The sequence below is a fragment of the Alloalcanivorax xenomutans genome (assembly GCF_900217905.1).
In the GTDB taxonomy this organism is placed as follows: Bacteria; Pseudomonadota; Gammaproteobacteria; order Pseudomonadales; family Alcanivoracaceae; genus Alloalcanivorax; species Alloalcanivorax xenomutans.
In genome coordinates this window covers 1-103961 of record NZ_OBMO01000020.1, presented here as the reverse complement: position 1 = coordinate 103961, position 103961 = coordinate 1, and the positions used below count along the sequence as shown (strand labels likewise).

The following is a 103961-nucleotide window of genomic DNA, read 5'->3' as shown; positions in this document are numbered from 1 at the left end:
TTCACTGGAAGATCTGACACCATGGGAATACCTGGCGAAACACAAACGGGCGGAGAACTCTAATCAACGGTGCAACTGAAACAGGGATGTTTACAACGTGAGTTTCAGGTTAGTTTGGCAATAATTCGTGAGGGAACCATCGCCCTACTTCATTTACGGTTTCATGCATTGATATCCGTTGCAGTGCATACTAATCATGGATGACGAAAGCGCTTTTCCTTGACGCTTTCTTTATGTTCTGGATTATTTTTCGGGCTGGCGCCCCTATTCACCCCATTCCGTCGCCGGAGACAGTAGAAATAATGGTAACCATGGGGTAACGACGTCAATAAAGATGACTGTAGCAATATAGAAGGGGCGGCATTTAAGCAGGCCCATATAGCTAATGATGGCCGTCTTTTTTTAACGGATACAGCGCTGCCGGGGTGACAACGAATAGTCAAGGAGGAAAGGGGGGACAGGGTGCCTAAACGGCACCCTTTTTTATTGGCGCCAGTTCATCGCCGCCACCCGCAGTACCGTCACTTCGCCTATTTCGCACTTCAAGGGCTTACAATGAATCCAACTCCTCTGACAGCACGCAACGGCAGTCTTTCCGCGGCGGACTCTCGTACTTTCCTGCGCAAACGGCTGAACAGCATATCCAGGCGATGATCCAGAAAATAGTCACTATCGTGCCCCAGGGCCTCGATAAGCCGTTCGCGCGGAACCGGCTTGCCTGTGTTGGCGAACAACAACACCAAAACGGTACTTTCAGAACCCGTGAGCGGCACCTTCTTGCCTTTCGGGCTGCACAACGTCCAGCCATCATCTTCAAGCGTCCATCGCGGCTTCCGCGGAGCACTCCCGCTCTGGCTTGTCATGCGCCGATGAACACTGACCAACGTCGCCGCAAGTTCATCGACATTTACCGGCTTAACCAGATAAGCGTCAGCCCCGGCAATCATGCTATCGATGCGCTCCTCCACAGCGGTTCTGGCGGAACAGATGACGATGCCGACCGGCATCATATCGATAATACGCGCCATCACCGCCCGGCCATCTTCGTCAGGCAGACCCAGGTCCAGGACCAGCAGGCTGGTTGGCTCTTGAAGCAGACCAGCGTACAGCCCCCGAGCATCGGCAAAAGCTCTTACCGCAAACCCCTGCTGACTCAATGCACAGGCCATCTCTTCACGCAGATCATCGTTATCCTCGACGATGCAAACGTCAATTCCTTCCCCGATCATGGACCGCCCCCTCCTCGCAAAGCGGCTGGTTCTGAAGCGTATAATATAGCCGTGTGCCTCATCTTCACGAAAACCCCGATACAATGACACTCGGCCTATGCGTATTTTTCAGTTCTTTTCCTTTTTCGTCCTGCTGGTGATGGCGCAGATGGCCCAGTCAGCCTCCTGTACAGGCGTCTTACTGGAAAACAATGAAACCCTGAATACGGACACATTAGCACCCGGGTTACGGCAGGTGGCCGTTGAATACCAGCCGCTCACGCTCAATGATGTCACCGCGCTACCGCCGGAGGCCTTCAAGGCGATCCCTGGCGACCGCCTTCATGTCGATTATGGAAGGACGCTGTGGCTCAGGCTCTGCCTGCGGCGAGATCCCAATAGCCCTCCCCACTGGGGGCTTTTCGTACTCCCCGCCTACCTGAATAGTGTCACCTTGTATGAGCACACCCGTGATGGCATCCGAGAACAGACTCACGCTCCCTCTCGCAACACCCTTGGCAACGATATCTCCTATCGAGGGGCCGCCTTCCTCCTGTCTCCCGTTGCTGACTCCACAAGCGAGTACTATCTGGCCATCGAGGGGCGTCGTGGCGCCGTCAATCTGACAGTAATGGAGCAGAACGCCATTCCCGGCTTTATCGCCATGGAATACGGTGGTTTTGGCCTTTATCTTGGCATGCTGTTTCTGGTCGCGGTGCTCAACCTGTCCTTCTGGCACCGACTGCGAGACCCATTGTATCTTCGCTACGCCTTGGCGCTATTTTCCATCGCCGGTTTTGCTTCATTGGTCGACGGCTACATAATGCAGATTTTCCCCGGACTCTTCGGGTTCTATCGGCCAGCTTTGATTTTACTTTACGCCACCAGCGCCAGCTTGCTGATTTCTTTCGTTTTACAGGCCTTTCGTACCCGGCTTTACTATCCAAGGCTATATAGAATTGGCTACTTACTGATTATCAGCCTCGGTTTTATTGGTGCCGTGGGAGCCATTCTTGATCCACAATATATAGATCCAATGCGACTGATACGCTGGCACACTTTGGCAGCGATCATTATTTTCCCCTTGATGATATTACATGCGCTCTTCCATCACCGCGGTGTACGGCTTTACGCCATCGCCTTTTTACCACTGGCGCTCAGCTTCATCGTTATTACCGCCAATAATATGGAGATGCTTCCGGGTAATGCGCTCTTCAATCACCTCCCCAATATCGCCACGATCATACATCTGATTCTGCTTAATTGGGCATTGGCCCGGCGCGCCGAGCGCTCCGAACGGCATCGTCACCGAGCACTTCGAGCTGCGCTGGAAGCTTCCCGCGGCGCCGAACGAGTCCTTGAAAGCCGGGTACTCGAGCGCACCCGTGAATTGAAAGAGAGTAACAACAAGCTGCACCGCGAAGCCATCGAACGAAGCCAGGCCCAACATCGGCTTCAGGAAAGCCTGGAGCGGGAACAGCGCGCTCTTTATGACCAGCGCCAATACACTGCCATGCTCGCCCATGAAATACGCAACCCGCTGGCGGTTATCAGCACCGCCAGCGACTCATTGCGCCGGGAAACACCCGAAAGCAATGACACCGCGCAGCAGCGACTGGCTCGTATCCAGCGCAACACACGGCAAATCATCGATTTGCTCGACAACCTGCTGGCCCGGGACCGGCTACACTCGCCACTAAAACTGAATCTGCGTCACTGCGACCTTGTTGATTTACTGTTCGACCGCTACCCACCAGGCGACAACAAACGCATTCACCTGGATCTGCCATCCCTACCGGTGCCAGCCCTGGTGGATCCGGAAATGATCGCCGTCGCCATTCACAATCTGGTCACCAATGCGCTGAAATATTCCCCGCCCGATACCCCGGTCATCGTGAGACTGAGCGAAACGACCAATGGATTGGAACTCCGGGTTGAGGATCAGGGGCCAGGCATTTCCGAACAGGAGAAAACGAAGATCTTTGAACGGTACTACCGCGCTCCCAACGAAACCAAGGCCGCCGGCTCCGGACTCGGCCTTCATATCTGCCGGGAAATCATCGTTCGTCATGGCGGCCGGACCGGCTTTCGGGCGCAGGAGTACGGCAACGGCACCATTGCCTGGATCAGGTTGCCCAGGAACGTCGAAAAACAATAAGGACCAAACGTGCCCATGATAAAACTTACCACGCTGTTGGGACTGGCTTGTTCCATTCCCTCTGTTTATGCCACCACCATGCTGCCGCCCATCCAGGTACAAGAAGATGCCCCAACGGATATCCTCCCTTTATCCGCCAGCTCATTCGGCATCGACGACCTCCACAATGGCCCGGCAGCCCATGCTGGTGACCTTCCGTTGAGGGCCACCTCCCTACAGCTGACCGAACCGGAAAACCGCTATACCGGGATCTTCATCCGCGGCCTGGGCACCACCGGTTTCAACGACGGCATGAGCGGCAGTGTCGGCATCAGCATGGATGGTGTTCATCTGGGCCGCCAGTCTCTGTTCCCCGCGCAACTCTATGATCTGGAATCCGTTAGCGTGATCCGCACCCCGTTATTGAGCGGACCAGGACCGGCCACCAGCGCCGGGGCGATTCAATTGCGCTCTCGCGCGCCACAGTGGTATCGCGGCACAGCCTTTTCCACCACTATCGGCAGCGACCGTCTTCAACATCACCAGATTATCGCCAATGAAGAGCTGATCCAGGGACGGCTGGCCGGACGGCTGGCCGCGTATCAGCATCGGCGCGACGGCGCGGAAACCAACAAAACCCGGCATGAAAACGTCAACAATCAGGATCACCGTGGTGTCCGTGGCCAATTACTGTGGCGTATCAACAACCAAACCCAGGCTCGTTTCATCCTTGAGCACAGCCTGCGGGATGAACGGTGCTGCGCCTACTCCGCGCTCCACTACAGCCAGACCTCGAAAGCACGGGCGGCGGCACTGGGCCACCCCTTGCCAACCCCCGCCCCGTTTTCCCGCACGGTGTGGCAAGACAGCGGCCAGCACCGTCGCATCGAGCAAAACGCCGCCACCGTGCAGTGGCGCCAGGCGCTGTTCCCGCGCCTGACCTTGGCCAGTATCAGCGGCTGGCGGAACTGGAAGTATGCCAATTACTACGACCTGGACAGTATCGATCTCGCCATCGCACCGACAGGCGGTGCCGACATGGACCATCATCAGTGGAGTCAGGAACTGCTGCTTTCCGGAGCCCTGTCCGCCCCCTTCCGCTATCAACTCGGCGCCTACTATCTGCATCAGTCCCATCAGCGCAACCGTGATCTGAGTTACGGCAAGAATGCGGCGGCCTGGTTCAGTGGTGGCCAGCCGCTACCGCCAGAGGTACTCGATGGCGCCACCGTTCGCGCACCGGGCAAGGAAAGCGCCACCACCCTTGGACTGCTTGGTGAGTTGAGCTGGGTGATATCACCAGCGTTCACCGTCGCCGGTATCGCGCGCTACAGCCATGACCGCAAACGCGGCTCGCTGTCCCAGCGGATCGAGGGGCTGCGCACTCTCCCGCCGGTGCCCGAACTGGAAGCGCTGCGCCGGGCCCTTCTCGGCGTACCCGTCCAGGGACGCCACGACATCAAGGACGACAGCGTCGACGGCGGCCTGCAGTTGCGCTTCATGCCCAATGACGAGGTGATGTACTTCGTTACCGCCAGCAGCGGTTACAAGAGCGGTGGGATCAACGGTGAAAACACTCGTGGCGCCGTCCGCCCCACATTCAATGCGGAACACAGCCTGAGCCTGGAAAGCGGCCTGCACTATCAGCCGGCGCCCAGGCATCACCTGCGGGTTGTGCTTTATCACAATACTATCCGCGACTATCAAGCTCTCACTTATAACCCGGACTCGTCACCGTTGATTCCGCAGATGAACAACATCATCAACGTCAACAAAGTACGCTCACGGGGCGCCGAGTTGGAAGCAGGTACCATGCTGCCCGGCAATCTGCTCTGGACTTTCGGTGTCGCTTACAACGACGCTCGTTACGTCGACTTCCGCAACGCGCCTTGCCCGCCGGAAAGCGGTGTGCTGTTTTGTGATCTGAGCGGCAAACAGATGGCCAATGCCCCGCGTCACACCGCTTTTTCCGGGCTGCAACGAAGCTGGCCGCTGGATCGGGGTGGCGAATTCTACGCCGGACTCTCCTGGCAATATCGCAGTGGCTATTACGGCACCACCGAACGGGGCCAGGGCAGCAGCCTGGACAGTCGCCAGTTGCTCCATGGCGCCATCGGCATACGCGCCCCTCGCTGGCAACTGGAATTATGGGGCCGCAACCTCACCGACCAAGACTACCTGACCAGTGTGTTTGCCGTGAATGGCAGCGGAGATTATGGCGCTCTGGTCGGCGAGCCGCGCACGCTGGGGGTGAGCATCACCATTCGGGTGCCCTGAGGCTGCCGTAAGAGGGGTAAGGCGGGTTGGCGTGTTGTGGCCCCCTCTCCCTCAACCCACCCCAAAAGCTACTCAGATGACGGTAAAAGCTCCAGGCAGATGCTGACGCAGGGTGAGCAGGTTTTCCTCGCGCACGTCCATGTCGCCGAAGCAGTTGGCGACGGTGCCGGTATAGCGCAAGCCGTCCGCCTGAATCGCCTCGGCGGTGAGGATGGCGTGATTGATGCAGCCGAGTTTCATCCCCACCACCTGGATCACCGGCAGGGACAGTTCCACCGCCAGACCAGCGAGCATTTCGCGATCGTTCAAAGGCACACGCCAGCCGCCGGCGCCTTCCACCAGAATCAGATCCGCCGGATGGCTGCTGATCGCGCCACGTACATAGCCGGCCAGTTGGGCCAGGGTGATCCTGCGTCCTTCCTGTTGCGCGGCGATGTGGGGTGCGATAGCGGCTTTCAGTGCCACCGGATTGACCACGTCATAGGGCAGTTGCACCGATGAGGCCGCCATCAGGTTGACGGCGTCTTCGTTGCGCAACCCTTCCTCTGTGTCCTCGCAGCCCGCCGCCACCGGTTTCAGCCCGTAGCAGCTCAAGCCGGCCTCCCGGGCCCGTTCCAGCAACCGGCAACTGACCCAGGTCTTGCCCACTTCGGTATCGGTGCCGGTGATGAAGAACACCCCCTTCAGGGCCGGTAACGCGGGCATCAGAGCACCTCCTTGCTGGCATGTAAAAACAGCACCCGCCAGGTCAGCGGCAGACCGTCCCGGGTGCGCAGGGTTTCATAGGCGTCGAGCATGGTTCGAAAAGCGCGCTTGCCGGTGAGACCACCCCCTCCACCTTGCACGTGATCGGCCCCGGTGGCCTTGAGGGTGCGAGCTATGGCACGCACGTCGGGGTAGTGCTGGGTCACCGTCAGGGTTTGCTGGGTTACCGTGGATAACCCTTCCGTGGCCAGAGCGTCATGCCATTGCACCATGGTCGGCAGATCATTGACGTGGGGACGGCGGTCCGCGGCTTTCCAGCTCTCGGACAGCTCCCGCAGGGAGTCCCGCAATGGCACCGCCAGCAACAAATGACCACCGGGAGCGAGCACCCGCCCGGCCTCGGCGATCACCACCGCCGGATCACACCATTGCAGAGCAAAGCTGGAAAACACCAGTCCCAGGGACCGGTCCGGCAGCGGCAGGGCTTCGGCATCGGCGCATACCGGCGAGAACAATCGCCCGGTGCGGCCGCGCTGGAACGCTTCCTGAAGCATGGCCGGCGCCAGATCCAGGGCCAGCCAGCGCACTTCATGCCAGCGCTCCTGTTGCTGCCGGCTCAACGGCGCCGTGGCACAGCCCAGATCCGCTGCCCGGGGTATCGGCAGAGACTCCGGCGCCATGGCCAGAAGACTGCGGGCACAGGACAGTTGCAGCACCGCGTGAGCGTCATAACTGGCCGCGGCCCGGCCGAACTGGCGCCCTACCGCCCGTTTGGTGGCCGTGGACGTGGTTACGGCGGGCTCATGCCCAACGGATGAATTAAAAGCAGAAGACATTACGGTCATTACCCGTCGGCGGCGTCGGCGACGATGCCGTGACGCCGATAAAAATCGAGAACCACGGCGGAGAAGTGCTCCGGCGCGGATAGAAACGGTACATGGGACACCCGCTCGATCACCGCGGTTTCCCCGTGCTCATTCAGCAGCGGGCGGATGTCATCCACCAGCGTCACCGGCACGATATTGTCACGTTCACCGAACACCATCAGCAGGGGCTGGCTCAGCGCCGAAAGAGCCGTGCGCAAATCGGTGTCCGCCAGAATCACCAGCCCTTCGATCAGCGCCCGGCGAGCCGGCAGGCCGCAAAAATAGAGGATCTCCTTGAGCCGGGCAACGTCCTCGCGCATGTTCTCGCTGTCTTTGCAGTTGAGCGCCAGAAAGCGCACCAGAGTGCCCTCGAAATCCTCTTCGCAGACCTCGGCGAAGGTGCGCAGAATCTGCGGCCGCATGGCCCGCGGCCAGTCGTCGGCGCGGGTGAAACGCGGCGTGGTCGCCACCGTCACTACCGAGGCGACCCTCTGGGCATGACGTTGCGCCAGATTCAGCGCCACCAGCCCGCCCAGGGACCAACCCAGCACATGGGCCCGCTCCGGCATTACCGAGGCGATCTGATCAGCCAGAAAATCCAGCGTGTACTCGTCGTTGGGCAACGGACTCTGGCCCATGCCCGGCAGGTCCACCACGGTCACCCGGAAGTGCTCGAGCAGAGCCGGCACGATGTCATCGAAGACAATGGCGTGCAGCCCCCAGCCGTGGACCAGCACCAGGTCCCCGGCCTGTTCACCGGCCTTGCCGGTACAGCGGTAGGAGTTGTGAAACGGAATCAGTTTCGGCATGGAACCACCTTTGAGTGATACGGTGCGCGCCGCTTCAGCCGTCGGACGCCTGCCGCAACGCCATCAGCAGCCGGTCCACATCCGCCTCCTCATGGGCGGCGGAGAAGGTGATACGCAGGCGCGCCTGCCCCTCCGGCACGGTCGGCGGCCGGATCGCGCTGATCAGCAGCCCGCTGTCGCGCAAGCGCCGGCTCAGAGCCAGAGCATCGGCGTCTCCACCCACCAGCAGGGGCTGAATCGGCGTTTTCGAGTCCATCAGGGCATAACCCAGTTCGGCCGCGCCGCGCCGGAACCGCTGAACCAGTGCCGTCAGTTTTTCCCTGCGCCAGGCTTCCCGGCGCACGATGTCCAGGCTGACCAGGGTGGCGGCGGCCACCGCCGCCGGCATGGCGGTGGTGTAGACGTAAGTGCGGGCGAATTGTACCAGGGTTTCGATCAATTCGTCGGAGCCGGCCACGAAGGCGCCGGCGGTGCCCAGAGCCTTGCCCAGCGTGCCCATATAGACCGGCACCCGGTCCTGCACGCCCTGATGCCAGAGCGAGCCGCGCCCGGCGCCGTCGAGCACGCCGAGGCCATGGGCATCGTCCACCATCAACCAGGCATCATGGGCCTCACAGGCAGCCAGATAGGCGGGCAGGGGCGCCTCGTCACCGTCCATGCTGAAGACGCCGTCGGTGATCACCAGCTTGCGGGCCGCATCGCTGCGCGCCAGCAGGCTGGCCAGGGCATCCGGCTGATTATGGGCGAAACGGCGGGAGCGGGCGCCGCTGAGCTGGCCGGCATCCAGTAACGAAGCGTGGTTCAGGCGATCCTGAAAGACCGCGTCACCCCGGCCGACCAGAGCGGTCACGGCCCCCAGATTGGCCATGTAGCCATTGGAAAACAACAGCGCCCGCTTCCGCCCGCAATGCTCCGCCAGCGCTTCTTCCAGAGCCTGATGCGGGCTCTGATGGCCGCACACCAGATGGGAGGCGCCACTGCCCACTCCCCACTGATCGGCGGCATCGCGGAACGCGGTGACGATACGCGGATCACCGGCCAGGCCGAGATAGTCGTTGGAACAGAAGTTGAGGAATTCACGGCCGTCCACCACGGCGGTACGTCCGCAGGAGGAATGCATCAGCGGTGGCGTGCGATAGCGGTGTTGGGCGCGGCGTTCCGCCAGCCGCGCCCGCAGATCGAACCCCATGGGGTCAGGAGTCAAGCGTGGCGCCGGCGGTGGGCCGGCCGGTGTCGCGGTCCAATACGTGCTTGGCGGGGCGTTTGCTCATCGCGTCGTAAAACAACCCCTGTTCCTCTCCTTGTTCCTCTGCTTGCTGCTCCGCCACCTGGGCGCGCAGCGCCTCTTCGTGGGCTTCGTCGGAGGCTTCATGGCGCGGGTCCAGCGGGTGGATGCCGAGACGTTGGAACAACTGCCGGTCGTGAGTCGCTTCCGGATTATCGGTAGTGAGCAATCGCTCGCCGTAGAAGATGGAATTGGCGCCAGCCAGGAAACAGAGCGCCTGAGCCTCGTCATGCATCTCCTGACGCCCGGCGGACAGCCGCACATAGGATTCCGGCATCAGAATACGGGCCACCGCCACGGTCCGTACGAACTCGAGCGGATCCAGGTCATCCACGTCCGCCAGCGGCGTGCCCTCGATTTTCACCAGCATGTTGATCGGCACGGATTCCGGATGGTGGGGCAAATTGGCCAGTTGTTGCAGCAGACCGACCCGGTCATCGCGGTTCTCGCCCATGCCGATAATGCCGCCACAACACACTTTCATGCCGGCGTCCCGCACATTCGCCAGGGTGTTCAGACGGTCATTATAGGTGCGGGTGGTGATCACCTGGCCGTAATACTCCGGCGAGGTATCCAGGTTGTGGTTGTAGTAGTCGAGGCCGGCCTCGGCCAGATTACGGGCCTGATTTTCATCCAGCATGCCGAGAGTCATACAGGTTTCCATGCCCAGGGCCTTCACCTGGCGCACCATGTCCAGCACATAGGGCATGTCCTTTTCCCGCGGGCTGCGCCAGGCGGCACCCATGCAGAACCGGGAGGCGCCTTTGTCACGCGCCGCTTTGGCCTCTTCCACCACCCGCGCCACTTCCAGCAGTTTTTCCTTTTCCAGCTCGGTGTTGTAGTGACCGGACTGGGAGCAGTATTTGCAGTCTTCCGGGCAAGCGCCGGTCTTGATCGACAGCAGAGTGCTCACCTGCACCGCGTTGGGATCGAAGAACTGACGGTGCACGGTGGCGGCACGAAAGATCAGATCATTGAATGGCAGGGCAAACAGGGCTTCGATCTCACCCCGATGCCAGTCATGGCGTACAGCGGTTCGGGAAGAAGTCGTCTGGGCGTTGGCGGCGGCTACGGTCATGCTGGTTCTCCTTCTTGAGATCCCAAAGGCTAGGCAGCCCCGGACACCCTGTCAACCATGAAACATTTCCAAAGTTTACATCTGATCAAAAAACACTCTTTCTCGATATGCCTGTTGTGTGGCCAGCGCGCCCGGGCACCTCTGTGCCCGCCCTGCCAGGACTTCCTGAACCAGCGCTGTCGCCTGCCTGCCAGCCTGTGCCGCTGCGGCCTGCCGGATCCCGCCGGTGGCCGCGCGGCCCTGTGCGGGCGTTGCCTGAAACAACCGCCTCCGTTCACCACCACCCATTGCGACTGGCGTTATGACTTCCCGTTGGATCGCCTGATTACCGCCTATAAGCATCATGGTCAGTTGTACCAGGAGCGAGCTTTTGCGCACTTGCTGGCTCAACGGCCGTTGCCCTGGGCGCAAGCCGATGCCCTGTGCCCGATCAGCGCGCATTGGCGCCGGCGGCTATGGCGCGGCTTCGATCAGGCGGAGCGTCTGGCCCACCTGCTGGCCCCACTCTGGCGCAGGCCGGTTCTCCCCGCCCTGCGCCGACAGCGGGCCACCGCGCACCAGCAGGGCAGCAGTAGGCGCCAGCGGCTGCGTAATCTGCACGGCGCTTTCACTATCCAGACGCCAGTTCGGGGGCTCCGGCTGTTATTGGTGGACGATGTCATGACCAGCGGCGGCAGTGCCCGCGAAGCCGCCGCCACGCTGCTGGCCGCCGGCGCCGCCGAGGTGCGGGTCTGGGTGCTATCGCGGACCTGCTAGCGCTGAGCGCCAGCCAAGACCAGGCAGAGGATTCTGATTGAGGGTGCCGCCGGCGGCACCAGGCTCTACAATACGCGCTTGCTCCATTCAAGGGACCGCACGCGCCATGAAGATCAGCATCGCTCAAGGCCACAACCCGCCACACAATATCAACGGCATCACCGTGATCATCGACGTGATCCGCGCCTTTACCACCAGCCATCAGGCGTTCGTCGGCGGTCTCGACCATATTTTGCCGGTGGCCACGGCGGAGGAAGCCTTTGCTCTGCGCGAGCACTACCCTCAAGCGCTGCTGGCCGGCGAGGTACAGGCGTTGCCGATCAAGGGTTTTGACTACGGCAACTCCCCTTGGGAAATCGCCAACAGCGACGTGACGAACCGCACCATGATCCTGCGCACCACCAACGGCGTCACCGCCACCCTGCGGGCGCGGGATAGCCGGGAAGTGCTGGTGGCGGCGCTGATCAATGCCGAAGCCACCGCCCGTTATATTCAGGAGAAAGCCCCACCGTCGGTGGTGCTGGTGGCCTCCCACCCCACCGGAGACGAGGACGTGGCCTGCGCCGAGTACATTCGGGCCTTGCTGGGCGGCGACGGCATCACCCTGGAACAGGCCCAGGAGCGTACCCGTAATGCCTTCGCGGCACGGAAGTTCTTCGACGGCAGCCACCCCCGCCTGCGCCCCGAGGACATTCACATGGCCAGCAGCAGCGCCGGGGACGATGGGCTGGTGATGAAGGTGAGCTTCGAGCCGCTGCCGCGGATCGACAGGGTGGTCTGACCTTTTCCACCAATCCCGGCGCCACTCCAGATCAATGACCCGCCCCCGGGACACTGCTAATGTCAGTGGGATCGACATACAGCCTCAGGAACCCCATTGTCATGATCGAGTGGAACGAACAACAACAAATGATCCAGAAAATGGTGCGCGACTTCATCGCCAAGGAAGTGGTGCCCAATCTGGACGACATCGAATACAACGGCGTCCCGCCTTACGACATCCTGCGCAAGATGATCAAAACCTTCGGCATGGACGAAATGGCGCGGCAGAGCTTCGAGCGCCAGATCGCCAGGGAAAAAACCGGCACACCGAAGCAGGAGAAAGATAAGGAAGGCTCCTCCGCCGCCGCGGCCGAACAAGCGGCGCTACGTCTGATTCCCACCATCGAGCTGTGCCGCCACGCCCAGGGGTTGGTCACCGCCATGGGCGTGTCCATGGGCCTGGCTGGCGGCGCCATCATGAGCAAAGGCACCCTGGAACAAAAAGAACGCTGGGCCCTGCCCCTGCTGACCATGGAGAAAATCGGCGCCTGGGCGATTTCCGAACCCAATTCCGGCTCCGACGCCTTCGGCCAGATGAAGACCGTGGCCCGCCGTGACGGCAATGGCGGCTACATTATTAATGGCTCCAAGACCTGGATCACCAACGGCCCTTACGCCGACACCATCATCCTGATCTGCAAGCTGGATGAGGAGGGTGTGGAACCCCGTGACCGCAAGATCGTCTCCTTTATTCTCGACAGCGGCATGGAGGGGCTGACCCAATCCAAGCCGTTCAAGAAAATGGGCATCGGCTCATCTCCCACTGGTGAATTGTTTTTTGATGACGTCAAAGTCGGCACGGACCGGCTGCTCGGCGGCAGCGAAACCGGTTACGGCCGCTCCGGCGCCAAATCCACCTTCATGCAGGAACGGGCCGGTGTCGCCGCCATGGCGCTGGGCATGGTGGAGCGGGCACTGGAATTGTCGGTGAATTACGCGCGTGAACGGGTGCAGTTCGGCCGCGCCATCGGTGAAAACCAGCTGATCCAATTGAAGCTGGCAAAAATGGAAGTGGCCCGCAGCAATCTGCAGAACATGGTGTTCCGCTATATCGACCTGACCGCCGCCGGCAAGCAGATGACTCTGGCCGAAGCCTCGGCGATGAAACTCTACGCCGCCCAGTCCGCCATGGAAGTGGCCACCGAGGCGGTGCAGATCCACGGCGGCTACGGCTACATGCGCGAATCCCGTGTGGAGCAGTTGATGCGCGATGCCAAGATCCTGCAGATCTACGCCGGCACCGACGAGATGCAGGTGATCGCCATCGCCCGGGACCTGCTGGGCCGCGGCTGACCGCCATGCCTGGAAAGGCGGATGCGAGCGCCACGCCAATGCACTAATCTGGAAATGATCCGCAACCCCTACAAGGAGCCTCATCATGTCTCTGCATCAACAGCGTTGCGAGGCCTGCCGTGCCGATGCTCCCCTGATCAGCGACCAGGAGGCCGATACCCTGGCCGAGGAAATTCCGGACTGGAAGCGCATCGAGGAAGACGGCGAGGAACGCTTGCAACGCCAATACTCATTCCACGACTTCAATGACGCCCTGGCGTTCACCAACCAGGTGGGCGCCATGGCCGAGGAAGAGGGTCATCATCCTGCCCTGCTCACCGAGTACGGCAAGGTGACGGTGACCTGGTGGACCCACAAGATCCACGGTCTGCATCGCAATGACTTCATCTGCGCGGCGAAGACCGACCAACTTTATCTGAGAGCCGGTTAATGAGCCTGAGCGAAGAACAACGGGAACAGATCCAAACCCACGCCGGCCGTGCCTTTCCGTTCGTGGAAAGGTGCGGAGTGGAAACTCTGGAAGTGGACCGGGGCTATTGCCGGATGAGAATGCCGCTGGCCCCGAACCACAACCATGTGGGCACCATGTACGCCGGAGCGCTCTACACCCTGGCGGAACTGCCCGGCGGCGTGATCTACATGACCAGTTTCGATACCTCCCGTTTCTATCCCATCGTCAAGGACATGCAGATCCGTTTCCGGCGCCCGGCCACCACCGATATCGAAGTGGAGGTCCGGATCAGCGAGGAAGAAGTCCAGCGAGTTCAGGCCGAAGCCGAGGCCAACGGCAAATGCGACTTCGCCTGGGACACCGAACTCAAGGACAGCCACGGCGAGGTGGTGGCCACCACCCGGAATCTTTACCAGCTGCGGCGGATTGGTCAGTAAGTGGAACGGAGGCCAGAGTCAGGTCGCTACGAAGCCGCAGTGGGAAGAGGCCCGGGCGGCGCTCCGCTTGGCCGCGAATGCTCCCGGGCCATTGCGATTCGCTTGCAAGCAGGCTTCCCACGGCCGCTTCGTAGGTAGCTTGCGGTTGATTCAAAGCGGACGGTATCAGAGCTCGAGGAGAGTCGGCCCTCGGAAGCCCCGCGGGGGTTTTCCTTATGCACAAACAGGAGTAAGGTAACAATTGCATGACGCCGTTACCGCATCCAAACGGTCGACATGTGTTCCTTGTTTTTGCTGTTTTTTCCAGTTTTAACGGCCCTTTATGGGCCGTTTTTCTTGGCGCCCAACTCCACCACCGCTTCGATGAAGACCCGGGCGTGTTCCGGGTCCACGTGGGGAGTAATACCGTGCCCCAGGTTAAAGATGTGCCCCGGATGGTCGCCGAAATCGTCCAGGATACGCTTCACTTCGGCACGGATGGCAGCCGGCTCGGCGTACAGCACCGCCGGATCCATGTTGCCTTGCAGAGCCACCCGCTCGCCGACCCGGCGGCGGGCGTCGCCGATGTTCACGGTCCAGTCCAGCCCCAAGGCATCGCAACCGGTATCCGCCATGGCTTCCAGCCACAGGCCGCCGTTCTTGGTGAACAGGATCACCGGCACCTTGCGGCCTTCGTGGTCGCGGATCAGGCCGTCGACGATGCGCTGCATGTAGGCCAGGGAAAACTCCCGATAGGCCTCGGCGGACAGGGTCCCTCCCCAGGTATCGAAAATCTGCACCGCCTGGGCACCGTGACGAATCTGGGCATTAAGGTAATCGGTCACCGACAGGGCCAGTTTTTCCAGCAGGGCGTGGGCCACCACCGGCTGGCTGTAGATCATCGCCTTGAGGTGGCGGAAGTCCTTGCTGGAACCGCCTTCCACCATATAGGTGGCGAGCGTCCAGGGGCTGCCGGAGAACCCGATCAGCGGCACCCGCCCGTTGAGCGCGCCACGAATGGTGGAAACCGCGCGCATGACGTAATCCAGGTCGCTCTCCGCGTTCGGCACCGGCAGCGCCGCCACGTCCTGCTCGGTACGCACGGTCTTGTGGAATTTCGGGCCTTCACCGGTTTCGAAATAGAGGCCCAGCCCCATCGCGTCCGGCACGGTGAGAATGTCGGAAAACAGGATCGCCGCGTCCAGCGGATAGCGCTCCAGCGGTTGCAGCGTCACCTCACAGGCCAGCTCGGCGTTACGGCACAAATCCATGAACGACCCGGCGGTCTCCCGGCTGGCGCGGTATTCCGGCAGATAGCGCCCGGCCTGGCGCATCATCCAGATCGGGGTACGGTCCACGGGTTCACGGGCCAGCGCGCGGAGGAAGCGATCGTTTTGGAGCGGGGCGTGGGTCATCGGGATTCCTAATCATCCTGGCCGGACGCCCGACGCCTGACGCCGGACGCTCCAACCCGTCTCTGACAGCATTGCGGCTCCGCAAAGAACCTCTGCGGAGCCGCAACATTTTGGGTACTGCTTGTTGTAAAGCGTCTGGCTTCCGGCGTCCAGCGTCACGCGTTCTTACACATCCAGGTAATCAAGGATGCCCTTGGCCGCTTCCCGGCCTTCCCAGATGGCGGTCACCACCAGGTCGGAGCCGCGCACCATGTCGCCGCCGGCGAAGATCTTCTCGTTGCTGGTCTGGAACGGGAACGCTTGTTGTTCCGCCGCCAGCACGCGGCCGGAGTCATCCAGGTCAATACGCTGGGGCTCGAACCAGTCCGCCGGGCTGGGGCGGAAGCCGAAGGCAATGATCACCGCGTCGGCCGGCAGCACTTCCTCACTGCCCGGGATCGGCTCGGGGCGGCGGCGGCCGTTGTTGTCCGGCTCACCCAGCTTGGTCTCCACCACTTTCACGCCAACCACCTTGCCGTTTTCGCCGACCACTTCGATGGGCTGACGGTTGAACAGGAACTGCACGCCTTCTTCCTTGGCGTTGGCCACCTCACGGCGGGAGCCTGGCATATTCTCTTCATCGCGGCGGTAAGCACAAACCACGCTGTCCGCGCCCTGGCGGATGGAGGTGCGGTTACAGTCCATGGCGGTGTCACCGCCACCGAGCACTACCACGCGCTTGCCGCTGACATCGATGAAATCGGCGGGATCTTTCTCGAACCCGAGGTTACGGTTGGCGTTGGCGATCAGGAACGGCAGCGCCTCATGCACACCGTCCAGATCCTCACCGGGGAACCCGCCCTTCATGTAGGTGTAGGTCCCCATGCCCATGAACACGGCGTCGAACTCTTCCAGCAGTTCATCGATGGTGACGTCGGTGCCGACTTCGGTATTGAGACGGAATTCGATGCCCATGCCTTCGAACACTTCACGGCGCTTGGCCATCACTGGCTTCTCGAGTTTGAACTCGGGAATACCGAAGGTCAGCAGGCCGCCGATTTCCGGGTAGCGGTCGAACACCACCGCTTTGACGCCATTGCGTACCAGCACGTCGGCACAGCCGATACCCGCCGGGCCGGCGCCGATCACGGCGACTTTCTTGTCGGTCCACACCACCTTGGACATATCCGGGCGCCAACCCATGGCCAGAGCGGTATCGGTGATGTACTTCTCGGTGGCGCCGATGGTGACCGCGCCGAAGCCATCGTTCAGAGTACAGGCGCCCTCACAAAGACGGTCCTGCGGGCACACACGGCCACAGACTTCCGGCAGGGAGTTGGTCTGGTGACACAGCTCCACCGCTTCCATCAGATTCCCTTCGCTGATCAGTTTCAGCCAGTTGGGAATGTAGTTGTGTACCGGGCATTTCCATTCGCAGTACGGGTTACCGCAGTGCAGGCAACGATGGGCCTGGTGCTCCACTTCCCGGGTTTCGAACGGGTAGTAGATTTCCTCGTACTTGTGCTTGCGCAGCTCGATGTCTTTTTTCTTCGGATCGTGCCGCGGGACATCGAGAAACTGGAAGTTATTGCTTAAACGTTCAGCCATGTCGCTCTCTCGTTATGCCGGGTTCGCACGCGTGCTCTTGAGCAGGTCTTCCAGGCTTGCCGCCTTGGGTTTGACCAGCCAGAACTTGCGGCTCATGGCATCGAAATTGTCCAGGATCTCCCGGCCCCACTCGCTGCCGGTTTCGTCCACGTATTCCTCGATCACATGACGCAGATGAGCGCGATGGGATTCAGTGGACTCGGAACTGATCCGATGCAGTTCAATCAATTCCGGGTTGATGCGGTCGAAGAAGTCATTGTCCTGATCCAGCACGAAGGCGAAGCCCCCGGTCATGCCGGCACCGAAGTTGTGGCCGGTATGGCCCAGCACGGTGACACAGCCGCCGGTCATGTATTCGCAGCAGTGATCACCGGCACCTTCCACCACGGCGTGGGAGCCGGAGTTACGCACCCCGAAACGCTCGCCGGCGGTGCCGGCGGCGAACAGCTTGCCGCCGGTGGCGCCATACAGGCAGGTGTTACCGATGATGGCGGTGTCCTGGGTCTTGAACGGGCTGCCCTTGGGCGGGCGGATCACCAGTTTGCCACCGGCCATGCCTTTGCCAACGTAGTCGTTGGCATCACCTTCCAGGTACATGTGCAGACCACCGGCGTTGAACACACCGAAGCTCTGACCGGCGGTGCCGGTGAAGCGCACCCGGATCGGCGCGCTTTCCATGCCCAGGTTACCGTGGTGTTTGGCGATTTCACCGGAGACGGTGGCGCCCACGGAACGGTCACAGTTGGTGATGGTGTAGTGGAAGGAGCCGCCGCTTTTGCTTTCCACGGCGGTACGCATTTCTTCCACCATTTTGGCATTGAGTACGCCCTTGTCGAACGGCTCATTGCGCTGCACCTGGCAATGGGTGGGCTTGTCCGCCGGCACATGATCGTTGCGCAGAATCGGCGTCAGATCCAGGCGTTTCTGTTTCTCGGTCAGGCCGTCGATGCGCTCCAGCAGATCAGTGCGGCCGATCAGCTCCGGCAGGCTCTTGATGCCGAGCGCCGCCAGCAGTTCACGCACTTCACGGGCAACGAAAGTGAAGTAGTTCATCAGCATTTCCGGCGCGCCGATGAAATGCTCCTTGCGCAGGTCGTCGCGTTGGGTGGCCACGCCGGTGGCGCAGTTGTTCAGGTGACAGATGCGCAGGTACTTACAGCCGAGCACCACCATCGGCATGGTGCCGAAGCCGAACGACTCGGCGCCGAGGATGGCCGCCTTGATCACATCCAGGCCGGTCTTCAAACCGCCATCGGTTTGCAGGCGGATCTTCTGACGCAGGTCGTTGGCACGCAGCGCCTGGTGCGCTTCCGCCAGTCCCAGCTCCCAGGGCGAGCCGGCGTAACGGATGGAGGTCAGCGGGCTGGCCGCGGTACCGCCATCGTAACCGGAGATGGTGATCAGATCGGCATAGGCCTTGGCCACGCCGGAGGCCACCGTGCCGACGCCGGGCTCGGACACCAGTTTCACCGACACCTGAGCCTGCGGATTGACCTGCTTGAGGTCGAAGATCAGCTGGGCCAGATCCTCAATGGAATAGATATCGTGGTGCGGCGGCGGCGAGATCAGAGTCACGCCGGGCACGGAGTGACGCAGCCGGGCGATCAACGCATTGACCTTACCCCCTGGCAACTGGCCGCCTTCACCAGGCTTGGCGCCCTGGGCCACCTTGATTTGCAGCACTTCGGCGTTGACCAGGTAATGCGGGGTCACACCGAACCGCCCGGAAGCGATCTGCTTGATCTTGGACACCCGCTCGGTGCCGTAACGGGCCGGGTCCTCGCCGCCTTCACCGGAGTTGGAACGCCCGCCCAGACGGTTCATGGCGGTGGCGATGGCTTCGTGAGCTTCCGGACTGAGCGCGCCCAGCGACATACCGGCGGAGTCGAAACGCGGCAAAATGGTTTCGATCGGCTCCACTTCCTCCAGCGGCACCGGTGTCACATCGGTACGCACCTTCAACAGATCACGCAGAGTCGCCACCGGGCGATCATTGACCAGCTCGGCGAATTCCTTGTACGCCTGGTAATCGCCGTTCTGCACGGCACGGTGGATAGCGTGCACCACATCCGGATTGTAGGCGTGGTATTCCTTGCCGTGGATGTACTTGAGCACACCGCCGGCATCAATCGGCTTACGCTGTTTCCAGGCGTCGGCGGCGATGGTTTTCTGGTCGCTCTCGAAGTCCTCGAAGGTAGCCCCTTCGATGCGGCTCTGCACGCCCCGGAAGCACAAATCCACCACGTCGCTGGCAATACCCACGGCTTCGAACAGTTGAGCGCCACGGTAGGAGGTGATGGTGGAAATCCCCATCTTGGAGAGGATCTTCATCAACCCCTTGTTGATGCCTTTGCGGAAATTCTTCTGCAGTTCCACCACGTCGCCCAGCAGTTCGCCGCGCTTGACCATATCGGCCAGGATATCCTCGGCCAGGTAGGGGAACACCGCGGTGGCACCGAAACCGAAGAGAACGGCGAAGTGGTGGGCGTCACGGGCGGTGGCGGTCTCGACAATGATGTTGGCATCACTGCGCAAGCCGCATCCGGTCAGGTGGTGATGCACCGCGCCACAGGCCATCAACGCATGAATTGTCAGCGTATCCGGGCTGATGCCGTTGTCGGAAAGCACCAACAGGACGACACCGTCACGCACCGCTTGCTCGGCTTTTTCACACAGAGCATGGACCGCCGCCCGCAGCCCCAGGGCCGGGTCATAGTGCAGGCTCAACCGCTCGGAGCGGTAGCCCGGCCGGTCGATGTCCAGCAGGTTGTGATACTTGGCGTAGGACAGCACCGGCGTGGAAAGGATGGCCCGGTCCGCATGGTCAGCGGTTTCCTCGAACACATTGCGCTCGGCGCCAATACAGGTTTCCAGGCTCATCACAATCGCTTCACGCAGCGGATCGATGGGCGGGTTGGTCACCTGCGCGAACTGTTGCCGGAAGTAGTCATACAGCGGGCGCTGGCGCTGGCTCAGCACGGCCATGGGCGTGTCGTCGCCCATCGAGCCGGTGGCCTCCTGGCCCGCCTCGGCCAGCGGACGCAGCACCTGGTCACGCTCCTCGAAACTGACCTGGAAGAATTTCTGGTAGCTGAGCAGCTCTTCCGGTTTTATGTCATCGATGTGTTTGGTGCCAGGAAGGTAATCGGCCTCGATACGAAGCGCGTTCTCCCTGAGCCATTGGCGATAGGGGTGGCGCACTTTCAGACGATTGTCGATATCCTCGGTCTGCAGCAGCTCGCCCTTCTCGATATCCACGGCCAGAATCCGGCCGGGTCCGACGCGGCCTTTGGCCACCACGTCCTCGGGCTGATAGCTGTACACGCCGATCTCGGAGGACAACGTGATGAAACCGTTCTTGGTGATCACCCAGCGGGCCGGACGCAGGCCGTTGCGGTCCAGCATGCAGACGGCGTAGCGGCCGTCGGTCATGACCAGCCCGGCGGGGCCGTCCCAGGGCTCCATGTGCATGGAGTTGTATTCGTAGAAGGCACGCAGATCCGCATCCATGGTTTCCACGTTCTGCCAGGCCGGCGGCACCATCATGCGCGCGGCGCGGAACAGGTCCATGCCACCGGAGAGCAGCACTTCCAGCATGTTGTCCATGCTGGAGGAGTCGGAGCCTTCACGGTTAACCAGCGGGCTGAGCTCGGCCAGATCGGGCAGCAGTTCGTTCTCGAACTTGTTCTCACGGGCCAGGGCCCAGTTGCGGTTGCCCTGAATGGTGTTGATCTCGCCGTTGTGAGCCAGGTAACGGAACGGCTGAGCCAGCGGCCACTGCGGTGAGGTGTTGGTGGAGAACCGCTGGTGGAACACCACGATGGCGGTTTCCATGGACTCATCACCGAGGTCCGGGAAGAACGCCGGCAGATCCACCGGCATCATCAACCCCTTGTAGGACACCGTGGTGGCCGATAGTGAGCAGACGTAGAAATAGCCGTCTTTCGGAATACGCTTCTCGGCGAGACGGCGAGCGAAGAACAGACGGCGGTTGAGCGCCACCTCGGACTCCTCGTCACCGGCCACCAGCACCTGGTGGAAGCCCGGCAGCGAGCGCAGCGCCAGTTCACCGAGACAGGAAGCGTCGGTGGGCACTTCACGCCAGCCCAGCACCTTCAGGCCCTGAGCTTCCAACTCGGCGTCGATCACCGCTTTCTGGGCGGCCGCCTGATCGGCTTCCGGATGGGTGAACACCATCCCGACGCCGTAGATGTCCGGCAGTTCGATGCCCTGTTTCCCGGCCTGCGCCCGGAAGAAGGAGTCGGGTTTTTTCAGCAACAGCCCGCATCCGTCACCGGTTTTTCCATCGGCGTTGATCCCGCCCCGGTGAGTCATGCAGGTGAGTGCTTCAATAGCGGTTTGCAGAAGCTCGTGACTGGCCTGCCCCTCCATGTGGGCGATCAGGCCAAAGCCACAGTTGTCCCGGAATTCTCCGGGCTCATAGAGCCCCTGCACCAGCGTTGAGTTCTGCTGCATCAAAACCTATTCCTCTTGAAATTCAGAGACTTACAGAAGGCGGAACTGGCGCCGGAAAAACGACGACGGCAAAAAAGGGATGAACATTCTACACATTGAGGGGGTAGCCGACAAACACCACCGCACAGAGCCGATCCCGGCCCCGAAGGCGCCGGAGCCCGCGGGCCCCGGCGGATTATGTCATTGCAGTTCTTTTCGTATCGACGCCATGCTGCGCGGGAAAGGTCCCGCTTTACGCAGTTGCTCGGGCAGGCCGGCACGGGCCTGCACCGCCGCGTCGCGGCTGGCGTAAGGGCCGGCCAGCACCACATATACCGTCTCCTCACCCCTGCGGGCAGGGTAGTAGGCGCCCTTGCGGTCCAATACGTCAAGTACGCTGTGGGCTCCGTCCTCGCGACCGGTGGCGGTCACTTGCAGGAACCACTCGCTGTCCGGGCGGGACGCCAGCCAGCCATCATGGTGATAGCCGTCATTGCTGGCCGCCGGGCGCGGCTTGGGAGCGGGTTTGGAAGCAGCGGCTGGCGCGGCGCCCGCGTCCGGCTCGCTGACCGGATCCGCGGTCCGCGGCGCCTCCTGGTTCTGGCGCGGCTCGCCCGGCGGCTCTTCCTTGCTCTTGAATTCCCTGGCGTTATCCGCGTAGGACGCCAAGGCCTCACGGGTGCGCTCGGGGTCACGGATCGCCGGCAACGACGGCGACTCATTGGATGCCGGAGCAGTCTCCTCGGCCGGTTCCTCCGGGGTGGCCGGCGGCTTGGGCAGGTCCAGGGCCACGGATTGCGATGGCCGCGGTTCGTCATCGCCGCCGCTGGCCAGCCACAACACCAGGACCACCAGCACCAGCGCGCCCACCGCCAGCACGTGACGCCAGGGCAATGGCCGCCGAGCAGCATTAGTGCCGTCGGCGAGCGGCGCCGAAGCCACGTCGCCGCGCTCATCCAGCAACGCCAACAGCGAACCGGGCTGCCCTTCACTCCGCGCCAGCAGGCTTTCCGCCTCGTCATCACTCAGGGTAACGCCATAGACTTCATCGGCAAACGCCACCACCTCTGCTTCATCCAGAGGCGGCAGGCCAAGGGTGTCCGCCACCGCCAGGCCAGCATTGGCGACCCGCCCGGCGGCACCGGGATAGCCGCCGAACAAATAGGCCAGACGGCCTCCGAGCTTTTCCTTCAACGCCGCCATGGTCGCCAGGGCCGCCTCATCGGCGCGGTCGGCGTTGTCCACCACGATGACCAGCCGGGTGTCCGCCAACGCTTGCTTGAGAGCGTCCGCCAGCCCTTCGCGATCCACGCCGAAGTGGGTCAGCATGGCTTCCACCGGCGCGTTGGCGTCCAGCTCATCGTCGCCGTCCAGGCGGATCACCTCGAAATCATCCACCAGGGCCATGCACACCATGCCCAACAGGGTGGATACCCCACTGCCATGCTCGCCTTCCAGCACCACGGTGCTGCCTTCGTGAGCGTAGCCGTTCAGCGCGTCGAGCAGATCGCCCCGTTCCGCGCCTTCGTAAAAGTACTCGTCATCCCTTATCACAAAAGGCCTCAAGCGTTCGCGTCAGTGCATTGGGGTCGTATTCCCCTGTGACCAGAGCCTCGCCGATTCGTTTCAGCAATACCAGGCGCAGGCGTCCATTACGGACTTTCTTGTCCAGGGCCATCAAATCGGAGAAATCCGCCGTCGTCATCCCCTCGGGGGCCGTTACCGGCAGCCCCCAGGGCGACAGACTGCCGGCCACCCGGGCCACATCGTCATTGCTGAGCCAGCCCAGCTCCCGGGACATGCGGGCCGCCATCACCATGCCCGCGGCCACCGCCTCACCGTGCAGCCACTGGCGATAACCGGTAAAGGTTTCCATGGCATGGCCGAAAGTATGCCCCAGATTGAGCAGAGCGCGGTTGCCCTGTTCGGTTTCATCGGCGGCCACCACCTCCGCCTTGTTGCGGCAACTGCGCAGGATCGCCTCGGTAAGGGCGGCATCATCACGCCGCTGCAGATCGGAACGGTGCTGTTCCAGCCAGTCGAAGAATCGCGGATCCCGAATCAGACCGTACTTGATCACTTCCGCCATGCCCGCGGCGAACTCCCGCTCCGGCAAGGTATCCAGCACACGAATATCGATAATCACCGAACGGGGCTGATGAAAGGCGCCGATCATGTTCTTGCCACGGGGGTGATTCACCGCGGTCTTTCCGCCCACCGAGGAATCCACCTGAGCCAGCAGTGTGGTCGGCACCTGAATGAAATCCACGCCGCGCTGGAAACATGCGGCGGCGAAGCCCACCATGTCCCCGACCACGCCACCGCCCAGGGCGACCAGGGTGGTGGTGCGCGAGTGCCGCTTCTCCATCAGCGCGTCAAAGATACGCTCCAGGGTCGCCAGGGTCTTGTACTGCTCACCATCCGGCAGGATCACGGTGTCGCATTGCAGATCGCCGAGAGACGCGGTGACCCGCTCAAGATACCGGGGCGCGATGGTTTCGTTGGTCACCACCATGACCTGATTGCCACGGATGCGCTCGCGGATCAACGAAGTGGACAACAGATCGGGGCCGATGTGGATCGGGTAACTGCGTTCGGCCAGTGCCACGTCAAGCGTCTGCATAGTGTCTCCGGACAGGGAAGGGAGCGCCGGAGCCGTCCGGCGTTGAAGCATTATCGGATGGGGAAATCGGCCAGACAACCGAGGATCTGATCGGATACCTTTTTCAGGTTGCTGGAAGCGGTGGAAACCACGTGGTGCGCCACTTCCCGGTAGAGCGGGTCGCGCTGCTCGAACAACCTGGCGAGACGGGCCTTGGGATTGCCGGTCTGCAACAGGGGGCGGTTGCGGTCGTTACGGGTACGGGCCAGTTGCACTTCCACTGGCGTCCATAGATAGACCACGCAGCCGCGATCGTGCAGGTGGCGCCGATTCTCTTCGGCCATCACCGCGCCGCCTCCGGTGGCCAGCACGATGCCGGGCAGCGCGCTCAGCTCGTCGATGACCTCGCTTTCACGTCGACGAAAACCTTCCTCCCCTTCCACATCGAAGATCCATGGGATATCGGCACCGGTCTTCTCCTCGATAACGCGGTCCGAGTCATAGAAAGGGCGATCCAATAACTGTGCCAGGTGGCGCCCCAGGGTGCTTTTACCTGCCCCCATGGGGCCCACCAAAAAAAGAGAGGGAGTATTTTCTCTATCGTTCACCGACGGGCCATTGTCTCTTTTACCAAGCGTGGCGTGATGAATATCAGCAATTCCTGCTTGCTGTCACGCTTCACTTTCTTGCGGAACAGGGCTCCCAACCAGGGAATATCACCCAGGAAGGGGGTTTTGATCAGGGAGTTTATCTGTTCCTGCTGGAAAATGCCGCCCAAAACCACGGTTTCGCCGTCATTCACCAACACCGTGGTCTCAACCCGGTTGGTGCTGATGGTGGGGTTGTCCAGATCAGAGCCCAGGGCATCGTTGTTGACCTTGAGCTGCATGATCACGTCCCCTTCCGGAGTCACCTGCGGCGTCACTTCCAAGCGCAATTCCGCCTCGATGAACTCCACCGCGGTGGCGCCGGAGGAGGTGGCCACGTTGAACGGGATCTGCTGACCGGAGGCGATCACCGCCGGCTGCTGATCCGCGGTGAGCACCTTGGGCGTGGCCACCAGTTCCCCCCTCCCCTCGGATTCCAGCGCCGACAGCTCCAGCTCGATCAGTCCGGAGCTCAGAGAGGTAAAACCAATGGCGAAACGGGTGGCATCGGCGGAATCCACTCCCATGTCGACGATCATGTCATTATTGGTGTCCTCGTCGAATTCCTCCATTTCCCCCAGGGAGCCGTCGTCATCACGGTCAACGTTGGCGTAATGCAGCTCCCGCAAGGAGGTGAGGCGGCCGGAAATCGCCATGGAACGGCCATCATTGGCGAGAGAATTGCCGTCGTAACCGAGACCGCCCCAACGAACCCCGAACTCATCGGACAGATCGGTGGTGGCCACCACCACCCGCGCCTCGATCAGCACCTGCTGGACCGGAATGTCCAATTGCTGGATCAGATCACGAATCTCCTGCAGCTTGGCCACGGTGTCCTGGATGATCAGGGTATTGGTGCGCTGGTCCACGGATACCGAACCGCGCTCGCTGATCAGCGCGGTGGCGCCGCTTTCCCCGGTAATCAGCGTCTTCAGTTCCTCCGCGCGAGCGTAATTGATGCTGATGAACTCCGTGCGCAGCGGCGCCAGTGAGGCGATCTTCTTCTGGCTTTCCAGCTCCAGCTGTTCGCGCGCGGCGATCTCGTCCGCCGGCGCCACCAGCAGCACATTGCCCACCTTGCGTTTATCCAGCCCCTTGGTCTTGAGAATCAGGTCCAGAGCCTGATCCCAGGGCACGCTCTGCAGCCGCAAAGTAATCTTGCCCGTCACCGTATCGGAAGCCACCAGGTTCAGCTCAGTGAAATCGGCGATCAACTGCAGCACCGAACGCACCTCGATGTCCTGGAAGTTCAGTGACAGCTTTTCACCGGTGTACTTGAAGGACTCACGCTTCTTGCGTTCCGCTTCGCCGCGGGTCAGCGGCTTGATATTGATGCTGAACTCGTTGTCCGCCTGATAGGCCAGATATTCCCAGGTGCCAGTGGGTTCGATGGTGATCACCGTGCTGCCGTCATCGCTGCGGGTTTCCACATACTGTACCGGCGTGGCGAAATCGGTGACGTCGAGACGGCGCACCAGTTCATTGCCAACCCCGGCGCCCACGAAGCGCGCCTGGATACGGCCGCCTTCTTCCTTCACGTCCACCGGAATGGACGGTTTCGACAGTGTCACCACGACACGGCCTTCGCCGTCACTGCCGCGGCGAAAATCGATGTTGCGAATGCTCTCCTGCACGCCCCGCGGCGGCGCGGCGGCGGCTTCCTGATCCGCCCTGGCCGGATCACCGGCCGGCGCGCGATCGCGGCCGAGCACCACCACCAGCTCCTGCCCTTCCACTTCGGTGCTGTAACCGGTCAGTTGATCCAGATTGAAGATCAGCCGGGTGCGATTCTTCGCCTCCACCACGGTGACACTGCGGGCATTGCCGGTGCCCAGATTGTGTTGGCGGGTTTTCAGGGCGCTGTCCGCGCCCACCAGGTCGAGAGCGATGCGGGCCGGGCGTTCGATGCTGTAGCCCTTCACCTCCGGCGCGGCGCCATCAAAGCGCACTCTCACTTCCATGCCGTCCCCCGGCAGCATGTTGGCATCGAGGGCGGTAATGGTGGCCGCCGACGCCAGCGAGGCGGTGCAGCAAGCCAGCAGCGCCAGCACCCGGATTCCCCAGCGCCGGGGAGCGAATCGGTTTTTTATTGCATTGCAGATCTTCATAACAGGCTTCCCCAGCAACATTATTCGGCGATGGAAACGGCGCGGGACCGCTCCACCCAGCCGTCGTGGCCGTCAGGCACGATTTCCACCAACGACACTTCGTTATCGCGAACGGCCACCACCCGGCCGAAATTTTTCCCCAAGTAACTGCCCACCCGGACCCGGGTCACGGCCCCGGCGGGATCCTCCATCAATGCCTCCAGCGCCTTGCCGGGTTTGGTAATGGTGCCCACCATGCGCAGCGCATCCAGACTGAAACGCTCCAGGTATTCCCGTGGACGGCTCATATCCGGCTCGACCTTGCGCCCTTCCGGCACCTTCACCAGTTCCTGCTCCACCGGCGGCGAAAACGGCGGCCGCAGCTTGTGCGCGCCGTAGGTAAAGGTGGCAATGGGCTTGAACTCCGGCGGCGGCTCGATGCGTCCGCGTGGCCGGGCTTTGATTTCCTCGAGACGGGCATCCAACTGGCCGATATCGGCGCCGGCGGTGCAACCCCCGAGAGACAATAGCGCCGCCAGCAGACACGGTGCGGCGGCTAAATTACGCGCTTTCATGATTCCCCCCTTACGCGCTAGGAACGGCCGTTCCTGCTTGTCTTTTTACCGGCCACCTTCTTGCCCCCGTCATCGTCGCCGTCGCTGGCGGCGTAGCGATAGGTCTTGGCGGTGATCGCCAGATTCAGCAAGCCGCCACTCTCCTCCTTGCTGCCCGGCTCCACCTTGAAATCGTGCAAGGTGACGATCCGCGGCAGCGCCGACACGCCGGAGACAAACGCCCCGAATCCGTGGTAATCCCCGGTCACCCGGATATCAATGGGCAATTCCGCGTAGAACTCCTTCTGCACTTCATCCTTGAGCTCGATCACCTCGAACTCGAGACCGCTGCTCAAGCCGGTATGGGTAATGTCCTCCAGCAAACCGGGCACCTCGGTGTCGCGCGGCAGCTGGTTTTTCAGGGTATCGAAGTTCTCTTCCAGCTCGACCAGCTGCTGCCGGTACTGCTCCAGATTGTGGGCGCTGAACGCCTTCTTTTCGAAGCTGGTGAGCAGGCTTCGCTCCTCCCGCTCCAGACGCTCGTGCTGGGCTTTCAGATCCTTGATCGACAGCAGATACCCCAACAGCAGCACGGCCGCGAACACCAGCACGGCGGCACCGATCTTGATCGGCAGCGGCCAGCCGCCAATGTTCTCGAAATCCAGACTGTTGATTTCGTCGATCAGCTCACGAACGTCGAGATTCTTCAGGTCAGAGGCTTTCATCGTTATTCTCCCCCTCATCCCCCTCACGATCCGGGCGCCCCTGCTTCACGGTCAGGGTGAACTGGTTCGCCTGCTGACTGCCTTCCAGGGCGGTGACGTTGATCAGGTTGGGCTCGACGAACCAGTCGGAGCCGTCCAGATTCCGCATCAGCCGCGATACCCGGTTGTTGGATTCGGCCACGCCTTTGATGGTGAAGACGTTACCGGTGCGCTCCACCGAGCTGTAGTAGACGCCGTCCGGCAAGGTGCGGACCAGTTGATCAAAAACGTAGACGATGGTGGGCCGGTTGCCTTGCAATTCCTGGATCACCTTCATCCGCGCCACCAGTTCCGCGCGACGTGTCTCCAGTTCCTTGATTTCCTTGATCTGTTCATCGAGCTTGGCGATTTCGGCCTGGATATGACTGTTGCGGGTCTGCTGATCGGCAATGCGATCCTCCATCATCCCTTTCCACATCCAGAACAGCAGGCCCGCCAGCAAGGCGGCGAAAATCAGCAAGGCGACGAATTCCTGCTGGCGCTGTTTGCGGCGCGCCTCCCGCCAGGGAAGCAGGTTAATGCTGGTGCTCATAGTTCAAAGCTCCTCAGCGCCAGGCCGCAGGCGATCATCATCGCCGGGGCGTCGTTGGCCAGGGCCCGGACATTGACCTTGCCGGCCTTGCTCATACCGGCGAAGGGATCGGCCAGGGAACACCCGGCACCCACCTTGTCCTGGATCAGCGCCGGCAATCCGGTGATGGAAGCCGAACCGCCAGCCAGCAGGATGTAATCCACCTGATTGAACTGGGTGGATCCATAGAAGAACTGCAGGGACCGGTTGATCTGCTGGACGATGGCGTCCTTGAACGGCTGCAGCACCTCGCTCTCATAGTCCTCCGGCAATTCACCGGTTTTCTTCGCCAGCCCGGCCTCCTCCATGGAGATGCCGTAACGGCGCTGAATTTCCTCGGTGAGCTGCTTGCCGCCGAACAGTTGCTCGCGGGTATAGACGCTGCGCCCCTGATGGAACACATTGAGAGTGGTCATGGTGGCGCCGATATCGAACACCGCCACCGTTTCCAGTTCATCGGCGTTGGGCAGGGTCGGCGCCACCAGTTGGAAGGCCCGCTCCATGGCGTAGGCCTCCACGTCCACCACCTTGGCCTGAAGGTTACCGATCTCCAGAGCATCGGCGCGCATCTCCACATTTTCCGTGCGCGACGCCACCACCAAAACTTCCACCCGGTCGGGCGTATCCTCGGTGGCGCCGAGCACCTGAAAATCCATGCGCACTTCATCCAGCGGGAATGGAATGTACTGGTCCGCCTCCACCCGCAATTGCGTTTCCATATCGTCCTCGCTGAGCGAGGCGTCCATTTCGATCACCTTGGTGATGGTGGCCGAGCCCGGCACCGCCACGGCAGCGGCCTTGACCCCGGGACGGGCCCGGGCGACCACCCGGGCGATCACGTCCCCGACCCCTTCCACATCAGTGATGTTTTTTTCCACCACGGTATTGGCCGTGAGCGGCTCGACGGCGTAGCTCTCGACCTTGAAGCGCCCCCCGGACCTGGATAGCTCCAGCAGCTTCACGGCGGTGGAACTGATATCGACCCCCAGCATGGCTTGGGCCTTTTTTCTTAGAAAAGGCAGCACAGTCTTTCGCCCCAAGAGAGTAGATTGGAAGTACTTTTTTACCCAGAAAAAGATATACTTACGTAGTTCTTATGCTGTACAACATGAGAAATTAGTAGTAGCAGAAAGGTTATTAGATCACAACAACCTTTACGCCGTATAATGACGTGCTTCACGGCTGGATGCTGTTCCCGCGCATAAACCGTCCCAGGTGACTTGGCCCGGACCGCCGAGGACATGCTCTAAGCCTTTATTCTGAATCCACATCAATTGCCACTATATGCAATCTGCCGTCCGCTGGATCCGCCCTCTCCTCCTCCTCGCCTTTGCCGCCGTCTGTGGCGCCGTCCTGGTCATGGCCGGCTCCTATCTGTACCTGGCGCCGCAACTGCCTGATGCCATTGGCATTCGCGAGGTCGAGTACCAGACGCCGCTGCGTATCTACAGCAGTGACGAGAAACTCATGGCCGAGTACGGCGAGAAGCGTCGCGAGCCGGTCACCTTCGACCATCTGCCACCGCTGTTCGTCCAGGCGGTACTGGCGGCGGAAGACGAGCGCTTCTTCCGCCATGCCGGGGTGGATGTGAAAGGGCTGGCCCGGGCCGCGGTGGAGTTGATCCGTTATCGCGAGATCCGCTCCGGCGGTTCCACCATCACCATGCAGGTGGCGCGCAACTTCTTTCTCGACCGGGAACAACGCTTCCTGCGCAAGTTCAACGAGATCGTGCTGGCCATGCAGATCGAGCACATCCTGACCAAGGAACAAATCCTCGAGCTGTATCTCAACAAGATCTATCTGGGCCACCGCTCCTACGGCGCCCAGGCCGCGGCCAAGGTTTACTACGGCAAGGACATCGGCGAACTGACCCTGCCGCAGTGGGCGATGATCGCCGGCCTGCCGAAGGCACCTTCCGCCTACAACCCGATCACCAACCCGGAGCGGGCGGTACAGCGCCGCAACTGGATTCTCGGCCGCATGCACGAAACCGGCGCCATTACCGAGGAACAAATGGAACAAGCCCGGCGGGCACCGGTGACCGCCCGCTATCACACTTCACGACCTGAAGTGGAAGGCGCCTATGTGGCGGAGATGGCGCGCCTGGCGGTGGCCGATATCATCCCCGGGGACCTCTACACCCAGGGTTTACGGGTTATCACCACGGTCGACAGCAAACGCCAGGAAGCGGCGGTGCGCGCCCTGCGTGAGGGCCTGCACGAATACGATGAGCGCCACGGCTATCGCGGTCCGCTGGCCGAGGTGGACACCGGCGCTCTGCCGAAGCTGGCCTGGCCCCAAGGCGACGATGCGGAAGCCGCCCCCGAGGATGAGGCACCACAGCCGGAGCTGGCCCGACCGGAGGAGGAAGATCAGGAAAGCCTGAGCAACGATGTGGTCGCCTGGCTCGATACCTTCAAGGACCAGCCCGCGTATGGGCCGCTGCGCACGGCCATCGTCACCGAGATACGGGAAGACGCCGCGGCGGTACTGCTGGGCGACGGCAAACAGGCCGTGGTGGCCTGGAAGGATATCAGTTGGGCCCGCCCGGCATTGCGCAAGGGCTATGTTGGGAAAAAACCGAAACAGGTCGCCGATGTCCTCAAAGTCGGCAATGTCATCTACCTGCGCCCGGTGGATGACAAGAGCGGCGCCCACTGGCGCTTGGCGCAACTGCCCCAGGCGCAATCCGCGCTGGTGTCACTGGATCCGGAAACCGGCGCCCTGCAGGCATTGCAGGGCGGCTACAGCTTCGCCGCCTCCAACTTCAACCGGGCGATGCAGGGCCAGCGTCAGGCGGGTTCCGTATTCAAGCCGTTTGTTTATACCGCCGCACTGGAAAACGGCTTCACCCCGGCCACCATTATCAATGACGCCCCGGTGGTCTACGACAGTTCCGAACTGGGCAAGGCCTGGCGGCCGAAAGGCTCCAGCGGCCGCTTCTACGGCCCAACCCGCATGCGTGAGGCGCTGTACCGTTCTCTCAACCTGGTGTCCATCCGCATTCTCCGCCAGGTGGGCATCCAGCAGACCATGGAGACCCTGAAGGAATTCGGTCTGCCCTATGACCGTTTCCAGAGGGATCTGTCCCTGGCCCTGGGCAGCGGCTCGCTGACGCCGCTGGAGCTGGCCACCGCTTACGCCATGTTCGCCAACGGTGGCTACCGGGTGACCCCCTGGTACATTGATCGCATCGAGGACCGCGACGGCCATGTGCTGTGGCGCGCGCCGGAAGTACTGCGGTGCGACCTGCCCTGCGCCGATGAACGGGCCCGAATCGCCACTGAGGAAGCAGCCTGGGAACAGCGCGAGCAGTTGCCCACGCTGTTGGAGCGTGAGGAAGTCAGTCTCGGCGACAGCAACCGCGATGAGCAACCTCCGGAAACACTGCAGCCGCCGCCGGTGCTGGCGCCCCGCACTCTGGATCCGGAAGTGGCCTGGCTGATGAATTCCATGTTGCAGGACGTGATCAAGCGCGGCACCGGCCGCCAGGCAAGCTCCCTGGGCCGCAAGGATCTGGCCGGCAAGACCGGCACCACCAACAATCACGTGGACGCCTGGTTCTCCGGCTATGCGCCGAGTCTGGTGACCACTGTGTGGGTGGGACTGGACACGCCGACATCCCTGGGCTGGGGTGAATACGGCGGCCGTGCCGCCCTGCCAATCTGGATCAGCTACATGGGCAAGGCTCTGGAAGGCGTTCCGGAAACCGCCCTGCGTCAGCCGCCGGGTATTGTCTCGGTCCGTATTGATCCGAAGAGCGGCCTGGTCGCGCGGTCCGGCAACAGCAATGCCATCTTCGAGTATTTCCGCGAAGATGAAGTGCCAGAACAGGAAAGCCCCTATAACGGCGGCAGTGGCGGCGCCCCGGAACAGATTTTCTGATCCGTTCCCGGTTGCTGGATCAATCGCGGCTCACGAGCCGCGATTGATCATCCATTTCACCATACCTTTCAGATCATTGAAGAAACTCGAGCGGTTCGGAGACTCCGTGTAGGCACCACAGCGGCCATCATGTCGCAAATGGCGCAACTCGCCGCTCTCATCGAAGCCCATCAACGCCGCCCGGTAGGGCGCTGCTCCCTTGTAATCCGGGTGGAAAAAACGCTGTCCACCGGCATCGTACACGCCGCCACGCAGCGCGGAACCCGACCGGCGGTAGCGCGCCTTTTCGATAAAACGGAACTTGTCGGGATCGACGTCCGGCACTACCGCCAGGCCACTGCTCCAACCCTGCAGCCCGCGCCCTCCGCCTCGGCTTTGCCGGTTCCAGTCCCATTCCACCCAGGCGTAATACAGATGCCGGTCATCCCGATAGAGCCCTTGCGCCAGGGTTTCCAAGGGCGCACTGGAATCACGCCGGCACAACACCTTCAATTCATTGGTAAAGGGTTGATGGAAATAAAAGGTATCGCCTTCATGAAACAGCACATGCCAGCCGAATTCTTTGTCCGCCTGCAGCAATTGCAGCGCACCGGGCGGCAGGGTCCGGCCGGTGTCCGCCACTTGATCGGGTAATGGCTGGTCCTTGAAGAAATAGCGCCGGCCATCGTAGCCGTAGTGGTTACCCCAGGTGCCGCCCTCGACCCTGATCACGGTGAAGTCCGCCGGTTCGGCCCCCTGCACCACCTTTCCCCGGTAATAGACCCGGTTGGCATCCTTGAGATAGTGAAAGTCCGCCGAGGTCCGTTCGGTCACCGCCACTTCATTCAGCGAGGAAACATCGGCACCGGCGATCCAGTGTCCTTGATAGTACAGACGGGCACCGTCGTCGGCGTAATCGCCGTGGCGGACGCGGACTTTGGCGGCCTCGGCGCCGTCCAGCAGTGTATTCCGGTAGTACACACGCTCATCGGCCCGATAATAATGGCGGCCCAGATAAGCCACGGAATCCGGATTCACTTCCGGCTTACGGTGTCCGTCCACGTAAAAGTGCTCACGGTCCCGGGCCAAACCACTGTAAAAGTAGCCTCTCCCAGTATCGCCGGGCACCGGTTCGAACGTCTCCGGATCAGCCCCCTCGACCCGCTGATGGCCCTCTCCCGCCTGCAGAAACCAGATACCGCCGTCCTCATCATGGCTGTAGCGGCTCACCGGATAATCGGTTCGAGTCACCTCCGGTTCTTCCCCGGGGTCCAGCCACAACATCAGCGAGACCATCAACGCCAGAATTGCCGTAACCCAGGCCAGTCCCTGCCCCCATCTCCTCATTGATGCTCTCCCTTGATTCCTGCCGTCCTTCGCCGCAACAGCCAGCGGATGCCACGAATGGCGATCAGCACGATAGCAAGCAGGATAAGAATGTCGCGGGCCCACACAGGAACGTAGTTCCAGTCCGGATTGCGAGTATACGCCAAGCACTCGCGCGCTCTATCCAGCCTCCGTGGCTGTCCTTTTTCAGTCACGCCCCACAGGCCGGCCACATATCCTTCGGATGGATTGAGGAAACGGCGGTCACCGGCCTGATACAGATTCCCGGTCAGGGTTTTGCCTTGCATGCGCAAGCGGCGCTCACCGATCAGGCGCAAATCATCGGGATGCACACCAGGCACTACTTCCAACCCGGTGTACCAACCGCGCAGGCCGCTGGCGTACCGGCCCTTGCGATGATCCAGCGCCGTCCAGGCGTAGTACAGATGCCGGTCATCCCGGTAGAACCCACGCCCGATCCGTTCCAGGGGAGCGCCGGAATCCCTTTGGCACAGGGGCTTCAACTCATTGGCAAGGGGCTGGTGATAAAAGAGTTCCCGGCCCTGATAAAACAGGGCATGCCAACCCAGGAGCTTGTCCGCCAGCAGCAGTTTGAGACTGCCCGGCGGCAGAACCCGATCCGTACCGGCCACCCGCTCCGGCACTGCCTCACTTCCCAGAAAATAGCGCTGACCGTCGTAACCGTAATGGGCATCGTAGATCAGGTTCCGGCTTTGCCCCTCCACGGTGATCAGAGTGAACTGATCCGGGCGCGCGCCCGCCACCACTCGACCCCGGTAATACACCCGGTGACGGTCTTTCAGGTACACGCGCTCCGCCGGCGTCGGCGTTTCCCGCGGGACTTTCGCCAGGGACGCAATGTCCGCGCCCTGGATCCAATGGCCCTGGAAATACAGATGGCGGTCATCATGGGCGTACTCGTTCGGGTACCTTACGGCATTCTGGAATACCCGCAACCGGCCAGGGTCGGCTCCTTGCAGCAGGGCAGTGCCGTAATAGGCCTGATCGCCGGCAACGTAGTAACGCGACTCCAGGTAGCGCACGCTGTCCGGCGCCACACTCGGCATGCGCTGTCCCATCGCATAAAAGTGATCACGGTCCCGGGCCAGGCCGCTGTATTCAACAGGGCCATTGGCATTGGCCGGCAGAGGTTCGAAGCTGCTCGCATCGGCGCCTTCCACCCGTTGATAGCCGTCACCGGGGCGCAGGAACCAGACACCGCCAGCGTCATCGTGGGCGTAGCGGCTGCGGGGATAATTGGTGGGGTCTACTTCGGGGCTATCCTTGGACAGCATCCACCAGATCGCCAGGGCACTGGCTATACTGACCAGCACCGCGATGATGAAACCGGCTTTGCCGCCAATGGCTGGCTCAGGTTTGTTGGTATCGTCCAAACACCGCGCTCCATGCGTCTGCCTTTGCCCGGCCCAGTATAGTCATGCGGATCGGTTTGCGCGCGGTGGAGAGGGCTTGGGAGGGGGGTAAAGCCGGCGCGGCGCGTTAGCCGCCTCCCACGAAGGCCACGAGAACCTGCCGTGGGAGCGGCTGACGCGCCGCGCGATCCCCGTCCGTTACAGTTCCGGGAAGATATCGTCCAGGGACTTGAGCGGGTAGTGAGACGGGTAGCCTTTGCGGGCGACGCCGGAATCCACCGCGGCGCGGGCCACGGCGGCGGAGACCCGGCCCAGCAGGCGCGGGTCGTTGGGCTTGGGAATGATGTATTCCGGACCGAAGTTCAACGGCTCGCCACCATAGGCTTCCAGCACTTCCCGGGGCGGTGCTTCGCGCACCAGCTCGGCGATGGCGTGCACCGCCGCCAGCTTCATGTCCTCATTGATGGAGGTGGAGCGTACATCCAGGGCCCCTCGGAACATGTACGGGAAGCACAGAACGTTGTTGACCTGGTTCGGATAATCGGAACGGCCGGTGGCGATGATGGCGTCGGCGCGGGCGGCCTTGGCCACTTCCGGGCGGATTTCCGGGTCCGGGTTGGCCAGCGCGAAGATGATCGGCTTGTCGGCCATCTTCTTGACCATTTCCGGGGTCAGCATGTCCGGGCCGGACACGCCGATGAACACGTCGGCGCCTTCGATGGCGTCATCCAGAGTGCGCTTGTCGGTGTCGTTGGCCAACGCCGCTTTGTACTGGTTGAGATCATCACGGCGGTTGTGGATCACGCCCTTGCGGTCCAATACCAGGATGTTTTCCTTGCGCGCGCCCATTTCGATCAGCAGCCGCACGGAAGCAACCCCGGCGGCGCCGGCGCCGACGCACACCACCTTGATGTCCTCAATGCGCTTGTTCTGGATTTCCAGGGCGTTGAGCAGCCCGGCGCCGACCACGATGGCGGTACCATGCTGGTCGTCATGGAACACCGGCACGTCGCAGATTTCCTTGAGCACTCGTTCGATCTCGAAGCATTCCGGCGCGCGGATGTCTTCCAGGTTGATACCGCCAAAAGTGGTGTGAATGCGCACCACGGTATCAATGAACGCCTGCGGATCCTCCGCTTCGACTTCGATATCGAACACGTCGATGCCAGCGAACAGCTTGAACAGAATGCCCTTGCCTTCCATCACCGGCTTGGACGCCAGCGCGCCCAGATTGCCCAGTCCCAGGATAGCGGTGCCGTCACTGATCACCGCCACCAGGTTGCCTTTGGCGGTAAAACGGTAAGCCAGTTCCGGTTCCCGGGCGATTTCACGCACCGGTTCCGCGACGCCCGGACTATAGGCCAGGCTGAGGTCGCGACCGGTTTTCGCGCTTTTGGTCACCTCGACACTGATCTTCCCCGGGCGTGGTTTGGCATGATAATCCAGGGCCGCCTTCTTGAAATCCTCGGACATGGTGGTCTCCGCTCCCCGAAACGGGCTTTAAAACACTATATTGGCCAAATAAATATCAATCGACGTAAATTTGCATCGATATCAACACTATCGATGCAAAACCGCTATTTATGTAAAACAATGCCGCCGATGAACGTAAAAAGCACCCGAAAGGGTGCTTTTTACAGGTGGAACGCAAAGCAATGAGAACGATCAGTTCTTCTTGGAGCGCAACACACCAAAGCGCTGCTTGAACTTGTCGATCTGACCGCCGCTGTCCGCCTGCTTCTGCTTGCCGGTATAGAAAGGGTGGCAGGCGGAGCATACGTCCACGGAAAAATCACCCGCACGGGTGGACCGGGTCTGAATGACGTTTCCGCAGCTGCAGGAAATCGCCACGTCCTGGTATTCAGGATGAATGTCTGCTTTCATAACTGGGCTCCATTGCGTGTCGCTACCCGATCAAGGCCGGGCACCACACTGGCTTACGCCGGGAAAAGTGAACGCGAACTATATCAGTTTGCGCCCGATGCGCAAGCTGTAACCGCTGTTTTCCGGATTTCCACGTGCCGCTCTCCACCTTACAGGTTGCCTTGCCGGTCCCCCTGCCAGGCTGTTTTGACTATTCCCTGCCACCGGAGACGCCGGTGCCGCCCCGTGGCGCCCGGGTGGAAGTGCCGTTCGGCAAACGGACCCTGGTGGGCGTGGTCCACGATCATCAGCCCAGCAGCCTGAAGACCCTCAAGGCGGTCAAACGAGTACTCGACGAAGCGCCGATCATCGATGAGCGGCTCTACACCCTGTGCGAATGGGCCGCCGGCTACTATCACCACCCCCTTGGCGAAGTATTGAATTTCGTGCTGCCAACACTGCTGCGCCAAGGGCAGGCGGCACGGCCGGACGCCGAGATCCGCTGGCGCATCACCGACCGCGGCCGGCACGTGACGGCGGACCGCCTGAAGCGGGCTCCACGCCAACAGGAAGCCCTGGCCCTGCTGGCCGAACACCCGGACGGCCTCACCCCGGCCATGCTGGAAGCGCTGTCGGTATCGCGCCCGGCGCTCCAGGCCCTGCGGGAGAAGCAGTGGGCGGAGCGCGAGGAGCACCTGCCGCAGGTACCAGCGCTGCCAGCGGATGTCCTCGCCGAGCCTGCTCTGAGCGCCAGTCCGGAGCAACGACTGGCGATCGAGGCGATCAATCAGGCCAGCGGGTTTCAACCGTTCCTGCTGGACGGCGTCACCGGCAGCGGCAAAACCGAAGTGTATCTGCAGGCAATGGCGCCGGTGTTGGCGGCTGGCCGGCAGGTGCTGGTACTGGTGCCGGAAATCGGCCTGACGCCGCAGACCCTGCGCCGTTTCCGCCAACGTTTCGCGGTGCCGGTGACGGTCATGCATTCAGGCCTGAACGACCGCGAACGGCTGGAAGCCTGGCTTGCCGCCGGCGAAGGCCGGGCACGCATCATTATCGGCACCCGTTCGGCGATATTCACACCGTTACATGCACCGGGGCTGATCATCGTCGACGAAGCCCATGACGGGTCCCTGAAGCAACAGGACGGTTTCCGCTACCACGCCCGGGACCTGGCCACGTGGCGCGCCCGCCAATGGAACATTCCGGTTGTCCACGGCAGCGCCACTCCGGCCCTGGAAACCCTGCATCTGGCCCACACCGGCCGTTACCAGTGGCTGCGTTTGCGCGAAAGGGCGGGCGGCGCCGCGCTGCCGGATATCGAGCTGCTGGATGCCCGGGATGCCGCCCCGGACGCGCCGCTGCTGCCCTCCGCTCTGACCGCCATCGAAGACACCGTGCGCCGTGGTGAACAGGCTCTGGTGTTCCTCAACCGGCGCGGCTTCGCGCCGGTGATCCTGTGCCGGGACTGCGGCTGGCAGGCGGAGTGCCCGCGCTGCGACAGCGTCATGACCTGGCATCGCAGCTTGTCGCAGTTGCGTTGTCACCACTGCGATCACCAGCAGCGGGTGCCGCGGCGCTGCCCGGAATGCGGCTCCAGCAATCTGATCGACGCCGGCGCCGGCACGGAAAAACTGGAGGCTCTGTTGAGTGATCATTGCCAGGCTCCCGTGGTTCGCATCGACCGGGACACCACTCGCCGCAAGGGCAGCCTGGACGCCAAACTGGCGGAGATCCGCGCCGGCGCGCCGGCGGTGCTGGTGGGGACGCAGATGCTGGCCAAGGGCCACCACTTTCCACGCCTGAGTCTGGTGGTGATCACCAATCTGGACGCCGGTTTCCTCAGCGCCGACTTCCGTGGCCCGGAACAGGCCGCGCAATTGCTGCTGCAAGTGGCTGGCCGCGCCGGGCGGAAAGATCTGCGTGGCCGGGTGCTGCTGCAAAGCCGCCATACCGATCATCATCTGGTGCGCCTGGCCGCCGCTGGCGACTACCACGCCCTCGCCGACACGCTGCTGGAGGAACGGCGCATGGCCGGGCTTCCGCCGTTCGGCCATCTCGCCTTACTGCGCTGCGAGGCCATGTCCATGGACAAGGCCCTGGCCTTTCTTGATGAGTGCGCGGCGCCCTTCCAGCAGAACAGTAACGTCGATGACGACAGTGTGAACCTGCTCGGACCGGCGCCGGCGCCGATGGAAAAACGGGCCGGCCGCTATCGCGCCCAACTGCTGCTGCAGGCGCCCCAGCGCCCGGCTCTGCACGCCGTGCTCGACGCCCTGGTGCGTCATGCCCGAAGCTTGCCCTCCGCCCGCCATTGCCGCTGGCATCTGGATGTGGATCCCACCGAGATGGTGTAATTCGCCATTGGAATACGTCACCTCACTTGACTAAACTGGCGGCTTCCCGCGCACCCCACCCGGGCTTTTTCGATCCCTGGGCCATCAGGAGCATGCATGAGTCAGGTGGACATTCTGTTCCAGCGTTACGGTCCGCGTTACCGTCTGTGGGTAACGCTCACCGTCATGCTTGGTCTGGTGGCGCTTGGCATGTCGATCACCATCGTCAACGTCGCCATTCCTTATATAAAGGGCGCCTTCGGCATGAGCGACAGCCAGGTGCAATGGCTGTCCACCGGCTTTCTGGCTTCCACCACCGTATCCCTGCTGGTGGCCCCCTGGCTGGTGTCGGCGGTGGGCCAGCGCGCTACCTTCATGGGACTGTTGCTGGTGTTCATCGCCGCCTCCCTGCTCGGCGGTCTGGGCGAGGGCATGGCGGCGCTGGTGGCGGCCCGGGTCATTCAGGGGGCGATGACCGGACTGATCCGGCCGGTGGCCATGGAGGCTCTGTTCGCCGCCTACCCGCCGGAAGGCCGGGGCATGGCCACCGCCATGTACGGCATGTGTCTGGGGCTGCCGCTGACTCTGGCCACGGTGATCGGCGGCTGGCTGGTGGAGAATTTCACCTGGCGTTACGTCTTCTTCATCACGCTGCCGATCTGTGTCGCCGCGGTGGTGATGGGCTACTTCTTTTTACCCACTCACGAGGGCAAAGGGCCGCGTTCACCGTTTGACTGGGCCGGCGTGGCGATCTCCTTCGCCGCCGTTTTCTCCCTACTGGCGGCCTTGTCCAATGGTCAACGCTGGGGCTGGGATGATCCCCGGGTGCCCATACTGATTGTCACCGGCGTTCTGCTGGGCACCGCTTTTTTCCTGTGGCAGAAGCGCTGCCGCCACCCGCTGCTGGATCTGGCCATCTTCCGCAACCGCTTGTTCGTGACCGGCACCTCCGCCATGTTCCTGTTCGGCGGCACTTTCTACGGCATCATGTATCTGCTACCCCAATTCGTGCAGACCGTTCTGCATTACAGTCCGGTCAGCGCCGGCAAGATTTTTCTGCCTTCCACTCTGGTGCTGGCGATTCTGGTACCGCTGGTGGGCCGCCTCAGCGATCGTTATCCGGCGCACTGGCTGACCTTGCCGGGGCTGGCCTGCGCCCTGTTCGCGGTCTGGCACATGGCGCTGATGGACTGGGATACCTCCTTCGCATACCTGGCCACCACCATGGCGATTCTTTCCGTGGGCATGGCGGCGTTCCCACCACCCACCCTGTCCAAGGCCATCGCCGCGCTGGAGCCTCGCCTCACCGGCCACGGCTCCGGCGCCATCAATTTCGCCATGCAGTTGGGCGGCGCGCTCGGCACCGCTGGGCTGGTAATCATGCTGGAACGCCGCACCGTGGAGCATGGCCAGCAACTCAACGCCGGCGTGCACGCCGGCAACAGCACCGCCCAGCAGCAACTGAGCCAACTGGCCGAACTGGCCGGCCGCCTGGGTGTTCCGGACACCCACCTACAGGCCATGGCCGGGCATTTAATGGGGCGACTGGAAACCATCTGGGCATCGATTTTCGCTTACCAGGACGGGTTCTGGATTCTGGTGGCCAGCCTGGTGCTGGTGGCGATCCCCTCAGTGCTGTTGAGCCGCCTGCATAACCGGCCCCGCCCCGTGACCAATGCCCCCGCCAACAACCCGGCAACACAATGAAGGATGACGACACCATGACCGACAGCTCGTCCCGTTCCCGCTATCCGCGCCGTCCCTCGCGGTGGCTGAAGCTCGCCGCGCTGGTGGCTCTGGTGGTGGCGTGCCTGATCTGGATAGCCTTCGCCATCCATCACCGGCTCACTCACGTCAGCGCCCAGGACGCCCGGGTGATGTCCAGTCAGGTCACTGTCAGCAGCCGGCTGCCTGGCTGGGTCCCGGAGTTCACCCTCACCGAGGGAGACCGGTTGCAAAAGGGCGACGTGGTGGCCCGCCTGTACAGTGAGCCGGATCAACAGCAGCTGAAGACCCTGCAAGCCAGCGTCGCCTCGATGCAGGCCAGGCTCGACTATGAACAGGCCCGTCTGGACCTCGGCCAACAGCAATTCGAGGGCGGCCTGCACATCACCAGCCAGCAACTGCAGTCGGTCAAAGCGGCGGAAAGAGCGGCCCGGGCACGGCTGACTCAGGCCCGCAAGGATTTTGAGCGGTCCGACGCCCTGCACCAGCGCGGCGCCGTTTCACAGCAGCAACGGGATCAGGACTACTACACTTACCAGGCCGCCCAGGCCGAATATCAGCGCTCGCGGGAAGAGGTGGCAGTCAGTCAGGCGCAGGCCGACAACGCCCACGTCGGTTTTCTCAATGGCGTGCAAGTGCCCCTGCCGCCGCCTACGGTGATGAAAGCCCAGGTCGGAATCGCCCGGCAACAACTGGAAGAGGCCAAGGCGCGACTGGCGCAGCAGGAACTGCGCCTGGAGGATCTCACCGTACGCAGCCCGATCAACGGTGTAGTCAATAAAACCCTGATCGACCAGGGCGAATACGTGTCACCGGGACAACCGATTCTGATGATGCACGATCCGGAGGACCTGTGGGTGGCGGCCAACATCAAGGAAACCGATGTGGCCGAACTGCGCCCAGGCCAGCCGGTGAAAATCACCGTTGATGCCTATCCGAACGAATCTTTCAGCGGCTCGGTGCAGGTCATCGGCCGCGCCGCCACCAGCCAGTTCGCGCTGTTGCCGGATCCCAACCCTTCCGGCAATTTCACCAAGATCACCCAGCGCCTGCCAGTGCGCATCCGCCTGGAGGATGGCCCGCTGGATCTGATCGGTCCGGGGATGATGGTGGAAGTGGATATCGATGTGAGGGGCAATTAAGGACGGGCCGGACCTCCGGCGCGCCTTCCAGGGGGCGGCAATTCGATCCGGATTCACGTACAATCGCCGCCCAATCGAACCCGTCTTGAGAAACCATGAAAGACCGTCTGATCGCGCTGATCGACAGCGCCCTGGATACCCTGACCGCCAACGGCGTGCTGCCCGCCGAAGCGCGCCGGCCGGTGCGGATTGAGCGTACCAAGGATAAAAGCCACGGCGACTTCGCCACCAACATCGCGCTGATGCTGGCCAAGCCCGCCGGCTTGAAACCCCGCGATCTGGCCCAGGCGCTGGTGGATGCCCTGCCGGAAGACCCGGCCCTGGCGAAAACAGAGATCGCCGGCCCCGGTTTTATCAATTTTTTTCAATCCGACAACTGGCTTGCCTCGCAGCTGGAAGCGGCCCTGGCCGACGAGCATCTGGCGGTGCCCCGTCCGCGGCAGCCGCAAACCGTGGTGGTGGACTATTCCGGCCCCAACCTGGCCAAGGAAATGCACGTCGGCCATCTGCGCTCCACCATTATCGGCGATGCCGTGGTGCGCTCGCTGGAATTTCTCGGCCACAAGGTGATCCGCCAGAACCACGTGGGCGACTGGGGCACCCAGTTCGGCATGCTGCTGGCGTATCTGGAGGAACAGAAAGCCGAGGAAGGCGCAACCGAGCTGAGCCGCGAACTGGCCAATCTGGAAACCTTCTACCGCGCCGCCAAGCTGCGTTTCGATGAGTCCCCGGAGTTCGCCGATCGCGCCCGTGCTTTGGTGGTGAAGCTGCAGTCCGGTGACGAGTACTGCCTGAAACTGTGGAACGAGTTCAACCAGGTCTCCCTGAGCCATTGCTACGCCGTCTATGAGCGCCTGGGCGTCAGCCTCACCGCCGCCGATGTGCGCGGCGAAAGCACTTATAACGATGACCTGCCAAAAGTCGTGGCGGACCTGGACGCCGCCGGCCTGCTCACCGAGGACCAGGGCGCCCTGTGTGTGTTCCTGGACGAGTTCCGCAACAAGGACGGGGACACTCTGCCGGTGATCGTGCGCAAGGCGGACGGCGGCTACCTCTATGCCACCACCGATCTGGCGGCCCTGCGTTACCGCGCCAACCAGTTGCACGCTGATCGCATCCTGTATTTCGTTGATCAACGTCAGGCCCTGCACTTCCAGCAAATGTTCGCGGTGGCCCGCGAAGCCGGTTTTGTCGGCGCTGGAGTGGATCTGGCCCACATGGGCTTCGGTACCATGAACGGCCCCGACGGCAAGCCGTTCAAAACCCGCGACGGCGGCACCGTGAAGCTGATCGACCTGCTCGACGAAGCGGAGCAGCGGGCCTACCAACTGGTCAGCGAGAAGAATCCGGAGCTGGATCAGGACGAGTTGCGCGCCATCGCCCACGCCGTTGGTATCGGCGCGGTGAAATACTCGGATCTGAGCAAGAACCGCACCAGCGACTACGTGTTCAATTTCGATCTGATGCTGAGCTTCGATGGCAACACCGCGCCCTACCTGCTGTACGCCTACACCCGGGTGGTCAGCGTGTTCCGCAAGGCCGGTCTGTCGCTGGATCAGGTGACTGGCGAATTGCTGTTGCGCGAGGAAGCGGAACAGGCCCTGGCCGCCCGTCTGGTGCAGTTCGGCGAGGCGGTGCAGTCGGTGGCGGACAAGGGTCAGCCCCATCTGTTGTGCGCCTACCTCTACGACGTGGCCGGGCTGTTCTCCAGCTTCTACGAGCACTGCCCGATCCTGTCCGGCGATGACGACGCCCTGCGCGCCAGCCGCCTGAAGCTGGCCGCCCTGACCGCCCGCACCCTGTCCGAGGGCCTGCGACTGCTTGGACTGACGCCGCTGGAGCGTATGTAATGGCAAAGAACACCCGCGGCGCCAGCCGCAGCCCTCGCAAGAACAGCAAAAAGCGCCAGGTCCCGGGCTGGGTCTGGCTGTTCACCGGCGTGGCGGCCGGTTTGTTCCTGGCGTTCCTGGTGCATCTGGCCCAGGTACAGAAAGAAGCGGGCACCGCCACCCTGGTGAAAGCCCCGGAACAGTCCGGCCAGGGCAAAGGCAAAAACGGCGACACCCCCAAGGCCAATGGCGACGAGCCGACCTTCGACTTCTACGCGGTGCTGCCGAAGATGGAAGTGATCGTGCCCAAATCCAAGGACGAGAAACCGGCACCAGCGAAAAAGCCGGCCACCTCCGGCCGTGATGACAAACCGTCCACCGCCGCCAAACCCGACACCAGCACGAACGGCGGCACCACCGCCAATGCCGGCGACGGCAAGATCTATATGCTTCAGGCTGGCAGTTTCCGTAACGCCAGCGACGCCGACCGCCGCCGCGCCGAGCTGATCCTCAAGGGCTATGAAGTGCGTCTGCAACCGGTAAAGCTGGAAAATGGCGACACCTGGCACCGGGTCATGATCGGCCCTTACAACAGCGTCAACACCTTGCATAAGGCCCAGGACCAGCTGGCCTCCAACGGCGTGGAAACCCTGCCGATCCAGGTGAAGAAGTAAACCACTCTCCCTGCCGCGCAGCCCAAGCGGTGTGGTGTGAGGGTTCCGGGACCCTGTTTGGCGTATCTCGAACCCCCCGCTTGGATTTCATCGCGGCATATGACGCCGAGAAGCGCCGGGCGGGGTAATGCCGGACCGTGTTTGGCCAAGGATGGCCAAACCCGAGCCTACATGGACGTACTCGCAGCGTGTCCGGCATTACCCCGCCCGGCGCTGACTTCCTCAACCCACCATTGAAATCCCGCCCTCCACCCGCATATCCCCCGGAACACGAATAAGGAGATAGACGCGTGACCACTATCGTATCCGTTCGACGCGGCACCAATGTGGTGATCGGCGGCGACGGCCAGGTGAGCCTGGGAAACACCGTTATGAAAGGCAACGCCCGTAAAGTACGCCGCCTTTACCATGGCAAGGTGATCGCCGGTTTCGCCGGCGGCACCGCGGACGCCTTCACTCTGTTCGAGCGTTTCGAGGCGCAATTGGAAAAACACCAGGGCCATCTGGTCCGGGCCGCCGTGGAGCTGGCCAAGGACTGGCGCACCGACCGCGCCCTGCGCCGCCTGGAAGCGCTGCTGGCGGTGGCCGACAAGGACAACTCCCTGATCATCACCGGTAACGGCGACGTGGTGGAGCCGGAACAGGGGCTTATCGCTATCGGCTCCGGCGGCCCCTTCGCCCAGTCCGCCGCCACGGCACTGCTGGAAAACACCGATCTGAGCGCCCGCGAGATTGTCGAGAAAAGCCTGAAGATCGCCGGTGACATCTGTATTTACACCAACCAGAATCACGCCTTCGAGGAGCTGGAATAGTGGCTTCCCTGACACCAAGAGAAATCGTATCCGAACTGAACCGGCACATTGTCGGCCAGGAAGAGGCCAAGAAAGCGGTGGCCCTGGCCCTGCGCAATCGCTGGCGCCGCATGCAGCTGCCGGCGGAAATGCGTGCCGAAGTCGCCCCCAAGAACATCCTCATGATCGGCCCCACCGGGGTCGGTAAAACCGAGATCGCCCGCCGTCTGGCCAAACTTGCCGACGCCCCCTTCCTGAAGGTGGAAGCCACCAAATTCACCGAGGTGGGCTACGTGGGCCGGGACGTGGAATCGATTATCCGCGACCTGGTGGAAATGGCGATCAAGATGCTGCGCGAAAAAGCCATCGAGCGGGTCGGCTCCAAGGCCGATGACGCCGCCGAGGAACGCATTCTCGACGCCTTGCTGCCCGCCGCCCGTGGCGAAGAGAGCAGCGCCACCGACTCCACCACCCGGCAGGTTTTCCGCAAGAAGTTGCGTGAAGGAGAACTGGACGACCGCGAGATCGATATCGAGGTCAGCGCCAACCCAGCCGGCGTGGAAATCATGGCGCCGCCGGGCATGGAGGAAATGACCAGTCAGCTGCAGCAGATGTTTTCGCGCATGGGCGGCCAGAAGAAACGCCACCGTAAACTGAAAGTGCGCGACGCCCTGCGCCTGCTGCGTGACGAGGAAGCGGCCCGCTTCATCAACGAGGACGAGTTGAAAGTGGAGGCCATCGACGCGGTGGAAAACCACGGCATCGTCTTCCTTGATGAAATCGACAAGGTCGCCAAGCGCTCCGAAACCGGCGGCACCGACGTGTCCCGCGAAGGGGTGCAACGGGATCTGCTGCCGCTGATCGAAGGCAGCACGGTGAGCACCAAGTACGGCATGGTACGCACCGATCACATCCTGTTCATCGCTTCCGGCGCCTTCCATCTGGCCAAGCCCAGCGACCTGATCCCGGAGCTCCAAGGCCGTCTGCCGATTCGCGTGGAACTGAGCGCGCTCACTCCGGAAGACTTCGAGCGCATCCTCACCGAGCCGCGCTGTTCACTCACCGAGCAATACAAAGCGCTGCTGGCCACCGAAGGCCTCAAAGTGGAGTTCACCGAGGACTGCATCCGCCGCATCGCCGAAGTGGCCTGGCAGGTGAACGAGAAGACCGAGAACATCGGCGCCCGCCGGTTGCATACGGTGCTGGAGAAACTGCTGGAGGAAATCAGCTACGACGCCGACGACCTCGCCACCCAGTATCACGACACGCCGCTGAGCCTGGACGCCGAGGCGGTCAACCGCTACCTGGGCGAATTGGCGGACAACGAGGATCTGAGCCGCTACATCCTCTAAGCGCCCCACATTGTAGGTAGTGGGACGCCGGCGCCGGGCCATGCCCGGCGTCAGGCCTGTCAACCTCGAATCAGCATCGCTCCCGGCGGCACGTGGTAACGCAGCTCACGACAGTCGCCTGGCGGCGGTTGTTGTCCAGAGGGGCGATCCGGATACCAGATACGGCACTCTCCAGGGGGCGGCCGCTGCCCTTCGGGGACCCGGTATCCGGCGGCGTCTCCGTCATAAGGCCTGGAACCGTAGTAACCTCCCGGCTCCGCATAAACCGCACAGCCATTGAGAAAAGCCGCGGTCAGAGCCAGTGCCCAGTATCGTGCTGATGAAAGCCTGTGCACCATCGTTCTCATCTCCTCTGCTGCTCCGGCCTTCCTGGAGCTTCTTCCAATCTACATCAAACGCGATGTCTTCCCTGTTAAATTGTATTAGGCGTGTCTCCTGACTGTCTGATAATGCGCCGCAGCCCACCCTGGCGCATCCCCCTGAGTACGCTACAATGTTTCCCCTTTCGCACTTGGTCGCAGCAACAACGAGGTTCCCATGCCCGAGTACCGCTCCCGCACCACCACCCACGGCCGCAACATGGCCGGGGCCCGCGCCCTGTGGCGCGCCACCGGCATGAAAGACGGTGATTTCGGCAAGCCGATCATCGCCATCGCCAACTCCTTCACCCAGTTCGTGCCCGGGCACGTGCACCTGAAGGATCTGGGCCAGCTGGTGGCCGAGGAAGTGGAAAGAGCGGGCGGCATCGCCAAGGAATTCAACACCATCGCGGTGGACGACGGCATCGCCATGGGCCACGACGGCATGCTCTACTCGCTGCCCAGCCGCGATATCATCGCCGACTCGGTGGAGTACATGGTCAACGCCCACTGCGCCGACGCCATGGTCTGCATCTCCAACTGTGACAAGATCACCCCCGGTATGCTGATGGCCGCCATGCGGCTGAATATCCCGGTTATTTTTGTTTCCGGCGGCCCGATGGAAGCGGGCAAGACCAAACTGGCCGAGCACAAACTGGATTTGGTGGACGCCATGGTAATGGCCGCCGATGACAGCGTCGACGACGAAACCGTGCACGAAGTGGAACGTTCCGCTTGCCCCACCTGCGGCTCCTGTTCCGGCATGTTCACCGCCAATTCCATGAACTGTCTGACCGAGGCCCTGGGCCTGTCGCTGCCGGGCAACGGTTCATTGCTGGCCACCCACGCCGATCGCCGCGAACTGTTCCTGGAAGCCGGCCGCCGCATCGTCGATCTGGCCCGGCTCTACTACGAGCAGGACATGGACAGCGTGCTGCCGCGTAATATCGCCTCCCACCGGGCGTTCGAGAACGCCATGAGTCTGGACATCGCCATGGGCGGCTCCACCAATACCGTGCTGCACTTGCTGGCCGCCGCCCAGGAAGGTGAAGTGAACTTCACCATGGAAGACATCGACCGCCTCAGCCGCAAGGTGCCGTGCTTGTCCAAGGTGGCCCCGGCGACCCAGAAATACCATATGGAAGATGTGCACCGCGCCGGCGGCGTCATGGCCATCCTGGGCGAGTTGGACCGCGCAGGCCTGCTGCACCGGGATCTGCCCATGGTGCACTCCGCCACGGTGGCCGAGGCGCTGGAAAAATACGACGTGATGCGCACCGGCGACGACGCGGTGAAAAAGATGTACAGCGCCGGCCCCGCCGGCATCCCCACCCAGACCGCCTTCAGCCAGGACACCCGCTGGGAGAGTCTCGATATCGATCGCGCCAACGGTTGTATCCGTGACTACGAGCATGCCTACAGCAAGGATGGTGGTCTGGCGGTGCTCTACGGAAACATCGCCGAGCGGGGCTGTATCGTCAAAACCGCCGGCGTCGACGAGTCCATTCTCACCTTCACCGGCCGCGCCCGGGTGTTCGAGTCCCAGGATTCCGCGGTACGCGCCATCCTCGGTAATCAGATCGTCGCCGGTGACGTCGTGGTGATCCGCTACGAGGGCCCGAAAGGCGGGCCCGGCATGCAGGAAATGCTCTACCCCACCAGCTACCTGAAATCCAAGGGCCTGGGCAAGAGCTGCGCGCTGCTCACCGACGGCCGCTTCTCCGGCGGCACCTCCGGTCTGTCCATCGGCCATGCCTCGCCGGAAGCGGCGGAAGGCGGCGCCATCGGGCTGGTCGAGGAAGGCGACACCATCGAGATTGATATCCCCAGTCGCCGCATCCACCTGGCCATCAGCGATGACGAACTGGCCCAACGGCGTGAGCGCATGGAAAAACGCGGCAAGCTGGCCTGGAAGCCCAAGGAAATCCGCCAGCGCAGCGTCTCCACCGCACTCAAGGCCTACGCCGCCCTGGCCACCAGCGCCGATCGTGGCGCGGTGCGCGATCTCAGCCAGATCGGGGAGTAAGGAGGATATCGGCCGCCATCGCGGCCAAGCGGAACGCCGCCCGGGCCGCTTGGCCGCGAATCGGCGGGCGGGCGTGGGCGCGGCGGTCATGGGAGCCGGCGATCCGCCGCGCTATGATGCGCGAAACCGATCAGAGAGGAAGCACTCATGACCCTGGCTTATTGGTGCGTTCTGGCGGCCATCCTGCTGCCCTACGTCTTCACCGGCTTCGCCAAGTTCCTGGGCGGCTTCGGGCCGCGTCAGAACCACAATCCGCGTGAATTCCTGGAGACGCTGGAGGGCAGCCGCAAGCGCGCGCACTGGGCTCAACAGAACAGTTTCGAAATCACCCCGGCTTTCGCCGCCGCGGTGATCATCGCCCATCTGGCGCAAACCGCGCCGCAACCCACCCTCGACGGCATTGCCGTCGCCTTTGTCTTGAGCCGTGTCATGTACGGTGTCTGCTACATCGCCGACTGGGCCAGCGCCCGCTCCCTGGTGTGGTTTTTCGGCATCGGCTGTATCATTGCACTCTTTATTGGCACCGGTGCCTGAGGATTCTCATGTCGGTTAACGAATTTCTGGAAAAAGCCTGGTCCGACAAGGGCCCGAAGCTGGTCAGCGGCTTTTCACGTCCGCTGTACCACAATCTGGTGGGCCTGCTGAAAGGCCGCAAATACGACAAGCGCGCCTACGGCGGCATGATTCGCCACACCGAGGCCGGCATGCTCACCGAGTGGGCCAGTCAGGTCCCCGCCGGCGGCGTGATCGTGGAAATCGGCTGCTACGGCGGTCTGTCCACCAGCTACCTGCTCAACGGTTTGCGCAAGAAGGGCGGCAAGATCTACGCCATCGACCCGTTCAACTCCGACCTGGACAAGCAGGAAGAGCTCACCGACGACTGTGTGCCGCTGGAGAATAAACCGACCAAATCCCTGGTGGAGCAGCGCCTCAAGCGCAACGGCTTCGACGGCATGTTCGAGCTGATCGAGGGCTTTTCCCAGGAAGCCGCCCGCAACTGGAATCCGGAAGTGAAAATCGACTTTCTGTGGATCGACGGCAACCACGAGCAGGCCTACCAGGACTTCAAGGACTTCGAGCCGTTCCTCAACCCCGGAGCCCGGGTGGCGGTGCACGACGCCCATCCCCGATACGGCTACGCCGCGGTGGTGGAAGACGTGAAGAAGATCTTCGCCGAAGGCGCCTGGGCCGACCTGGAACATGTGAAAAGCATCATTACCGGCCGCAAGGTGGGCTGACCACCTGAGCCGACGGGGGCGCCTGGCGCCCCGCATCATGCCATGCCGTACCGCATACGCATCAACCAGCGGCACACCCTGGACTGCCCGGGATCGAAGACCATTCTGGAAGCCGCCCGGGAAGCCGGATTCGGTTTTCCTCACGCCTGCCGCAATGGCGTCTGCCGGCGCTGCGAAGGGCGCCTCGGGCGCGGCAGCGTACTCCTGACCCGCCCTGGCGGCCCGCTGAGCGCGGGAGAAAGCGGCGCCGATGCGGTGCTATACTGCGTGGCCTTTCCGATCAGCGACTGCGAGATCGATGTGCCAGATATAACCGCCCCCGGAGAAATTCCGGAGCAGACTCTGCGTTGCCAAATTCGTCAGCGGGAGCCCCTCAACCACGACGTCAGTCGGATCTGGTTGCGACTACCCGCGGGCCGACAGGCCCATTGGTACGCCGGCCAATACCTGATTCTCGACCTGCCCCACGGGCAGTACCCGTTTTCCATCGCCAACGCCCCCGGCGGCCGTGAATTGGAACTGCATATCCGTCACGGCCACGACAACCCCGGCGCCCGCCGCATCATGGCGGACCTGGCCGACGCCAGCACGGTGTCGGTGATCCTGCCCCAGGGCCTGCGCTACCTGGACACCCCGCCGCCTCGTCCACTGTGGTTTATTTGCGGCTCCACCGGTTTCGCGCCGGTGAAGGCGATGATCGAACGCCTGATCCAGGTCGGCTTCGAACATCCGGTACGGCTGTTCTGGGGTGCCCGCACCGAACAGGACCTGTACCTGCCTGACCTGCCCTCCCAATGGCAGGACGCGTTGCCGGACTTCCACGCGGTCACCGCGCTGTCCGACATCAGCAAACCCGGGCATGCCCAGGGGCTGGTTCACGAGGCCGCTCTGGAAGCGTTGGAACAGCCCGAGCAACCGCTGTTCTACATCGGCGGCTCACCGGCCATGGTGTGGGCGGTGCACGATGCCCTGGTGGAAGAAGGGGTTCCGGCCAGCAACATGCATTCCGACGTGTTCGATTACGCGCCCCGCGATTGAGGTCCCGTGCACTCGCCGGGCGCCAGTCGGCGCACGGTCCCAACAAAATATCTCGAAAAAATTGAATAATCCGGCATCGGCGCATGCCGAGGAGCGCCCCGCCGTCTGGCTCCGGGCCCGGCCAGACGGCACAATGGGCACTGTTTGTCAGCGCGGACCCCTTGGCCCATGGACGATCCGAACACAGCCTCGAAACCCGAGACCCTGGTCGCCTGCCCGGAATGCGACCTGGTGCTGCGGGTCTCGGCACCGGACAAGGGGCAATGGGTGCGCTGCCCGCGCTGCCGGCACCCGCTGGTGCGCCCGCCGGAGGATCGTCATCTGACCCCGGCCCTGGCCGTCGCCGCGCTGGTAATGCTGGCCGTGGCGCTGTCGTTTCCTTATATCGAATTCCAACGCTCCGGTATCGGCGAAAGCATGACCGTGCTCGACGCCGCCACCAAACTGGCCGCCTTCCACCATCCGGAACTGGGTTTGCTGGTGTTCGGCACCATCGTGGTGTTGCCGGCGTTGTATCTGCTGGCGGTATTGTGGATCGAATTCAGTCTGGGCCGGCACCCCCGTCTGCCGGGCACCCGCACGCTGATCCGCGCCCTGCATTACTGCAAACCGTGGATGATGGCCGATGTCTTCGCCATCGCCGCGCTGGTCAGTCTGGTCAAGATCATCGGCATGGCGGAGGTATTCCTGAAACCGGGGTTCTGGACCTTCGCCGGCTTCGCCCTGTTCCTGTTGATGGTGGTGCAACGGGTCAATCCCCTGGTGTTGTGGACACGCCTTGAGGGACCGCCACAAGCGCCGCCCGCTCTGCGTCCGGGACTGTCCGCGCGGCTGCAGCATTACCAGGGCTGCGAGCAATGCAGCCAGTTGCAGCCCATCGAACATCAGCACTGCGACCGTTGTTCCGCGCGTCTGCATTCACGGTACCCGGACAGCATCCAGCGCACCCTGGCCTATCTGCTGGCGGCCACCATCGCCTGTTTCCCGGCCCATCTGTATCCGATCATGGTGACCACCAGCCTCGGCAACACTCAACCGGCCACCATCATTTCCGGTGTACTACAATTCATCGCTCATGGTGACTGGCCCATTGCCCTGGTGATCTTCACCGCCAGCGTGGTGGTGCCGTTCGGCAAAATCCTGGCGCTGGGCTGGTTGTGTCTGGCCAGCCGCCGCGAGAAACCTCTGGATATGCCGGCGCAAATGGCGCTGTATCGCTTTACCGAATGGATCGGCCGCTGGTCGATGATCGATGTTTTCGTGGTGGCCATCGTGGTGGCGCTGGTGCGCCTGGGTAATCTGATGTCCATCGACCCCGGCCCGGGAGGGATGGCGTTCGCCGCCGTGGTGATTCTCACCATGCTGGCCGCGCACAGCTTCGACCCGCGCCTGATCTGGGACCAACAACAGCGACGAACGGATGACTACGACACCCTCGAACGCCGCGCCTGAACGGCGCCCGAAACTCTCGCCGGTGTGGCTGATCCCGCTGGGTGCCCTGCTGATCGGTCTGTGGCTGGCTTTCGACCATTGGGCCAGCCAGGGCCCCACCGTGGTGTTGAAAATGACCGACGCGGAAGGCATCGAGGCCGGCAAGACCTCGGTGAAAACCCGCAATGTGCAGGTGGGCCAGGTGGAGGAAGTGGCGCTGTCCGAGGATCTCAGTCATACCCTGGTGACGGTGCGCATGCAGCAGGACACCGCCCGCATGCTCAACGACAAGACCCGTTTCTGGGTGGTGAAACCGCGGATCGGCCGGGAGGGCATCAGCGGTCTCGGCACGGTGCTCTCCGGCGCTTATATCGAATTGCAGCCCGGCGACGGCAAGAAGGAAAAGCGCCGCTTCCAGGTGGAAGAAAAACCACCGATCACCGAAGCCGGCGCCAAGGGCCTGTATCTGACGCTGAACGCCCGCCCCGGCAGCAGCGTCGCCACCGGCGATCCGGTCACCTACCGCAATCTCACCGTGGGCCGGGTGGTGGACACCGAATTCCTGGCCGCGGAAAAGATCATTCGCCACCGCATCTTCATCGAGCAGCCCTACGACGTCCTGGTCACCGAGAGCGTGCGCTTCTGGAACGTATCCGGCGTCACACTGCAACTGGACTCCGGTGGTTTCAAAGTAGGCATGCAATCCATGGAGACGTTGATCGGCGGCGGCATCACCTTCGGCGTGCCGGATCAGGACATGCCCGCCGGCGCGCCGGCCAAGCCGGATAGTGAATTCGAACTGTACGCCGACGAGGAAGCCGCCCGGCGCGGTCTGTTCGACCAGTACCTGGAATACGTGCTGCTGGTGCAGGACTCGGTGCGCGGCCTGCGCCGGGGAGCGCCGGTGGAATACCGGGGCGTGCGGCTGGGCACGGTGGAGCAGGTGCCCTGGCACTTCACCGCTGACCAGCCGGAGACGCTGACGCGTTTCGCCATTCCGGTGCTGATTCGCATCGAGCCTCAGCGGATTCTCGAAGATGAGGAAGCGGACCTGGACGAATGGCGCGGCCGCCTGAATCGCATGTTCGATCATGGCCTGCGCGCCACGCTCAAATCCGGCAACCTGCTGACCGGCGCCCTGTTCGTGGACCTGAATTTCCAGCGCAATGCCGAGCCATTCGAGCAAGCCCGATTTGAGGGGGTTCAGGTCTTCCCCAGCACTACCGGGGGGCTGGCTCAGTTGGAAAGCCAGGTGGCCGAGTTGATGGACAAGATCAACAGCCTGCCGCTGGAACAGATCGGCAACAAATTGGACCGCAATCTGGCGGCCTCGGAATCCACGCTCAAGGCCTTCGCCGGTACCGCCGAACGGCTGCGGCAACTGCTTGAGGATCCGGCGGTGGCCGGCATGCCGGAGCGTCTCAACGACACTCTGAGTGCCCTGGAGAAAACCCTGGCGGGTCTGGAACCCGGCTCCGACGCCTATCGGCAGCTGTCCGGGACCTTGCAGCGAATGGAACAGTTGCTGCGCGACGCCGAGCCCTTGATGCGGACCCTCAAGGAACACCCCAACGCCCTGATTTTCAGCACTGACCCGGAGCCGGATTATGAGCCGAAAGCGGCCCGTTAGACTTGTTCTCGTTCTACCGTTGCTGGCGACATTGCTGGCCGCCTGCGCCAGCAACCCCGCCGGCCCCTCGGTCCAGTATCTGCTGCCGGGCGCGGCGCAGTCCGCGCTTCGCGGGGAATTGCCGGACATCCGGCTGGACACCGCCGGCTATCTGGATCAGTCGGGGGTGGTCATGCAAACCAGCGCGGTGGAAGTGCGTGCCGCCCGCCAACACCAATGGGCGGAACCGCTGCCCCGGCAATTGGCGCGTTCACTGGCGGCTCGGCTGGCCCGGGCCGGGGTTGCCGCTCCCGGACGCCTGGAAGTGCTGGTCACCCGTTTCCAGGGCACCGCCGAAGGCGAGGCGGTGATCGAGGGGCAATGGCGTTTCCTGGGTGATCAGGGCGATCGTGCCGGTACGCACTTCCTGGAACGGCGGCCGCTGCAACGGGACGGCTATCCGGCTCTGGTGGAGCAATTGGATGAAGGCTGGAACGCGGTGGCGGATGGCATCGCGAACGGTTTGACTGGCGCGACCCGGTAATAGAAATTCACCGCCCGGCTTCTGTGGGAGCTGACCGGTCTGTTCAGTTCGGCATCGGCAGGGACGGCAACTCGCTGTCCAACCGGGAAACCCGGCGCTCCAGCGCCTGATCCGCTTTGCCGTGATCGCCCAGCGCCCGATACAGCCGCGCCAGCTCCGCCAGGGCGGTGGCGCTCTGGCTGGAATTGGCGGCGGCCTCGAAGAAGCTCTGCGCCTTGCCCCACAAACGCGCTTTCAGCGCCACCCGTCCGGCGGTGATCAACACCGCGGCATTACCGGGCCGTTCCGCCAGCCATCCTTCCAGAACCTGCAGCAAGTCATCCGGCGGCACATCGTCGATGGCCTCCAGAACCGGGGGCAAACGGTCATCCCACTCCTTGCCCAGTTGCTCGCGCACCAGACCCAGAGCCACTTTGCCCTGCCCCAGTTGCGCCAGGAAGCCGGCGTAGCGGGCTTTCATCGCCGGATCATTCTTCAGTGCCACCGGCACCGATTTCCACAGCCGCCGCAACTCAGCAGCGCGGGACTCGGCATCATTGAACCCGGGCTTCTGCGCCACTTCCTGCACCCGCGCCAGCCAGGCCCGGCGCTCGCGGCGCGCCACGCTCTGCTCATCAAGCACTTTGCGCAGCCGGGGAATCAGATCGCACAGCGCCGGCCAGTCATGCAGCCGGTCCAGCACATCGGCGTACAGTGTCAGAACCCGGCGATTGTTGGGCGCCTGTTTGAGCAGCGCTTCCAACTCATGACGGGCCTGTTCCGGCTGGCCGTCGTCCAGAGCGAACCGGGCCCGCATCAAACCGCTCATCAGCAGCCCCCGGCGATCCGCCGACGCTTCGCCCAGATACTGTTCCAGCGCCTCACCGTCACCGCGCTCGCGGGCGCATTCCGCCGCCAACAACCACGCCGCCAGCGGCCAGTCGCCTTCCCGACCGGCGGCGCTCAGCAGCCGTTCCGCCTTTTTGATGTCGCCATCCACCAGCAGCACCAGGCCGCTCTTCAGACGGCGGCGGGCCACCGACTGACGAAACCGGCGGGTGGCCCGCACCGGCTCGGCCAATTGCCACAATCCGTTGAGAATAAGGGTCGCCACCACCAGCGCCACCGCCGCCAGCACCATCACCAGCACGGCGAAGCCCAGCGTGGTATCCATTTCCCAGTTACCGCGCACCAACAGCAGATATCCGGAATCCGCCGCCATCCATCGGCCCAGCGCCGCCGCCGCGATCAGTGCCAGAACCAGCAACAGGAGAATTTTTTTCATGCGTCGCCCTCCTTGCGCTTGAGCTCACGAATCGCCGCCAGACCGCCGCCGATATCCGGCAGCGCCTGGCTGACCGCTTCCTCGTCCAGCTCATCCAGAGCGGAAAGCAGATGGCGCGTGGCCGGGTTGTCTCCACGGAACCACTGTGTGATGGTTGCCCGGGCCTGGTTCAGAGCCTGTCCGTAACTCTCCGCGCGCCCCTGCAATAGCGCCAGTTGTGCCTGCTGCAGGCTGGTATTGATGCTCAACCGCACCAGCGCCGCTTCGCTTTGCGTCATCGGCAGCGGCTCGGCGTCATCGTGATGGCGGATGTTCACCGGCAGATGGGAGAGAAATTGCTGCCACCAGGAAGGCTTGGCGTTGTCATCACCGGCGTTGCTGTTTTGCGGGCGCTCACGCAACGGGACCGCCAGTTCCTCGACGCGCTCGCGCAGCGCGCCGAGCCGCAGCACCAGCGCCTGGACGTCCATCTGCAGGGCCGCGTTGAGCGCTTCCATATCGGCGGCCAGAGCGCGGCGCGCCGGCAGTGTCTGCGGATCATCCAAACGGGCCAGGGTTTCATCGGCGGCTTTTAGCAAACGCCGCGCCGCTTCGGCGTCGCCGGTGAGCAGCAGGCGCTGGCTGGCCAGACTGGCCAGGGATTCCGCCTCGGTGATCAGCCACAGGCGCTGGCCGCCCTGGCTCATGTCATTCAGCTTTTCGCGATCCCGCGCCATGCGGGCTTCGGTTTCTTCCTGGGTATGACGCAAAGCCGCCAGCGCCTGACGCTGTTCCCGGCTTTCCTCACCCTGCTGGTCCAGCCGTTTTTCCAAACCGGCCACCTGCTGTTCCAGACCACTGCGCTGCCCTTCCAGGATCTGCCATTGCTGCCATCCCCACCAGCCGGCTCCCGCCAGCGCGGCGATCACGATAAGCAGAATAATCAATGGCCACAGGGCCAGGCCCCGCTGGGACGAAAGTGGACGGTACAGCGTCATGGGAGCTCCCTTTTTTGTCATCCCGTGTTGTCATCCCGGCGCGCCGCGCCGGTGATCGCCAAATGGCGGCATTTCCTTTGATACGATCCGGAACAAGCCTGAAAAACGAGGACGATGAAACGCCCAACAAGCCACAGCATAACCCGCTCCGGAAAGAAGAAAACCTTTGATGTCTGGCTATAGCGCCACGGTTGCAATTTTTTACTTCAATCGCCGGCACCGGCCAGCGCCGCCACCATGTCGCGGTCATGGGCGCTGGCGGCCACCGTCACGGGCCCCGGGTGGTCTTCGCGCACCGCCTGCGCCACCCGCTCACCGGCGCTCACCACCCGGGCCGTGGCGGGCACCCGCGCCGCTATCGCCCGCCAACCCTCGACACTGGTAACCAGCACCACGGAGGCCTCCCCGGGCCAACGGAAGGACGGATCCGGACGACGCCGGTAAAAGGGGATGATGTCGACCTCGGCACCGCGTTCCCGCAGTCGGGCGGCGAGCCAGTCACGGCCGCTGTCCGCGCGGCAAATCAGAATGCGCCGATCCGCCACGTCCGCCAGACAGGGCAGCCCCAGCACCGCTTCGGAATTGAAACCGGCGCCAGGATATTCCGGCGTCATCCCCGCCGCCGCCAGCACCCGGGCAGTGGCCTCCCCCACCGTCAGCCAGTGCACGCCCACCGGCCACTGCGGCCAGACATCGGCGAACGCCTCCAGGGCCAGCTCGGCGGCGTTGGCGCTGACGAAGAACACCGCGTGGTAAAGGTCCAGATCCAGGATTCGCCGCCGGTCCGCCGCCGACAGTGGCAACGGTTCGATGGCCAGCGCCGGCTGGTGGACGGGGACATGGCCGGCATCGCGCAGCAGCGCCGCCAGCGTCTCGCCCTGCCCCCGCGGCCGGGTGATCAGCACCGTACTCATGAGCGTTGATACAGCTCCGCCAGAATGCGCTCGGCGCCCTGCTCCAGTAATGACTCAGCCACCCGCGCACCCAGTTCCTCGGCCTGTTCGCGAGGCGCCCGTGCCTCGGCCCGCAGCACGGTGTCGCCGTTTTCGCTGGCCACCAGGCCACGCAGCCAAAGGGTATCGTCCTCAAGCAGGGCAAAACCGGCGATCGGCACCTGGCAGCCGCCTTCCAGGCGGCGATTCATGGCCCGCTCGGCGCTGACCCGGTCCCAGGTAAGCGGGTCATTGAGCGGTGCCAGCAGAGTCTGCACCGGCTCATCTCCAGCCCGGCATTCAATACCCACCGCGCCCTGCCCTACCGCCGGCAGGGACTCTTCCGGGGGCATTTCATAGCGAATGCGGTCATGCATCTCCAGCCGCTTGAGGCCGGCGGCGGCCAGAATGATGGCGTCGAAGTCACCACTGTCCAGCTTACCGAGCCGGGTCTGTACGTTGCCGCGCAGGCTTGACACCTTCAGATCCGGCCGATTAGCCAGTACCTGGGCCTGACGGCGCAGGCTGGACGTGCCGACACGGGCGCCTTCCGGCAAGGCGGACAGGGCATCGTGGTGGTTGGAGACGAAGGCGTCGCGGGGGTCCTCCCGTTCGCAAATCACCGGCAGCGCCATCCCCTCGGGGAGTTCCATCGGCACGTCCTTCATGGAATGCACGGCGATGTCGGCACGACCGTCCATCATCGCCTGCTCCAGTTCCTTCACGAACAGCCCCTTGCCGCCGATCTTGGCCAGAGGTGTATCGAGGATCTTGTCACCCTGCGTCTTGATCCGCACCAGCTCCACGGTCAGCCCCTCATGCAGTGCTTCCAACCGCCGCTGGACATACTCGGCCTGCCAGATGGCCAGGGGGCTGGAACGGGTAGCGATGCGCAGAATGCGGCTCATGAAGCTCTCCTGAACGGGTTAAGGAACCGTGGGCCGCACATTCTACCGGAAACAGGGCCGGGTTTGCCGGAGGGAAACGAGAACGACGGGAGAGCCCCGTCCATTCAACCCACCCATCGCTCAGATCCAGAAATCAAACGTCAATGTCGATATAATCAGATTTTATCGACATAAAAAATAGACATGTTCATACCATCGACACTAGACTGACCATATGTCGATATAGTTGGAAATTATAAACATGTCCTCCTCAATCTGGATCCCCGGACAGCCCTACAATCAATTGCCGCCCCTGCCTCCGAACACGGAACTGGAAAGCATTGCCGTATTGAAAGCCTGTATCCCGGCGCGGGCGGCTCTGGCTGAACTCAAGCAATCCGCCGAGTTACTCCCCAACCCGACCTTGCTGATCAATACCCTTCCTTTGCTGGAGGCCCAAAGCAGTTCCGAAATCGAAAATATTGTCACCACCAGCGACAAGCTGTTTCGTTATGCGGACGAAGAAGGCCAGGCCGATCCCGCGACGAAAGAAGCACTGCGTTACCGAACAGCCCTATACCAGGGGTACCGCAGCTTGGCGACCCGCCCTCTCAACACTTCCACCGCGGTGACGGTATGTTCCACCATCAAGGATGCCACCATGGATATCCGTCGCGTGCCCGGCACCACCATCGCCAATACACTCACCAACGAAGTGATTTACACGCCTCCGGTCGGTGAGCCCTTGCTACGGAATCTTCTATCGAATTGGGAGAGGTTCATGCACCAAAGCTCCCACGGACTGGACCCTCTGGTGATCATGGCTGTGGCTCACTACCAGTTCGAGGCTATCCACCCCTTTACCGATGGTAACGGCCGCACCGGACGGATACTCAACATCCTGTACCTGATCGAACAGAACCTGCTGACTCTGCCGATCCTGTATCTGAGCCGTTATATCGTACAGAACAAGAGCGATTACTATCGGCTTCTCATCGCGGTTACGCGAGAGCAGGCATGGCAGGAGTGGCTGCTTTTCATGCTCAATGCGGTCACCGAAACAGCCCGCTGGACCAGCGGCAAAATTGCCGCCATACGTGAACTGATCGAGCACACCAACCGGCATGTACAAGCCGAGTTGCCCAAAATCTACAGCCACGAACTGGTCCAAACCCTTTTCGAACAACCCTACTGCCGGATTCATAACCTGGTGCGGAGCGGCATAGCTAAACGCCAAACCGCCTCTGTCTATCTGAAACACCTCGTGGAAATAGGGGTTTTGGAGGAAATCCAAGCGGGCAGGGAAAAGTTGTTCGTACACCCGAAGCTGATCCAGGTTCTGACCACCAACGACAATCACCCCACTCCCTACGACGACCGCCGCTAGCCTCACCGCTCCATCATCGGAATCAGCATCAGTTTCGATTCAGCAGCGCCTGGCGCAATGCGGACAGGTGGCGGCGACTGACCGGCAGGCGCGCCTCCAGATCGCGCAGGCGCACTTCATAGCCGCCGTCGGAGCCGCTGTGTTCCAGCGCCTCAATGTAGTGCAGCGCCACCAGGGTGCTGCGGTGGGTGCGCACGAACAGGCCGTCGAATTCCTTCTCCAGGTCCTTGAGCGGTTCGTTGATCACCACCGATCCCCCGGTGTGATAGACGGTGACGTATTTCTGGTCGGCCTGGAAATAGCGCACGTCCTCCACCTGTACCAGTTCCAGGCCACGGTAGGTGCGGGCGCTGATATGACGACGCTGACGCGGCCGGTTGGCGGCCATGCGATGCTGCACTTCCGCCAGTTGCACCTGATTCAGGGCGCGGACTTTCTCCAGGGCCTGGCGCAGGTCGGCCTCGCTCACCGGCTTGAGCAGATAATCCAATGCGTGGACCCGAAAGGCTTGCAGCGCGTGTTCCTCGAAAGCGGTACAGAAGATCACCGCCGGGGCCGGTTCCAGGCGGGTCAGGTGGGCACTGGCCTCGAGGCCATCCATATCCGGCATGCGGATATCCATCAGCACCACATCAGGGTGCAAACGGCTGGCACTGGCCAAGGCTTCACGCCCGGTGCCGGCCTCCGCCACCACCTCCATGTCGCATCGTTCCACCAGCCGCTTCAGTCGCATTCGGGCCAGGGCTTCGTCGTCACAGACCAATACGCGCATGCGTCCCCCTTTTCCTGTCCGTGCTTCATTCTATCGTTATGTCTTCCTGCGCTCTTTCCCGCTCCTGTCCGGTTACCGATCCGGGGCGGGCGGGAAAACGGATTTCCACGTCATAATGCCGCTTCAGATCCCGGGCGCGCACCTCCACCTGATTGCCATGCAGCACTTCCAGACGGTGACGCACATTTTCCAGCGCCATGCGGTTACCGCGGTGATGGCCTTCCCCTTCCGGCTTCGGATTACGCACGCTCAACACTATACGGCCTTCCTGGCACCGGGCTCTGATGGTGATCACACCCCCGCCGGGCAGCGGTTGAATACCGTGATAAATGGCGTTTTCCAACAAGGGCTGCAGTGTCAGCAGCGGCATTTCCTGATGCCGGGGATCCAGCTCGACACGCCAGTTCACCCGCAGCCGCTCTCCGAGGCGCAACTGCTCAATATTGATATAGCGCTCACACAGCGACAATTCCTCGGTCATGGGCACCGGGTCCGCATTGTCCTTGAGGCTGGCCCGGAACAGCCTGGACAGATCCTCCACCGCCCGCTCGGCGGCATCCGGGTCGATACTGATCAGACTGGCGATGATGTTCATGGAATTGAACAGGAAATGCGGCCGGATCCGCGACTGCAGCGCCTGTAAACGAGCCTGCAACTGGGCCTGCCCCTGGCGCCGCAGTTGCTCCTGCACATAGACGTAACGCATCACCAGCCCGGCAAGGATGGTGGCGATCAGCACGTTGATGAGGATATTCGGGTGCCAGAGGGCATTGCCCGACGGTGCCCAGGACAACCAGCCGGTGAGCAGATTGGCGGCGGCACTGAAGACCAGCGTATTCGCCGACACCACCGCCACCACCGCCAGGGCCGCCCAGGAATGAGGCAGGCGGTTCAGCCAGCGGCGCAGCATACAAATCAGCGCCGCCGAACTGAGCGCCACCCACTGGATGAACAATGAAGTCAGTGCCAGCCGGCCAAGACTGAACGCCTGGTAGTAGCTGGCCACCAGAGCCACCACTATGGCCATCAGTTCCGCCACCACCACCACCACCAGCACCGCCCGGGCGGAGCACAGATCAGGCAGGAAGGCATTTTGCGAGGAGGTATCCATGCTAGGGCCTGTTCACACTATTTGCATCCCGCCTGCTGGATGCCCTTTTTACCTCCAGCCAGGCGGAGGGCGCGCGGTTTGGTCATTCCAAATGAGCAACCGACAACGACGCGGGAGGTAAAAAGGGCTCCAGCCCTTCGGGCCGCGGCTAAAACACCACCACTCTGCGTTACTCGTCGTTCATTTGGAATGACCAAACTTCTCTCCTCGTGCCTGGATTGTTGACGTTTTAGCCGCAACAGGCGCGATGCAAATAGGGTGAACAGGCCCTAGCGGTTATACCCTGCCGGGAGCCCCACAGCCAGCCCGCCGGTGTTATACTGCGCGCCCGTTATCCGGTCCGGTGGTGGGTACCGGCGCATCAACGAACAGACGAGCAGCAACATGAGCGACAAGCAGCAGCAAAACAAACTCTGGGGCGGCCGCTTCAGCGAATCCACCGATGCCTTCGTGCAGGCATTCACCGCCAGTGTGCTGTTCGACCAGCGCATGTACCGGCAGGATATCCAGGGCTCCCAGGCCCACGCCACCATGTTGGCGGAAGTTGGCGTGCTTACCACCGAGGAGCGCGACGCCATCCTCCAGGGGCTGGATGAAATCCGCCAGGAGATCGAAGCCGGGGAATTCGCCTGGTCGGTGGCGCTGGAAGACGTGCACATGAACATCGAAGCACGGCTCACCGACAAAATCGGCATCACCGGCAAGAAGCTGCACACCGGCCGCTCCCGCAACGACCAGGTGGCCACCGACATCCGTCTGTGGCTGCGCGATGAGATCGACCAGCTCGACGCCGAATTGCTGCGTCTGATGAACGGCTTGCTGGACCTGGCCGAGCGCGAAGCCGCCACCATCATGCCCGGCTTCACCCACTTGCAGACCGCCCAGCCGGTGACCTTCGGCCACCATCTGCTGGCCTGGTTCGAGATGCTCAAGCGCGACCGCGAGCGGCTGCTGGATTGCCGCAAAAGAGTCAACCGCATGCCCCTGGGCGCCGCCGCGCTGGCCGGCACCACCTATCCGATCAAGCGCGAACGCACCTGCGAGCTGCTCGGGTTCGACGCCGTGTGCGAAAACTCCCTGGACGCAGTCAGCGATCGCGACTTCGCCATCGAGTTCTGTGCCCTAGCGGCGCTGTCCATGACCCACCTGTCTCGGATCAGTGAGGAACTGGTGCTGTGGACCAGCGCCCAATTCAACTTCATCGACCTGCCGGACCGGTTCTGCACCGGCAGCTCGATCATGCCGCAGAAGAAAAACCCGGATGTGCCGGAGCTGGTGCGCGGCAAGACCGGCCGCGTCAACGGCCACCTGATCAGCCTGCTGACCCTGATGAAAAGCCAGCCCCTGGCCTACAACAAGGACAACCAGGAAGACAAGGAACCGCTGTTCGACGCCGTGGACACCCTGGCCGGCAGCCTGCGCGCCTTCGCCGACATGATCCCGGCGCTGGAACCAAACCGGGAAGTGATGCGCGAAGCGGCCCGCCGCGGCTTCGCTACCGCCACCGACCTGGCCGACTACCTGGTGCGCAAGGGCATCCCGTTCCGCGACTCTCACGAAATTGTCGGCAAAGCGGTGGCCTATGGCGTCAGCAAGAAGAAGGACCTGGGCGACATGAGCCTGTCCGAGCTGCGCCAGTTCAGCGACCAGATCGATGACGACGTGTTCGAAGTCCTCACCTTGGAAGGCTCGGTGAGCGCCCGCAACCACATCGGCGGCACCGCCCCGGAACAGGTGCGCGCCGCCGTGGCCCGCGCCCGCCAGGCGCTCGGCGCCTGAGACATCCGCGCTATCGCGGTCCTTTCCTGTAGGACTTCCCTGTAAGGAAAGGACCGCGATTCCCGGCTCAGAACCAATCCTCGAGCTGCAGTCCCGGCACCCGATCGAATTCCTTGGTGTTGTGGGTCACCAGCGCCAGTCCATTCGCCAATGCCGTACGCGCATTCAGGGCGCCCAGTTGGTTGTTTTTTACGCAGACTGAAAGGCCAAACCCGAGCCCACATGGACGTGCTCGTAGCGTGCCCTGGCACGCTGACCGCCGGCTTTCCTCCCCCGGCAAGAGACACCCTGATTCACCGCCTGCCTGAATTCATCTCTACCAGGACAGCCCGACCGCAATACCGTCAGAAATCCGCGCTCACCGACAGCACCGCCGTGCGCGGCGCACCCACGGTGAGCATGCTCCAGCTGTTGACGCTGGCCCAGTACGCCCTGTCCCCCACGTTCTGCACGGTGAATCGCACCGTCACCGGGGTTCCGGCCAGGTCCGCCCGGTAACGCGCTCCCACATCCCAGGTGGTCCAGGACGGCAGTTCGCGGTCGTTGCTGCTGTCCAGGTACTGCTCTCCGGTATGGGTGACGGACGCCGACAAGGTCAGGTCCGGCAACGGGGCCGGATCCCACTCAACGGTCATATTGGCTTGAAAGTCCGGAACACCGATCGGCGTGTTGCCTTTTTTGGCGGTGTCTTCGCTGCGCGTGTATTCGGCGTCCATGAGCATCAGCCCGGACATCAACCGGAGACGATCGGAGAGACGACCGAACACCATAGCCTCGATACCCCGGTTGCGCTGTTCACCGCTGCGCCGGTAGACACTGCCGTCCAGCTCCGCCGACGGTTTGGTGATTTGAAACGCATCCAGGGTGGCGCCGAGACCGCCCCGGTCCAGCTTGACGCCCACTTCGTACTGTTTGGCCACGTACGGTGCCAGAGCCTGTCCGGCGCCATCTGCCCCCTCCGGCACGATGTCGCCACGGCTGAGCCCTTCGGTGTAATTGCCATAGAACGACACCCCGGACCAGGGGGAGACCACCACCCCGCCGAACAGAGCCGTCGCACCTTTATCGTAATCGTTGGTGAACATCCCGGCGTTGTAGTTATCGGTTTCGATACGCTGGCGGCGGGCCCCCAGCGTCACCTGCAAACGCCGATCAAGAAACGACAGAGTGTCGGCCACCGCCACGCCGCTGAATTCGGATTCGGACAACTTGGGAATACTGCCTGGCCGCGCCACCGTAATTTCCGGGTAACCCACCGGATCATAAATGTTCGAGTCCCAGTCGTCGGTGGCGTAAACCGCGCCACGCCGGTAAGTTTCCCGGTAACGGCTGACCTGCAATGACATCTCATGGCTCACCAGGGCGGTGTCGAGCAGGGCCCGCAGCCCGGCATCGGCGGTACGGCGCTGATTGCGGAACAGCATATAGGACGGCGAATCCTTCACATCCCCGGCGCTGTTCTGAATCACCGGGTAGCCGAACAAACGGTCCACTTCACTGTCACCACCGCCCACGTTGGCGAACAGCATCAACTGATCGTCAAGATCGTATTCGACCGACAGCAGCATCGACTGATCGTCCACGCGGGACCATTCCCACGCCTGGGTAACGTTGCGCCGGCCGTCGGGCGCACCGGGCAAAGGCACACCGGTGGCGATCATCAGTTCCCTGGACGGGGCGTCATAATCCTCGCGCTGATCCAGCAGATCCAGGCTGGCGCGCAACCGGTCGCCCTGATAATCCACCGCCAGGGCGGCGTAGCCGGAGGTCCGCTCCTGATTATCCAAACGGGTGTCACCGTCGGTGTGACCGCCGTTGAAGCGGATGCCCCAGCGGCGCTGCTCACCGAACCGGCGGCTCACATCCACGGCGCCCCCGAATTGCTGGTCCTGGGTAAATTGCAGTTCCGCCCGGTTGAGGTCGGCGTCCTGGGCGCGCTTGGGCACGACATTGATGGTGCCGCCGACGCTGCTGTTGGGAGACAGACCGTTGAGCAGGGTGGACGGCCCCTTGAGCACCTCCACCCGCTCGGCGTAACCGGTCAGCACCCGATAGTTGGGAGCCACCCCGAACACCCCGTTGTAGGAGACCTCTCCGGAGTTGCCCTCGTTCATGGCAAAGCCGCGGATGAAGAAGGAATCCAGCATGCCGCCGGGACCGCTGGCATTACGCACCGAGGGGTCATTGCGGACCATTTCCGCCACCGTGCGCGCCTGGAGATTGTCGATGGTTTCGCGGGTGTAGCTGGTGATGTTCACCGGCGCGTCCATGTAGTCCTTGTTGCCGAGCATGCCGACCTGACCGCCGCTGGCAAGCTGGCCGCCCTCGTAGGGGACCGGAAGCGCCATCGCCGGCGAGCCGCCGATGCCAGCGCTCACATCCACCTGGTCCAACACCTGTGCCTGCTCGGCACGGATCACGTACACCGCTTCGGAAGCGCGGCGGGCGGTCAGTCCGGTGCCGGCCAGCAACCGGCGCAGGCCCTCGTCCACGGTGTAATCACCGCGCAGACCGGCGCAGTCTTTACCATCCAGCAAGCCGGCCCCGGCCTGCACACTGATGCCGGCTATATCGGCGAAACGATACAGCGCCGGTGCCAGGGCTCCGGGAGGCAGATCATAGGACTGGCGCGCTGCCGGATCGGCCATCGCCAATAGCGGCAGCAGCAGGAGCAGCGACCACCACGGCCGTGACCACACGGCGCTGCGTTGAACACGGAGAAACGGAAGCATCACGGTCATTACTGGGTTTCCTGAAACAGTGCGAGGTCTTTGCCAGTAAGGACACGCGAAACGGAAAAAGGGGACAGCGCATTTCAGCGGGCGCGCACCGTCACCCAGTAGGGCGTCAGAAAGGCCACGTCCACCGGCACCGTGGCCGGCAGCGCCGCCAGGATCTGGTCACTGTGATCAAGCTGGAAAGTACCGCTGATACGCAGCGCGCCGGCATCTTCATCGCAACGCACCACGCCATGACGATAGCGCGCCAGTTCTTTCAGGAAGCGACTCAGCGGCATGTCATCGGCCACCAGCCGCCCTTCGGTCCAGGCCGCCAGTTCTGGCGGTGCGGTCTTGGTGGAGCCAATTGCCTCATGGCTGAAACGGGCCTGCTGGCCGGCATGCAACACTCGCGGTGACGCCGACGCCGAGGCATCGCCGGGGCGAATCACCACCGCGCCTTCGAACACGGCCACCCGGGTGGACGCCGCCGAGCCGCGCCGTACCAGGAAACGGGTGCCCAGAGCCTCGATCAGGCCCTCGCTGGTGCGCACCCGCAGTGGGCGATGCCGTTGCGACGGTGGCAAGCCATCGTCGCCGCTGGTCACCAGAATTTCACCGGCACGCAACAATAACAGCCGTTGTTCCCGATCAAACAGCACGTCCAGAGCGGAGCCTGTGTTAAGCATGACACGGGAGCCGTCATCGAGGACCAGCTCGCGGCGCTCACCAATACCGGTGCGATAGCTGGCGTTCCACTCGCTCCAGGGCAGCGCGCGCGCCGCCAGATAAGCCGCCGGAGCCAGACCAATCAATACCGCCAGATGCTTGAGCGCGCCGCGGCGGTCCAGACGCTGGCGGCGATCCAGGGTACGCATACCCACTTCGGCGGGGATCCGCTCGAACGTTTCGGCAAGACGCAAGGCCCGCTGCCAGGCCCGCTCGTGATCCGGATGCGCGGCCCGCCAGCGTTCCAGGTCGGCGCGTTCGGCGTCGTCCAGATCGGCTTCGCGCCAGCGCAGGAACCAGTGAGCGGCACGGCGCGCCACCTCACGCTGCAACGACTGGCTGCCGTCCTTGTTTACCCCATCAGAGTTCAGTCCATCAGCAGAATGCATTCTTCCAGGGCCCGGGCCATGTAGCGTTTCACGGTGCGCTCGCTCACCACCAGATGTTCGGCGATGGCGGCATAGGTCAGCCCTTCCAATTGGGACAGGAGAAAAGCGGTGCGCACCTTTTCCGGTAACCGGTCCAGGAGAGCATCCACTTCCTGCAGCGTTTCCAGCAAGGCCAGCCGCCATTCCGGCGAAGGCGCCTGCTCCGGAGGCAGCAGCGCCAGGGTTTCCTTGTAGGTCCGTTCCAGGGACAGGCGCCGATAATGGTTCACCAGCAAGCGACCGGCCACGGTACTCAGGTAAGCGCGCGGCTCGCGCACCGCCAGCACCCCGTCCCGGTCACGGGCGGTCAGCAGCCGCATGAAGGTATCCTGGGTCAGATCCTCGGCGCTATGTGAGCAGTCCAGGCGCCGCCGCAGCCACCCTCTCAGCCAACCGGAATGGGAGTGATACAACTGGTCGATACGGCGCTCGAAGGCCTCCTTCTCACCGGCGATCGTCATAGCAGTCCCCACCCCAGTCAATAATGCGAATTGTTATCATTATATCACTTTGGTGGAAACCTCCTCCATCATTCCCGATGGTCGATGGCCGCGCCGGCTAGGCGGCTGTGCGGAGCCGGCGCCGCAATACGCGGTGCCGGTGGGTAAAGACCCGGCGGATGAACCATCGCGTCAAGGGGGCCGCCAGGCGGGGCTTGAACGTCAGTTGGTCCACCAGCAGATGGCTGTCCGGGTCATCCTCACAAGGCAGAATACGCCGCTCATGACGCCACAGCGCCATGGATCCCATGGGAGACTGTTCCAGGAAGCCCCGGCCCGGGTCCAGCGCCAGCAGCGTCATGTCCGAATAATCGATGGGCAGAATGCCGAACAGAAAAATATAGCTGCGGAACAGGCGTGTTCCGCAACGCACCTCCACGTCATCCAGAGAATGAATCCCCTTCGGCGCCGTCATGCGTAACCACGGGCGCAGTTCCGCGGCAATGCCGTCCACCGAAGTGATCCATTGCCAGATTCGGGATTCCGGTACGGATAAGCGGGATTCAAATCGCAGTGTGATCGGGTCGCTCATGGTTGCTCCTTGCCGGCTATCGGCGAGCTGCGTATTGCACGTCGACGCAAACACGAGTAAATCTCACATTTCAGGCCGTCCGCCGCTACTCGCATTCACCGCCATGACCGGCATCCGCAAAAAGCCCCGCCAACAGCGCTCCCGCGCCACCTGGGACGCGATTCTGGAGGCGGCGGCTCAGCTTTTCGGGGAACGGGGCTATACCGGCACCACCACCAACAAGGTGGCGGAGCGAGCCGGTGTGTCCATCGGCTCGCTGTATCAGTATTTCCCAAACAAGGAGGCGCTGCTGCTGGCGTTGAGCGAGCGGCATATGGAGGAAAGCGGCGCGACCTTGAGCGCCGTCTTCCAACAATTGGAGCAGGAACGTCCGGACCTGGAAACAACCCTGACCTCGTTGATCGAGGCCACCGTGGCATTGCACCGGCACAACCCCGCCATGCATCGCTTGCTGTTCGAGCAAACACCCCGATCGGCGGCACTGATGTCGAGGTTCCGGCGCCTGGAAACGTTGATGGCCACGGCGGTGGCCGGGCAATTGACCCGTCTTGGTGTTGGCGGCCCCCATCCCGAGGCCCGCGCCCTGCTGCTGGTGCAAGGTGTGGAGGCACAGGTCCACGGCGCCGTACTGGCACCTCCCGAAGGTCTCTCCAGCGAAACTCTGGTGGAAGAAATCAAGGCTCTGTGGCTGACCGCACTACGAAGTGGGCACCCCCGGTGACCCCACGCCGCCATGTCCGCTATGCTCCGGGTCAGTGTTCCATTGGCATTGCCACACCGACATAGCCACCTTTTTAAAAGGAAGCCAGTCATGACAATAATGATTATCGGACTCGTGCTGTTTCTGGGCGTCCATTCCGTACGTATCTTCGCCGAGCCCTGGCGCCAGGCCCGGATTCAACAGCTGGGGGAACCCGCCTGGAAGGGGATCTATTCACTGGTGGCCCTGATCGGGCTGGTATTGACGATCTGGGGGTACGGTCAGACCCGGCTTGATCCTGTGTTTGTCTGGAACCCGCCAGTGGCCTTGCGCCATCTCACTGTGCTGCTGATGATTCCGGCGTTGATTCTGCTGGTGGCGGCCTATGTGCCAGGCAATGCCATCAAGGCCCGCCTTGGCCACCCGATGATGCTGGCGGTGAAAGTCTGGGCCCTGGCCCACCTGCTGTCCAATGGCCGGCTGGGTGACATCGTTCTGTTCGCGGCCTTCCTGGTCTGGGCGATTCTGGCATTCCGCGCCGCCCGCCGGCGGGAGCCCGCCAGCCGGACCGGCGGCCGCTCCAGCGCCACCATTACCACCGTGGTGGTGGGGCTGGTGGCCTATGGCCTGTTCGCTGTTTTCCTGCATCCCTGGTTGATTGGTGTGCCGGTGATGTGAGCAGCCACCGTCACATCCCGTTGGCCGGCTCCGGCAGTTGGCAAACGTCCACCCATTCGCCTTCCACCAGCTCCGCCAGCCGCTGCGGCGCGATACGCACCGCGCTGTGGGTGGCGCCGGCGGCGGGAAGCACTTCGTCGTAAAGGCGCAGGGATTGATCGCAGTACACCGGTAGTGGCGTGGCCAATCCGAAAGGACAGACGCCGCCGACCGGGTGGCCGGTGAGCGCCAATACGGTTTCCGCGTCGAGCATTTTCGCTTTGGCCTCGAATACCGCGCGCATTTTTCGGTTATCGATACGGGCATCACCGCGAGCCACCACCAGGATTTCCCGTTCACCGACCCGGAACGCCAGAGTTTTGGCGATCTGCCCGGGCTCGACACCGTGAGCCTGGGCGGCCAGCGCCACCGTGGCGGTACTGGTGTCCAGCTCGATGATACGAATCTCCGGTGCTTTTTCGGCGAAAAACGCGCGCACGCTATCCAGGCTCATGGCGGCTATCTCTTCAGGTAATGAAAGCGGCAAGGTGGGGAACGCCGGGCACAGGCCCGGCGCGATCACAGGTCGTAGTCGCCGGCGGCTTCCGGCTGGTACTCGACGTCAAGGATGACGATGCGCAGGGTTCGGCCATTGCGGCCCGGCCAGTCGATACTCTGGCCCTTGGCCAGTCCCAGCAAGGCCGCGCCCACCGGCGCCAATATCGACACGGTGTCGGGCTTGCCGGCGTCTTGCGGGTACACCAGCGTCACCGACCATTCCCGACCGCTGTTTTCCTCACGGCAGCGGACCCGGGAGTTCATCGTCACCACATCCGCCGGCATGCTGCGGGGTTCCACCACCGTGGCTCGCAGCAATTCGTCCTCCAATCCCAGCACCTGGTCGTCATCCAGGTCCTCCAGCAACGGCTCAATGCGGCTGACATCCAATCGCGACACCGTAATAGGCGGCGGCAACATGTTCATACTCCTGTGGAAGCGCCCCTTCCGCGGGGCGCGGGCATAACATCACCGGCAACGATTTTTTCTATCGGCCCGGCAACGGTCCGGGAATGACCGCCATGGGCGGCGGCCACTATAAAAACGGCGTTCCGATGGGAACGCCGTTGGGTTGTTGTTCCCTGATATTAGGCCAGTGGTGTTTTTTGGCAAGCCCGGGGGAGAGAATCCCTTGCCGAACGCCGTCAAAGTGACCGGCGGCGGTGTCATCCACCCCCGGTAACCCGCTATACTCGCCGCATTCAACCCTGCTTCCCGGAGCCTTTCATGCGTGCATTGAGCCTGTTGGTGTTGGTGCTGTTGAGCGGTTGCGGCCAGAAAGGCCCGCTCTACTTCGCCGAGCCGGCCCCGCCGCCCCAGCCCCAGGATCAACCACCGGCGACGGAGACGGCCCCTGCCGTGGACAACGACGACGATTCGGACCAGGACCCGCATTAACAGGATGAGCCCCATGGATCACTTTCCCTACCGCGACGGTACCCTGTACGTCGAGGAATTGCCGCTGACACTGCTGGCCGAACGCTTTGGCACGCCGTTGTATGTCTATTCCCGGGCCGCCCTGGAGACGCACTACCGCGCCTTCGATGACGCCTTTGGCGACCATCCCCATCAGGTTTGCTACGCGGTGAAGGCCAACAGCAATGTGGCGGTGCTCAATGTGCTGGCCCGCTGCGGCGCCGGTTTCGACATCGTCTCCGGCGGCGAGCTGGAACGAGTGCTGCGTGCCGGCGGCGATCCGGACAAGGTCGTCTTCTCCGGCGTCGGCAAGACCGCCGATGAGATGGCCCGTGCCCTGCAGGTCGGCATCCATTGCTTCAACGTCGAATCGGCGGCGGAACTGGAACTGCTCAACCTGGTGGCCGGCGAACTGGACCAGGAAGCGCCCATCGCCATCCGGGTGAATCCGGATGTCGACGCCCAGACCCATCCGTATATCTCCACCGGCCTCAAGGAAAACAAATTCGGTGTCGACATCCGCAAGGCGCCGGCGTTGTATCAACGGGCGGCGGAACTACCGCACATCCGGATTCTCGGCATCGACTGCCACATCGGCAGCCAACTGACCCGTCTGGAGCCGTTCGAGGACGCGCTGGAGCGGGTGCTGGCACTGCTGACCGAACTGCAGGAACTGGGCATCGAGATCCACCACCTGGATCTGGGCGGCGGTCTCGGCGTCACTTACAACGACGAAACACCACCGGCCCACGAGGATTACGTGGCCGCCCTGCTGCGGCACATTCCCGGCGAGTTACCGGTACACATCGAACCGGGCCGCGCCATCGCCGCCAATGCCGGCGTGTTCCTGACCCAGGTGCTGTTCCTGAAACCCACCGAGCATCGCAACTTCGCCATCGTCGACGGCGCCATGAACGACCTGATCCGCCCCAGCCTCTATTCCGCCTGGCAGGACATCGTGCCGGTGACGCCCCATGAGGCGGACTGCCGGGACTGGGACATCGTCGGCCCGGTGTGCGAAACCGGCGACTTTCTCGGCAAGGACCGGGCCCTGGCCCTGGAGGCCGGCGACCTTCTGGCGGTGCGTTCCGCCGGCGCCTACGGTTTCGCCATGGCCAGTAACTACAACAGCCGTGGCCGGCCGGCGGAGATTCTGGTGGACGGCGATCAGGCCTTCGTGGTGCGCCAGCGGGAAACCATCGAGGATCAGCTCAAGCTGGAAACGCTGCTGCCCTGACAGGGACTTAGGCGCCAGCCATCGGGGACCGAGCACCACCGGAGCAGGCCGCTGGCGCGCGGCACACTGGTACCGCTGCCCGCTCACTCTCCAGTAAGCTGCGCCACCCGGTGGTGGCCGTGACCGTCTCCCAGCGCCGCCTGCAACACCGGCATCGCCTGCTTCATGTTTGCCGCCAGAGTATAAGGCGGATTGATCACCAGCAGCCCGGAGCCGGTCATGCCACGTCCGCTGGCGTCGGCGCGCATGCAACATTCCAGGCGCAGCAGGTTGGGAATGTCCGCTTCCACGAACCGGCGCACGAAGCGCTCGGTACGGTTACGTTCCAACACCGGATACCAGATCGCGTAGGTGGCGGTGGCGAATTTACGCAACGCCTGGCGCACCGCTTCCACCACCTGGGTGTAGTCCGCTTCCAGTTCATAGGACGGGTCGATCAGAACCAGTCCACGACGGTGCCGCGGCGGCAGCAACGCCTTGAGACCCTGCCAGGCGTCCAGCTTCTCCACGCGGACTCGTCTGTCACCAGCGAATTCCTGCCGTAGCAGCTCAAAGTCGGTGCTGTGCAGCTCGGTACACTGCAGACGATCCTGCTCACGAAGCAGGTGGGCGGCAATCAGGGGCGATCCGGGATAGTGACTCAGGCGCCCCACCGGATTGAGTTGCGCCACCACCGACAGATAGCGGTCCACCGCGGCCACGCCGGTACGCTCACCGAACAGGCGGGCGATACCATCCACGTACTCCCCGGTCTTCTGCATGTGCGCGTCGTCAATGGCATAGCGCCCGGCGCCGCCATGGGTATCGTGCACGGTGAACGGCTTCGGTTTGAGCCGCAGATGATCGAGGATCGCCACTTCCACCAAATGCTTGAGGACATCGGCGAAACTGCCGGCGTGATAACTGTGACGGTAACTGAGCATGGCGGGTCCCGAGGCGGCAAACCGGCATTGTACGCGGGGAGCAACCAACACGCCTATACTCGGAGCGGCCCCGGCTTTCCCTCCATCAGGCGGGCGGCAAGGCCCGCATGCCGCGCCGGATGAAATCCGTGGTCACCTCCGGCTGGGTCAGCGGCAACATGTGGCCGCCTTCGATAAGCTCCAGTTCCACTTTGTCCGGGAACCGGTCCACCATCCCCTGCCCCTGTTCCCGCGGATCGAGAATGCGGTCGCCTCGACCATAGAGGATCCGGACCGGCACTTGCAGATCGGCATAACGCTGCTGCAGCTCCGGCACCACCCCATCCAGCGCCAGCAAATCCCGTGACGCCGCGATGAAATGACTGGGTCTCAGCCCGAGCGCGCCGCCACCGCGTATCGCATAGTCGGCTGGCACTGTTTCCGGCCCGAACACGATATCCAGCACCTTTTCCCGATAACGCATGGTCATCGGCACCATCAGCGTCCAGGCCACCAGTTGCCGCAACCAGGACTGACGTATGCCCAGCGCCGCGAACGCCTTGGAGGGCCCGGCGGCGGGCATATGAGTCAGCGGCGCGATCAGCGTCAGCCCCCGCACCTTGTCCGGATGCCGCAACGCCGTGGCCAGCGACAGCGCCCCGCCCAGCGAGTGCCCCACCAACATCGGCTTACCCAGTTGCAAGGCGTCGATGACGCCGGCCACCACATCGGCCTGAACTACCAGGGAGGCGGAGGAACGCGCGGCGCGTTCCGAATAGCCGCTGCCGGGGCGATCAATGGCCACCACCCGATAATCCTTGGCCAGTTCGCCGAGCACTTTGTAGGAGAAGTGCTGGGAGACCCCGCTCAGTCCATGAATCAGCAGCAGGGTTTCCGGCCCGCTGCCTTGCTCGATGTAGTGGATACGGTTGCCCATGACCGTGACGAAACGGCCCTCCGGCGGCAAGCCAAACTGCACTTTGCGCACCGTCATCCAGGTGAAAACAAAAAGTCCCGCCGCGATCAGAATCACCACGATCAACAGGCCGCTCAGCACATACCCCATAGCCGTTTCCTTCGTTTTTCTTCCCTACCGTTATTGAAACAGCGTGGTTATTGAAACTGCAGCACGCCGTCATCCAGTCTGCCGTACTGGATCATGTATTTGTCTTTCAGGTAATTCTGATGCACGCGCCAGCATTCGCGGTCGCCTTGTTGCGGCATGACATCCACGCCACGCTGGACATAGCCGGAACTGAAATCGAGGAACGGCAGCGCCTTGACGGCCGGATCGCGCCGCGCCACCGCCATCCGCGCGCCCTTCCTGTCCATGTAACGCAACAGGCGGGTCATGTAGTTGCAGGTCAGTTCGGCCTTCAACGTCCAGGACGCGTTGGTATAACCAAAAGTGAGCATCAGGTTCGGCACATCGCTGAGCATCATGCCTTTGTAAGCCATGCAGTCGGCCACCGCCATTGCCTTGCCGTCCACTTCCAGCCGCACATCGCCCAGGGCGTTCAATTTCAGCCCGGTGGCGGTGACGATGATGTCCGCCTCCAGCTCCTGGCCGGAAGCAAGTCGGATACCGCCCGGCGTGAAGCGGTCGATGGTATCGGTGACGATATCCACCCGCCGGGAGCGCAACATATGAAACAGATCGCCGTCCGGCACGGCGCAAACACGCTGATCCCAGGGACGGTAGTCCGGCGTGAAGTGTTTCATGTCCACTCCCGAGCCGACCTGACGCTGTGCCAGATGCAACAGGTATTCCCGGGTGGGGCCGGGCCGGGTACGGGCATTGTGGAAGAAACGCTGGCCGAGCAGCACGTTCTTCCAGCGGGTCAGGCGATAGGCCAGCGGCAGGGGCAACCAGCGCTGCATGGCGTGGGCAAGCCGGTCCACCAGGGGGCGCGCGAAGATATAGCTGGGGGAGCGTTGCAGCATGGTGACCCGCGCCCCCTGTTCGGCCAGTGCCGGCACCAGGGTGACGGCGGTGGCGCCGCTGCCGATAACGACAATGCGTTTGCCCTGGTAGTCCAGTTGCTCCGGCCAGAACTGCGGATGAATGATTTGTCCGGTAAAGTCCGACTCGCCGGGAAACTCCGGCCGATAGCCCTCGTCGTAGCTGTAGTAGCCCGAGCAGGAGGCGATGAAGCGGGTCCGGATGCGCTCCTCCCGCGTCTCCCCGGTCCGGTCGGTGGCCTTGACCCGCACCGTCCACAACCCTTCGTCACTGGACCAACTGGCCGACATCACCTGATGGCGGAAGCGAATGTTGTGAATGGCTCCGGACTCTTCGGCGATTTCCTCGATATAGCGCTTGATGTCCGCGCCATCGGCAATCGCCTTGCGGCCGGTCCAGGGCTTGTAGCTGTAGCCCAGGGTATACATGTCCGAGTCCGACCGTATGCCCGGATAGCGGAACAGGTCCCAGGTACCGCCAATGGCATCCCGCCGCTCAAGAATCAGATAGCGCTTGTCCGGACACTTGTCGCTCAGGGCCCGGGCCGCGCCGATGCCGGACAGGCCCGCGCCGATGATCAGGACATCCAGGGGGGCGGGCTGAAATTGTTCTTGTTGTTTATTCATGCTGATATCCTCTGTGCCTCGCGCCAATACGGGCTTGCGCGTTTGCGATGAAACGGCCGCGGGCCTTTGCTGGTAAGCATGAGTGACAATTTATATTGTCACTTATAATTTGACAACGCCGCTTTTCAGAATCCTCATGGCCACAGAAACCACAGGCAAGCGACCGTACCGGGGCACCGCCGCACGGGAACGGCGCGCACTGCGCCGCCAGCAGTTGATCGATGCCGCGACCGAGGTCTACGGCCACAACGGCTACCGGCATTCCAGTGTCAAACAGGTGTGCGACGCCGCCGGCCTGACCCAGCGCTATTTCTATGAATCCTTCGGCCACAGCGATGAGCTGCTGATCGCCTGTTATGAGCAGGCCACCCGACGCCTGCGCGCGCACAACATGGCCGCCGCCGAGGCCGCGGGGGACGACCCGCTGGCCCGCTGCCGCGCCATGCTGCGCTCCTATTTCCAGGAGTTGAAAGACAAACCGAATGTTGCCCGGCTGTTGCTGATCGATATTCGCGGCATCAGCCCGGCGGTGGACCGGGCCATCGATGACGCCCTGCGGGCCGGCATCCAGAACATGACCCAGGCCCTGGCCCGGCCCGGTCAGCAGTTCGACCCCATGCTCCAGGCCGGCCTCCAGGGCGGCTTCATTCATATCGCGCTATATTGGATGGCCACCGGTTATGCCCAGCCGGTGGACACGGTGACGGAAACCGCGCTGAAGATTTGCGCCGCCCTGCTGGAATAATCCCCGCCCTACTGCTCCCCTGCAAATCCCCGTACAATGGTGGTTTTCGTTATCTGCGCGGATGCGTCGCATGCGACTGAAATTCACCAAAATGCACGGGCTTGGCAACGATTTCGTGGTCGTGGATGGCGTGCGCCAGCCGCTGCCGGAAAACGGCCCGCCGTTACCGGCGGAAGAGCTGCGGCGCTTGGGCGACCGGCATTTCGGCATCGGCTTCGATCAGATGCTGGTGGTGCAACCGGCCCGTAAAGAGGGCGTGGACTTTCGCTACCGCATTTTCAACAGCGATGGTTCCGAAGTGAGCCAGTGCGGCAACGGCGCCCGCTGCTTCGCCCGCTTCGTCCGTGACGAGGAACTCACCGACAAACACGAGATCCGCGTGGAGACCGCCGCCGGCGAAATGACCTTGCGGGTCACCGACGATGGCCTGGTGACCGTGGACATGGGCGCGCCGCGCTGGGCTCCGCAAGCCATTCCCTTCACCGCCAAGGCGGAAGCGGACAGCTATTTTCTGGTGGCCGGCAACAACGGCTATGAAGTCTCCGCCGTGGGGCTGGGTAATCCCCATTGTGTCCTGTTGGTGGAAAATGTGGACAACGCCCCGGTGGACACCGTCGGGCCGTTGCTGGAAAGCCACGAGCAGTTTCCCGAGCGGGTCAACGTGGGGTTCATGCAGGTGATCAGCCGCAACGAGATCCGGCTGCGGGTCTATGAACGCGGCGCCGGTGAAACCCTGGCCTGCGGCTCCGGTGCCTGCGCCGCGGTTTTGTGCGGCCAGCGCAGAGGCCTGCTCGACGATACCGTCACCGTGCACCTGCTCGGCGGCGCCCTGCAGGTCCACTATCCCCATGGCAGCCAGGACAGCCAGAGCGGCGTGTTGATGACAGGCCCTGCAAGCCGTGTCTATGATGGCGCCATCGACATTCCGCAGCCGAGCAAAGCCCGTTGAGCCAACCCACGGGGATGATTTCATGAGCGAGCAAAAACCCACCAGCGCCGACCAGGTCGCCGCTTTCCTGCGCCAGCACCCGGACTATTTCCAGCAACGGCCGGAGCTGCTGGAACTGCTGCGTCTGCCGGACGCCCGCGGCCAGGCGGTTTCCTTACTGGAACGCCAGGCGGCGATCCTGCGCGAACGCAATCAGGAGTTACGCGAACGCCTGAACGGCCTGCTTGACGTGGCGCGGGAAAATGACCGCTTGTTCGAACTGACACGAGGCCTGACCCTGGCCCTGCTGGAAGCACGCACCCCCGACAAGCTGTTCCGGGGCCTGGTGCGTACCCTGGAAGACGACTTCCATTGCGACGCCGTGGCCCTGCTGCTGCACGACCGCGAGATCCCGATTCTCGGCGAATTGCGCAAACAGGTACGGCTGATCGACGATGAAGCGCTGCCCTCCGGCCTGGCGCCGATGCTGCGTCCAGGCAAGTCGGTATGCGGCGTGTTCCGCCAGGAAGAACTGAAAGCGCTGTTCCAGGAGCAGAGCGAGCAGGTGCAATCCGCCGCCCTGATCCCGCTGGATTTCCATGGCCCGGTCGGTCTGCTGGCCATCGGCAGCCGTGACGCCATGCACTTCCGCAGCGGCATGGACACTCTGTTCATCAACCACCTGGGCGATATCCTGGCGCGCCGTCTCAGCGAAGTGGGCCATTCCAGTACCGCCCGCCAGGCGCAACGGGCCTGACCCCATGACCGCCGCCAGCGACGCTGATTGGGTGGCGGATTTTATCCGTCATCTGGACAGCGAACGGCGGCTTTCCGCCAACACCGTCAAACATTACCGCCGCGATCTCGAACGCGCCCGTCAGGCCCTGGACGGCCTCCACTGGCGCCGCGTCACGGTGCATGATCTGCGCGCCCTGGTGGCGCGGCTGCACCGGGATGGTCTCGGCGGGCGAAGCCTGCAGCGTCTGCTGTCCACTTTGCGCACTTTTTTTCATTTCCTGATCCGGGAAGGCAGGGTCAGCGACAATCCCGCCCTGGATATTCGTGCTCCGAAAAGCGGCAAACGGCTGCCCAAGGCCCTGGACGCCGACCAAACCCGCCATTTGCTCGATAGCGAAGAGGCCAGCGGCACGCCGCTGGACCGGCGCGACCAGGCGATGATGGAGCTGCTCTATGGCTGTGGCCTGCGGCTGGCGGAACTGATCAGCCTGAATCTGGACAGCATCGACATCACCGCCGGCCAAGTACGGGTCACCGGCAAGGGCAACAAGACCCGCCTGCTGCCGGTGGGCAAGCCGGCCCTGGCCGCCCTGCGCCGCTGGCTGTCGGTGCGAGGCCAGCTCACCTCACCGGACCAGCCGGCTTTGTTCGTCAGCCAGCGCGGACGGCGGGTGTCACCGGCCACGGTGCAGCAGCGCCTGCGTCAGGCGGCGGTTAAGCGGGGCCTTGGCGAGCATCTGCACCCGCATAAGCTGCGCCATTCCTACGCCACCCACCTGCTCGAATCCTCCGGCGACCTGCGCGCGGTGCAGGAGTTGCTCGGCCACGCCAATCTCAGCACCACCCAGGTCTATACCCACCTGGATTTCCAGCATCTGGCACGGATCTACGACGACGCCCATCCACGCGCCCAGCGCAAGAAAGACGATTGATCACGGCGGGTTGATCGGGGATAGTGGATAGCCTGCTGCCCCGATCAACCCGCTGCTCTCCGATTCCCTATGACTGGACTGAAACTGATCACCTTCGACCTGGACAATACCCTCTGGCCGGTGGATGAGGTGATTCGTCAGGCGGAACGCACCTGCAGTGCCTGGATCGCCGAGCATCATCCGGAGGCGTCCGCGGCGCTGACCGCCGAGCGCATCCGCTCGGTACGTGACCGGCTGATCGGCGAGCAACCGGACTATCTCAATAATCTGACCCGGCTGCGCCGGGACGCCATGGCCCAGGCCTTTATCGAGGCCGGCTTCGCCGAGCGCGAGGCCCGCCACATTGCCCAGGATGCCTTTCTGGTATTCCACGAAGCACGCAATAAAGTCAGTTTTTTCCCCGGCGCGCTGGAAGTGCTGGAAACCCTGGCGGACAGCTACACCCTGGGCGCGCTCAGCAATGGCAACGCCGACCTGAAGCAAATCGGCATTCGTGATTTGTTTGCTTTCCATCATTCCGCGGAAAGCATCGGCAAACGCAAACCGGAAGCGGACATGTTCCATGCCGCCCTGCACAGCGCCGGCGTCAGCGCCACCCAGGCGGTGCACGTGGGCGACCATCCATTGGAGGATGTGGACGCGGCGCGCCAGCATGGTTTCCATGCGGTGTGGGCCAATCTGATCGATCTGTCCTGGCCTTCGGACCTGGATCAACCGAGCCATTACATTCACAACCTTCACGAACTCACCGACCTGCTGCCCCTGTTCGATGACTGATCAAACGCAACGCCTCACCACCCTGCTCGACCAACTGCAACGGGAACTGCAACGGCTGGATCTGTGGGAAACACAGCCACCGGCCCCCGAGGCGTTCGACAGCGTCACCCCGTTCTTCGCCGATACCATGGTATTCAGCCAGTGGCTGCAATGGGTGTTCATTGCCCGGTTCCGGGCCCTGCTGGAAGGGGAATACCCGCTGCCGGCGCAGTGCGACGTGGCACCGATGGCGGAGGAAGCGCTAAAGGATCTGCCTCAGGACACCGAGGCGCTGGTGACGGTGCTGAAGGAATTCGACGACCACTTTCCGGGGTAACCCGGCCTCGCGAACAAGAATTCCAAGGTTTCTACAAGGCCGCTGTAGGAGCTTGCCCCGCAAGCGAATCTTCTAGGGTCAAACCCTTCGCTTGCAGGGCAAGCTCCTACAGCGGCTTCGTAGTCCGGTCTGTGGGAAACGGCCGGGCGGCCCTCCGCTCAAGAGCCGCGACCGGTCCTCCTCCGATCAGCCCGCCATGGACAGAATCTTGTCCACCAGCTTCTCGATCCCCGCGGCGGCTTCCTTGATGCTGCCGGCTTCCATGTAGGCCGGCGTGGTCACCAAACGGTTTTCCTCATCAACGACAAAATCGTCCACCGGACACGGCTGATGACGCCCGCCCATCTGTTCAATGGCGGCGGCCACTTCGGTGTTGGAGCCGATGGTACAGGTGGCATCACCAAACAGCAGACCGGTCATGGTCGGAGAAATGCAGATCAGGCCCACGGGCTTGCCGGCCTTGTGCACGGCCTGGATGAAGTCCTTCACCGGCGGGTGGATACTCATCTCCGCCCCTTTGAAGGCGAAGTCACACAGGTTCTTGGCGACCCCGAAACCGCCAGGCACGATCAGGGCGTCATAGTCTTCCGCTTTCGCCTGACCCAGCTCGATCACTTCACCACGCGCCAGCCGCGCCGCTTCCTTGAGCACATTGCGGGTCTCGCCCTCATCCACTTCACCGGTGAGGTGATTGATCACATGCGCCTGATCGATGTCCGGTGCGATGCATTGATAGGCCACACCGGCCCGGTCCAGGGCCAGCAGGGTAATGGTGGTCTCATAGATTTCGCTGCCGTCATAGACGCCACAGCCTGCCAGTAATACGGCCACTTTCATGATTGCTCTCCTCGTATTTCGGATCCGTCACTGTCACCCCGCAACAACTGACCACTGCCAGCGCCGCAGGCCACCACGGATTTCATCATCTGCTCGACACCCACTTGCGGGTGCCGGGTCACCAGATCTTCGTGCACATGGTATATGAAACCGGTGGTGGGATTGGGCCCGGTGGGCACGAACACGGTCACCCGGCCATTGCCATGGTGCGAGGTTATCAAACCCATCACCGAGACGTCCGCTTGGCGTCCGTACAGCCATATCTGGGCCACTTCGCCCCGATGAAAAGGACTGTCCTCATCCTTGCCGAAAACCTGAAGAATGATTTCCTTGACCAGCCGGTAGCCCGGCAGCCGGATCATGGTGCGCGCCTCGAAGCGCTGCCACAACCAGCTTCCCAGGCGGGTCGCCACCAGGGTGCCCACCAGGAAACAGAACACCACCAGCACCGCCACCACCACCCAGTCAGCGGCGAACTTCGGCAATCCGAAGGTATGCACCACGAACCGGGTGAACGGCGCGATCAGGCTGGTGACCGCATCGTAAAGCCACTTGAAGAAGAACGCGATGATCGAGATCGGCAGCAGAATGATGACGCCGCCGATCAACGATTTGCGCACGAAAAACCAGAAACCTCGATCCGCTTTCATGGGGCTACTTCCGGAAACTGATACCAGATTTTGTTGACGTAAAGACAACGTTCCCCGGCGGGGGTTCTCACCCAGGCTTCGTCATCCTCCCGTTTACCAAGCAAGGCGCGGGCCAGGGGCGCGTCGACGCTGATGTAACCCTGTCCACCGTCGGCCTCATCCGGCCCGACCAGACGGTACCGATGAGTGTTGCCATCCTCGTCCTCCACTTCCACCCAGGCGCCAAAGAAAACCTTGCCGGTATCCTCCGGCGGCCGGTCCACCACCACCATGCCGTCCAGGCGTTTGCTGAGAAAGCGGATCCGGCGATCGATCTCGCGCAACTGCTTCTTGCCGTAGATGTACTCGGCGTTCTCCGAACGATCCCCCTGGGCGGCGGCCTCCTGTACCGCCTGCGTCACCTGGGGACGGGTTTCTTTCCACAGGGTCTGCAATTCCCGGTTCATGGCCTGATAGCCCTCGAGCGTGATGTATTTGGAACCCGGGGTGCCCCGGGGTCGCCAACGTCCCATAGCCTTCCTCAATGGATCAACCTTGCCGGCATTGGTAAACTGCCCGGCGCACATCGCGCTATCATCTCGCGATTGTTACGTCACAGCCAGCGGCGCCCCGCCGCCCTGGCGCCGATCGGCTTACCGAGTCCCCATCGAGGCTGATGAACCAAGGCTTTCAAACACGACTCTCACTGTAAGGTAACGCCCTATGTCCTTTCCCCGTGCACCCTGGCCGCACACCCGCATGCGTCGCATGCGCAAAGACGATTTTTCCCGCCGCATGATGCGCGAGTCCGTGCTCACTCCCAGCGACCTGATCTACCCCGTGTTCATCATCGAAGGCGAGAACCGTACAGAAACGGTGGCTTCCATGCCCGGCGTGGAACGCATGAGTATCGATCTGCTGTGCCGCGAGGCGGAGCAACTGGCGGCCCTGGGAGTACCGGCAATGGCGCTGTTCCCGTCCACTCCGGCGGAAGCCAAAAGCCTGGACGCGGCGGAAGCCTGGAACCCGGACGGCCTGGTGCAGCGCTGCACCCGCGCGATCAAGAAGGCGGTGCCGGAAATGGCGGTGATCACCGACGTCGCCCTGGATCCGTTCACCATCCACGGCCAGGACGGCATCCTCGACGAAGACGGTTATGTACTCAACGAGGAAACGGTACAAGCGCTGGTGCGCCAGGCTTTGTCCCATGCCGAGGCCGGCGCCGATTTCGTCGCGCCATCGGACATGATGGACGGCCGCATCGGCGAGATCCGCCAGGCACTGGAAGACAACCACTATATTCTCACCCGCATCATGGCTTACTCCGCCAAGTACGCTTCCGCCTACTATGGTCCGTTCCGCGACGCGGTGGGCTCCGCCGGCAATCTGGGCAAAGCGGACAAGAACACCTACCAAATGGATCCGGGCAACTCCGACGAGGCGCTGCACGAAATCGCCCTGGATCTGGCCGAGGGCGCCGACGTGGTGATGGTGAAACCGGGCATGCCTTATCTGGACGTCATCCGGCGGGTCAAGGACGAGTTCAAGGTGCCGGTGTTCGCCTACCAGGTGAGCGGTGAGTACGCCATGCACATGGCCGCGTTCCAGAACGGCTGGCTGGACGAGGACAAGGTCATGATGGAGTCCCTGCTGGCGTTCAAGCGGGCCGGCGCCAGCGGCATCCTGACTTATTTCGCCAAACGCGCGGCGCAAAAACTGGCGGAACGCAACTGAGACTCTGGTGAAGGAAGGCCGGAAACACACCGGCCTTCCCCTTCTCCATATCAGAACCGGTAACGCACATCCCCCAGGATCATCCGCCGCTCTCCATAACCGCAGTCATAGCCCTCGCCCCGGCACCAGGAAACGTATTCCTTGTCCGCCAGATTCTTGCCGGTAAGAGTGAAATCCCAGGGCCCGGTGGTGTAACCGATCATGGCGTCATACAACGTCACCGACGGCACCTCGGGCCCAACACCATTTCCGTAATCGTAGCCAACAGTCGTGCCCTGGTAGCGGACACCGGCACCGAAGCGCAAGCCGTTCTCCATTTCGTATTTACCCCAGGCGGAGGCAACTTCCTCGGCGACGAAGGGCAGCCGCTCCCCGCTGGTATCCTGCTTGGCGTCCAGTTTGGTGTAGCTCGCCAACAGGCTGAGGTTGCGCCACCGCTTCTTGATACCGACTTCCCAGCCGTCGGCGGTGGCACCGGTTTGATCCACCTCCTGGGGGTTGGTCCCCGACGTCATGACCCGGTTGGTTTCCTCGATATCGAACCAGGCGGCGGTGACTTCCCAATCCTTGGCGGGTGAAAGGTACTTGATGCCCGCCTCGCGCTGTTCACCGGTGGTGGGATCGAGCGACTGACCACCGGAGGTCCCCAGATTGGGAACAAACGATTCCGAATAGCTGATGTAGGGTGACAAACCAAAATCGAACCGGTACATCAGGCCGAGACGGCCGGTGGTGGCGTGATCGTCCTTGTCGGTGTCCGCGCCATTCACCACCAGCGTGGTGCTGGTGGTGTCGTCATAACGCAGGGCGCCGGCCACCACCACGCGGCCCACTTCCATGTGATCGACCAGGTAAACGCCCGTCTGTTTCAGCTCATTGTCGTTCATGTCCTGAGGATCAAGGGCCGCGTAATTGACGTCGCCGTAGACCGGATCGTAGACGTTGATCGGCGTACCCACCCCGGAGAAGGTGTTGTCCTCGGTCCAGAGCGCGTCCTGCCGATCCACTCCGATTACGATGTTGTGGTGGGTAACGCCCACGTCGATGTTACCTTTGAGGCGGACGTCGAAGTTCAACACCTCCGTGCCCTTGTCGGACATGTAGATGGCCCGGTTGATCATGCCGTCGGCATCCGGCGGGGAGCCGATGGCGGCCCAATGCTCCCGGGTCTCGGTGTCACTCTCCGAATAACGTGCGGTCAGGCCGATGGACCATTGCTCGTCAAGACGCTGATCGACCAGCAGCGAAACCTCATCCCGGCGGCGGTCATAGCGGTCCCAGTCGGGCTCGCCGACAAAGGTTTCGGACCCGATATCACCCAACGGACCGGGATCGATGGTGCCCTCGGACGGCAGAAACTGGGCGGACACCGCCCCGTTATCCTCCTGACTGTTGAACAACAGGCTGATGGTGGTGTCATCGGTGGGCAGCCAGGTGATGGACGGCGCGAACAAATAGCCATCGTCGTCGACGTGGTCCACCTGCGTGCCGCTGTCACGCTTGAGGGCCACCAGCCGATACAACAGCCTGCCATCTTCCGACAGAGGGCCGGTGACATCCGCGGCGATCTGCTTGCGATCGAACGAGCCCACCTGCGCCCACAGCTCCCCCTGCTTTTCCGCCTTCGGCAATTTGGAAACGGCATTGATGATACCGCCCAGTTCCGATTGTCCATACAGGACCGAAGAAGGCCCCTTGAGAACCTCGATACTTTCCAGGGCGTACAGGTTGGGGCGCACCGTATTGTAGGAACCGTACAGATAACGCAGCCCGTCGACATAGAACGACGGCTCCATCCCACGCACCTTGGCCGAGTCGATCCGGGTATCGAAGCCGAAGTTACCGCTATGCACACCGGGCGAATACAGCAAGGCATCCTGGATATTCTTGGCGCCGGTATCTTCCATGGTTGCCCGGTCCACCACCTCGATGGCGAACGGCTGGCGTTCCACCGCCACCGGCAGTTTGCCGCCCGCGGCGGGCCGGTCCAGCGTAATGTAGTTTTCGCGCTCGGGAGCGTCCGTGCTCACCTCCACCGGGTCGAGTACATTGGTGGCCGCCTCGGCCAGGGCCAGGGATGGTGAAAAAGCCCAAAGGGGCAGCAATACCCCGGCCAAACCAAGGGGACGGCCCCCACCGCGCACCCCGGTCACTGTGTGATGATTCATGATGACTCCCATACTGCATGGACATTGGCAAGATCATCAAATGATAACAATTATCAATACGATAAGCATTAGTATATTAATTTCACAAACTTGCATTAATCCTTCTTGACGCTGCTGGCGATGCCCCCTGCCACCTACCCCGGACGTGACCACCACAATCCATGGTCTAAACGAAAATCTATTTGGTGGCTGTCATTGCCATGTCATATTAGTGTCATCCAATAGAGGGCCTCTCCCCGGGCCAGGATGTCATCATGAACGCCAACGCCAATCAGCCGTCCATGGACTTGAGCAACCCCGACAACTACATCAACCGCGAACTTAGTCTGCTGCAGTTCAACCTGCGGGTGCTGGAGCAGGCCATGGATGAGCGCCATCCCCTGATGGAGCGCCTCAACTTCCTGCTGATTTTCTCTTCCAACATGGATGAGTTTTTCGAGATCCGGGTCGCGGGGTTGCGCAATCAGATGGAAACCGGCACCGGCACACCGGGACCGGACGGTATGCTGCCTCAAGAGGTGCTGGCGGAGATCTCGCGCATTACCCACGAAGCGGTGCAGCGCCAATACCACATCCTGCAGGACATCCTGCTGCCGGCCCTGGCCGAGGAAGGCGTCCACTTCCTGCGCCGCGAGCATTGGACGGAAGCCCAGGCCGAGTGGGTCAAGAAATACTTCCGTGACCAGGTCTACCCCGTGCTCACGCCCATCGCCCTGGACCCGGCCCACCCGTTCCCGCGACTGGTCAACAAGAGCCTCAATTTCATCGTGCCACTGGACGGCAAGGACGCCTTCGGCCGTTCCACCGGTCTGGCCATCGTGCCGGCACCACGATCATTGCCTCGCCTGATCCGGCTGCCCGATGAGGTGTGCGAAAACGGCGACGATAATTTCATCTTCCTCTCTTCCATGATCCATGCCCACGTCAGCGATCTGTTTCCAGGCATGAAAGCCACCGGCTGCTACCAGTTCCGCGTCACCCGCAACGCGGATCTGGAGGTGGACGAGGATGTGGAGGATCTGGCCAGCGCGCTCAAAGGGGAGTTACTGTCCCGGCGCTACGGCGACGAGGTAAGGTTGGAAGTGGCGGATAACTGCCCTCAGCATCTGATCGACTATCTGCTGGAACAGTTCGAACTGGGCCAGGTGGATGCCTATAAGGCCAATGGGCCGGTGAACCTGGCGCGCATGTTCACCAGCGTCAACCGGCCGCGCCTGCACTACCCGCCATTCACGCCCCGGGTGCCGGCACCGGTGCGCAAATACGAAAGCATTTTCGATGCCATCGACCAGGGCGATATCCTGCTGCATCACCCGTTCGAGAGCTTCAGCCCGGTGGTCAATCTGTTGGCCGAAGCGGCCCGGGATCCCAAGGTTCTGGCGATCAAACAAACCCTGTATCGCACCGGTACCAACTCGGAGATTCTCGATCATCTGGAGACCGCCGCCCGTAATGGCAAGGAAGTCATCGCGGTGGTGGAACTGCGCGCCCGCTTCGATGAGGAGTCCAACATCGAGGGGGCCCGCCGCCTGCAGGAGGCCGGCGCCATCGTGGTATACGGCGTGGTGGGCTATAAAACCCACTCAAAAATGCTGCTGGTGCTGCGCCGGGACGGCGACGGCATGAAACGCTACGCGCATCTGGGCACCGGCAACTATCACACCAAGACCACCAAGTTCTACACTGACTACGGGCTGCTCACCGCCGAGCCGGGAATCTGCCAGGACGTGCACAAGATCTTCCAGGAACTCACCGGCATGGGTAAGGCGGCACGGCTCAAGCAACTCAAGCATGCGCCGTTCACCCTGCATCCAAGCCTGATGGAATGGATCGAGTTCGAGACCGAGCAGGCCCGTGCCGGCAAACCGGCGCGGATCATCGCCAAGTTCAACTCCCTCACCGAAGAGCACATCATGCAGGCGCTGTACCGGGCCAGTCAGGCGGGGGTGGAGATCGATTTGATCGTGCGAGGGATCTGCTGTCTGCGACCGGGCATTCCCGGCCTGTCGGAAAATATCCGGGTCCGCTCCATCATCGGCCGCTTCCTGGAACACACCCGTATTTATCATTTTCACCACGCTGGCGAGGATCTTGTGTACTGCGCCAGTGCCGACTGGATGGACCGCAATCTGTTCAACCGGGTGGAAACCTGCTTCCCGGTCAATGACCCCAAACTCAAGAAACAGATATTGGAGGAAGGCCTGCACTTCTATCTGCGCGATAATACCCAGGCCTGGTTGCTGAGCGCGGACGGCAGCTACCGGCGGGCCGAACCCGCCCCCGGCGAGGAGCCGTTCCTGGCTCAACAGGCCTTGTTGGAAGCACTCAGCAACGGTTGAAACCACCCTTGCTTCCTTGGTGGAGCGCGGCGGAGACTCTGCCTCCGCCGCGCCATTAGTACCCGAGTCAATCTCGTAACGGCAGATAGAGATCCGTTACCAGCTCGTGCTCCGGGGTTTCCGGCATCAGATTCAGATAGTGAAAGAACAACGGAAAATCCCTTAGCTCCTCGCCGCTTTCCGGCAGCCATTCCCGGTAAAGGAAGTACGCGCCATCGCCGATACGATCATGGGAACCGAAATGCCGTACCACGGCGCAACGGCCGGCGGGAATCACTTTGTTCCTCACGCCCTGAGGGTTTTCCGGCACTTCAGCGCCCACCGTCCCACACACCTCGAAGCGGAACTGCTCTGGCGCCGCCAAAGCGGGATCATCGTGCGCCAGGCCATAGGTGGCACTGGTTTTTACCGGCGACAGACCGGTTTCCTTGCGCCACTGCATAAATCGTTTGGCGGTGTCGTTGACGGTCTCCGGGGGCCCTATGTGCTCCAGAGCCGCGACGCGGGTCTCGGGGAAATGAACGATCTTCACTTGCATATTGGCTGTCCTTGTTCGAATCGGGAAACGATACTGTTGATTCCACGGCTCCCAGGCCGGGTCTTGACGGAATTGAGTCGGTGTTTGCCCGAATGCCTGCTTGAACGCCCGTGAAAACGACTCCGGATTTTCGAAGCCCGCCTCCAGGGCTATATCAATAACGCGGGTATCATCTTCAAAGGCCAGTTGGTAAGAAGCCCGGCGCAACCGCATCAGTTGGATATAGCGGCATACGCTGATTCCGGCGTACAGGGAAAACTGGCGGTGAAAGTGGAACTTGGAAAAGTTCGCCACGCGGCTCAAATGATCGACCGACAGATCCTCGGACAAATGGTCATTGATGTAATCAAACACCAGCCCGAAGCGGTCGTCATACTTCACCGCTTTACTTTCAGCCATACCGCACCTCCTCAACACGCGGCCACTATGCCCGCGGGCGGCGGCGGCATCCTGACCGAAATTGCTGAGTTTCGGGGAAAAACCGGGGCGCGCGCCCCGGTGGATCAGATCACCACAAGACGGTAGTCGCTGCTCTGGAAGAATTCCTGCTCCTGTTCCAGATCCGCCTGGGTCAGCGGGTGTTCCTCCAGCCAGCCTTGCGGGAAGCTCAGCGTCAATACCTTGCCGTCGGCGACCAGGCTTAACGGCGGCAGCGGCTCGGCGCTGCGCGCATGATGCAGGCGACAGGCCAGACGCAGCAGCAGGCACAAGCGCAGCAGCGGTTCCCGTTCTTCATCGTCCCATTCCGACAGCGCCGACAGCGGCAACTTGCGGCGGTGGCCGCGCACCAGCAGCGCCACCGCCGCCTGTTCCTGACGCGAGAAACCGGGCAGGTCGGCGTTGGAAAGCATATAAGCGCCATGCTTGTGGAACTGGCTGTGAGAGACGGTCAGGCCCACTTCATGCAATAACGCCGCCCAGCGCAGGGTATCCAGCAGCGCCTCATCATCCAGCGACCACGCCTCCGCCACCGACCGATGCAACGCCATCACGGTGTCGTGTACCCGGCGCGCCTGGGCCGGCTCCACCCGGTAGCGGTCCATTACCGCCTGCACGCTGCGCTCACGGACATCCTCATGGGTAAAACGCCCCAGCAGGTCATAGAGCAACCCTTCGCGCAGGGCGCCGGCGGATACCGTCATATGGGTAATGCCCAGCTGCCGGAAGATCCCCAGCAGGATGGCCAGCCCGGAGGCAAAAATCGGCTTGCGGTCCTCGCGTAAGCCTTTCAGGGACAAGGCGTCCGCGGACCCGGCTTTCACCACTTTGCGAGCGATTTTCTCCAGCGCTTCCAGGGTAATGCCATGATCAGTGAGGCCTCCTTCCTCACACACCTGGGCAATGGCTTTGATAGTGCCGGAGGCACCCACCGCCTGAGTCCATCCCATCCGCCGGTAATTGGCCTCGATCGACAGCACTTCCTGGCGAGCGGCGGTGACCGCTCTGGCCATGCCCGCCTCGGTGATACGGCCATCGGCGAAGAAGCGTTGGCGGAAACTGACACAGCCCATATGCAGGGACTCGGTCTCCACCGCCTCGAACCCTTCGCCGATAATCAGTTCACTGGAACCGCCGCCGATGTCCACCACCAGCCGGCTGCCGCCATTGGCGGCGAGACTGTGAGCCACCCCCAGGTAAATCAGGCGAGCTTCTTCACGGCCGGCCACCACCTCGATGTCATGGCCAAGAACCTGCTCGGCACGGGCGATAAACGCCTTGGCGTTACGCGCCATGCGCAGGGTGTTGGTGCCCACTACCCGGACATTGCCCCGGCGCACTCCGGTGATCCGCTGAGCAAACCGGGCCAGACACTCCAGTGCCCGCTGTTGGGTTTCCTCATCCAGTCGGTTGTCCCTGTCCAGACCGCTGCCCAGCTGCACCTTTTCCGAGAGACCTTCCAGCAGGCGTACTTCTCCCTGATCCTGACGCGCCACCACCATATGAAAACTATTGGAGCCCAGATCGATGGCCGCCAGTTGCTCGCCTTGTCGCAAATTGTTCCCTCTCTGCCAAGCTGCGGAAATGGCGACCGTCACCGGCGCGCCCCGTGGTTTGATTTTCGGCGCCGCAACGGCGCGCCGCAACCAGCAATCGCCCCCGTCATAGGGTCCGGCTGTCAGCGTAATCGACCTTCACGCTTGAAATCCCACGTTGGCGGCCCGATAGTATCAATCCCGCGAAACCCTTAAGCAGGAGATATTCATGAGCGGCGAGATTATCAACGTGACCGACGCCGACTTCGAGGACAAGGTCCTCAAGGCGGACGGTCCGGTTCTGGTGGACTACTGGGCACCGTGGTGCGGCCCGTGCAAGATGGTGGCGCCGATCCTGGAAGACCTGTCCAAGGAATACGCCGACAAGCTGACCATCGCCAAGCTGAACATTGACGAGAACCCGGATACCCCGCGCAAATACGGCGTACGGGGCATCCCGACCCTCACCGTGTTCAAGAACGGCGACGTCGAAGCCACCAAAGTGGGCGCGCTGTCCAAGTCCCAGCTCTCCGCTTTCCTGGACAGCACCCTGTAGTACGCTGTCAGTCCCGGCCAGCCCGTAATCAATTCGTCTCCTATCCGTTTGATTATGGGCTGGACAGGCGCCGACCCACGGTGGTACATTCCAAAACCAGCGTTTTCGCACCCTCAAGCAGGGGATCTCTAATTCATTTGTTCTTGAGTTAAGATTCACCCATGGCCTCGCGTCAGGGGCGGCATCGGTGGGTGATTTTCGGCAGGGAGACATCCCTTCATTACCCATGATTCGACAACAGGCCTGAGCACGCCGGCCGGATGTCCTGATATTTCCCACCGAAACCTCACGAACCAATCAATTAGAGATTTCCACGGCTTTGCCGGCTAAGCGCTCCAGAACGACGTGCCCTCATCGTAGGGACAACGAATCCGGTAACCGGACTTTCATAAAACAACACCGTCCCCAGGTGTTTTCCAATCATTCATTCTCTAGACACCCAACACACCAATGAATCTGACCGAACTGAAGCAGAAGCCTATTGGCGAACTCCTGGACATCGCCAAGGAACTGGGCCTGGAAAACCTGGCCCGTACCCGCAAACAAGACGTCATCTTCTCGATTCTGAAGAGAGCCGCCAAAAACGGCTCGGACATTTACGGCGACGGCGTCTTGGAGATTCTTCAGGATGGCTTTGGCTTTCTACGTTCCGCCGAAGGCTCCTATCTGGCGGGACCGGATGACATCTATGTGTCACCGAGCCAGATTCGCCGCTTCAACCTGCGTACCGGCGATACCATTTCCGGGAAGATCCGGCCTCCCAAGGATGGCGAACGCTATTTCGCCATGCTCAAGGTCAACGAGATCAACTTCGACAAGCCGGAAAACGCCAAGAACAAGATTCTGTTTGAAAACCTGACGCCGCTGTTTCCCACCGAGCGGTTGGTCATGGAAGTGGGCAACGGCTCCACCGAGGACATCACCGCCCGGGTGATCGATCTGGTGGCACCGATCGGCAAAGGCCAGCGCGGCCTGATCGTGGCCCCGCCGAAAGCCGGTAAAACCATGCTCCTGCAGAACATCGCCCACTCCATCGCCCGCAACAACCCCGAATCCCACATGATCGTGCTGCTGATCGACGAACGTCCCGAAGAGGTGACGGAGATGTCGCGCACGGTGCGCGGTGAGGTCGTGGCCTCCACCTTCGACGAGCCGCCGGCCCGTCACGTCCAGGTGGCGGAAATGGTGATCGAAAAGGCCAAACGCCTGGTCGAGCACAAGCAGGACGTGATCATCCTGCTGGATTCCATTACTCGTCTGGCGCGTGCCTACAACACCGTGCAGCCCAGCTCCGGCAAGGTTCTGACCGGCGGTGTGGATGCCCACGCCCTGGAGAAACCGAAACGTTTCTTCGGCGCCGCCCGGAACATCGAGGAAGGGGGCAGCCTGACCATTCTCGCCACCGCGCTGGTGGAAACCGGTTCCAAGATGGACGAGGTGATCTACGAGGAGTTCAAGGGCACCGGCAACATGGAACTGCACCTGGACCGTAAGGTATCCGAAAAGCGTGTATTCCCGGCCATCAACATCAGGAAGTCCGGTACCCGTCGCGAAGAGCGGCTGGTCAGCGAAGACGAATTACAGAAGATGTGGATCCTGCGCAAAGTGCTGCATCCGATGGATGAGATCGGTGCCATGGAGTTCCTGCTGGATCGGATGAAACAGACCAAGACCAATCTGGAATTCTTCGAGTCCATGAAGCGCAAATAATCCGCGCTGACCTCGAGAAAGACAGCGAAAGGCCCGCCCCGGATACCCGAGACGGGCCTTTCGCGTTTTCACACCGGCTTATTTGCCGGCGGTGAGCGTGTTGTAGCTGGTCATCAGATTCCGGTAATCCGGAATATGTTTCGAGAACAACGCTCCCAGGCCTTCAACGTCGTTACGCCAATCACGGTGCAATTCGCAGGCGGTACCGAACCAGGTCATCAGTTGGGCCCCGGCGGCGGACATCCGGTCCCAGGCAGCATCCCGGGTAAGCGGATCGAAGGTACCGGAGGCATCGGTAACCACGAATACATCGAAATCCTCCTCCAGTGCCGACAGCGCCGGAAAGGCCACGCACACTTCCGTCACCACACCCGCGATGATCAGCTGCTTCTTGCCGGTGGCTTTCACCGCCTTGACGAAGTCCTCGTTATCCCAGGCGTTGATCTGCCCCGGCCGGGCAATATACGGCGCATCGGGGAACAGTGCTTTCAGCTCCGGGATCAGCGGGCCGTTGGGACCATCCTCGAAGCTGGTGGTCAGAATGGTGGGCAGATTGAAGTACTTGGCCAGGTCCGCCAGTGCCAGCACGTTGTTGTTGAACTTGTCCGGCTCGATGTCCCGAACCAGCGACAACAAGCCCGCCTGATGATCAACCAATAACACGGCGGCATCGTCTTTATTCAAACGGTTGTATTGCTTACCCATGATCAATCTCCTCAATTGGTTTGCCTTGCCCGTTGGGTTATCGCTGCCGACAACCTCGTCGAAGGATCAAGATGTCGCGGATGCGAACATCTTGATGATCATGTTATTAATAGGACTCCGAGTCGTGTAGATAGCAAATCTGCCACTCAGTGTTCTATTAATGGAACGATAACAGGGTTGATCTTGGAAAACCTCAACGACCTCTATTACTACGTGAAAACCGTGGAGCACGGCGGTTTCGCCCCCGCCGGTCGCGCCCTTGGCCTGCCCAAGTCCAAACTCAGCCGGCGTGTGGCGGCGCTGGAGGAACGCCTGGGCGTGCGCCTGTTACACCGCTCCACCCGGCATTTCTCCGTTACGGAGATCGGACGCACCTACTACGATCACTGCAAGGCAATGCTGGTGGAAGCCGAAGCCGCCCAGGACGCCATAGATAGCGTACGCGCCAGTCCCAAAGGCGTCATCCGGCTGACCTGCCCGGTAACCCTGCTGCATGTGCATATCGGCGCCTTTCTGGCGGATTTCATGACCCGCTACCCGGAAGTCACCGTGCATCTGGAAGCCACCAATCGGCGCGTGGATGTGATCAACGAGGGCATTGATGTGGCGATTCGCGTGCGCCCCCCGCCTTTGGAAGACAGCGATCTGGTGCTGAAGGTGCTCTCGGACCGCCACCCTGCAATGGTGGCCAGCCCGGCAATGGTGGCGCGTCACGGTCTGCCGGTGACGCCGGAGGCGCTGAGCGAATGGCCGAGCCTGGCGCTGAGCAATCCGCAATCCAGCTATGTCTGGGTTCTGTACGGTCCCAATGAGCACCAGGCCACCGTGCCCCACCATCCCCGCTTCGTCACCACCGACATGATCGCCCTGCGTCGGGCCGCGGTGGCGGGAGTCGGCGTGGTGCAATTACCGTTACTGGCCGTGCGCCGGCAGTTGGATGACGGCAGCCTGATCCATCTGCTGCCGGACTGGGCACCGCGCCGGGATATCATCCACGCCGTGTTTCCATCACGACGGGGGCTGCTACCCGCGGTGCGGACCCTGATCGACGAGCTGGCTCTGTTTTACCAGTCCTTCGAGGAACGCTGAGCGAATGGCCGGCCGTGACATCACAACCCGCGGACGGAATCAGCGGATAAACAGCCAGTAGAACAGCGCGCCGATCATCAGCCACTTGAGAATGTAGTAGAGGCGGCGGTTGCGCTTTTTCAGATCCTTGGCTCTGGCCCGGGCCTTGTAGACCACATCGAACACCTTATTGAGCAAGCCGACACGGTCGCCTGCCACATTTTCCGTGCTGGTGGCACGCACCACCACGGTCTTGAAGACCCGATTGATGGCCGTGGCAAAACGGTAACGCAATGGCCGTTCCACATCGCAGAACAGGATCAGCCGATCCTGATCGGTGTTGTTTTCCGCCCAATGGATGAAGGTTTCATCGAACACCACGTCCTCACCGTCGTGCCAGACATGCCGCTCACCGTCGACGTAGATGGCGCAACGGTCGTCGTTGGGGGTCACCAGGCCCAGGTGATAACGCAGGGAGCCCGCGAACGGGTCACGGTGTTTTCCCAGCTTGGCGCCGGCGGGCAGCATGGCGAACATGGCGGCGTTGACGCTGGGCACCTGGTTGACCAGCGCCACCGAACGGGGGCAGAGCGCCTCGGCGGAAGGCTGGGAATCGTCGTACCATTTGAGATAGAAGCGTTTCCAGCCGGTACGGAAAAACGAATGAAACGCCAGGTCATTATCGCTGGCGGCCTGGCGAATATAGCCCTCGTCGAACAGCCTCATGGCCTCGTCGCGGAATACTTCCCAGTTGTCGCGCAGTAGATCCAGATCGGGAAAGGCGGAGCGATCCAGCAGCGGCGTGTTTTCCACATCGCTGGTGGCGTATACGAAGCAGTTATAGGGCCCCATGATGGTGGAATGATCCAACAACTGGCGGCTGAATGAATGCCGGATCCGACCGCGGAAGTGCACATAGGTCCCGCACACAATGAAGGTGTACAGCACCAGCATCTTCCCTGACCATAACCATGCCACGAGTCATCCTCCCCTGGGTTGGTGGCGGCGTACGAACGGGTATTGTACACCCGGACTGTGGCAACATAGTGTTCACATTTTTCTATCACCTTGACCGGGAAAGTAAATCGCCCATGAAATACCGCGATCTGCGCGACTTCATTCAGCAACTGGAACAGCAAGGCGAATTAAAACGGATCAAAGCCGCCGTGGACCCGCGCCTGGAAATGACGGAAATCTGCGACCGCACCCTCAAGGCCGGCGGCCCGGCGTTGTTGTTCGAAAACCCCAAGGGCTTTTCCATTCCGGTTTTGGGCAATCTGTTCGGCACCGAACGCCGGGTGGCGCTGGGCATGGGCCGGGACTCCATTGACGAACTGAGAGAATTGGGAGAGTTATTGGCGTTTCTCAAGGAGCCGGAGCCGCCCAAGGGATTCCGTGACGCCTGGAGCAAGCTGCCCATCTTCCGCAAAGTCCTGAGTATGGGGCCGAAGCTGCTGAGCAGCGCGCCCTGCCAGGAACAGGTCCTCGAAGGCGGCGACGTGGACCTGTTCCAACTGCCGATCCAGACCTGCTGGCCGGAGGACGCCGGCCCCTTGGTGACCTGGCCGTTGGTGATTACCCGTGGCCCCAACAAGGAGCGTCAGAATCTGGGGATTTACCGCCAGCAACTGATCGGCCGCAACAAACTGATCATGCGCTGGCTGAGCCACCGCGGCGGCGCCCTGGACTTCCAGGAATGGCGTCAAGCCCATCCCGGGGAGCCGTTCCCGGTGGCGGTGGCGCTGGGCGCTGATCCCGCCACTATTCTGGGCGCGGTGACGCCGGTGCCGGATACCCTCAGCGAATACGCTTTCGCCGGGCTGCTGCGCGGCGGCAAGACCGAACTGATCAAGGCCATCGGCTCCGACCTGCAGGTTCCCGCCAGCGCCGAATTCGTGCTGGAAGGGCATATTTATCCCAATGAATACGCCGACGAGGGCCCCTTCGGCGACCATACCGGCTATTACAATGAGGTGGAGCGTTTCCCGGTCTTCACGGTGGAGCGCATCACTCACCGCCGCGCCCCGATCTACCACAGCACCTACACTGGCCGCCCCCCGGATGAGCCGGCGGTACTGGGTCTGGCGATGAACGAGATCTTCGTGCCGATCCTGAAAAAGCAGTTCCCGGAGATCGAGGATTTCTACCTGCCGCCGGAGGGCTGCTCCTATCGTATGGCGGTGGTGACCATGAAGAAGCAATACCCCGGCCATGCCAAAAGGGTAATGATGGGGGTGTGGTCGTTCCTGCGGCAGTTCATGTACACCAAATTCGTCATTGTCTGCGACGACGACGTCAACGCCCGCGACTGGAAGGACGTGATCTGGGCCATTACCACCCGCATGGACCCGCGACGTGACACCGTGCTGGTGGACAATACCCCCATCGACTATCTCGATTTCGCCTCCCCGGTGGCGGGACTGGGCTCGAAGATGGGACTGGACGCCACCAGCAAATGGCCCGGCGAGACCGACCGCGAATGGGGGCGAGCCATTACCATGAGCGAAACCGTGAAGACGCGGGTGGACGAGATCTGGGACAGCCTCGGCATCGATTAGCGGTCTGTCCTCGGAGATCGCGGCTCATAAGCCGCGATTTGCCCGTTGCCCGGCACCGACGAGGACGCGACGATGAGCTGGAACCCGCAAGACATGCCGGAGCAACAATCCCGCACCGCCGTGGTGACCGGCGCCAACAGCGGCATCGGCTTCGAAACCGCCCTGGCGCTGGCCGATAAGGGCGCCCGGGTGGTTCTGGCGTGCCGCGACCTGGCCAAGGCGGAAGCGGCCCGGGAAAGGATCCATGAGAAGACCGGCGGACGCGGCGAAATACAGATCGTGGAACTGGACCTGGCCAGCCTGAACAGCGTGCGACGTGCCGCCGATACGCTGCGCGAACGCTATCCCCGGCTGGATTTGCTGATCAATAACGCCGGTGTCATGTGGCTGCGTCAAGGCCGCACCGAGGATGGCTTCGAGCGCCAGTTCGGCGTCAATCACCTCGGCCACTTCGCCTTGACCGGTCTGCTGTTGCCGGCGCTGCGCGACGTGCCGGATTCCCGCATCGTCACTGTCAGCAGCCTGGCCCACAAAGCCGGCCGGCTGCATTTGGATAACCTGCAGTTGGATGGCCGCTATGGCCGGCAACGGGCCTATGCCCAGTCCAAACTGGCCAATCTGTTGTTCTCCCTGGAACTGGAAAGACGGCTGCGCGCGGCGGAGGCCTCGACGCTCTCCGTGGCTTGCCACCCTGGCTTCGCCAATACCAATCTGGCGGAATCCGGCGTTGCCCGGGAAAGCCCGTTCGGGGTGGGCTATATCGCTCGCTGGCTGTGGCCCTTCTTCACCCAGAACGCCGCCCGCGGCGCCACGCCCACACTCTATGCCGCCACCAGTCCGCAAGTGCAGGGCGGCGGTTATTACGGCCCCGCTTACCTTAAGGAAGCGGTGGGCCCGCCAACACTGGTGCACCCCAGCCGCCGCGCCCGTGACACCGACGTCGCGGCCCGCCTGTGGGAGCAATCCGAGGCCCTCACCGGCGTCCGCTACCCCTGATCAGAACCGCATTATTGGTGACCGGCGCCTATCGCGGTCCCGCGGCCCGTCCGAGGGAAACCGTGCAACGAATTGGCAGGTGGGCGTGCGTGCCACGCAGCTGCTGGTGCTGGCTTCCTTTTTTCTTTTATGGCACGTTAGTACCATTAAAAAGAAAAACAAGGATTATCCATGTTGCCAACACTGTCACGACGCACCCTGCTACAAGCTCTGCTGGCCACCACTGGCGCCGCCGTACTGCCCTTCAGCTCCCGTGCCCTGGCCGGATCAGCCGCCTCCTGGCACAACTGGTCCGGCAACCAGAGCGCCGCACCGAAACAACTCCATTACCCCTCCAAGGCGAGCGAGCTGTCCCAGCTGTTGGTCAACAGTACCGGAACCGTGCGGCCCTTCGGTGGCAGTCATTCCTTCAGTCCGATCGTCCCCACCGAGGACACCCTGATCTCACTGGAGGCGTTCAACGGTCTGCGCGACCAGGATGACAACGGCAATCTGACCTTCGGCGCCGGCACCCGCCTGGGCGCGGCGTCCGCCCAGGCTTGGCAGGCGGGTTACAGCTTTCGCAACGAGCCGGACATCAATCTGCAGTCCCTGGCCGGCGCCATCGCCACCGGCACCCATGGCACCGGCATCACTCTGCCCTGCCTCAGCGGGCAAGTGGCGGGGCTGCAGCTGATGCGTCCGGATGGCGAGGAAGTCACGCTTACGGCCGCCGACGGCGACGCTTTCCTCGCCGCCTGTTGTGGTCTTGGCGCCCTGGGTGTGATAACCGCGGTGACGCTGCGCGCCGACCCCGCCTACCGTCTCCGCGAGCACACCTGGACCCTGCCGCTGGATGAGGCCATCGACTTCGTCGGCGCCAACCGGCACCGCTATCGCAACATCGAATTCTTTGCGTTCCCTCTGGGGCGCACCGCCATTATCAAAACCATGGAACTTACTGACAGCGCGGAGGAGGCATTGGAGCAGGACGACAGCAACGACTTGCTGGAAAAGGTCTGTGAGCTGAGTCTGCGGGCCCCCTGGCTCACCAGCACCCTGCAGAAACTGGTGACGCTGTTCGTCAGCGATGAGGAACGCCAGGGACCGGCCCATCGAATTTACGCCAATCGCCGCACGGTCCGCTTCAATGAAATGGAATACACGGTGCCCGCCGATGATGGCCTGGACTGCCTGCGCGAGGTCTGTGAGCGGATCCGCGATCAGGACATCAACGTGTTCTTTCCCATCGAATACCGCTACACCGCCGCCGACGACACCCTGCTGTCCATGTTCAGCGAACGTGCCGGCGCCAGTATTTCCGTGCATCAGTACTACAAACAGGACTACCAGCCGCTGTTCGACGCGGTGGAACCGATCTTTCAGCGCTTCGCCGGACGGCCTCACTGGGGTAAGTTGCACAGCCTCGACGCGACGCGCCTGCGCTCTCTCTACCCGCGCTTCGACGATTTCCTGGCGTTGCGTCGTGAGTTCGACCCCGAGGGCAGAATGCTCAACCCCTATCTGCGCCGGGTATTGGGTATCGAAACCGGAGGCCGCCAATGAAACGACGCCATTTCCTGCTTGCCCTGGCCGGCGGCGCGGCGCTGGCCTGGTGGCTCAAACCCGGTGATCAGGGCCACCCCCACGCGCCCTACTTTCAGACGCTCAACGATACTCTGCGCGAAGGCCCGGGGCGGCCGCTACTGCTGATTGACCGGGAACGACTGGCCGCCAACTGCGCGCAACTGATGGCCGGACTGCCGGCGGGCCGCCACTACCGCATCGTTGCCAAGTCTCTGCCCAGTGTCCCGCTGGTACGCGAAGTCATGGCGCTGACCGGAACACGCCGGGTGATGGTGTTTCACCAACCGTTCATCACCGCCATGGCGGCGGCGGAGCCGGACTGTGATCTGCTGCTGGGCAAGCCCATGCCCGTGAGCGCCGCCGCTCTGTTTTATCAGACGTTGCCCGCAAACGGTTTTGATCCGGACCGGCAATTGCAGTGGCTGATCGACAGCCGCGAGCGCCTGGAACAGTATCTCGCTCTGGCCCGGCGCTTGAACCGGCGGCTGCTGATCAATGTGGAAATCGACGTGGGCCTGCATCGTGGCGGCCTCACCGGAACCGAACAACTGGACGAGTTGCTGGCGTTGATCCACGCCCACCCCGAACACCTGGCCTTCAGCGGCTTCATGGGTTACGACGCTCAGGTGGGGAAACTGCCCGGCTGGATCGAGGACCGCGACACCAGTCTGCGCAAATCCCAGGATCGCTATCGTGCTTTCGTCGAGCGTCTGTATCAGCTGGAACCGGCCTACCGGAAACAATCGCTGACCTTCAACGGCGCCGGCAGTCCGACGCTGCGCTTGCACGGTGACGACACGCCATTGAACGAACTGGCCGCCGGTTCCTGTCTGCTCAAGCCCACCGACTTCGACCTGGATACCCTGGAGGACTTCCAGCCCGCCACCTTCATCGCCGCTCCGGTTCTGAAAAGACTACCGGGGCTGCAATTGCCTGGGCCGCTGCCCCTCGGCGAAATCTGGTCCTGGTGGGATCCGAACCGGCGCCAAACCTATTTTATCTACGGCGGTGCCTGGAAAGCCGAACCCGCCTCCCCGCAAGGCATTCGCGCCAATCCAGTGTATGGCATCAGCACCAACCAGATGATGTTCAACGGCGCCCCCGCCACCGCCCTGCGCGAGGACGACCAGATCTTTTTCCGTCCCACCCAGAGCGAGTTCGTGCTGCTGCAGTTCGGTGACCTGGCGGTTATCGAACAAGGCCGGGTACACGCCTGGTGGCCGCCCTTCCCGCAACAGCCGGAAACCGCTCCGGTTGCGGCAAGGACGGGCGCGGCAGACGCCACGTAAGCGCGGCGGGCAGCGACTGACCGGCCGGCATTTGAGCGGCCATCATCTGGTCCGCATAGTCCATCAGCAGCCGTCCTCTGAGCGGCGCGCCCAGCTGGCACCAGGTCACGCCCAGATTGAATACGGTGTTGGCGTCATCCCGGTTCCATACCAATGCGCGTTGGAAGCGACACAGAGCGCGGGGCCAGTCCCCGCGCCGTGCCCAATAGATTCCCTCGATACTGCACAAGGCCGCGTTCTCCGGGTAACGTTGCCGCAACCCTTGCAGCTCTTCCTCTGCCTGTTGCCAGCCCCCGCCATCGATCAGGCCGCGCAGGCGCAGCGCGTGTTCGCATCGCACGCTCATGATGATGTCCCTCCCCGTTGAGCCAGCCCGTGCCAATCGACCCGGCGAGTCAGAATCATCACCGCGGCCAGCGCCGCGAACAGCAACAACGACCCCATCAACAGCGCGTAGTCCTCGGCCATCAGGATGCCGAACAACAACCCCAATACGATCAACTGCGCCAGGGCGAATCCCCAGCCCGCCAGTTTCGACTTCAGCACCGCGCTCAGGTACACCCCGATCAGCCCCACGCAGGCCACCGCGCCCGAGACATAGGCCCAGACAAAGTCCACGTGCTCACCCAGCGCCACCAGCAGCAGGTAAAACATCGCCAGCGCCAGCCCCACCAGCAAATACTGCATCGGGTGCATGGCCACCCGGCGCATCACCTCGAACAGAAAGAAGGCGGCGAACGTCAGCCCGACAATCAGAAAGCTGTATTTCAATGCCCGCTCACTGGAAAGCAGACCGGTGACCGGCTGCACCAGGTCAACGCGCAAAAGCTGGCTGTCATCCCTGCAATGACCGTCGCTTTGCAGGCAGTCGATGGCGCTGGAAGCCGCCAGACTGTTGGTCTGCCAGCGGCCGATGAAACCGTCCTCGCTGACCTCCCGTTCCGCCGGCAGCATCAGTCCGGAGAAGCTCGGATGGGGCCAGTCGCCACGCAGGGTCATTCGGGTTTCCTTGGCCATCGGTAGCGCCGCCAGGCTGATGCTGCCATTCAGATTCAAACGCAGGCGCACCGTGAAGGGGCCGGACAAATCCTCCGGCAGAGGCGCCGCCACCACACCACCGCCTTGCAGAACGGAGGGCATCGACGCCGGTTCCACCAAAGGCAATGTCCGCTCACCGATACGCAACCTTGGCCGCTCCACCAGGCCACGCAGGTCACCAACCCGAAACACCAGCAGCGGCGTGCCGGACGATACGATGGAGGCATCCGCTTTGGCCGCCTGCAGCCATTCCGCCGGGAAACGCGCCTCCAGTTCAATCACGCTCTGATACACCGGTGTACCGTAAATGCCACGGTACAGCATGCGGCTTTGCAGATTGCCTTCGATGTCCAGGGTATCCGGCAGATAACGATCCAGATCACGGCGCAGCTTGCGGCGCGGGCTCACCGCTTCTTCCTCGGTGGCATCGCGGGTGCTCTCCGTCGCCCAGTACTCGCGCACGCGCGGCACCATCAACAGCGGCCCGACCAACGTCTGTTCCTTGGCGAATTGGTTGCTGATTTCGTAGCTCACCAGCCGTGCGCGGTTCTGGCGCTCATCGATTTTCACCTGAATCATCAACAGCGGACCAACCAGCACCAGCATCAGGCCGCAAATCATCAGGATTTTCCGTAGTGGACTGTAAGAAGCCATGGGTCACTCCCCTCTTTGGAGTGCCCAGCTTGCCCGCGCCGTTTGAGAGGAGTGTGGGGGTTTTGTGAGGATGGGACGCCTACACGCCGATTCGCTGCTGTGGGAGCTTTGCCCTGTCTGTGGGAGCTTGCCTGCAAGCGAATCTTTTAGGCCCAGGAACCCAATTCGCTTGCAGACAAGCTTGTATGGTTACCCGGCAAGTCTTAGAAAGAAGAGACTTGTCGGGGTGGAGGGACCAGGCAAGCTTCTGACCCTAGGGTACAGACTGTGG

89 protein-coding genes are annotated in these 103961 nt (G+C 62.4%); 43 read left to right on the top strand and 46 right to left on the bottom strand.

What is annotated here, in order from left to right:
* Positions 1-542 precede the first annotated feature (542 nt).
* Complete coding sequence (locus tag CRO06_RS16000; RefSeq protein ID WP_097058859.1) at positions 543-1229, bottom strand: response regulator transcription factor; 687 nt, start codon at positions 1227-1229, stop codon at positions 543-545.
* A 97-nt stretch (positions 1230-1326) separates the two neighbouring features.
* Between CRO06_RS16000 and CRO06_RS15995 the strand changes: the two genes are divergently transcribed.
* Both CRO06_RS15995 and CRO06_RS15990 read left to right on the top strand, forming a co-directional pair.
* Positions 1327-3366 (top strand): sensor histidine kinase, encoded by a 2040-nt coding sequence (locus tag CRO06_RS15995; RefSeq protein WP_097058858.1) that lies wholly within the window; start codon positions 1327-1329, stop codon positions 3364-3366.
* 15 nt (positions 3367-3381) lie between these two features.
* Positions 3382-5622: a TonB-dependent receptor gene (locus CRO06_RS15990; protein WP_097058857.1), complete on the top strand. Its 2241-nt coding sequence runs from the start codon at positions 3382-3384 to the stop codon at positions 5620-5622.
* A 72-nt stretch (positions 5623-5694) separates the two neighbouring features.
* Here the strand turns inward: CRO06_RS15990 and bioD are convergent, their stop codons facing one another.
* Genes bioD through bioB form a run of 5 tightly spaced genes read right to left on the bottom strand, consistent with a single transcriptional unit; the run spans position 5695 to position 10365 of the window.
* Complete coding sequence (bioD, locus tag CRO06_RS15985; RefSeq protein ID WP_026948230.1) at positions 5695-6327, bottom strand: dethiobiotin synthase; 633 nt, start codon at positions 6325-6327, stop codon at positions 5695-5697.
* Positions 6327-7163, bottom strand: a complete 837-nt coding sequence (locus tag CRO06_RS15980) for a methyltransferase domain-containing protein (protein ID WP_097058856.1) — start codon at positions 7161-7163, stop codon at positions 6327-6329. Before CRO06_RS15980 ends, bioD begins: the two co-directional genes overlap by 1 nt.
* An 8-nt stretch (positions 7164-7171) precedes the next feature.
* A complete protein-coding gene (bioH, locus tag CRO06_RS15975; protein ID WP_097058855.1) occupies positions 7172-8002 on the bottom strand; it encodes a pimeloyl-ACP methyl ester esterase BioH in 831 nt (276 codons plus the stop codon).
* A gap of 34 nt (positions 8003-8036) precedes the next feature.
* Positions 8037-9191: an 8-amino-7-oxononanoate synthase gene (gene bioF, locus CRO06_RS15970; RefSeq protein ID WP_022995186.1), complete on the bottom strand. Its 1155-nt coding sequence runs from the start codon at positions 9189-9191 to the stop codon at positions 8037-8039.
* 4 nt (positions 9192-9195) lie between these two features.
* The gene (gene bioB / locus CRO06_RS15965; RefSeq protein WP_097058854.1) at positions 9196-10365 is read right to left on the bottom strand and encodes a biotin synthase BioB; all 1170 of its coding nucleotides are present in this window, start codon (positions 10363-10365) and stop codon (positions 9196-9198) included.
* A gap of 57 nt (positions 10366-10422) precedes the next feature.
* Here bioB and CRO06_RS15960 point away from each other — a divergent pair, with 57 nt between their 5' ends.
* The 5 genes from CRO06_RS15960 to CRO06_RS15940 all read left to right on the top strand — a co-directional run bounded on the left by CRO06_RS15960 (position 10423) and on the right by CRO06_RS15940 (position 14124).
* Complete coding sequence (locus tag CRO06_RS15960; protein WP_097058853.1) at positions 10423-11121, top strand: ComF family protein; 699 nt, start codon at positions 10423-10425, stop codon at positions 11119-11121.
* A 106-nt stretch (positions 11122-11227) separates the two neighbouring features.
* Entirely contained in the window at positions 11228-11902 is a 675-nt protein-coding gene (locus CRO06_RS15955) for a 2-phosphosulfolactate phosphatase (protein ID WP_022995183.1), read from the top strand.
* Between the two features lie 101 nt (positions 11903-12003).
* Positions 12004-13236, top strand: a complete 1233-nt coding sequence (locus CRO06_RS15950) for an acyl-CoA dehydrogenase family protein (RefSeq protein ID WP_022995182.1) — start codon at positions 12004-12006, stop codon at positions 13234-13236.
* Between the two features lie 85 nt (positions 13237-13321).
* Positions 13322-13666 (top strand): 4a-hydroxytetrahydrobiopterin dehydratase, encoded by a 345-nt coding sequence (locus CRO06_RS15945; protein WP_014996274.1) that lies wholly within the window; start codon positions 13322-13324, stop codon positions 13664-13666.
* Positions 13666-14124, top strand: coding sequence for a YiiD C-terminal domain-containing protein (locus CRO06_RS15940; RefSeq protein ID WP_097058852.1), 459 nt, complete (start codon positions 13666-13668; stop codon positions 14122-14124). The genes CRO06_RS15945 and CRO06_RS15940 overlap by 1 nt, the downstream gene beginning before the upstream one ends.
* Positions 14125-14444: 320 nt before the next feature.
* Here CRO06_RS15940 and hemE read toward each other — a convergent pair whose 3' ends face one another.
* From hemE to CRO06_RS15885, 11 genes are all read right to left on the bottom strand, one after another.
* The gene (hemE, locus tag CRO06_RS15935) at positions 14445-15518 is read right to left on the bottom strand and encodes a uroporphyrinogen decarboxylase (RefSeq protein ID WP_097058851.1); all 1074 of its coding nucleotides are present in this window, start codon (positions 15516-15518) and stop codon (positions 14445-14447) included.
* 165 nt (positions 15519-15683) lie between these two features.
* Positions 15684-17105, bottom strand: a complete 1422-nt coding sequence (locus CRO06_RS15930; protein WP_097058850.1) for an FAD-dependent oxidoreductase — start codon at positions 17103-17105, stop codon at positions 15684-15686.
* A 12-nt stretch (positions 17106-17117) separates the two neighbouring features.
* Entirely contained in the window at positions 17118-21581 is a 4464-nt protein-coding gene (gltB, locus tag CRO06_RS15925) for a glutamate synthase large subunit (RefSeq protein WP_097058849.1), read from the bottom strand.
* A 180-nt stretch (positions 21582-21761) separates the two neighbouring features.
* On the bottom strand, positions 21762-23114 hold the full coding sequence (locus tag CRO06_RS15920; protein WP_097058848.1) for an SPOR domain-containing protein: 1353 nt from the start codon (positions 23112-23114) through the stop codon (positions 21762-21764).
* Positions 23101-24183, bottom strand: a complete 1083-nt coding sequence (gene aroB, locus CRO06_RS15915) for a 3-dehydroquinate synthase (protein ID WP_055099542.1) — start codon at positions 24181-24183, stop codon at positions 23101-23103. Before aroB ends, CRO06_RS15920 begins: the two co-directional genes overlap by 14 nt.
* A 50-nt stretch (positions 24184-24233) precedes the next feature.
* On the bottom strand, positions 24234-24770 hold the full coding sequence (gene aroK, locus CRO06_RS15910) for a shikimate kinase AroK (RefSeq protein WP_026948240.1): 537 nt from the start codon (positions 24768-24770) through the stop codon (positions 24234-24236).
* On the bottom strand, positions 24767-26917 hold the full coding sequence (locus CRO06_RS15905) for a type IV pilus secretin PilQ (protein ID WP_022995173.1): 2151 nt from the start codon (positions 26915-26917) through the stop codon (positions 24767-24769). The genes aroK and CRO06_RS15905 overlap by 4 nt, the downstream gene beginning before the upstream one ends.
* Positions 26918-26937: 20 nt before the next feature.
* Positions 26938-27471: a pilus assembly protein PilP gene (locus tag CRO06_RS15900; protein WP_022995172.1), complete on the bottom strand. Its 534-nt coding sequence runs from the start codon at positions 27469-27471 to the stop codon at positions 26938-26940.
* A 17-nt stretch (positions 27472-27488) separates the two neighbouring features.
* Positions 27489-28175, bottom strand: coding sequence for a type IV pilus inner membrane component PilO (locus CRO06_RS15895; protein WP_022995171.1), 687 nt, complete (start codon positions 28173-28175; stop codon positions 27489-27491).
* Positions 28162-28746, bottom strand: coding sequence for a PilN domain-containing protein (locus CRO06_RS15890; RefSeq protein WP_022995170.1), 585 nt, complete (start codon positions 28744-28746; stop codon positions 28162-28164). The genes CRO06_RS15895 and CRO06_RS15890 overlap by 14 nt, the downstream gene beginning before the upstream one ends.
* A complete protein-coding gene (locus tag CRO06_RS15885) occupies positions 28743-29810 on the bottom strand; it encodes a pilus assembly protein PilM (RefSeq protein WP_026948241.1) in 1068 nt (355 codons plus the stop codon). The genes CRO06_RS15890 and CRO06_RS15885 overlap by 4 nt, the downstream gene beginning before the upstream one ends.
* A 334-nt stretch (positions 29811-30144) precedes the next feature.
* Here CRO06_RS15885 and CRO06_RS15880 point away from each other — a divergent pair, with 334 nt between their 5' ends.
* Positions 30145-32670 carry a penicillin-binding protein 1A gene (locus CRO06_RS15880; RefSeq protein ID WP_097058847.1) on the top strand — a complete coding sequence of 842 codons (2526 nt, stop codon included), beginning with the start codon at positions 30145-30147 and terminating at the stop codon, positions 32668-32670.
* A gap of 30 nt (positions 32671-32700) precedes the next feature.
* Here the strand turns inward: CRO06_RS15880 and CRO06_RS15875 are convergent, their stop codons facing one another.
* From CRO06_RS15875 to rpmE, 4 genes are all read right to left on the bottom strand, one after another.
* Positions 32701-33996: a DKNYY domain-containing protein gene (locus tag CRO06_RS15875; RefSeq protein ID WP_244902847.1), complete on the bottom strand. Its 1296-nt coding sequence runs from the start codon at positions 33994-33996 to the stop codon at positions 32701-32703.
* Positions 33993-35390 (bottom strand): DKNYY domain-containing protein, encoded by a 1398-nt coding sequence (locus CRO06_RS15870; RefSeq protein WP_097058846.1) that lies wholly within the window; start codon positions 35388-35390, stop codon positions 33993-33995. The genes CRO06_RS15875 and CRO06_RS15870 overlap by 4 nt, the downstream gene beginning before the upstream one ends.
* Before the next feature lie 177 nt (positions 35391-35567).
* On the bottom strand, positions 35568-36842 hold the full coding sequence (locus CRO06_RS15865) for a malic enzyme-like NAD(P)-binding protein (protein ID WP_097058845.1): 1275 nt from the start codon (positions 36840-36842) through the stop codon (positions 35568-35570).
* Between the two features lie 192 nt (positions 36843-37034).
* A complete protein-coding gene (rpmE, locus tag CRO06_RS15860; protein WP_022995164.1) occupies positions 37035-37253 on the bottom strand; it encodes a 50S ribosomal protein L31 in 219 nt (72 codons plus the stop codon).
* 134 nt (positions 37254-37387) lie between these two features.
* Between rpmE and CRO06_RS15855 the strand changes: the two genes are divergently transcribed.
* The 14 genes from CRO06_RS15855 (at position 37388) to CRO06_RS15790 (ending at position 55323) form a co-directional block, all read left to right on the top strand.
* Positions 37388-39586, top strand: coding sequence for a primosomal protein N' (locus tag CRO06_RS15855; RefSeq protein WP_097058844.1), 2199 nt, complete (start codon positions 37388-37390; stop codon positions 39584-39586).
* Positions 39587-39682: 96 nt separating this feature from the next.
* A complete protein-coding gene (locus CRO06_RS15850; protein ID WP_097058843.1) occupies positions 39683-41272 on the top strand; it encodes a DHA2 family efflux MFS transporter permease subunit in 1590 nt (529 codons plus the stop codon).
* A 14-nt stretch (positions 41273-41286) separates the two neighbouring features.
* Complete coding sequence (locus CRO06_RS15845; protein ID WP_244902846.1) at positions 41287-42432, top strand: HlyD family secretion protein; 1146 nt, start codon at positions 41287-41289, stop codon at positions 42430-42432.
* Between the two features lie 95 nt (positions 42433-42527).
* Positions 42528-44282 (top strand): arginine--tRNA ligase, encoded by a 1755-nt coding sequence (argS, locus tag CRO06_RS15840; RefSeq protein ID WP_097058841.1) that lies wholly within the window; start codon positions 42528-42530, stop codon positions 44280-44282.
* Positions 44282-44935, top strand: a complete 654-nt coding sequence (locus CRO06_RS15835; RefSeq protein WP_097058840.1) for an SPOR domain-containing protein — start codon at positions 44282-44284, stop codon at positions 44933-44935. The genes argS and CRO06_RS15835 overlap by 1 nt, the downstream gene beginning before the upstream one ends.
* Positions 44936-45225: 290 nt before the next feature.
* Complete coding sequence (gene hslV / locus CRO06_RS15830; protein ID WP_022995158.1) at positions 45226-45747, top strand: ATP-dependent protease subunit HslV; 522 nt, start codon at positions 45226-45228, stop codon at positions 45745-45747.
* The gene (hslU, locus tag CRO06_RS15825; RefSeq protein WP_022995157.1) at positions 45747-47078 is read left to right on the top strand and encodes an ATP-dependent protease ATPase subunit HslU; all 1332 of its coding nucleotides are present in this window, start codon (positions 45747-45749) and stop codon (positions 47076-47078) included. Before hslV ends, hslU begins: the two co-directional genes overlap by 1 nt.
* Positions 47079-47615: 537 nt before the next feature.
* On the top strand, positions 47616-49463 hold the full coding sequence (ilvD, locus tag CRO06_RS15820) for a dihydroxy-acid dehydratase (RefSeq protein WP_097058839.1): 1848 nt from the start codon (positions 47616-47618) through the stop codon (positions 49461-49463).
* A 147-nt stretch (positions 49464-49610) separates the two neighbouring features.
* Entirely contained in the window at positions 49611-49997 is a 387-nt protein-coding gene (locus CRO06_RS15815) for an MAPEG family protein (protein ID WP_022995155.1), read from the top strand.
* A gap of 8 nt (positions 49998-50005) precedes the next feature.
* Positions 50006-50701: a class I SAM-dependent methyltransferase gene (locus CRO06_RS15810; protein WP_022995154.1), complete on the top strand. Its 696-nt coding sequence runs from the start codon at positions 50006-50008 to the stop codon at positions 50699-50701.
* Positions 50702-50743: 42 nt separating this feature from the next.
* Entirely contained in the window at positions 50744-51739 is a 996-nt protein-coding gene (locus CRO06_RS15805; protein WP_055099553.1) for a 2Fe-2S iron-sulfur cluster-binding protein, read from the top strand.
* A 168-nt stretch (positions 51740-51907) separates the two neighbouring features.
* Complete coding sequence (locus CRO06_RS15800) at positions 51908-53191, top strand: paraquat-inducible protein A (RefSeq protein WP_097058838.1); 1284 nt, start codon at positions 51908-51910, stop codon at positions 53189-53191.
* The gene (pqiB, locus tag CRO06_RS15795) at positions 53160-54800 is read left to right on the top strand and encodes an intermembrane transport protein PqiB (protein ID WP_055099554.1); all 1641 of its coding nucleotides are present in this window, start codon (positions 53160-53162) and stop codon (positions 54798-54800) included. Before CRO06_RS15800 ends, pqiB begins: the two co-directional genes overlap by 32 nt.
* Positions 54778-55323 carry a PqiC family protein gene (locus tag CRO06_RS15790; RefSeq protein ID WP_097058837.1) on the top strand — a complete coding sequence of 182 codons (546 nt, stop codon included), beginning with the start codon at positions 54778-54780 and terminating at the stop codon, positions 55321-55323. Before pqiB ends, CRO06_RS15790 begins: the two co-directional genes overlap by 23 nt.
* A gap of 43 nt (positions 55324-55366) precedes the next feature.
* Here CRO06_RS15790 and CRO06_RS15785 read toward each other — a convergent pair whose 3' ends face one another.
* The 4 genes from CRO06_RS15785 to hemC form a co-directional block, all read right to left on the bottom strand.
* Positions 55367-56587 (bottom strand): heme biosynthesis HemY N-terminal domain-containing protein, encoded by a 1221-nt coding sequence (locus CRO06_RS15785; protein ID WP_022995149.1) that lies wholly within the window; start codon positions 56585-56587, stop codon positions 55367-55369.
* On the bottom strand, positions 56584-57564 hold the full coding sequence (locus tag CRO06_RS15780) for a uroporphyrinogen-III C-methyltransferase (RefSeq protein WP_055099556.1): 981 nt from the start codon (positions 57562-57564) through the stop codon (positions 56584-56586). The genes CRO06_RS15785 and CRO06_RS15780 overlap by 4 nt, the downstream gene beginning before the upstream one ends.
* 206 nt (positions 57565-57770) lie before the next feature.
* Positions 57771-58478, bottom strand: coding sequence for a uroporphyrinogen-III synthase (locus tag CRO06_RS15775; RefSeq protein WP_244902845.1), 708 nt, complete (start codon positions 58476-58478; stop codon positions 57771-57773).
* Positions 58475-59404, bottom strand: coding sequence for a hydroxymethylbilane synthase (hemC, locus tag CRO06_RS15770; protein WP_097058836.1), 930 nt, complete (start codon positions 59402-59404; stop codon positions 58475-58477). Before hemC ends, CRO06_RS15775 begins: the two co-directional genes overlap by 4 nt.
* 241 nt (positions 59405-59645) lie before the next feature.
* Between hemC and fic the strand changes: the two genes are divergently transcribed.
* Positions 59646-60770: a protein adenylyltransferase Fic gene (gene fic / locus CRO06_RS15765; protein WP_097058835.1), complete on the top strand. Its 1125-nt coding sequence runs from the start codon at positions 59646-59648 to the stop codon at positions 60768-60770.
* 28 nt (positions 60771-60798) lie between these two features.
* On the opposite strand, the gene CRO06_RS15760 is transcribed toward fic, so the two are convergent.
* A complete protein-coding gene (locus tag CRO06_RS15760) occupies positions 60799-61542 on the bottom strand; it encodes a LytR/AlgR family response regulator transcription factor (RefSeq protein ID WP_097058834.1) in 744 nt (247 codons plus the stop codon).
* A 25-nt stretch (positions 61543-61567) separates the two neighbouring features.
* Positions 61568-62653, bottom strand: a complete 1086-nt coding sequence (locus CRO06_RS15755) for a sensor histidine kinase (protein ID WP_022995144.1) — start codon at positions 62651-62653, stop codon at positions 61568-61570.
* Positions 62654-63037: 384 nt separating this feature from the next.
* Here CRO06_RS15755 and argH point away from each other — a divergent pair, with 384 nt between their 5' ends.
* The gene (argH, locus tag CRO06_RS15750; protein WP_022994928.1) at positions 63038-64432 is read left to right on the top strand and encodes an argininosuccinate lyase; all 1395 of its coding nucleotides are present in this window, start codon (positions 63038-63040) and stop codon (positions 64430-64432) included.
* Positions 64433-64776: 344 nt separating this feature from the next.
* Here the strand turns inward: argH and CRO06_RS15740 are convergent, their stop codons facing one another.
* The 4 genes from CRO06_RS15740 to CRO06_RS15725 all read right to left on the bottom strand — a co-directional run bounded on the left by CRO06_RS15740 (position 64777) and on the right by CRO06_RS15725 (position 69338).
* A complete protein-coding gene (locus CRO06_RS15740; RefSeq protein ID WP_097058833.1) occupies positions 64777-67173 on the bottom strand; it encodes a TonB-dependent receptor in 2397 nt (798 codons plus the stop codon).
* Between the two features lie 74 nt (positions 67174-67247).
* Positions 67248-68267 (bottom strand): FecR domain-containing protein, encoded by a 1020-nt coding sequence (locus CRO06_RS15735; protein WP_063140969.1) that lies wholly within the window; start codon positions 68265-68267, stop codon positions 67248-67250.
* Positions 68246-68767, bottom strand: coding sequence for a sigma-70 family RNA polymerase sigma factor (locus CRO06_RS15730; protein ID WP_022994925.1), 522 nt, complete (start codon positions 68765-68767; stop codon positions 68246-68248). The genes CRO06_RS15735 and CRO06_RS15730 overlap by 22 nt, the downstream gene beginning before the upstream one ends.
* 97 nt (positions 68768-68864) lie before the next feature.
* Entirely contained in the window at positions 68865-69338 is a 474-nt protein-coding gene (locus CRO06_RS15725; protein WP_097058832.1) for a hypothetical protein, read from the bottom strand.
* 103 nt (positions 69339-69441) lie between these two features.
* Between CRO06_RS15725 and CRO06_RS15720 the strand changes: the two genes are divergently transcribed.
* A complete protein-coding gene (locus CRO06_RS15720) occupies positions 69442-70059 on the top strand; it encodes a TetR/AcrR family transcriptional regulator (RefSeq protein ID WP_097058831.1) in 618 nt (205 codons plus the stop codon).
* 90 nt (positions 70060-70149) lie between these two features.
* Complete coding sequence (locus CRO06_RS15715; protein ID WP_055100506.1) at positions 70150-70716, top strand: NnrU family protein; 567 nt, start codon at positions 70150-70152, stop codon at positions 70714-70716.
* Positions 70717-70726: 10 nt separating this feature from the next.
* Here CRO06_RS15715 and CRO06_RS15710 read toward each other — a convergent pair whose 3' ends face one another.
* Positions 70727-71209: a YbaK/EbsC family protein gene (locus tag CRO06_RS15710; RefSeq protein ID WP_026948255.1), complete on the bottom strand. Its 483-nt coding sequence runs from the start codon at positions 71207-71209 to the stop codon at positions 70727-70729.
* 65 nt (positions 71210-71274) lie between these two features.
* Positions 71275-71673, bottom strand: a complete 399-nt coding sequence (gene rnk / locus CRO06_RS15705; protein WP_022994915.1) for a nucleoside diphosphate kinase regulator — start codon at positions 71671-71673, stop codon at positions 71275-71277.
* Between the two features lie 306 nt (positions 71674-71979).
* Here rnk and lptM point away from each other — a divergent pair, with 306 nt between their 5' ends.
* A complete protein-coding gene (gene lptM / locus CRO06_RS15700; RefSeq protein WP_022994914.1) occupies positions 71980-72150 on the top strand; it encodes an LPS translocon maturation chaperone LptM in 171 nt (56 codons plus the stop codon).
* 13 nt (positions 72151-72163) lie between these two features.
* Positions 72164-73405 (top strand): diaminopimelate decarboxylase, encoded by a 1242-nt coding sequence (gene lysA / locus CRO06_RS15695; protein ID WP_097058830.1) that lies wholly within the window; start codon positions 72164-72166, stop codon positions 73403-73405.
* Between the two features lie 83 nt (positions 73406-73488).
* Here the strand turns inward: lysA and CRO06_RS15690 are convergent, their stop codons facing one another.
* From CRO06_RS15690 to CRO06_RS15680, 3 genes are all read right to left on the bottom strand, one after another.
* Entirely contained in the window at positions 73489-74328 is an 840-nt protein-coding gene (locus CRO06_RS15690; protein WP_097058829.1) for a 23S rRNA (adenine(2030)-N(6))-methyltransferase RlmJ, read from the bottom strand.
* A gap of 85 nt (positions 74329-74413) precedes the next feature.
* The gene (locus CRO06_RS15685; RefSeq protein WP_022994911.1) at positions 74414-75373 is read right to left on the bottom strand and encodes an alpha/beta fold hydrolase; all 960 of its coding nucleotides are present in this window, start codon (positions 75371-75373) and stop codon (positions 74414-74416) included.
* A 47-nt stretch (positions 75374-75420) separates the two neighbouring features.
* On the bottom strand, positions 75421-76896 hold the full coding sequence (locus tag CRO06_RS15680) for a flavin-containing monooxygenase (RefSeq protein ID WP_080531652.1): 1476 nt from the start codon (positions 76894-76896) through the stop codon (positions 75421-75423).
* Between the two features lie 136 nt (positions 76897-77032).
* Here CRO06_RS15680 and CRO06_RS15675 point away from each other — a divergent pair, with 136 nt between their 5' ends.
* From CRO06_RS15675 to CRO06_RS15650, 6 genes are all read left to right on the top strand, one after another.
* Positions 77033-77641: a TetR/AcrR family transcriptional regulator gene (locus CRO06_RS15675; RefSeq protein WP_022994909.1), complete on the top strand. Its 609-nt coding sequence runs from the start codon at positions 77033-77035 to the stop codon at positions 77639-77641.
* Positions 77642-77711: 70 nt separating this feature from the next.
* Positions 77712-78590 carry a diaminopimelate epimerase gene (gene dapF / locus CRO06_RS15670; protein WP_022994908.1) on the top strand — a complete coding sequence of 293 codons (879 nt, stop codon included), beginning with the start codon at positions 77712-77714 and terminating at the stop codon, positions 78588-78590.
* A gap of 22 nt (positions 78591-78612) precedes the next feature.
* On the top strand, positions 78613-79326 hold the full coding sequence (locus CRO06_RS15665; protein ID WP_097058828.1) for a DUF484 family protein: 714 nt from the start codon (positions 78613-78615) through the stop codon (positions 79324-79326).
* A gap of 4 nt (positions 79327-79330) precedes the next feature.
* Positions 79331-80239: a tyrosine recombinase XerC gene (gene xerC / locus CRO06_RS15660; RefSeq protein WP_022994906.1), complete on the top strand. Its 909-nt coding sequence runs from the start codon at positions 79331-79333 to the stop codon at positions 80237-80239.
* Between the two features lie 69 nt (positions 80240-80308).
* Positions 80309-81016, top strand: a complete 708-nt coding sequence (locus tag CRO06_RS15655) for an HAD family hydrolase (RefSeq protein ID WP_022994905.1) — start codon at positions 80309-80311, stop codon at positions 81014-81016.
* Positions 81009-81332 (top strand): YqcC family protein, encoded by a 324-nt coding sequence (locus tag CRO06_RS15650; RefSeq protein ID WP_022994904.1) that lies wholly within the window; start codon positions 81009-81011, stop codon positions 81330-81332. Before CRO06_RS15655 ends, CRO06_RS15650 begins: the two co-directional genes overlap by 8 nt.
* A gap of 186 nt (positions 81333-81518) precedes the next feature.
* On the opposite strand, the gene elbB is transcribed toward CRO06_RS15650, so the two are convergent.
* From elbB to greB, 3 genes are read right to left on the bottom strand one after another with little or no spacing between them, the layout of a single operon-like run.
* A complete protein-coding gene (elbB, locus tag CRO06_RS15645) occupies positions 81519-82169 on the bottom strand; it encodes an isoprenoid biosynthesis glyoxalase ElbB (protein ID WP_022994903.1) in 651 nt (216 codons plus the stop codon).
* Positions 82166-82819 (bottom strand): DUF502 domain-containing protein, encoded by a 654-nt coding sequence (locus CRO06_RS15640; protein ID WP_022994902.1) that lies wholly within the window; start codon positions 82817-82819, stop codon positions 82166-82168. The genes elbB and CRO06_RS15640 overlap by 4 nt, the downstream gene beginning before the upstream one ends.
* Complete coding sequence (gene greB / locus CRO06_RS15635; RefSeq protein ID WP_097058827.1) at positions 82816-83331, bottom strand: transcription elongation factor GreB; 516 nt, start codon at positions 83329-83331, stop codon at positions 82816-82818. The genes CRO06_RS15640 and greB overlap by 4 nt, the downstream gene beginning before the upstream one ends.
* 190 nt (positions 83332-83521) lie before the next feature.
* Between greB and hemB the strand changes: the two genes are divergently transcribed.
* Positions 83522-84532 carry a porphobilinogen synthase gene (hemB, locus tag CRO06_RS15630; RefSeq protein ID WP_026948260.1) on the top strand — a complete coding sequence of 337 codons (1011 nt, stop codon included), beginning with the start codon at positions 83522-83524 and terminating at the stop codon, positions 84530-84532.
* Between the two features lie 50 nt (positions 84533-84582).
* Here hemB and CRO06_RS15625 read toward each other — a convergent pair whose 3' ends face one another.
* Complete coding sequence (locus CRO06_RS15625; protein WP_097058826.1) at positions 84583-86700, bottom strand: TonB-dependent siderophore receptor; 2118 nt, start codon at positions 86698-86700, stop codon at positions 84583-84585.
* Positions 86701-86954: 254 nt separating this feature from the next.
* Between CRO06_RS15625 and ppk1 the strand changes: the two genes are divergently transcribed.
* Entirely contained in the window at positions 86955-89039 is a 2085-nt protein-coding gene (ppk1, locus tag CRO06_RS15620; protein ID WP_022994898.1) for a polyphosphate kinase 1, read from the top strand.
* Between the two features lie 67 nt (positions 89040-89106).
* On the opposite strand, the gene CRO06_RS15615 is transcribed toward ppk1, so the two are convergent.
* Positions 89107-89976, bottom strand: coding sequence for an AraC family transcriptional regulator (locus tag CRO06_RS15615; protein WP_022994897.1), 870 nt, complete (start codon positions 89974-89976; stop codon positions 89107-89109).
* A 104-nt stretch (positions 89977-90080) separates the two neighbouring features.
* On the bottom strand, positions 90081-91571 hold the full coding sequence (ppx, locus tag CRO06_RS15610; RefSeq protein WP_022994896.1) for an exopolyphosphatase: 1491 nt from the start codon (positions 91569-91571) through the stop codon (positions 90081-90083).
* Positions 91572-91779: 208 nt separating this feature from the next.
* Between ppx and trxA the strand changes: the two genes are divergently transcribed.
* Positions 91780-92106 (top strand): thioredoxin TrxA, encoded by a 327-nt coding sequence (gene trxA, locus CRO06_RS15605; protein ID WP_014996354.1) that lies wholly within the window; start codon positions 91780-91782, stop codon positions 92104-92106.
* A 450-nt stretch (positions 92107-92556) separates the two neighbouring features.
* Positions 92557-93816, top strand: a complete 1260-nt coding sequence (rho, locus tag CRO06_RS15600; RefSeq protein WP_014996355.1) for a transcription termination factor Rho — start codon at positions 92557-92559, stop codon at positions 93814-93816.
* Positions 93817-93894: 78 nt separating this feature from the next.
* Here rho and ycaC read toward each other — a convergent pair whose 3' ends face one another.
* On the bottom strand, positions 93895-94521 hold the full coding sequence (gene ycaC / locus CRO06_RS15595; RefSeq protein WP_097058825.1) for an isochorismate family cysteine hydrolase YcaC: 627 nt from the start codon (positions 94519-94521) through the stop codon (positions 93895-93897).
* 177 nt (positions 94522-94698) lie between these two features.
* Here ycaC and CRO06_RS15590 point away from each other — a divergent pair, with 177 nt between their 5' ends.
* Positions 94699-95610, top strand: coding sequence for a LysR family transcriptional regulator (locus CRO06_RS15590; protein WP_244902844.1), 912 nt, complete (start codon positions 94699-94701; stop codon positions 95608-95610).
* A gap of 39 nt (positions 95611-95649) precedes the next feature.
* Here the strand turns inward: CRO06_RS15590 and CRO06_RS15585 are convergent, their stop codons facing one another.
* Complete coding sequence (locus tag CRO06_RS15585) at positions 95650-96567, bottom strand: aspartyl/asparaginyl beta-hydroxylase domain-containing protein (protein ID WP_233918318.1); 918 nt, start codon at positions 96565-96567, stop codon at positions 95650-95652.
* A 113-nt stretch (positions 96568-96680) separates the two neighbouring features.
* Between CRO06_RS15585 and ubiD the strand changes: the two genes are divergently transcribed.
* The 4 genes from ubiD to CRO06_RS15565 all read left to right on the top strand — a co-directional run bounded on the left by ubiD (position 96681) and on the right by CRO06_RS15565 (position 101998).
* Positions 96681-98147: a 4-hydroxy-3-polyprenylbenzoate decarboxylase gene (gene ubiD / locus CRO06_RS15580; protein ID WP_022994892.1), complete on the top strand. Its 1467-nt coding sequence runs from the start codon at positions 96681-96683 to the stop codon at positions 98145-98147.
* Positions 98148-98219: 72 nt separating this feature from the next.
* Complete coding sequence (locus tag CRO06_RS15575) at positions 98220-99143, top strand: oxidoreductase (protein WP_097058824.1); 924 nt, start codon at positions 98220-98222, stop codon at positions 99141-99143.
* Between the two features lie 171 nt (positions 99144-99314).
* Positions 99315-100688 carry a D-arabinono-1,4-lactone oxidase gene (locus CRO06_RS15570; protein WP_097058823.1) on the top strand — a complete coding sequence of 458 codons (1374 nt, stop codon included), beginning with the start codon at positions 99315-99317 and terminating at the stop codon, positions 100686-100688.
* On the top strand, positions 100685-101998 hold the full coding sequence (locus tag CRO06_RS15565; protein WP_063140997.1) for an alanine racemase: 1314 nt from the start codon (positions 100685-100687) through the stop codon (positions 101996-101998). The genes CRO06_RS15570 and CRO06_RS15565 overlap by 4 nt, the downstream gene beginning before the upstream one ends.
* Here CRO06_RS15565 and CRO06_RS19955 read toward each other — a convergent pair.
* Together CRO06_RS19955 and creD are read right to left on the bottom strand one after the other, a co-directional pair.
* Positions 101898-102344, bottom strand: coding sequence for a tetratricopeptide repeat protein (locus CRO06_RS19955; protein ID WP_055100497.1), 447 nt, complete (start codon positions 102342-102344; stop codon positions 101898-101900). The two genes, CRO06_RS15565 and CRO06_RS19955, sit on opposite strands and share 101 nt — an antisense overlap.
* Positions 102341-103690 carry a cell envelope integrity protein CreD gene (creD, locus tag CRO06_RS15560; protein ID WP_097058822.1) on the bottom strand — a complete coding sequence of 450 codons (1350 nt, stop codon included), beginning with the start codon at positions 103688-103690 and terminating at the stop codon, positions 102341-102343. Before creD ends, CRO06_RS19955 begins: the two co-directional genes overlap by 4 nt.
* Positions 103691-103961 lie beyond the last annotated feature (271 nt).

What these genes read in the sequence shown, in the direction of transcription:
- CRO06_RS16000 (WP_097058859.1), bottom strand. Translation starts at nt 1,229, where the DNA reads ATGATCGGGGAAGGAATTGACGTTTGCATCGTCGAGGATAACGATGAT.
- CRO06_RS15995 (WP_097058858.1), top strand. Translation starts at nt 1,327, where the DNA reads ATGCGTATTTTTCAGTTCTTTTCCTTTTTCGTCCTGCTGGTGATGGCG.
- CRO06_RS15990 (WP_097058857.1), top strand. Translation starts at nt 3,382, where the DNA reads ATGATAAAACTTACCACGCTGTTGGGACTGGCTTGTTCCATTCCCTCT.
- bioD (WP_026948230.1), bottom strand. Translation starts at nt 6,327, where the DNA reads ATGCCCGCGTTACCGGCCCTGAAGGGGGTGTTCTTCATCACCGGCACC.
- CRO06_RS15980 (WP_097058856.1), bottom strand. Translation starts at nt 7,163, where the DNA reads ATGTCTTCTGCTTTTAATTCATCCGTTGGGCATGAGCCCGCCGTAACC.
- bioH (WP_097058855.1), bottom strand. Translation starts at nt 8,002, where the DNA reads ATGCCGAAACTGATTCCGTTTCACAACTCCTACCGCTGTACCGGCAAG.
- bioF (WP_022995186.1), bottom strand. Translation starts at nt 9,191, where the DNA reads ATGGGGTTCGATCTGCGGGCGCGGCTGGCGGAACGCCGCGCCCAACAC.
- bioB (WP_097058854.1), bottom strand. Translation starts at nt 10,365, where the DNA reads ATGACCGTAGCCGCCGCCAACGCCCAGACGACTTCTTCCCGAACCGCT.
- CRO06_RS15960 (WP_097058853.1), top strand. Translation starts at nt 10,423, where the DNA reads ATGAAACATTTCCAAAGTTTACATCTGATCAAAAAACACTCTTTCTCG.
- CRO06_RS15955 (WP_022995183.1), top strand. Translation starts at nt 11,228, where the DNA reads ATGAAGATCAGCATCGCTCAAGGCCACAACCCGCCACACAATATCAAC.
- CRO06_RS15950 (WP_022995182.1), top strand. Translation starts at nt 12,004, where the DNA reads ATGATCGAGTGGAACGAACAACAACAAATGATCCAGAAAATGGTGCGC.
- CRO06_RS15945 (WP_014996274.1), top strand. Translation starts at nt 13,322, where the DNA reads ATGTCTCTGCATCAACAGCGTTGCGAGGCCTGCCGTGCCGATGCTCCC.
- CRO06_RS15940 (WP_097058852.1), top strand. Translation starts at nt 13,666, where the DNA reads ATGAGCCTGAGCGAAGAACAACGGGAACAGATCCAAACCCACGCCGGC.
- hemE (WP_097058851.1), bottom strand. Translation starts at nt 15,518, where the DNA reads ATGACCCACGCCCCGCTCCAAAACGATCGCTTCCTCCGCGCGCTGGCC.
- CRO06_RS15930 (WP_097058850.1), bottom strand. Translation starts at nt 17,105, where the DNA reads ATGGCTGAACGTTTAAGCAATAACTTCCAGTTTCTCGATGTCCCGCGG.
- gltB (WP_097058849.1), bottom strand. Translation starts at nt 21,581, where the DNA reads ATGCAGCAGAACTCAACGCTGGTGCAGGGGCTCTATGAGCCCGGAGAA.
- aroB (WP_055099542.1), bottom strand. Translation starts at nt 24,183, where the DNA reads ATGCAGACGCTTGACGTGGCACTGGCCGAACGCAGTTACCCGATCCAC.
- CRO06_RS15905 (WP_022995173.1), bottom strand. Translation starts at nt 26,917, where the DNA reads ATGAAGATCTGCAATGCAATAAAAAACCGATTCGCTCCCCGGCGCTGG.
- CRO06_RS15900 (WP_022995172.1), bottom strand. Translation starts at nt 27,471, where the DNA reads ATGAAAGCGCGTAATTTAGCCGCCGCACCGTGTCTGCTGGCGGCGCTA.
- CRO06_RS15895 (WP_022995171.1), bottom strand. Translation starts at nt 28,175, where the DNA reads ATGAAAGCCTCTGACCTGAAGAATCTCGACGTTCGTGAGCTGATCGAC.
- CRO06_RS15890 (WP_022995170.1), bottom strand. Translation starts at nt 28,746, where the DNA reads ATGAGCACCAGCATTAACCTGCTTCCCTGGCGGGAGGCGCGCCGCAAA.
- CRO06_RS15880 (WP_097058847.1), top strand. Translation starts at nt 30,145, where the DNA reads ATGGCCGGCTCCTATCTGTACCTGGCGCCGCAACTGCCTGATGCCATT.
- CRO06_RS15875 (WP_244902847.1), bottom strand. Translation starts at nt 33,996, where the DNA reads ATGAGGAGATGGGGGCAGGGACTGGCCTGGGTTACGGCAATTCTGGCG.
- CRO06_RS15865 (WP_097058845.1), bottom strand. Translation starts at nt 36,842, where the DNA reads ATGTCCGAGGATTTCAAGAAGGCGGCCCTGGATTATCATGCCAAACCA.
- rpmE (WP_022995164.1), bottom strand. Translation starts at nt 37,253, where the DNA reads ATGAAAGCAGACATTCATCCTGAATACCAGGACGTGGCGATTTCCTGC.
- CRO06_RS15850 (WP_097058843.1), top strand. Translation starts at nt 39,683, where the DNA reads ATGAGTCAGGTGGACATTCTGTTCCAGCGTTACGGTCCGCGTTACCGT.
- CRO06_RS15845 (WP_244902846.1), top strand. Translation starts at nt 41,287, where the DNA reads ATGACCGACAGCTCGTCCCGTTCCCGCTATCCGCGCCGTCCCTCGCGG.
- argS (WP_097058841.1), top strand. Translation starts at nt 42,528, where the DNA reads ATGAAAGACCGTCTGATCGCGCTGATCGACAGCGCCCTGGATACCCTG.
- CRO06_RS15835 (WP_097058840.1), top strand. Translation starts at nt 44,282, where the DNA reads ATGGCAAAGAACACCCGCGGCGCCAGCCGCAGCCCTCGCAAGAACAGC.
- ilvD (WP_097058839.1), top strand. Translation starts at nt 47,616, where the DNA reads ATGCCCGAGTACCGCTCCCGCACCACCACCCACGGCCGCAACATGGCC.
- CRO06_RS15815 (WP_022995155.1), top strand. Translation starts at nt 49,611, where the DNA reads ATGACCCTGGCTTATTGGTGCGTTCTGGCGGCCATCCTGCTGCCCTAC.
- CRO06_RS15810 (WP_022995154.1), top strand. Translation starts at nt 50,006, where the DNA reads ATGTCGGTTAACGAATTTCTGGAAAAAGCCTGGTCCGACAAGGGCCCG.
- CRO06_RS15805 (WP_055099553.1), top strand. Translation starts at nt 50,744, where the DNA reads ATGCCGTACCGCATACGCATCAACCAGCGGCACACCCTGGACTGCCCG.
- CRO06_RS15800 (WP_097058838.1), top strand. Translation starts at nt 51,908, where the DNA reads ATGGACGATCCGAACACAGCCTCGAAACCCGAGACCCTGGTCGCCTGC.
- pqiB (WP_055099554.1), top strand. Translation starts at nt 53,160, where the DNA reads ATGACTACGACACCCTCGAACGCCGCGCCTGAACGGCGCCCGAAACTC.
- CRO06_RS15790 (WP_097058837.1), top strand. Translation starts at nt 54,778, where the DNA reads ATGAGCCGAAAGCGGCCCGTTAGACTTGTTCTCGTTCTACCGTTGCTG.
- CRO06_RS15785 (WP_022995149.1), bottom strand. Translation starts at nt 56,587, where the DNA reads ATGAAAAAAATTCTCCTGTTGCTGGTTCTGGCACTGATCGCGGCGGCG.
- CRO06_RS15780 (WP_055099556.1), bottom strand. Translation starts at nt 57,564, where the DNA reads ATGACGCTGTACCGTCCACTTTCGTCCCAGCGGGGCCTGGCCCTGTGG.
- CRO06_RS15775 (WP_244902845.1), bottom strand. Translation starts at nt 58,478, where the DNA reads ATGAGTACGGTGCTGATCACCCGGCCGCGGGGGCAGGGCGAGACGCTG.
- hemC (WP_097058836.1), bottom strand. Translation starts at nt 59,404, where the DNA reads ATGAGCCGCATTCTGCGCATCGCTACCCGTTCCAGCCCCCTGGCCATC.
- fic (WP_097058835.1), top strand. Translation starts at nt 59,646, where the DNA reads ATGTCCTCCTCAATCTGGATCCCCGGACAGCCCTACAATCAATTGCCG.
- CRO06_RS15760 (WP_097058834.1), bottom strand. Translation starts at nt 61,542, where the DNA reads ATGCGCGTATTGGTCTGTGACGACGAAGCCCTGGCCCGAATGCGACTG.
- CRO06_RS15755 (WP_022995144.1), bottom strand. Translation starts at nt 62,653, where the DNA reads ATGGATACCTCCTCGCAAAATGCCTTCCTGCCTGATCTGTGCTCCGCC.
- argH (WP_022994928.1), top strand. Translation starts at nt 63,038, where the DNA reads ATGAGCGACAAGCAGCAGCAAAACAAACTCTGGGGCGGCCGCTTCAGC.
- CRO06_RS15740 (WP_097058833.1), bottom strand. Translation starts at nt 67,173, where the DNA reads ATGACCGTGATGCTTCCGTTTCTCCGTGTTCAACGCAGCGCCGTGTGG.
- CRO06_RS15735 (WP_063140969.1), bottom strand. Translation starts at nt 68,267, where the DNA reads ATGCATTCTGCTGATGGACTGAACTCTGATGGGGTAAACAAGGACGGC.
- CRO06_RS15730 (WP_022994925.1), bottom strand. Translation starts at nt 68,767, where the DNA reads ATGACGATCGCCGGTGAGAAGGAGGCCTTCGAGCGCCGTATCGACCAG.
- CRO06_RS15725 (WP_097058832.1), bottom strand. Translation starts at nt 69,338, where the DNA reads ATGAGCGACCCGATCACACTGCGATTTGAATCCCGCTTATCCGTACCG.
- CRO06_RS15720 (WP_097058831.1), top strand. Translation starts at nt 69,442, where the DNA reads ATGACCGGCATCCGCAAAAAGCCCCGCCAACAGCGCTCCCGCGCCACC.
- CRO06_RS15715 (WP_055100506.1), top strand. Translation starts at nt 70,150, where the DNA reads ATGACAATAATGATTATCGGACTCGTGCTGTTTCTGGGCGTCCATTCC.
- CRO06_RS15710 (WP_026948255.1), bottom strand. Translation starts at nt 71,209, where the DNA reads ATGAGCCTGGATAGCGTGCGCGCGTTTTTCGCCGAAAAAGCACCGGAG.
- rnk (WP_022994915.1), bottom strand. Translation starts at nt 71,673, where the DNA reads ATGTTGCCGCCGCCTATTACGGTGTCGCGATTGGATGTCAGCCGCATT.
- lptM (WP_022994914.1), top strand. Translation starts at nt 71,980, where the DNA reads ATGCGTGCATTGAGCCTGTTGGTGTTGGTGCTGTTGAGCGGTTGCGGC.
- lysA (WP_097058830.1), top strand. Translation starts at nt 72,164, where the DNA reads ATGGATCACTTTCCCTACCGCGACGGTACCCTGTACGTCGAGGAATTG.
- CRO06_RS15690 (WP_097058829.1), bottom strand. Translation starts at nt 74,328, where the DNA reads ATGCTCAGTTACCGTCACAGTTATCACGCCGGCAGTTTCGCCGATGTC.
- CRO06_RS15685 (WP_022994911.1), bottom strand. Translation starts at nt 75,373, where the DNA reads ATGGGGTATGTGCTGAGCGGCCTGTTGATCGTGGTGATTCTGATCGCG.
- CRO06_RS15680 (WP_080531652.1), bottom strand. Translation starts at nt 76,896, where the DNA reads ATGAATAAACAACAAGAACAATTTCAGCCCGCCCCCCTGGATGTCCTG.
- CRO06_RS15675 (WP_022994909.1), top strand. Translation starts at nt 77,033, where the DNA reads ATGGCCACAGAAACCACAGGCAAGCGACCGTACCGGGGCACCGCCGCA.
- dapF (WP_022994908.1), top strand. Translation starts at nt 77,712, where the DNA reads ATGCGACTGAAATTCACCAAAATGCACGGGCTTGGCAACGATTTCGTG.
- CRO06_RS15665 (WP_097058828.1), top strand. Translation starts at nt 78,613, where the DNA reads ATGAGCGAGCAAAAACCCACCAGCGCCGACCAGGTCGCCGCTTTCCTG.
- xerC (WP_022994906.1), top strand. Translation starts at nt 79,331, where the DNA reads ATGACCGCCGCCAGCGACGCTGATTGGGTGGCGGATTTTATCCGTCAT.
- CRO06_RS15655 (WP_022994905.1), top strand. Translation starts at nt 80,309, where the DNA reads ATGACTGGACTGAAACTGATCACCTTCGACCTGGACAATACCCTCTGG.
- CRO06_RS15650 (WP_022994904.1), top strand. Translation starts at nt 81,009, where the DNA reads ATGACTGATCAAACGCAACGCCTCACCACCCTGCTCGACCAACTGCAA.
- elbB (WP_022994903.1), bottom strand. Translation starts at nt 82,169, where the DNA reads ATGAAAGTGGCCGTATTACTGGCAGGCTGTGGCGTCTATGACGGCAGC.
- CRO06_RS15640 (WP_022994902.1), bottom strand. Translation starts at nt 82,819, where the DNA reads ATGAAAGCGGATCGAGGTTTCTGGTTTTTCGTGCGCAAATCGTTGATC.
- greB (WP_097058827.1), bottom strand. Translation starts at nt 83,331, where the DNA reads ATGGGACGTTGGCGACCCCGGGGCACCCCGGGTTCCAAATACATCACG.
- hemB (WP_026948260.1), top strand. Translation starts at nt 83,522, where the DNA reads ATGTCCTTTCCCCGTGCACCCTGGCCGCACACCCGCATGCGTCGCATG.
- CRO06_RS15625 (WP_097058826.1), bottom strand. Translation starts at nt 86,700, where the DNA reads ATGAATCATCACACAGTGACCGGGGTGCGCGGTGGGGGCCGTCCCCTT.
- ppk1 (WP_022994898.1), top strand. Translation starts at nt 86,955, where the DNA reads ATGAACGCCAACGCCAATCAGCCGTCCATGGACTTGAGCAACCCCGAC.
- CRO06_RS15615 (WP_022994897.1), bottom strand. Translation starts at nt 89,976, where the DNA reads ATGGCTGAAAGTAAAGCGGTGAAGTATGACGACCGCTTCGGGCTGGTG.
- trxA (WP_014996354.1), top strand. Translation starts at nt 91,780, where the DNA reads ATGAGCGGCGAGATTATCAACGTGACCGACGCCGACTTCGAGGACAAG.
- rho (WP_014996355.1), top strand. Translation starts at nt 92,557, where the DNA reads ATGAATCTGACCGAACTGAAGCAGAAGCCTATTGGCGAACTCCTGGAC.
- ycaC (WP_097058825.1), bottom strand. Translation starts at nt 94,521, where the DNA reads ATGGGTAAGCAATACAACCGTTTGAATAAAGACGATGCCGCCGTGTTA.
- ubiD (WP_022994892.1), top strand. Translation starts at nt 96,681, where the DNA reads ATGAAATACCGCGATCTGCGCGACTTCATTCAGCAACTGGAACAGCAA.
- CRO06_RS15575 (WP_097058824.1), top strand. Translation starts at nt 98,220, where the DNA reads ATGAGCTGGAACCCGCAAGACATGCCGGAGCAACAATCCCGCACCGCC.
- CRO06_RS15570 (WP_097058823.1), top strand. Translation starts at nt 99,315, where the DNA reads ATGTTGCCAACACTGTCACGACGCACCCTGCTACAAGCTCTGCTGGCC.
- CRO06_RS15565 (WP_063140997.1), top strand. Translation starts at nt 100,685, where the DNA reads ATGAAACGACGCCATTTCCTGCTTGCCCTGGCCGGCGGCGCGGCGCTG.
- CRO06_RS19955 (WP_055100497.1), bottom strand. Translation starts at nt 102,344, where the DNA reads ATGAGCGTGCGATGCGAACACGCGCTGCGCCTGCGCGGCCTGATCGAT.
- creD (WP_097058822.1), bottom strand. Translation starts at nt 103,690, where the DNA reads ATGGCTTCTTACAGTCCACTACGGAAAATCCTGATGATTTGCGGCCTG.